The sequence below is a fragment of the Thermochromatium tepidum ATCC 43061 genome, assembly GCF_009664085.1.
Taxonomy (GTDB): Bacteria; Pseudomonadota; Gammaproteobacteria; order Chromatiales; family Chromatiaceae; genus Thermochromatium; species Thermochromatium tepidum.
On the sequence record NZ_CP039268.1, the window covers coordinates 174,938 to 290,280 of the forward strand.

The following is a 115,343-nucleotide window of genomic DNA, read 5'->3' on the forward strand; positions in this document are numbered from 1 at the left end:
CCGATGCCAGACGCCTCATCGCCCTGGGGGCACCGCGTCCCTGTGTTCAGGTCACGGGAAACCTCAAGTTCGATCCGGTTCAACCCGAGGATCTCGCGACGCGCGCTGGCGAGATACGCCATCTATGGGGGGCCGAACGTCCGGTCTGGGTCGCTGCCAGCACCCATGAGGGCGAGGAGATCCAGGTATTGCAGGCCCACCGGCGTCTGCTCGCCCAGCGCCCCGAGGCACTCTTGGTCCTCGTCCCGCGTCATCCCGAGCGGTTCGATGCCGTGGCCTCACTCATCGCCCGTCAGGGGTTGGCATTCGCGCGCCGGAGTCAGGGGCAAGAGGTCACGCCGGGCCAAAGCATCTATCTCGGCGACACCCTGGGCGAGCTGACGTACTTTCTGGCCGCCGCTGATCTGGCCTTTATCGGCGGCAGCCTGGTGCCGAGAGGCGGGCACAATCCGCTGGAGGCGGCGGTCTCAGGCATCCCGATCCTGCTCGGACCCCATACCTTCAACTTCGCGGCTATTGTGCGGATGCTCTATGAGGCGGGGGCCGCCGAACAGGTCGAGGATGTCGAGACCCTGAGTCGTTGTCTGATCGACCTGTTCGACGCGCCAGGGCGTCGCGTCCTCATGGGCGAGCGCGGACGCGAAGTCGTCGCGCGCCATCGCGGGGCGCTGGAACGGCTGTGGGTGGCGCTTGCACCCTGGCTCAGTTCTTGAAGAGCGACCAGACGTCGCGGAACTGTGCATCGGTCGAGTCCCCCAGCCACTCGAAACCGACCGACTCGGTGCAGACGACCTGGATGCCGCAATGACGCATGCGTTCGAGTACGTTTTCTTTATCCGCGGTCTTGCGCGAGATGATGGCATCGGCGGGCACAAAGACCTGATACCCCCAGCGTTGCAGACCGGAGACGGTTTGTACGATACAGATATGCGCCTCCATCCCGACGACGATCAGCTGACGTCGATCCGGATGCGAGGAGATATTGCGCTCGAATCCGGGCGCCGTGCAGCAGGAAAAGGCCGTCTTCTCGGTCGGCTCGTGCACCCTCGGCATATTGGCGCGAATCGACTCGATGATCGGGCCGAGTCCCTTGGAGTTGTGTTGGGTTGCGATCACCGGGATCCCCAGGATCTTGGCGGCCGTGATCAGACGGTTGATGTTGGCGACGACCCTGTCGAGTTCGTCCGGCGGCATCGCGGCGGCCAGCCGCTCCTGTGCGTCGATGATGAGCAGTTGTGAAAAGGCCCGCTGACACAACGGCATCTGGGCTTGGTGGGTACTCATGGTGCTGTCCTCCGAGGATCGTTTTGGGCCATCGGTATTCCCAGGCGCTGACCTGGGGATCAAAGGAGTTTGCATCATTGGCCTTGTCTGGAGCAAGGATTTGATCTGTCAATGAAGGTGGCGACCTTCAGCCTGTCCGGACCGGCTGAACCAGATGCCTCTGGCGAGGCAGGAGGCCGTCTGTTATATCCAGATCCTGGTCCAATCCTGGATACGGCTCTTGATCCAAAGGATCATCGAATCCGACCAAGGGCACGGATTCTCGGATGGGGTGAGTCCGCGCGGTCGCTGCTTGTAGATGGCCGGTCTTCCAGTGATCAGGTTTAAGAGGTTGGAATGAATACAGATGCGCTCCCGATGAAGGACGCCGCGCCCAATGGCTGGCGTGGTGCGATGCGACGGGTGATGACCTCGCCCGCGTTGCTGGTTTTAGCGGTGGCCCTGAGCTTCTTCTGGCAACTCGGTACACTGCCGCTCTACGATCTCGACGAGGGGGCCTTCAGCGAGGCCACGCGTGAGATGTTGGTGAGCGGTAACTACATCACGCCGCACCGCGACGGCGAGCCACGCTACGACAAGCCGGTGCTCATCTACTGGCTCCAGGCCGCCTCGACCCAGGTGGTCGGCTTCGATGAATTCGGGCTGCGGCTACCCTCGGCCCTGGCCGCGACTCTCTGGGTGCTGGCGCTGTGGCTGTTCGTGCGCGAACGCCTGGACACACCGACGGCGACCCTCGCTGGGTTGACGTTGGCGCTCAGTCTCCAGGTGTCCTTGATCGCCAAGGCGGCGGTGGCCGATGCACTGCTCAATCTCTTCATCGCGCTGACGTTCTTCGAGATCTATCGCTTCTGGGCGACAGCGGATTTCAAGGCTGGCCGACGCTTCGTGCTGCGCGCCTATCTGTGGATGGGACTTGGATTTCTCACCAAGGGGCCGGTTGCGGTCTTTTTCCCGGTGGTCGTCAGCCTGCTGTTCGTGCTGTCGAGCCTGCGCTGGTCGAAAGCCAGTGCGCTCGCGCTCTGGTACTGGCTGCGTGCGGCCTTGGATCCGCTCGGCTGGTTGATCTTTCTGCTGGTGGCCGGTCCCTGGTATCTAGCCATCTATCTCGACGATGGTGCAGGTTTCTTCAAGAGCTTCTTTTTACAGCACAACCTCGGGCGCTTCGCGGGGGCCATGCATGATCACGGCGGTTTTCCCGGCTATTACCTGGTCATGCTGCTCGTCATCCTGCTGCCGTTCACCGGCTGGATGCTGAGTCTATTCAAGTGCTACCGCTCGGCCTGGCTGGATCCGCTCGATCGCTTTCTCTGGATCTGGTTCTTGACTGTGCTGGTCTTTTTCTCGTTCTCTGGCACCCAGCTTCCACACTATCTACTCTATGGTGCCACACCGCTGTTTATCCTCATGGCGCGCCATCGTGAGGCCCTGACCCATCGCTGGCTGGCATTCGTGCCGCCGCTGCTCTTTTTCGGTCTGCTGTTGATCTTGCCGTTCATCCTGGATGTCGCCATGGTGGTGGCTCCTCGGCCCTATGAGGCCATCCTGTTTGAGGAGGCGCGATACGCAATCAAATTCGAATACGGTCTCGCCGCCCTGGGCGGACTGCTCCTGACGGTGCTGATGCTGCGCTGGTCGAGTCCGCCGCTGTGGCAGCGGTTGGTGCTGGTTGGGTTGGTACAGACGCTGGTGGTCTATGGCGAGGTGGCGCCGCTCCTGCTCAACACCCTCCAGGCCCCGGTGAAGGAGGCCGCGCTGATCGCCAAGCAGACCGAGTTGCCGACCGTGGTCTATCGCACCTCGATGCCGAGCTTCAGCGTCTATCGCGCGGCGATCACGCCTAATCGCGCGCCCCAACCGGGTGAACTGGTGTTCCTGCGCGTCGACAAGCTCGAACACCTGAGGCGCGAGAACCCCACTCTAAACCTGGGGCGGGTCTACCATCGCGGGCATGTGGCCCTGCTGTGGGCGCGTCCGGACGCTTGACGGCGGAGCAAGACGAGCGCAAAGACCATTCGCGCTATCTCGCCGTCCGCGGCAGCTTGAGTCCGACCTGGGTGACGCGGTCCTCGTCGACGGCGCACACCACCAGCTCCACGGCGCCGATCGGGAGCCGATCGCCGATCACCGGATGCGCATTGAGCTCGCGCCGGATGAGCGCGTCAAGCGTGAGCGACCCCTCTTCGCGCGCCACCTTCAGACCATAGAAGGCACAGAGATCGGACAGCCGGGCCGAGCCGTCGAGCACGAACTCGCCGAAGAAGGCGCGCTCCGACAGACGCTCGGTCTCGGGCACGGCGACGAAAAGCCGATCTAGCTCGGCCAGGTCACCCGGATCGGCCAGCAGATAGACATGATCACCCGCGCGTACCCTCACCGGGTCGCACGGATCGAGCAACTGCCCATCGCGCAACACAGCGACTAGACGCGCGCTGGAGGGCAGGCGTGTCTGGGCCGCCGGGGTCTCGACGACGATCGGGGCATTCGCCGCCACCCGGTAGCCGACCAGTTCCAGTTCCTGCTGACCCGGGATGTCGAGCTCCACCCGCTGCACCAGATGGGTCCTGGGTGGGACCTCCAGATCCAGGCGGCGTGCCAGTGCGATCACCGTCCACCCCTGGATCAACAGCGAGACCAACACCACGAAGAAGACGATGTTGAAGATCGTCTTGGCCTGTGGCAGTCCGGCCAGCAGCGGAAACAGTGCCAGGATGATGGGCACGGCCCCGCGCAGTCCGACCCAGCCGATGAAGACCTGCTCGCGCCAGGGAAAACGGAAGGGGAGCAGACACAGCCAGACCGCCAGCGGACGCGCGACCAGGATCAGCACGAGGGCAAACAGCAGGGCGGCAGGTGCCACAGGCAGTAGATCCGAGGGCACAACCAGCAGCCCCAGCATCAGGAACATGCCGATCTGGGCCAGCCGCGCTAGACCGTCGTGGAAGCGTTTGATCTCCAGCCGTGCCTCGAGCGGGCGGTTGCCGATCAGGATACCGGCCAGATAGATGGCCAGAAAGCCGCTGCCGCTCAGTGTGGCCGAGATACCAAACAGACAAAGCCCGCCGGACATGATCGCCAGCGGATAGAGTCCGGACGGCATCCGCAGCCGATTGACGATCCACACCAGGACAAGGCCGCCGGCCAGCCCGAACAGGGTACCGAGTCCCATCTGACGCCCAAACTCAGTCAGGAGCACCAGTCCAGGATTGGACTGATCGTTCAGCAGCAGATTGATCAGGGCAGTCGTCAGGAAGATCGCCATGGGATCATTGCTGCCCGACTCGATCTCCAGTGTGGCACCGACGCGTTGCTTGAGCTCGATGCCGTTGGAACGCAACAGCGAGAACACAGCCGCCGCGTCGGTCGAGCCGACGATGGCCCCCAGTAGCAGTCCCTCCAGCCAACCGAGCTTAAGCCACCAGACCGCAAACAGCCCGGTGATGGCCGTGGTGATGAGCACACCCAGGGTCGCCAGCCCGAGCGCCGGGCGCAGACCGACGCGAAAATCCTTGTAGCAGGTGGCCATGCCTCCGTCGAACAGGATGACGGCCAGCGCCAGGTTGCCGAGCAGATGCGCAAGCTGCACGTCGTCGAAGGCGATGCCGCCCGGACCCTCCTCGCCGAACAGCATCCCCATCACCAAAAACACCAGCAACAAGGGTGCACCGACGCGCGCCGTCACCACGCTTGCCAACACGCTGACGAAGACGACGGACGCGCCGAGCAAGATGATGTGGTTGGTCAGCTCCATTGAGTCGGGGCAGCGCGGTCCTCAGCAGGCGCGTCCATTCTCGACGCGCAGCGCGCATCCAGTCAGTCCACGTCCTTCGGGGCCGAGCAGCTGCACATAGGCGCCGGCCACGGTCTCCGGATCCGGATGGCGGTTGGGGTCCTCACCCGGATAGAGATGGGCACGCAGCGCCGTCCGCAGGACGCCTGGATCGAGACTGTTGACGCGGATATGGCTCGATGCGCGCGTCTCCTCGGCCAGCACCTGCATCAACCCCTCGATGCCGAACTTGGCGGCGGCATAGGCCCCCCAGTAGGCCAGCCCCCGCCGCCCGACCCGATCGGAGGTGAAGACGATGGAGGCATCCGCGGAGAGGCGCAGCAACGGCAGACAGGCCTGGGTCAGCATGAAGGGCGCATTGAGGTTGATACGGATCACCCGTTCCCATTCGGATGCGTCATAGTCATCGATCCGGCTCAGGAAGGGCGCGGAGGCGGCACAATGGGCCAGGCCGTCGAGCCGTCCGAAGGTGTCAAGGATGACATCGGCGGCCGCGAGGAAGTCGCGCTCGGTCGCCGTTTCCAGATTCAGCGGCAGGATGGCAGGTTCCGGATGACCGGCGTCGAGGATGCGGTCGTAGACCGGCTCCAGGTCGGCCTGTTCGAACGACGAGAGGATGACGGTCGCACCTGCAGCGGCACAGGCCAGGGCCACGGCGCGGCCCAGTCCTTCCAAGGCGCCAGTGACGAGGATGACGCGGTCCTGGAGTTGGCCGCCGTTTGAGTTCGAGGATGGATCTGTGGACATGCGTGATTTTTAGCGTTCAGTCATGGGTTCGGTGATCGATGATCAGTCGTTGCGATTGGCTTCGGAATCGAGCCAGTCGAGCAGCTGCAGCGGGTGCTCGATCATCCCGTGCGCACCCCAGGCGCGGGGATCATCGTCCGGTCCTAGATAGCCGAAGAGCGCGGCGAGCGTGCCCATGCCGGCGGCCAGCCCGGCCTGGATATCGCGCTCGGCATCCCCGACGTACCAGCCGCGTTCGGGGGCGATGCCCAGGAGATCGCAGGCATAGAGCAGCGGATCCGGATGCGGCTTGGGGCGCGGCGTGGTGTCGCCGCAGACCAGACAGGCGACGCGGTCCAGAAAACCGATCTGTTCCAGCAGGGGTTCGGCCAGCGCGGTCGACTTATTGGTGACGATGCCCCAGGGTAGGCCGCGTGAATCCAGTTCATTGACCAACTCGACCATGCCCGGAAAGGGTGCGGTCCGGTCGACCAGGGCGCTCTCGTAGATGCGCAGATACTCTAGGCGCAATGGCTCATACTCCGGATCTCCGGGTTTGAGCCCGAAGCCAACCCGGAGGATGCCGGGCGCGCCGTGCGAGGCATGAGGCCGCACCCGCGCGAAGGGCAGGGGCGCGCGCCCGTGACGGCGCAAGAGCCGGTCGAGCGCAGCGGCCATATCGGGCGCAGTATCGGCGAAGGTGCCGTCGAGATCGAAGAGCACGAGCCCGTCGCGCGGCGGACGCCGATCAGCCATGGGCGTCGCAGGCGCAGGTCACGAGATAGTTCACGTCCAGATCGTGCGGGTCGAGCCGGTAGGCCTGGGTGAGTGGGTTGTAGATCAGGCCGGTCATGTCGATGGTGCGAAGCCGGGTCGGGCGGATCCAGGCATCCAGCTCCGACGGGCGGATGAAACGCGAGTAATCATGGGTGCCGCGTGGCAGCATGCCCAGGATGTACTCGGCCCCAACCACGGCCAGCAGATAGGACTTGGGATTGCGGTTGAGCGTGGAAAAGAACACCCGTCCGCCTGGACGCACCAGGCACGCGCAGGACTCGACCACCGAGGCTGGATTGGGCACATGTTCGAGCATCTCCATGCAGGTGACGACATCGAATGACTCAGGCTGCTCCAGCGCCAGGGTCTCGACCGGCACGCGCCGATACTCGACCTCCACACCGCTCTCGAGCGTATGGAGCTCGGCTACGCGCAGGGGCATGTCGCCCATGTCGATGCCCATGACCTGGGCGCCGCGCAGGGCCATGCCTTCGGAGAGGAGCCCGCCACCGCAGCCGACGTCGAGCACGCGCTTGCCGGCTAGTCCTCCGGCCCCCCGTTCGACATAGTCCAGGCGCAAGGGGTTGATATCATGGAGGGTTTTGAATTCGCTTTGTGGATCCCACCAGCGCGAGGCCAAGGCCTCGAACTTGCGGATCTCGGCGTGATCGACGTTGTGGTGCTGTTCGGTCATGGTGTCTCAAGGGTCCGATGCTGTCCGAAGGAGGGCGGCATTTTAAACCGCCTGGGGGCCATTCTTGATGGTGATCCTGTTAGAATCCGCACTTGCGCAGGTCCGAACCTGCGTTGACAAAGAACTCAAGCCGCTCACACTGGAGGATCTATACCCATGCCTGCACTCTTTTCCGACGAATGGATGAAACAGCTCAAGGATGCCTGGAACAACGAACCTGAGGTTCGGGACAAGCTCGCCGAGATCGGCTTCAACTCGGTCATCACCTGTGGGTTTAAGGATGAGGAGAATCCGCGCGGCGTGTTCGTTGTTGAAAAGGGCGTCTGTGTGCGCGCCGGGAGCTGGTCCGAAAGCGACCCGGCCCCCAACTGGGACATGCGCGCTGACCTCAAGGATTGGCTCAAGTGGGTCGAGAATGGCATCGGCATGATGGGTATGGGCACGGCCTTCGCCACCGGCAAGCTCAAGTTCAAGGTGGGTGACTACAAGGCGATCCTCAAGGATCCGCGCATGGCCGGCCCCTTCGTCAAGAGCTTTGGTCTGATGCAGCAGCTCGACACCGACGAGGTCAAGCAATCCAGTACTTAGTACTTAGATAAGATTCGTTTTTAGAGCCCGCCGATCGGCGGGCTTTTTCATAGACCCTCCGCAAGGAAACCCGCGACTTGAGTCGCGGGAGGAATGGCGGGCGCACGAAGTGCGCCATGTGGTGTATAATGCACCGCAAGTGTGGTCTCCGGGCGCACGCCGACTGTAACGCCAGTCGAAACCTGGCCCGGATTGGCAGCGGCGCCCCGCTGCCAAGGGCGGCTGTAAACACGCCCAATGTTGGGGATGTGGTCAACCATGTTTGCTGCGTCTCACAATAAAGCCTTCGACTTCAGTCGAGGGTTGTTTACGTCTTGATCGCGAGGGTGTCGTTGGGCTTACCAAACAGATAGCCCTGATAGAGATCGACGCCGATCGCACGCAAGGCCTCGGCCTCGGCGACCGTCTCGACCCCCTCGGCCAGCGAGGCGATGCCCATGTCGTGCAGCAGGCCCTGAAACAGCTCAAGCATGCGTCGCTTGGCCTCGGGTGCGGTGTCGATGTCGCGCACCAGCGCCATGTCGAACTTGACATAGTCGGGAGGCACCTCGATCAGCTCGATCAGGCGCGCCTGACCTGCTCCAAAGTCGTCATAGGCCAGACCGATGTCCAGCGCCTTGAGATGATCGCGGATGCGGCGGATCACTGGGCCATCGGTGACGGCCCCCTCGTGGATCTCCAGCACCAGTCGGGGTTCAGGAAAGTTCGCGCGCATCTCACTCATGCGCGCAAGCAGCTGATCGGGATGTTCGATCTCGCGCGGATGGATGTTGAAGAAATAGCAGCCCCTTGGATCCAGACGCACGGCGTTCTCTACGGCGCGTCGGCGCATCAGATCGCTGAAGGGTACCTCCAGATCCAGGCTTTCGGCGATCTGGAACAGGGGGTAGGGCGCGACCGGAAGTCCGGGAAAGTCGCCGCGTCCGAGCAATTCATAGGCAAAGACCTGACCCTGGGCATCGACGATTGGCTGAAAGGCCGTTCCGATCGCGCCCGTAAGCAGCATCTGCTGGAACTCTCGTGCCCCTTGAGGCAGTTTCTCAGGCAGGGTGCCGATGCCGATCTGGGTCTGATCGAGATTGGCTCCAGGCTGGAGGTCGAGCGCGATCAGACGAAACTCCTGGTCGGCGAAGTGGATGATGTCGCCGTCACGGACCAGACACTCGCCCTCGATCCGCTGGCGATTCACATAGGTACCATTGGTCGAGCCCAGGTCGCGTAGGATCAGCCCCTCCGCGCCCCTCTCATCGAACTCGGCGTGATTGCGCGAGACGCCTGAGGTATCGAGTCTGAGCGGCAGGCCCTCCTGACGCCCGGTCCTGAACGGAAATGCACTCAGTCGAATACGACGTATGTGTTTGGAGTCGCCGATGTAACCTTCGAGAAACCAGGCTTTGGTGGTCACGCGCACCTCCAGTGCCGAACGTTGATTGATGAACGCCGAATATGTACCGCCGGGGCGAAAAATCCAATGTGGCGCGCACCGAGCCCCCAGCGGGCATGTCTGGGATCGCGCCTCCCGACCCACGGCCAGCGTTCCCAGACCCTGTGTCAACTCCAGGCGAATCATGGCATCATGCTCGCCGAATCTATCCCATGGCTTCAAGGCGCAATCGAGGTCGGTATTAGCCCCATGAGCGATCCAGAGATTCAGGATATCCAGGCGTACATGACCGACATCGGGCAGCGCGCGCGGGCGGCGGCGCGCGTGCTGGCGCGTGCGAGCACGGCAGCCAAGAACGCCGCACTGCTTGCGATCGCTGAGCGGCTCGATCGCGAGCGCGCCGTCATCGTCGAAGCCAACAGGCACGATCTGGAGTCCGGCGCGTCCAAGGGTTTAGATGCGGCCCTGCTCGATCGGCTCGAACTGACGCCGGGGCGCATCGACGCCATGATCGAAGGCGTGCGTCAAGTCGCTGCCCTCCCGGATCCGATCGGTGCCATCTTCGACCTCAACTATCGACCGAGCGGTATCCAGGTCGGGCGGATGCGGGTACCGCTCGGGGTGGTCGGCATCATCTATGAATCACGCCCCAATGTCACCGCCGATGCCGCCGCGCTCTGTCTCAAGTCGGGCAATGCTGCGGTGTTGCGCGGCGGTTCCGAGTCCTTCGCCTCCAATCAGGCGATCGCAGTCTGCATCCAATCCGCCCTGAACAGCACCGGACTGCCCGAGGACGCCGTCCAGGTCGTCGCCACCACGGATCGTGCGGCCGTAGGTGCCATGATCGCCATGCCCGAATCGATCGACGTCATCATCCCGCGCGGCGGCAAGGGGCTGATCGAACGCATCAGCCGCGAGGCGCGGGTGCCGGTCATCAAGCATCTCGATGGCATCTGTCACGTCTATATCGATCGGGACGCCGACCTCGACAAGGCATTCGCGATCGCGCTGAACGCCAAGACACAGCGTTATGGCACCTGCAACACCATGGAGACCCTGCTGGTCGATGCGCCCGTAGCCGCGGCCATCCTGCCTCGACTCGCGGCGGCCTATCGGGAGAAAGGGGTAGAACTGCGCGGTTGCCCACAGACCTGCGCCATCCTCTCCGAGGCGATCCCGGCGACCGAGGCCGATTGGGATACCGAGTATCTGGCACCTATCCTGTCGATCCGGGTGGTCGAGGGTCTGGATGAGGCCATGGATCACATCGCCCGTCACGGCTCGGCCCACACCGACGCCATCGTCACCGAGGACTATTCGCGCGCCCGACGCTTCCTGCGCGAGGTCGATTCGAGTTCGGTCATGGTCAATGCCTCGACCCGCTTCGCCGACGGTTTTGAATACGGTCTGGGCGCCGAGATCGGGATCAGCACCGACAAATTCCACGCCCGTGGTCCGGTCGGGCTCGAGGGATTGACCTCAGTAAAGTTCGTGGTATTGGGGGATGGCGAGATCCGGGTGTGACCCGGGCTCAGGCATTAATAGATTGACAATTGTCAGTTCGATGAACCGGCGCTAGCATCCGATCCCGGTCTGAGTCCAGACGCTGAAGCCGAGGTTTGCTTCGGTCATTGCGGTGACCAGATCGGAAGTTTTCAATCCATCAATTAGGATCGAGGAGTCTCTCCAATGGCGCGTATCGTGATTCTCGGTGCGGGCATCTCGGGTCATACGGCCGCCCGTTATCTGGGTAAATGGGTTGGCAAGCAGCACGAGGTGATCGTCGTCTCGCCTAAGCCCAAGTGGAACTGGATCCCTTCGAACATCTGGGTCGGGGTCGGCGAGATGACCGAACAACAGGTCACCTTCGAGCTGGCCCCGGTCTATAAGAAGGTCAATGTCGCCTTCCATCAGGCGCGCGCGCTCTCCATCCATCCCGAGGGCGGCTCCGGACACGACAAGCCATTCGTGACGGTCGAATACACCCTACCTGGACGCGAGGGCGACAAGGCCGAGATCGAGTATGACTATCTGATCAATGCCACCGGACCCAAGCTCAATTTCGGCGCCACACCGGGGCTCGGGCCGGAAGAGGGGTACACCATGTCGGTCTGTACCCCAGAGCATGCGCTCAAGGCCAATATGCTCTTGCAGGAGTGCATCTCGGCCATGAAGGCCGGCGCCACCCGGACCTTCGTCATCGGGACCGGGCATGGGATGTGCACCTGTCAGGGTGCGGCCTTCGAGTATATCTATAATGTCGATCACGCCTTGAGGAAGGCCGGCGTCCGCAACCAGGCCCGTCTGATCTGGATCAGCAACGAGTACGAGCTCGGCGATTTCGGCATGGGCGGCGTGCACACCATCCGGAACGGTTATATCATCAGCGGCAAGGTCTTTGCCGAGTCGCTGATGGTCGAACGCGGGGTCGAATGGATCACGCGCGCGGCCGTGACCAAGGTCGAGCCGGGCAAGCTTCATTACGAGCTACTCGACGGCAGTCAACACGAGCTGGAGTTCGATTTCTCCATGCTCATCCCGCCTTTCTCGGGTGTCGGACTCAAGGCCTATGACAAGTCCGGGACCGATATCACCGAAAAGCTCTTTGCACCCAACGGCTTCATGAAGGTCGACGCCGACTACACGCCCAAGCCGTTTGAGGACTGGAGCAAGGCCGATTGGCCGAAGACCTATCAGACCCCAAACTACGAGAATATCTTTGCCATCGGTATCGCCTTTGCCCCACCGCATCCGATCAGCAAGGTGATGAAGAGCCCGAGCGGTCTCCAGATCAGCCCGACCCCGCCGCGGACCGGCATGCCCTCGGCCGCGATCGGTAAGGCGGTGGCCGCCAACATCCGCGATCTGCTCCGGGGGGCGACCAGGTTCTCGCACACGGCCTCGATGGCTGAGATCGGCGCGGCCTGCGTGGCCTCGACCGGTATGGACCTCTTTAAGGGTTCAGCGGCGACCATGACCGTCTTCCCTGTGGTACCCGACTACGAGACTTACCCCGAGTACGGGCGGGACATGAGTCTCACCTTCGGTGAGATCGGACTGGCCGGACACTGGATGAAGTACATCCTGCATCACGTCTTTATCTATCAGGCCAAGCTGCGTCCGGGTTGGTCGGTGTTGCCCGACTGAGGTCGACGACGGCTCTATGCCGCCGATGCGTGGAAGGGGCAGAGCACCGAGATTTCCACTGAAGGCGATATCCCTGTACGAATTTGAGACCACGATATGCCGACCAAGAACAAAGAACCCTATCAGCAAGCCTATTACCCACCGGTCCCGACTGGTTTCACGCGCTATATGCGCCGTTCCATTCCGTGGCAATTCATTCGCTTCTGGATCATCAACTTCAAGATCTTCAAGCTGTTGATGAAGTCGCACAACTGATGGCCGATCGGTGGGGTGTCAGGCACCTCGGTTCGGGTCGGGCGACGCCGCTGCCGTCAAGGATCCGGGGGCGCGCGTGATCGGCGTCTTCGGCGGCACCTTCGATCCCATCCATTTCGGACATCTACGCGCGGCCCTGGACTGCCTCCAGGTGCTCGCGCTCGATCAGGTTCGCTTCATTCCACTGCGGATCGCGGTCCATCGGGCGCCGCCGTTGGCGAGCGTCGAGCAGCGGCTAGCGATGCTGGAGACCGCACTGGCCGATGTACCGGGCTTCGTGCTCGATCGCCGTGAGCTGCATCGCGACGCGCCATCCTATACACTGGACACCCTGCGCTCGCTGCGGGACGAGTTTGGCCCCGCGCGCCCACTGTGTCTACTGATCGGCGCCGATGCCTATGCTGGGTTCCTCGACTGGCATCGTCCGCTGGAGATCCTGGATCTGGCGCATCTGGTGGTCATGCGTCGGCCTGGATATGATCCAGTGGCCAGCCCCGTCCTGCGTCGGCTTTATTTGGAACGGGTCTGCAAAGAGCCGCGCTGTCTGGCGGCCCAGCCGAGCGGACGCATCCTGTTCCTGACCCTGACCCAGCTTGACATCTCATCGACACAGATCCGCGAACTCATCGCCCAGGGGCGCAGTGCGCGCTATCTACTCCCCGATGCCGTGCTCGACTACATTGAGCGTCAACGGCTCTATGCGCCATCCCAACCACGGCCTGCGAACGTTTAGGACACCGTAAGACTTCCCGTATTCCCGAATACAGAGGACTCCATGCAGATCGATCAACTCAAACAACTGATTCTCGACACACTCGACGACATGAAGGCCCGCGACATCCAGGTGCTAGACGTGCGTGGCAAGACTGTCGTGACCGATTTCATGATCATCGCCTCCGGTACTTCGGACCGCCATGTCAAGGCCATTGCCGAGACCGTCACCTTCCGCGCCAAGGACGCGGGTGAGATCCCGCTCGGCACCGAGGGCCTGGCCGAGGGTGAATGGGCGCTGGTCGATCTCAATGGGGTCGTGGTCCATGTCATGCTCCCCAAGGTACGCGACTTCTACAACCTCGAGCGTCTCTGGTCGGTCCCGCCGTCCGCCCCCAGGCTGCAGCTGACAGCCGCCTCGTTCTGAGTCCAGTCATCCATGCCGACTGCACCGCTCATCGCCCTGGTGGCGGCGATGGACCTGGAGTGCACCATCGGGCGCGACAATGCGCTGCCCTGGCACCTACCTGCGGATCTGGCACACTTCAAGGCGCTGACGTTGGATAAACCCATCCTGATGGGGCGCAAGACCTGGGAATCTCTGCCAGGTCGGCTGCCGCGTCGGCGGCATCTGATCCTCTCACGCGACCCAGGCTACAGCGCCCCGGGGTGCGAGGTCTTCGGCTCACTGGAGGCGGCCATCGCCGCGGTCGCCGAACCAGAGCTGATGATCATCGGGGGCGCCTCGATCTATGCGCAGTCGCTACCGCTGGCCGATCGACTTCATCTGACGATCGTGCAGACCCGGGTCGCGGGCGATGCCAGGTTCCCAGCCTGGGATCCGGGCGAGTGGCAGGAGGTCGCGCGCCTCCAGCGCCCAGCCGATGAATACAACCGCTTCGACATGACCTTCGTCGATCTGGTCCGCCGCTCGAGGGTCAATCCAGACCTGGCTTCAGATAGCCCGGGCAGGGGATCTGGATCGGTTCCAATGGCTCGGGATCGAGGCGGAGCGCCGTAAGCGCGCCGCCCCAGACGCACCCGCTATCGATCGCCCAGACGTTGTCATGGCTCCAGTAGCCGAGCGTCGACCAGTGGCCGAAGACGAGGCGGTCATGGCGGGTGCGCCGGCCCGGAACCTCAAACCAGGGCCAGAGTCCCGGTGACTGGCTGCCGATCTCGCCCTTTTCCTCGAGCGCCAGGGTGCCGTCGGCGGCGCAAAAACGGATCCGCGTCAGGGCATTGGTGATGAAGCGCAACCGTTCGATCCCAGTGAGATCAGGCGACCAGCGTGCCGGCTCATTGCCGTAGACGGCCTGCATGAACTCGGGATAGTCATCGGAACGCAAGGTGTCTTCGAGTTCGCGCGCCCGCTCCTGGGCTTCGGCCAGGTCCCATTGCGGCGGCACTCCAGCATGGACGAGCGTCAGGCGCAACCTCGGGTCGTGGTGCAGGAGCGGACGATGCCTCAGCCAGTCGAGCAGCTCGTCGCGATCCAGGGCACGCAGGATGGCGCCCAGGGTGCTTTTTTTGGAGTGTTTGGGGTTGCCGACGGCTAAGGCCAGCAGATGCAGGTCGTGATTGCCCAACACCACGATGGCCGAGTCGCCAAGCGCGCGCACCAGGCGCAGCACCGCCAGCGACTTGGGTCCGCGATTGACAAGGTCTCCGGCAAACCACAGCCGATCTTGGGCCGGATCGAAGGCGAGACGTTCGAGCAAGCGCTCCAACTCGGCATGGCATCCCTGGATGTCACCGATGGCATAGGTGGTCATGCCCACTCAGTGCAGCCGGGTCGAGATCAGTGAAAAGACCGGAATGCTTGCCTCGAAGCGCGTACCGTCGTCTCCGATCATTCCATAGTATCCCCGCATGCTGCCGAGCGGCGTGCTGAGCACAGCGCCGCTGGTATAGCGGAACGCCTCGCCCGGACGCAGATGGGGCTGTTCGCCGACCACACCCTGGCCACGCACCTCCTGCACCCGGCCATTGGCATCCGTAATCAACCAATACCGGTCGAGCAGTCGCGCCGATCGGGTGCCGCGGTTCTCGATCGTGATGGTGTAAGCAAAAACGTAACGCTGCTCTTCCGGTGAGGATTGATCGGGTTGATACTGACTCTGGGCCGAGATCGCAATGAGATAGTCGCTCAAGGTGGTCTCCTGGATGAGGGGCTGGATCGACGCATGATATACCGGTTCGGCGCATGCTGGAGTCCATCCGACCGGCAATCTTGTCGCATTTTGAGATGCTTGTAGAATATCGCCGAAAATTTAAACCTTGCGCTTCAGGGGCAGTTGGATGATCTACAGGAAGCGGCTTCATCGCCGGCCTGATCCGCTCATTGTGTTGATGTTCTTCGTCATCGTGGGTCTGTGCGCCACCATCAGCTATCAGCTGATCGTCTGTGTGCCGGACGATCGCGGTGAGGTCGCGGTTCAATCCTCAGAAACCCTCGCCATCGGCGGCTGATCGCCACGCGCGCGTCTGTTCCAGACGGAACGGCCAGGTCTTTTGGATCAGTTCAATGTCACGCGATCACCAGGGCGCTAAATTGAAGGTCGCCGTGATCGGCGTCGGCTATCTGGGCCGCTTCCACGCACTCATCTATTCGCGTCTGCCCGAGGTGGAGCTCGTCGGCGTCGTCGACAGCGACGCCGAGCGCGCGGTCTCGGTCGCCGCCGAGGTCGGTTGCGCGGCCCATGTGAACAGTGACGCACTGCTCGACCGAGTCGATGCCGTCAGTGTTGTGGTCCCCACAACCGCGCACCTGACCGCCGCCGCGCCCTTTCTCGAGCGTGGTATCCCTGTGCTGCTCGAAAAACCCATTGCCGCCACGCGCGCGGAGGGCGTTGAGATCGTGCGTCTGGCCCAGCGGCACGGTGCCATCCTCCAGATCGGCCATGTCGAACGCTTCAACGCTGGCGTCATGGCCCTGGCCAGTCGCATCCATGATCCGCGCTATATCGAGGCCCAACGCATGGGTGGCTTCGTCGAGCGTGCCACCGATGTGGACGTGGTCTCAGATCTGATGATCCACGATCTCGACATCATCTTGTCGCTGGTCGAGTCCGAGATCCGGCATATCTCGGCCGTCGGCGCCTCGATCCTCACCGAGCATGTCGACATCGCCAATGCTCGTCTAGAGTTCGACAATGGCGCGGTTGCCAATGTGGTCGCCAGCCGGGTTTCGGATCAGACGACGCGACGTATCCGGGTCTTCCAGTCTGGACGCTATCTTTCGCTGGATTTCGTCAAGCAGACCCTTGACCTGGCCGAGCCGCGTTCGGTCTCGGGGAGCACACGCCCCGAGATCGTGCGCGCGCGGCTTCAGATCGATCCCATCAAACCGCTGGATCTCGAACTGGCCGAGTTCGTGCGCGTGGTCCGCGAGGGTGGGCGGCCACTGGTCGATGGTCAGACGGGGCTTAGGGCGCTCGAGGTGGCCTTGGAGGTGCGCGATCGCATCGCCGTCTCCGGTCTGCGTGCCTTTTAGTCCTCAGAGACGGTCGGCCAGGATCTCGATCAGTCCGGGATGCTCGCCGACCAGTGGCGCAACCTGGATTTGCAGACGAGGAAAGCGCGCTTCGATGCCGGCCCGGATCCGGGCGATGTCGCCATCTGGTCCGGCGTGTCGGCCCGCGGAGAGGAAGAGCATCGAGAGCAGGATCGGTGTGGACTGATCCGTCTCGGCCAAATGGATCAGCACGTCCTCGAGCAATGGACCGTTGAAATCGTACTCAGACCCGGGACGGCGCTCCATCACCGCCTCCTCCAGCCGCACGTCCGGACCGAGTCGCTCAACGAGCTTGAGCGCCAGCCAGCGACGCACCGCCGTGACCTCGGGGATCGGCGAGCCATGATCCACCAGCACGACGCGCCTTGGTTCGATGGCGGCGCGCGTTGCGGCGATGCTGAGGTTGTCGGCCAGTATCTGGACCAGACGCGGTTCTCCCTCGGGTAGTGGACAGAGTCCGGGTGCAACCTCCAGCCGGAAAGGCCCGAGTTCGGCGGCGACCTCGGCGGCCAGTTCCGGAACGAACTGGGTCAGCGCCCGACTGGGGCCAAAAAAGAGCGGTACGAGACGCAGATTGCGCACGCCCGCGCCGACCAGACGTTTGAGTGTGGGCGCTAGGAGCTCGGCCGGGCGTCCATTGAGCCGTCCGGCTGGCACACGATCGGCATGCAGCAGCGAGACGGGTCGGATCGGCTCACCGACGCGCTCGGCGAGTCGCTCGGCGATCCGGCGCAGGTTCAGCGTCGAATCTGGGCGGCTCGAACCATTGTCAACCAGCAGGATCGTGCGCATGGTCCGACGGATTGGCGGGTGGCCTTGGATCTTGATTGCTGGTTGTCATGATGGTCCTTCGAGGCCTGAGGGCGCACTTCGAGCCCGTTTCGATTAGGCGTTAGCTCGGCAAGCCCTGTAGTGGGATTTGTCAGCGATGAATACCATGTTCGGCCAGCCATTTGACGTCGAGCTCCCAGTCGACGCCCTTTACGCCCGGTTGGGCGAGTATCAGACCCATGGCGCGCTTTTGATGATCGATGAGATCCTGTTGGGCCGCGATCATCTCCGGGTCGTCTTGTGCCTTGCCCGCCAGTTTGGGATGGATGACCTGGAGGAAGCTGTAGGCGGGGAAGTCGGGTGAACGCGGGGTCGAGATCACGGCCACGCCATTCCGGAAGTCACGCACGCGGAATTGATAAGGGTACTCGGCAAGCTTGGCGTCCGAGGTCAGAACCTCGTCGAGTTTCCAGACATCGGGCCTCCAGGTCGACTTGACCCAGAAGAAGAGGGCGGCGATTAGGACGGCACCGAGCAGCAGGCTGTAGTTACGTGTAAAACGGTCCATGGATGGGTATGCTCTTGGCAGAGTTGATCGGGAATCCATTTATCAGCATGGAACCAGCACACTGCAAAACCTATGAAAATCGTCAATTATGGATCTCGATATGCACAAATCCCATCCTGTCGTCGGCACCCAGGCCACCATCCTCATCGCCGATTTGCGCGGCTTCTCGACCCTGATGGATTCGGTTGCACCGATGGTCATGGTCGATCTGCTCAATCGATTCTTCGGGCTCATGGCCTCGATTGTGGATCGACATGGAGGTCTGATCGACAAGCTCATGGGCGACGCGATCATGGCGGTCTTCGGCGTACCGACACGCCGCCCAGACGATCTGATCCGGGCCCTGAACTGTGCCGTCGAGATGCAGCTGGGCATGATCGATCTCAACCGTCAAAACGAGGCCAACGGCGAACCGCGCCTCTATGCCGGCATTGCGTTGAGCACGGGCGATGTCATGGCCGGGTGTTTCGGATCGGATGTCCATAACGAGTATACGGTCATCGGCAACCCGGTGAATCTGGCCTCGCGCATCGAGGGCTATGCGCTGCGCGGCCAGATCCTGCTGAGTGAAGCGACCTTTCGTGCCGCCGCCCATGCCATCCAGGTCGGCAGCGTCAATGAGGTCCAGGTCAAGGGGCGCTCCACCCCTGTGATGCTCTACGAACTCAAGGCCGTGAGGGAGCCGCGCCTGCTGCGCGTTCCCACCATCGAGATCCGCAAGACGCCGCGCATCCTGGTCGATTTTCCGGCCGTCTTCCAGCGTGTCGATGACAAGCGGATCCTACCCGAGCGTTTCGTCGGTCAGATCAATGACATGGGGTATTTCGGGTTGTGCGTGGATCTGCCCATCGCCCTGCCGCCGTATTCGGAGGTCTTGATGTCGCTTGCGCCCGAATTTGGCCTGGAAGGTCCACTCGAGGTCTATGCCCGCGTGCTGCGTTCCTCGCCAAACAAGAATGGGTTTCGGACCAACCTCCAGTTCACGACCATCGATACGCCTGGACACCGCAAGATCAAGCAGTATGTCGACCATGTCTTGTGGGGAAGCTGAGCGAACCTTCAGCGGCCACGATCGGCTCAATTGAGACCAAGGCAGCTTGTCCCCTATACTGCCATCTTAAATCCCATCTTGCGGCCATCCGGCCCGTTCGCCAGGAAACCTAGCATGAGGAGAATTCTTCCGGCCTTGATCGCCTTGTCGTTGGGCGGATCACCGCTACCGTCATTAGCCGAGGATCTGCTCCAGATCTACGACAGGGCTGTGGTGAGCGACCCCAAGCTGCGTGAGGCCGAACAGACGCTGTTTGCCACGCGCGAGTTCAAGCCCCAGGCGCGCTCATTGCTCCTGCCGAGCCTCAGCCTCAAGGGCGAGGCCGATCTCTATGATCTTGATTCGCGTGGCGGATCGAGTATCGATCGCCGTGATCATTATGACACCCAGAAGATCCAGGCCGTCGTCAGCCAGAGCCTTTTTAACCGCGCCAACTGGATGACGCTCCAGAAGGCCGAAAGGGTCGTCGCCCAGGCCGAGGCCGAGTATCGCAGCGCCCAGATCGACCTCATGGTCAGGACCACCAAGGCCTATTTCGACGTGCTGCGCGCGTCTGATGCCGTGACCGTGCGCGAGGCCCTGGTACGCGCCGACGAACGTCAGCTTGAGCAAGCCAAGCAGCGTTTCGAGGTCGGTCTGGTCGCCATCACTGACGTCAACGAGAGTCAAGCCGCCTACGACAAGTCGCGCGCCGATCTCATCAGCGCCAAGAATCAGCTCGACAATGCCTGGGAGGCGTTGCGCACCATCGTGGGACCGATCAGCGTGCCCCTGGCGCGTCTCGGCGAGAAGCTGCCGCTGTCGCCGCCCGAGCCGAACGACCTCCAGGCCTGGGCCAGCACCGCCCTCAGCTCCAACTACAGCATCCTGGCGGCGATCGAGTCCGTCAACGCCGCCAGGGCCGCCATCGAGATCGAGCGCTCGGGCCATTTGCCCAAGCTCGAGTTGCAGGCGGGCTATGATATCTCGCGCTCGAATGCCCAATACTACGGAACCGACTCCGAGACCGGATTTGTCGGGCTGTCGCTGACCGTCCCGCTCTTCGAGGGTGGCAGCGTCACCTCCAAGACCCGCGAGGCCGGCTACAAGTACCGCGCCGCCCAGGACCGGCTCGACCAGGTGCGCCGTCAGGTCGACCAGCAGACCAAGGATGCCTTCCGCGGCATCCTCTCCAGCATCGAGGACGTCAGGGCACGTCAGGCGGCCATCGTCTCGGCGCGCTCGGCACTCGAATCGACCCAGGCCGGGCTCGAGGTCGGCACCCGCACCCAGGTCGATGTGCTCAACGCCCAGCGCAGCCTGTTCCAGGCCGAGTTTGACTATATGAGTGCACGCTATGATTACATCCTCAACGGCATCAAACTCCATCAGGCCACCAGTACCCTGACCCGTGAGGTGCTGGCCAAGGGCAATGCCTGGCTCAACCCCAACGACACAGTCCCACCGCCGGCTTACTAAATCATGTCCGGTAACAGCTTCGGTAAAAACTTCGTCGTCACGACCTTTGGCGAGAGTCATGGTCCGGCGCTCGGCGGCATCGTCGACGGTTGCCCGCCCGGTCTGGAGCTCTCGGTCGCCGACCTGCAGCACGATCTCGACCGGCGTAAGCCGGGGCAGTCACGTCACACCACCCAAAGACGCGAGTCCGATCGGGTGGAGATCCTCTCTGGCGTCTTCGAGGGCCGCACCACGGGCACGCCGATCGGGCTCCTGATCCACAACGAGGATCAGCGCTCGCACGACTATTCCGAGATTGCCGAACGCTATCGTCCGGGACATGCCGATTACAGCTACGAGCAGAAATATGGCGTGCGCGACTACCGCGGCGGCGGGCGCTCCTCGGCGCGCGAGACCGCGATCCGGGTCGCCGCCGGAGCCATCGCCAAGAAATATCTGGCCGAGCGCCTAGGCGTCCGGATTCGCGGTTATCTCTCGCAGCTCGGTCCGCTGCGTCCGCGTGGCTTCGACTGGGATCAGGTCGAGCAGAATCCCTTCTTCTGGCCCTGTGCCGAGACGGTGCCCGAGCTTGAGGCCTACATGGACGCGCTACGCAAATCGGGCGACTCGATCGGCGCGGCCGTGACCCTGGTCGCCTCAGGCGTACCGACCGGACTCGGCGAGCCGGTCTTCGACCGTCTGGATGCGGCGATCGCCCATGCGCTCATGGGCATCAACGCCGTCAAGGGCGTGGAGATCGGCGCCGGTTTTGCCTCTATCGAACAAAGGGGTACCGAACACCGCGATCTCATGACGCCCGAGGGCTTTCTCTCCAACAACGCCGGCGGCATCCTCGGCGGCATCTCCACGGGGCAAGACATCGTCGCCCGGATCGCACTCAAGCCGACTTCCAGTATCCGGCTGCCTGGGCAAAGCATCGACCGCCGTGGTGCCCCGGTCGAGGTCGTCACCAAGGGGCGGCATGATCCCTGTGTCGGCATCCGCGCCACGCCCATCGCCGAGGCCATGCTGGCGCTGGTGCTCATGGATCACTATCTGCGTCATCGCGGGCAAAACGCCGAGGTCGTACCTCCGCTGCCACCGATCCCGGCTGAACGGCGTCCTGGATCCTGATCCATTCTGACTCCGGGCGATCCCGCCCTGAGGGTGGGGCTGGGGTCTCAGCGCGAGCCGCCCATGCCGTACTGGCGCTTGTCGAGCTATTACCTGTTTTATTTCGCCTCGCTCGGGGCGCTCGTGCCCTATTGGGGACTCTATCTCCAGGACGCCGGGTTCGATCCACTCGCCATCGGGGGGCTGATGGCGATCCTCACCGGTACCAAGATCGTCGCCCCCTTCATCTGGGGCCATATCGTTGATCATAGAGGCCATCGCCTTCAGGTGGTCCGGCTTGGTTCGCTGCTGGCGGTGCTTGGCTTTGCAACCCTCTATGTTACGGATGGCTTCTGGGGCATGGCCCTGACCCTGTTGCTGTTCAGCTTCTTCTGGAACGCCTCGCTGCCGCAGATGGAGGCCCTGACCTTCAACCATCTGCGCGGGCGTTCGACCCAGTATGCCCGGGTGCGGATCTGGGGATCGGTGGGGTTCATTCTGGTGGTGGTGGCCCTGGGAGCGGCCCTGGAGCGGGGGACGCTCTCCCAAGTTCCGGTCTGGGTTCTGCTGTTGACGGTCGGGATCTGTGTGACGACCTTCCTGGTACCGGATAGCGCGCCCGAGCATGACGGGCTGTCCCCGGTATCCTTATGCGCGCGGCTGCGTCAGCCGAGCGTCCTGGCCTTTCTCGGTGCCTGTTTTCTGATGCAGGCGAGCCACGGTATCTACTATGCCTTCTATTCCATCCACCTGGAGTCAGCCGGTTATTTGAGTGTCGCCATCGGCCATCTGTGGGCGCTAGGCGTCATCGCCGAGGTGCTGATCTTTTTGGTCATGCATCGCCTACTGGAGCGCTTCGGCGCGCGGCGCGTCCTGCTCTGGAGTCTGGCGCTGGGCGGGGTACGCTGGATCCTGATCGGGTTCTGCGTTGATCGTCCGGCGGTGCTGTTTGCCGCGCAGTGGCTGCATGCGGCGACCTTCGGTACCTTTCATGTCTCAGCGATCCACCTGGTCCATCATGTCTTTCCTGGCCGTACCCAGGGGCGCGGCCAAGCACTCTACAACAGTGTCAGTTTCGGGGCCGGCGGGGCGGTCGGAAATCTGATCGGAGGGCTGCTGTGGACCGATGCAGGAGCGTCCTTCACCTTTGGAATGGCTGCCATCTTGGCGGTCTCGGGTTGGTTCGTTGCCTGGCGCTGGATGCGCGGTGAGCTGTATCGACATTGAGCCGTGGTCATCCGCTCCTCGGCAATGGCGGGCCGCATGTTATGATGAGGCGGATAGACATCCCTGCAAAGCGCCCGCCTCCATGCCAGCCTCAAACGCCCCCTATCCTGTCCTGCCGGGACGACGCTATCCGCCCGGCGCGACCGTCGAGGACGCGGGCGTCAACTTCTCCGTCTACAGCCGGCACGCCACCGGGGCCGAGCTGTTGCTCTATGAGTCGGCGACCAGTCCGGAGCCGTTTCAGATCATCCGGCTCGACCCGCGTACCAATCACACCTTTTTCTCTTGGCATGTACTGGTCCAGGGTCTACTGCCTGGCACCCATTACACCTGGCGCCTCGAGGGACCGAACGATCCGCACGGTCATGGTTGGCGCTTCGATCCGAACATCGAGCTGGTCGATCCCTGGGCGCGCGCCATCAATGTTGCCGGCTGGGACCGCTGGCGGCGCCAGCACCGAGGTGTCCAGCCGCATGACTCACCGCGCGCCATCGTACTCGCCGAGGAATACGACTGGGAGGGCGATACCCCCCTCCATCTGCCGAGCGAGCAGATGATCATCTATGAGCTCCATGTCGGTGGCTTTACCCGCCATCCCAGCTCGGGTGTCCGGCATCCGGGCACCTTTCTCGGTCTGATCGAGAAGATCCCCTATCTCAAGGAACTCGGCATCACCCATGTCGAGCTCATGCCGGTCATGGCCTTCGATGAGCAGGACGTCCCCGAGGAGGTCTGGAAGGCGGGTCTACGCAATTTCTGGGGCTATAGCACTCTCGGGTTCTTCTCGCCGCATCCGGGCTTTTGCGTCACACCCGAACGAGGCACGCACCGCCGTGAGTTCCGCGACATGGTCAAGGCGCTGCACCGTGCCGGGATCGGGGTCATCCTGGATGTGGTCTTCAACCACACCTGTGAGGGCGGGGCGGGCGGTCCCATACTCAATTTCAAGGGCTTCGGCAATGAGACCTTCTACTGTCTGGATACCATCGACAAGGGGATCTATCTCGATTTCACCGGCTGCGGCAATACGGTCAACGCCAATCATCCGCTGGTGACCCACTTCATCCTCGATGCGCTCGAATACTGGGTGCGCGAGATGCACGTCGATGGCTTCCGCTTCGACCTGGCCAGCGCCCTGGCGCGCGACTCCGACGGACGCCCCCTGGCCAACCCGCCGGTGCTTTGGGGGATCGAGCTCTCCGATACCCTAGCAGAGACCGAGATCATCGCCGAGGCCTGGGACGCCGCCGGGCTTTATCAGGTCGGCAGCTTTCCCGGCTATCGCTGGATGGAATGGAACGGGCGTTATCGCGACAGCATCCGACGCTTCGTGCGCGGCGATCTTGGTCTAATCCCCGAGATCGCCACCCGGATCTCAGGGAGCAGCGATCTGTACGAGGCCAATCTGCGCCAGCCGATCAACAGCATCAACTTCGTGACCTGTCACGACGGCTTCACGCTCTGGGATCTGGTCTCCTACAATCGCAAGCACAATCTGGCCAATCACGAGGGCAACCGCGACGGCAGCGACAACAATCTGAGCTGGAACTGCGGTATCGAGGGCGAGACCCAGAACCTCGAGGTGTTGAACCTGCGCCGCCGTCAGGCCAAAAACTTCCTGACATTGTTGTTCTTGAGCCAAGGTATCCCGATGCTGCTCGCTGGCGACGAGGTGCTGCGCTCCCAGCAGGGTAACAACAACGCCTGGTGTCAGGACAACGAGATCGGCTGGTTCGATTGGTCGCTACTGGATCGCAACGCGGACATGTTGCGCTTCACGCGCGGCCTGATCGCATTGCGCAAGCGTCACCCCAATCTGCGTCATCGTCACTTTCTTGTTGGCCAGCCGCTGCCGGGCGGCACCCTGCCAGACGTGGCCTGGCATGGTCTGGAGCTCAATGCCCCACGCTGGGATGACCCCGAGAGCCAGATCCTGGCCTTCACCCTCGCCCCGACCTGCGCCGAGGAGGCGCCATTGCACGTCATGATCAATATGAGCGATCGCGCCCTGCGTTTCGCCCTGCCCGAGATCGCCCCGGCGCGCTGGTATCTGGCCTTGGATACGGCGCGCCCCGCGCCAAACGATGTGATGTCGCCCGCCGATCAGTCTCCGGTCAGCGAGATACGCCCCCTCGTGCGTGCCCGGAGTATCCTGGTGCTCGAGGGCTGGTCTGGGCCCGGTCGTTTTGATACGAGGCCAAGCGAGTGAGATGGCCGCTTGGTCGCTGGGAGACCCTATGGCGCAGACACAGATCTTTCACGCACTCGGGCTACACATGCATCAGCCGCCGGGCAACCTGCGCCTGCTGTTTGAGGCCAATCCCCAGGAGGCCGAGCAGATCCTGCGCTGCTATGAGCGCGCTGTGCGCTACGCCGAACGGTACGCGGACGTCGCGCGCCTGCATGTGAGTTTTTCGGGCGTGCTGCTGGAGCAGTTGCTCGACCCGGCCATCGTCGATCTCTATCGTCCTGTCCTCGATATCCCCGAGATGCTCGAACGCTACCGTGCGGCCGACAACATCGAGCTGCTTGGACTGGGTTATTATCACCCGATCTTCCCGCTGATCCCATGTCTTGACTGGGACGAACAGATCGAACGCGGGCGCGCCATCATCGGCGAGGTCTTCGGGCGCGTCCCGCGCGGCTTCTGGCCGCCCGAGCTGGCCTTTTCGATGGAGATGATCCCGGCCCTGGTCCGGGCCGGCTATGAGTACGTCATCGTCGATGGGGTGCATGTGCGTCCCGCGGATGGTGTCAACGACACCTTTCGGCCCTATGTCGCCTGCCATAACGGGGTCTGTATCACCATCGTGCCCTGCGATCGCGACCTCTCCAATGCCCAGAGACAGGGTCTCAATCCAGACTGGCTGCGCGATGAGCTGTCTTGGCGCGCCAAGGTCTCACCACGTCCGGACGAGGCGCGACTCGTCACGACCTGGTCCGATGGAGAGAATGGCGGCTGGTTTAGACAGACACACGAAGCGTCCGGCTTCTTCGGTTATTTCTTTGCGCCCTACATGGAACGGTGTCGCGACGGTGACGATCCGATCACGCCCGTATTGCTTGGCGACTATCTCGCGCAACAGCGTCCGACCGCGCGTGCCCAGGTGCAAAGGGGTTCCTGGAACGTCGGCATGGCCTGTCAAGACGATTTCTCGCCCTGGATCGGATCCGAACGCCAGCGTCGGGCCATTGACGAGGTCCATCGCTTGAGCGAGCGCTACTGGTCGCTGTGCCGGTCGCACCCGGATGCCCATCAGGTGGCCTCCGAGGCCCTCGCGCACGCCCGTCGACAGATCCTCGAGGCCGAGACGAGCTGCTTTCTGTCCTGGGGTGATGCCTGGATTCCACATCTCCAGGCCCGCATTCGACCCGCTGCCGCCGCGCTCGACGCCGCCGAGGCCGCCCTGCGCGCCCATTCATCCCTGTCTGGGGCGTGAGCGACCGCGATCATCCGATGCCCAGTGTCACGCCCGATCTGGTGCCGCCTGCCGCGCCACTTGTCCCCATCTTTCCGCTCGCCGGCCCGATCAGACCACTGACACTCTATCCGGGCGCGGACGATGAGGTCCGGGTGCACTGGCGGTTGCGGGCCGACGAGATCGTTGGTCATGGCGCCTGCTTCCCCCGGTCCGACGGTGCCCCACAGGCCGTTCTAAGGCTTGGACGTGTGAACGCCGGCAGTGGCTCCGAGCAAGTCCGCACGCAGACGCTGCATCTGTCCGGCTTGAGCGGGAGCGGCGAGGTCGCCTTCCAGGTTGGCAAGGGTCCCGGCCTGTTCGAGGCCGAGCTGGGTCTGGTCAATCCCGAGGGCGGCTGGCTGTTGCTGGCGCGTTCCAATAGGCTCCAGCAGGTGCCTGGGCTGGGGTTGGAGTCACTGCGGCCACCACCGCCCGGACTGGACTGGGACTGTGTCGCCGGGCTGGGGCCCGAAGGGCAGGGCGAACCTGGGGAGCGAGCCGGCGAATGCCATCGTCCGCCGGACGACTCAGGCGTGACGAGTGGCGCATCCCAGGCCGACCCCGAGCGGGCCGCGCCGCCGGTCACCACCCTCATGCATCCCATCCCGAGTCTGAACTATGCCGATCCCACACCCGCCACGATTGGACTCGTCATCACGGCCGAACTGCACCTCCAGGGCTGGAGCACACCCAACACCGTGATCGACCTCTTCGGCCATCGCTATCGCGTGGGGGCGGGTGGACGCTTTCAGTTGAGTGTCAGGGTCGACGACCCCGAGCTCATCCGGCGCGCCCTGGCCCAGCATCCGCCGCTCGAGTCGGATGATCCTCGATAACCCTCGTCCCGATCTACACCTTCGAAACAATGCACATTGCCATGGTCAGCGCCGAGTGTGCGCCCATCGCCAAGGCCGGCGGTCTCGGTGACTTCGTTCAGGGGCTGGCGCGCGAGCTGACGCGAATCGGCGAGCGCGTCGAGGTCATATTGCCGGCCTACGACGTCCTGCGATTCGACGGCCTGGATCGACCGCGTCCACTCGGCATCGAGCTCCAGGTTCCCTTCGCGGGCGAGGTGATCCAGTGCCGGGTGTTGGGTCTGAGTCTGGATGGGTATGAATGCCGGTTGATCGCACCTCGCTCGGGGCATGGTTTCTTCGAGCGTGGACGGATCTATGGTGAACCGGACGATGCCGAGCGCTTTGTCTTCTTCTCACGCGCCCTGGTCGAGTATGTCTCGCGCCCCGAGTCGCGGCCGGATGTGCTGCATTGCAACGATTGGCAAACGGGGCTGGTGCCTGTGCTGCTTGCCGAGCGCCGCGCAACGCTTGGGCGGATCCCGGTCTGCTACAGCCTGCACAACGTCGGCTATCAGGGCTGGGTCGAGGCCGGGCTGCTGGCGGCCGTCGGGCTGGATCCGGCGCGTCTGCTGACCCCCGAGCGGCTGGCCGATCCCAGCGATCCGCGCCGTGCCAACCTCATGAAGGGCGGCATTGCGGCGGCGGATGCCGTCAACACCGTCTCGCCGCGCCATGCCTGGGAGCTGCGCCACACCGAGCAGGGGATGGGACTACAATCCTGGCTCCAACGCTATGACTACAAGTTCGGCGGGATCCTCAACGGCATCGATGACGCGGTCTGGAACCCGCTGACCGATCCGCTCATCCCGGCGCACTTCGGTCCCGAGACCCTGCCGCACAAGGCGATCGATCGTCACGCCTTGCGTGGGCACCTCGGGTTGGAGGACGCCGCCGACCGTCCGATCGTCGCCATCGTCAGCCGGCTGGATCGGCAGAAGGGTGTCGAACTCATCGCGCACGGTATCCACTCTGCACTGAGTGCCGGCGCCCAGGTCGTGCTCCTCGGCCATGCGATCGAGCCGGCCATCGCCGAGCGCTTTGAGCGCCTCAAGTCGGCACTAGACCCCAACCCGCATGCCCACCTCGAACTGGGCTATGACGAGTCGCTGAGTCATCTGATCTATGCCGGGGCCGATATGATCCTCATCCCCAGTCTCTATGAGCCCTGCGGCCTGACCCAGCTGATCGCCATGCGCTACGGCACGGTGCCGATCGCGCGCCGGGTCGGGGGGCTGGCCGACACCCTCCAGGACGCCAACTATTCGGCCGCGCCCTTTGAGCAACGCAATGGGTATCTCTTCGACGAGCCGACCGGTGAAGCGCTGAATTCAGCCCTGGATCGAGCCATCGCGCTCTGGCGCGATCATCCAAGCTATTTCAGTCAGCTGCGCCTCAACGGCATGCGGGGGGATTATTCTTGGCGCCGACCGGCGCGGGAGTATCTCGCGCTCTATGCCTACGCGCGGGAGGCCCGGGTCCGCCGCGACTAAACTCGGGTTCTGCGCTAGGCCCCCTGACCCGCCCCTGGACGTATACTCTTGACAGGTACGGTCCTAAGATCCAGTCGTCGCATCCCCAGGCACCATGTCCAAGCCGCTCGCCTCCAGCCCACCCCGTCTCATGGGCATCCTCAATGTCACGCCGGACAGCTTTTCCGACGGCGGGCGTCACCTGGACCCGGACGCCGCCGTTGCCCATGGGCTCAGGATGCTGGATGAGGGGGCCGATATCCTCGACATCGGCGGCGAATCGACCCGTCCGGGTTCGGACCCGGTCCCGCCCGAGGAGCAGCAGCGGCGGGTCCTGGATGTGATTCGCCGCCTGCGTGAGCGACTCCCAGCCAGCGTTCCGCTCAGCATCGATACCACCTGGGCAAGCGTGGCGCGTGCCGCTCTAGCGTCTGGTGCCGATTGGATCAACGACACCTCTGCCGGTCTCGATGACCCCGACATGCTACCCCTGGCCGCCGAGCTCCAGGTGCCGATCGTGCTCATGCACAGACGCGGGGTGCCGCGGACCATGCAGGATGCACCTCAGTATCGTGACGTGGTCGCGGAGGTCCGCGATCACTTGGCGGCACGGGCCGAGGCCGCCTTGGCGGCTGGGGTGCGTCCCGAGGCGATCCTGCTTGATCCAGGCATTGGCTTCGGCAAGACGCTTGAGCACAATCTGGCCCTGATGGCAAACCTGGGGTCTTTAGTCGAGTTGGGGTTTCCGATCGTGCTCGGGGCCAGCCGCAAGCGCTTCCTCGGTGCGCTCTGCAAGGATGTCCCGCCTGAACAACGGCTGGCGGCCACCTGTGCGACCACGGCGCTCGGTGTGATGCAGGGGGTCTCTATCTTTCGTGTGCACGACGTGGCCGCCAACCGTCAGGCCGCCGATGTCGCCTGGGCCGTTTTACGCTTTTCGACAGCGGGCTGAACCTTGATGAAGCGAACCCACGCCATTCCAGCCAAGACCGAAAGATCTGTTGTGGCCCGCACGAAACCCTGGCGCTGCACGGCCCCGAGGTCGCGTTCGGTGAGTCATTGGTTCTTTCAACTCGTCGGCTCTGGACTCGGGCTCCCCGTCCAGGTGCTGACCCTGGGGCTGGTGGGCGCGGGCGTCTTCGTCGGTGTGACCTTGCCTGAGCTGCCGGATGTCCAGACACTGCGCAACGTCCAGCTCCAGGAGCCGCTGCGCGTCTATAGCGCCGATGGACGCCTGATCGGTGAGTTCGGCATCGAGCGGCGTCGTCCGGTGTCGATCCGACAGATCCCGCCCCTGGTCATCCAGGCCTTCCTGGCCACCGAGGACAGCCGCTTTTTCGAGCATGATGGCATCGACACCCAGGGTCTCGGACGCGCGCTCCTGAGCTATCTGGCCACAGGCGAAAAGGCCCAGGGTGGCAGCACCATCAGCATGCAGCTGACGCGCAACTTTTTTCTCTCGCCCCAAAAGACCTTCCAGCGCAAGCTCGCCGAGGTGTTGCTGACCCTGCATGTCGAGCAGGCCCTGACCAAGGAGGAGATCCTAGAGCTCTATCTGAACCAGATCTTCTTCGGACATCGCGCCTACGGTATCTCGGCGGCGGCGGCCTTTTACTACGGCAAGCCGCTCGACCGGCTCACGATCGCCGAGGCGGCCATGCTGGCCGGTATCCCCAAGGCACCCTCGACCAACAACCCACTCACCAATCCTGAGCGCGCGCTGGAACGGCGTAACTACATCCTCGGGCGCATGCTCGAACTCGGCTATATCGACGCAGCCCAGTATGCCGCCGCCGTCGCCGCGCCCAACACCGCCCAGGCCCACCGCCGCGGCCCGGAGATCGAGGCCGACTATGTCGCCGAGATGGCGCGCGCCGAGATCCTGCGCTTCTATGGCGAGGACGCCATCCATCGCGGCTATCGGGTCACGACCACGATCGAGTCACGCTTGCAGCTGGCAGCGCAAGAGGCGGTGCGCACGGCGCTCCATCAGTACGACCGCCGTCACGGCTATAGGGGTCCGGAGGCAACCCTAGAGATCGCCGGGCTACCCGAGTCCGAGCTAGACGCCCGGCTGGAGGCGTTCACGCGCGTTCCGGGTCTGACGTCCGGACTCGTCACCCAGGTCTCATCGTCCGGGGCCCAGGTCTACATCGGGCGCGGCGAACGGGTCGAACTCACGCGTCAAGCCCTGAGCTGGTCGCGCACTCAGCGCAACCTGACGCGCTGGCAGGGCCCGCAGAGGCGCGGTCCGGACGCGGTCGCGGTCGGCGATCTGGTGCGACTCAGACGTTCCCCCAAGGGCGATTGGCAGTTGACGCCGATCCCGTCCGTCTCCGGCGCCCTGGTCAGTCTCGATCCGCGCGACGGTGCGGTCCGGGCCCTGGTCGGCGGCTATGCCTTCAGCGACTCCAAGTTCAACCGCGCCGTCGATATGCGACGCCAGCCAGGCTCTAGCTTTAAACCCTTCGTCTATGCCGCCGCGCTCGAGCGCGGCTGGACCCCAGCCAGTCTGCTGCGCGACGAGGCCGTCAAGCTCACGGGCCATCAGCACTGGAATCCCAAGAACGCCGACCACCGCGAACTCGGCCCGATCTCGATGCGTAGGGCGCTCGCGCTCTCGCGCAATCTGGCCAGCATCAATCTATTGCAGAGCATCGGCCTAAAACAGGCTCAGGACTATATCCGCCGCTTCGGCTTTGACACCCAGGCGCTGCCGCTTGGACTCTCCATGGTGCTCGGCACCGGTGAGCTCTCGCCGGTCAAGCTCGCCGAGGGCTATGCCGTCTTCGCCAACGGCGGCTATCACGTCACGCCCTATTTCATCCAGCGCATCGAAGACGGCGACGGTCAGGTCGTCTTCGAGGCACGTCCAGCATGCGCCTGCGCCGATTGCTGGTACAAGACCGGGGAGACATCGGCCACCACCCGCGGACTGACCACCCAGGGGCAGGGTCTGGCCGAACGCGTCATCGATCCGCGCACCGCCTATCAGATGACCTCGCTCCTGCGCGAGGTCATCGAGCGCGGCACCGGCACCCGCGCCAAGCGACTCGAGCGACCCGACATCGTCGGCAAGACCGGCACCACCAACGACATCCGCGACTCCTGGTTTGCCGGCTATCAGGCCGAGTTTGTGACCGTTACCTGGATGGGCTTCGACGACTTCGGCAAGCTCGGTCGAGGCGAGGAGGGCGGTCGCGCCGCGATCGAGATGTGGATCGATTTCATGGAACAGGCGCTCGCGGGACGACCCGTCGCCAGACTCGATCCACCGTCTGGGCTGATCGAGGTGCGGGTTGATCCGGCTCAGGGTGTAGAGACGAACGCCAAGGACGGTGTCGTGGAACTGGTGCAGGAAGAGTATCGCGACACCCTGCAGGGGCCCAAACCTGTTAGGGTCGTGCGTCCGAACGCCGACGATGTACGCCCTGACAGGGGCGTGCCTCAGGGATCGGCGCCGCGCGTCATGGACGATCTTTTCTAAGGATGATTTCTACCGATTGCGGCGTTAGACTTTGTCCCTTTCTCCGTCATCAGCCCATGAGGTTTCACCGTGGTCGCCCCCGAGTCAGATTTTCACCGCATCAAGCGGTTACCGCCCTATGTCTTCAATATCGTCAATGAGTTGAAGGCCGAGGCCCGCGCCCGGGGTGAGGACATCATCGACTTCGGCATGGGTAACCCAGATCAAGGCACGCCTCAGCATATCGTCGACAAGCTCATCGAGACCGCGCGGCGCCCGGATACCCACCGCTATTCGATGTCGCGCGGTATCCCGCGTCTGCGTCGCGCCGTCTGCAACTGGTATCGCGACCGCTTCGATGTCCATCTCGACCCAGAGACCGAGGCGATCCTGACCATCGGCTCCAAGGAGGGTCTGGCCCATCTGGCGCTGGCCACCATGAGTGCGGGCGATACCGCGCTGGTGCCCAACCCGGCCTATCCGATCCATCCCTATGGGTTCATCATCGCCGGGGCCGATGTGCGTCATGTACGTCTGACGCCAGATGTCGATTTCTTCGAGGAGCTCCAGAAGGCGATCCAGGAGTCCTGGCCCAAGCCCAAGATGCTGGTGCTCAACTTCCCCGGCAATCCGACCACCCAATGCGTCGAGCTGGATTTCTTCCAGAAGGTCATCGACATCGCGACCGAACATGGCATCTGGGTCGTGCACGACTTAGCCTATGTCGATATCGCCTTCGACGGCTACAAGCCGCCCTCGATCCTCCAGATCCCTGGCGCCAAGGACATCGCGGTCGAGTTCTTCACCCTGTCGAAGAGCTACAACATGCCCGGCTGGCGCGTGGGCTTCATGTGCGGCAACAAGACCCTGGTCGCAGCCCTGGCGCGAATCAAGTCCTATCTCGACTATGGCACCTTCACCCCGATCCAGGTCGCGGCCATCGCGGCGCTGGAGGGGCCGCAGGACTGCGTGCGCGAGATCAGCGCCATGTACCAGAGCCGGCGCGATGTGCTGTGCGCAGGTCTAAACGCCGCCGGCTGGTCGGTCGAGCCGCCGAAGGCGACCATGTTCGTCTGGGCGCCGATCCCCGAACCCTATCGGGCGATGGGGTCGCTGGAGTTCTCCAAAAAGCTCTTGCGCGATGCCAAGGTCGCCGTTGCACCCGGCATCGGTTTTGGCGAATACGGCGACACCCATGTGCGCTTCGGCCTGATCGAGAACGAGCACCGCACGCGCCAGGCGATTCGCGGCATCAAGGAGATGTTCCGGCGCGATGCGCGGGCTGGGGCCTAAGACGCCTCCTGGAATCGACACAGCTGTGAGGTAAACGCATGGAACCGGTGAAGATCGGTCTACTGGGCCTGGGGACCGTCGGCGGCGGCACGGTGACGGTGCTGACACGCAATGCGCGCGAGATCGCCCGCCGCGCCGGTCGCGGGATCGAGATTGCGCGCGCCGCGGCGCGCGAATACCGTCCGGAACGGATCCAGGGTCTCGATCAGATCGGTCAGATCGGCGATGACCCCTTCGCCGTGGTCGAGGATCCCAGCATCCAGATCATCGTCGAGCTGATCGGCGGCTACTCGCCGGCGCTCGAACTGGTGTTGCGGGCCATCGACACCGGCAAGCATGTCGTCACCGCCAACAAGGCCCTGATCGCCAAGCACGGCAACGAGATCTTTGCCGCTGCGCGCGACCGGGGGGTCATGGTCGGGTTCGAGGCGGCGGTCGCGGGCGGTATCCCCATCATCAAGGCCCTGCGCGAGGGCCTGGCCGCCAATCACATCGAATGGATCGCTGGAATCATCAACGGTACCGGCAACTTCATCCTCACCGAGATGCGGGACAAGGGGCGTGCCTTCGCCGACGCGCTCGCCGAGGCCCAGGCGCTCGGCTACGCCGAGGCCGATCCGACCTTCGACATCGAGGGCATCGATGCCGCCCACAAGCTCACCATCCTGGGTTCGCTCGCCTTCGGCATCCCGCTCCAGTTCGAGCGCTGCTTCACCGAGGGCATCTCGCGCATCGAGGCCCAGGATGTGGCCAATGCCGCCGAACTGGGGTATCGCATCAAACATCTGGGCATCGCGCGCCGCTCGCCCGGAGGGATCGAGCTGCGCGTCCATCCGACCCTGATCCCGGAGCGGCGGCTGCTGGCCAATGTCGATGGGGTGATGAACGCGGTGCTGATCAAGGGCGATGCGGTCGGGCCGACCCTCTACTATGGGGCCGGGGCCGGGGCGCTGCCGACGGCCTCGTCCGTGGTGGCGGACCTGGTCGATGTGACGCGCGCCCTGACCACCGACCCCACCAATCGGGTGCCACATCTGGCCTTCCAGCCCGATGAACTGGCCGATACCCCGGTGTTGACGATGGACGCGATCCAGACCTCCTACTATCTGCGCCTCACCGCGCTCGACCGGCCCGGGGTCATGGCGCGCATCGCCAGTATCCTGGGCGAGGAGGGCATCAGCATCGAGGCCATCAAGCAGAAGGCGCCCGCCGCGGGCGAGACCCAGGTGACCCTGGTCATGCTCACCCACCGTGTGATCGAGGGTCAGATGAACCGAGCCATTGCCCGGATCGAGGCCCTGGACTCGGTCCAGGGTGCCGTGGTGCGCATCCGCATGGAATCGCTATCCGGATGAGGTTCAGATAAAAAGTAGCGCCAGGATGACCCCGCCGAGCAGGAGGCGATAGAGCACGAAGGGCAACATGCTGACGCGCTCGATGAAGCTCAGGAAGAAGCGGATGGTGAGATAGGCGACCAGATAGGCCATCATGGCGCCAAGCACCAGTCCGCTCCAGTCGACCGGCTCGGCGGTCTGAACCAGCTCCAGCGTCTCCAGCCCGCCGGCCATGAGGATAGTCGGAATGGCCAGCAAAAACGAAAAGCGCGAGGCGGCCTGGCGCGTGAGTCCGAGCAGGAGCCCCGCCGTGATGGTGATCCCTGAGCGCGAGGTGCCGGGGATGATGGCGACGGTCTGCGCGAGACCGATGATGAGTGCGTCGCCCCAGTCAAGCCGGTATTCAGTGCGCTCACGCCGTCCGTGCCAGTCCGCCCACCATAGCAGCAGGCCGAAGCCGATGGTCGTGCCCGCGATCACCAGCGCGATGCGCTGATCGTCCTCACGCAGCCACTCCAGCACGGATTTGAGCGGCAGCCCCAGTACCACCACCGGAAGCGTGGCCAAGACGATCATCCAACCGAGTCGTGCGTCCCGATCGTCGAAGCGGCGCGTGCGCAGCGAGTCCAGCACTGCAACCAGCATTCGCGCGATCTCGCGCCTAAAATAGACGACCACGGCGGCGAGCGTGCCCAGATGCACGGCCACGTCGAAGGCCAAACTCTGAAGCTCATAGCCGAACAAGAGCGGTGTGAGCACCAGATGGCCCGAGCTAGAGATGGGTAGGAATTCGGTGAGTCCCTGGACAAAGGCAAGGACGAGGATCTGGATGGTTTCCACGTTGAGCGGCTCCTAGAGACGGGGCGCAGAGTATAGCCGCAAGCCTAGACCGACGCGATTCCTCACTGGACTCGAAAGGCTCGTCCGTCATGACCGGCTGTTATACTGTACAGACTGAACCATCCATCCTCGACCAGATTCGATGCCGAGCACAACGCCTGACTTGCCCGTGATCGACCTGGAGTCTGTCAGCTTCTCCTATGGCGACAACCTGGTGCTCGAACGAATCGATCTGCGCATCATCGCGGGCGAGTTCGTGGGACTGGTCGGCCCCAATGCCGGTGGCAAGAGCACACTGCTCAAGCTGATCCTGGGTCTGCTCGAACCTCAGTCCGGGCGTATCCGCGTGCTCGGTCGCCCACCGCGCGCGGCCGCGCGCGCCATCGGTTATGTGCCCCAGTTTCCGAGTTTTCCGCGCGACTTCCCGATCTGCGTCGAGGAGGTCGTGGCCATGGGGCGGATCGGACTCGGGTCGCGCTGGTCGCTCGGCTGGTCGAGCCGTGCCGACCGCGCGGCGGCTCGAAAGGCGCTCGCCGAGGTCGAGGCGGCAGACCTGGTGCGACGTCCGATCGGTCGGCTCTCGGGCGGGCAGTTGCAGCGGGTGCTGTTGGCGCGCGCCCTGGTCGGCGAACCCCGTATCCTCATCCTCGATGAGCCCACGGCCAACATCGATCAGCGCGCTGAGAGTGATATCTTCGATCTGCTCGCCGAGCTCAATCGGCGTCTGACCATCCTGCTGGTCTCGCACGACATCGCCTTTATCTCCGAGTACGTCAGCCGCGTGGCCTGTCTCAACCGGACACTGACCTGTCATGGCACCAGCGCGGTCAGCGCTGACACCATCCGGCATCTCTATGGCGACCATGTCCGCCGGGTCGAGCACCAGCATGGCTGAATTCCTCACGGCACTCGCAACCTATGGATTCCTGCAGAGCGCACTGATCGCGGGGCTTCTGGCTAGCGTCGGCTGTGGTGTGATAGGTCCATTCGTGGTCGTCAAGCGCATCGCCTTCATGGCTGGCGGCATCGCGCATTCAGTGCTCGGCGGTATGGGCGCGGCGCTCTATTTTGGGGTCGACCCCTTTCTCGGCGCGCTGATCGCGGCCATCTTCTCGGCGCTGCTGATCGGGGCGGTGCGTCTGAGCTGGAAGACCCAGGAAGATACGCTCATCAGCGCGCTCTGGGCCATCGGCATGGCGGTCGGCGTACTCTTCATCGCCAAGACACCCGGGTATTCCTCGGACCTGATGAGCTTTCTGTTCGGCAACATCCTACTGGTACCGACGCGCGAACTCTGGTGGATGGCGGGGTTGGATCTGGCGCTGGTGGTCACGGTCGTGCTCTTCTATCGTCAGTTCTTGGCCGTTACCTTCGACGAGGAATTCGCGCGTCTGCGCGGCGTGCCTGTGGCCTTGTTCTATCTGCTGCTGCTGTGTCTGGTGGCCGTGACCGTGGTGCTGCTGATCCAGGTGGTGGGATTGATCCTGGTCATCGCGCTGCTGACACTGCCAGCGGCCATCGCGGCGCATTATGTCCATTCGCTGGGGGCCATGGTGCTGATCGCCACTGCGCTTGGGGCATTCTTCACCACCCTGGGGCTGGCGCTGTCCTTTAGGCCAGACCTGCCGGCAGGGCCAACCATGGTCTTGCTTGCGGCAGGTGTCTATGTGCTGTCGGCGCTGCTCAGCCGTCAACTATCCATTCGACGTGCCCGGCGTCAGGCCGCGGCCAAAGCTTGATGCGCGTCATGCCGACGACGGGTAATGCCTTGGAACAGGTGCTAAAGCAGGCCGAGGCGCTCTGCCGGCAGCGCGGTGTCAGACTCACACCGCAACGACGGCGGGTGCTGGCGATCCTGTGCGCGGCCGAGCGTCCACTCGGCGCCTATGAGATCTTGGAATCCATGCGCGAGGGCGCGCGCGCCTTGGCCCCGCCGACCGTTTATCGGGCGCTGGATTTTCTGCTCGAACAGGGGCTGGCGCACAAGATCGAGAGTCTGCATGCCTTCGTCGGCTGCACCCATCCCGAGCATCCACATGCCAGCCAGTTCCTCATCTGCACCGAGTGCGGGCGGGTGACCGAGCTGGAAGATGCCACCATCGCTCAGAGCCTGATGCTGGCCGCCGGCGAGACCGGGTTTCGACCGAGCCGTCCGGTGGTCGAGTTGATCGGCACCTGTGCCGATTGTGTGCTCAAGCATCCCTGATCCTCGACTATGCCGGATTGGACCCTATCACTGGTCGTGCTGCTCCTGGGTCTGATCGGGCTCGTTCTGGTGAGTATCGGCGTGCATCGCACGATTGGGGCCATGGTGCATTGGCTCGATCCCGTGGATCCGAGCCGATTCGCACCCTGGCTGGCGCTGGTCACCCTACTTCCGGCGCTGGCGGTAACCTTGCAGGTGGTTGGGTCAGGCGCGGACGCTCTGGTGCTTGGTGCGATCATCGGCGTCCATGTTCTTGGTGTTTTGTTGGCGATCGGGTCTCGTTCGACGCCACATTTGCCATCTCGTCGGCCTTTCGCCCCCCCAGCCCTGCTCCCGCCACGGGGGCGGAGCTGGGCCGAGCCTGTTCATCATCCCTGGTCGCGGGCCTGGAGTCTGGTCGGGGCGGCGGGGCTCGTCTGGGGGCTGGTGCTCAATGGCGATCTCGGGCGAGGCGAGGGCGCCCTGCTGGTTCTGCTGTGTCTGCTCTATCTGACCTGGATGGGTTGGACAGCACGACCCTCAGCCTCGTCGGGGGACGACACTCAAACCCAGGCCCCACCTGCCGGTGCCGGACACCAGACACGACCGGCGCGCGGCTGGTGGCGGCTCTGGGGACTGAGTGCGCATCTCTGTGTAGGGCTGACGCTGCTGGCCATGGGTGCGCGGGTGCTGGCGATGGGGGCGCTCGATCTGGCGCTGGTGCTGGGCCTCGACCACTGGATGCTTGGACTGACGCTTTTGGCACCGGCGAGCGTCATCGCCTCCTGGCTGCCGATCCTGCTTACCAGGTGGTGGCCGAGTGACGGGGCATCGGGATGGACAGTGCCGAGCCTCGCGTTCGACTTTAACCTCGTCAATCTGCTCGGTCTCGTCGGACTGACGGCGCTGACGGCGCCAGACGGACTCCAGTTCAGGCGCGAGACCCTGTGGGCATCCTGGCCGCTGGTGATCCTGACATCGCTTTTGGCGGCCGTCGCGCTCATCCGTGCTGAATCGGCGAGATCCAATGCGATGGGCTCGACCACAGGGGCGTCGTGTAACGCCTCGGTTGACAGAGGCCAAATTGACGATTACGATGCCAGATCTTCGGCTCCGGTTGGTCTTGAGACACCCGGAGATGCATCCGAAGCCGGGGTATAGCGCAGTCTGGTAGCGCGCCTGCTTTGGGAGCAGGATGTCGGGGGTTCGAATCCCTCTACCCCGACCACATGCCTTCCAAGGCGACTAGATCGCCCAAAATGCGTGATCCGAGCTACGCCCAACAAGCGCTCGTAGCTCAGCTGGATAGAGCAACGGCCTTCTAAGCCGTGGGTCGCAGGTTCGAGTCCTGCCGGGCGCGCCACCACGCGAATTCAGGGATGCCAAAACGGCATCGAATGCGATATAATTCCGCTTGGATGCGCCAAGCTGTTTCAATGGTGGACGTAGCTCAGCTGGTAGAGCGCAGGATTGTGGATCCTGTGGTCGTGGGTTCGATCCCCATCGTCCACCCCAAACAAATATAGTTCAAAGGGCTGTTAGCTCAGCTGGTAGAGCAGTGGACTCTTAATCCATCGGTCCGGGGTTCGAATCCCTGACAGCCCACCAAATCTATGCCCCAATAAAAAAAGCGGTTACATGACTGTAACCGCTTTTTTTATTGGGGCGCCCGGTAGGCGCACCCACTTGCTGCCACAAGCGCCTGCGCGCTGGGGTCGATGTCGGGGGCGATAGCGATCCGCTCGGGCGCCTAGGCCGCCTGCCCCTTGGCGCAACGACCCGCGCCCCTCAGTCTTCACGCTTATAGGTGAGATGGGTGATCTGTTCCGAGATCAGCCCGAATCGTCATGGATTGTCGTTGTGGCGACTGGAGGTCTCGAACCCGGCCTGGTCCTTACGCACCTCGTCGGCGAGCTCGTCGAGGACCGCGTCTGTCATGATGCGATCGCGTTTGAGCGGGCGGCGGCGTTCGATGGCGGCCAAGGCGTCGGAGTAGCGATGCTCTTTGAGCAACAGATGGAGCTGCATCTGCAGGATGGGTAATGTCGTGGGCGAGAGTGACTCGGCCTTCGCCAGATGGGCATAGGCGGCCTCGAGATCGCCGATCTCCTTGGCGAAATAGGCCGCATGAAACAGGGTATGGACGTGATAGAGCCAGGTTGTATAGTGAGGATTGTCGAGCAACCTCAGGGTCAACCGATAGACATCCTCGGGCGTGATCGGGGGGCAGGCATTGACTGCGGCCAGCTTTTGGAGCGAATCCAGGTTATAAAACAACTGGAACAATGCCTGGGCGGTAGTGGCCGACTGCATGAGATCGTCCAGGCGTTGGCGGATGTCGTCCTCGCCGGTATGGCCACAGGCATAGAGCAGGATCTGCAGCTTGGCATCGGTACAGTCAGAGCAGGCGTGGGCCGCCCTGTCGATACGCGGTAACGCCGAGCTGATGTCGTCGCCGAAGCCGGCGTGATATATCTCGGCGAGATAGGCAACTGCGCGCTGCGAATTGGGATGTCGTTTTACCCAACTTTCGGCAGCGACCAGGGGCTGGCCCCAGATGGAGGTGGTTCCGTAGAGGATGAGGGCCATCAAGAGGGTATAAACACCAAAGAGCGCCGGCCCGAGACGGGCATAGCGTCCAGGGGCCTGCCAGGCCAGGGCCGACAGGGCCAGGCACAAGCCATAGACGGCCAGATAATTGCGATGCTCGAACATCAGTTCGAGCAGGATGACGGTCGATTCGAGCAGGTGGCCAGTGAAGAACCAGGTCAAGGCAAAGAGCGGCCAGGGGGTGCGCCGGCGGATCAGGACGGCGATCAGGGTCAGGGCCAAAAAGCCGAGAGCAGAGAGGGTCGGAGCCCACCAGCCCCGGATGACGGTCAGGTCGTCATAAAAGGGGCTGAAGGCGGTCGGCTGGGGGAAAAACGCCAGATACAGATACTGCCACAGCAGGACCACCTCGGTCTGCAAGCGCTCGAACACCGACCAACCGCGGAGTGGATCGACGCTGGACCAGTCCTGATTCAAGGTCAAGAGATAGACCAGCAACGCCGCCAGTCCGAGTGAGAGCGTGCCGCGTCTGAGGCGACGGAGGGGGCTGGGTGCGCTCAGGTTCGGCAGCAATACCGCATCGATCACCAGGGCATAGACCGGAAACAGGGCGCCGTTTTCCTTGGCGAGGATGGCAAGCAGGGTCCCGATCCCCAGTCCCAGACCCTGAATCAAGAGGGCCTGCTTCGGGCGTTGCGATTGAATGAAATAGCCATACACGAACACCGTCAAGCCGATCAATCCAAACAGGGTCGCAAGGCTGGTTTGGCGCTGGATGAGGATCAGCGTGGTGGAGGCAAGCAACGGCATGAACGACCACAACGCCGCGGCCCCGAGCGCGATCCAGTCGCTCCTCGCCTCATCCTGGCCGCGCAGCCGCAAGAGCATCGCGCCTAACACATAGAGCAGCACCCCGTTGGCCAGGTGAATGAGGATATTGACGAAACGGGCGTCAGAGGCCGCGTCCATGCGGGGCTGATTGGCATGGATCAGGAAGCTCAGTTGGGCAAGCGGACGCCCGAGCGGCCCCGCACCGCCCTCGGTCACGAAGCGCCAGGCCTCTTCCAGGGTATCGAGCGTCTCCAGGGCCGAGAGGTTAGGGAGATCGTCGTAAAAGACCCAGGCATTCAGACCCTGGAGATAGATGAAACAGGTGGCGCTAAGGAGCAGGATCAAGCCCAGACCGACCGAGACGCGATGTCGGGTGTCTTTGGCAAGGGGCAGGGATCTCATCATGGACTCAATCATGGCTGGAGCGCATTGGCGCCTGTCGATCAGACAATACCATAAAGCCTCCAAGTCAGTGCGCCCTGCCGGGCGCACGTAAAAAGCGCTTCCAGTCATGTAACCGCCCTCCTGCTGCCACAAGCGCCTGCGCGCTGGGGTCGATGTCGGGGGCGATAGCGATCCGCTCGGGCGCCTAGGTCGCCTGCCCCTGGGCGCAACGACCCGCGCCCCTCAGTCTTCGCGCTTATAGGTGAGATGGGTGATCTGTTCCGAGATCAGCCCGATCAGAAAGACGATGACTGAAGCCGACAACAGCAGGGCGCTCATGTTGGTAAAACGCCCTTCGATCGCGAAGGTGTAGCCGTACCAGCCCATGCCGAGCAAGAAAAAAGCGAATGCCACCGGCAGAAAGAGCTTCAAGGGCGAATAGAGGGTGGCGATCTTAAAGATGATCAACAAAAACCGCACGCCGTCGCGAAGCGGGCGGAGATGGCTTTTGCCAATGCGCGGGCGGGCGGTGATGGGTACATAGGCCACCGGATAGGCGCTGCGAAAGAAGGCCATGGTGATGGTGGTCGGATAGGAAAAACCGTTGGGGAGCAGATAGAGAAACTCGCGAAACTTGGCTGCCTGCACGGCACGAAACCCTGAGGTGAGGTCAGAGATCCGATGACCGGTCATGAGGCTGGCGATGCGGTTGTAAACCCCATTGGCGAGGCCGCGACCGAGGTTGGCTTGTGAGCCGCGACCGCGTGCACCGACCACCATGTCGTAGCCCTCGTCGAGCTTGGCCAGGAGCCGCGGGATATCCGCCGGATCGTGCTGACCGTCGGCGTCCATGAACACCAGGATGTCTCCTGTGGCCGCGCGTGCCCCGCTCTTGATCGCCGCGCCATTGCCCATGCCGTAGGGATGGCGGATGACGCGGGCGCCGGCCTCTTCGGCGACGGCGGCAGTGGCGTCGGTTGAGCCATCGTCGACCAGGATGAGCTCGGCCTCGGGTATGACCTCCCGGAGGCGTGGCAGCAGTTGCTGGAGCGAGCGGGCCTCATTCCGGGCAGGGAGGATGATGGAGAGCGTCATCGTCATGGATTGTCGTTGTGGCGACTGGAGGTCTCGAACCCGGCCTGGTCCTTACGCACCTCGTCGGCGAGCTCGTCGAGGACCGCGTCTGTCATGATGCGATCGCGTTTGAGCGGGCGGCGGCGTTCGATGGCGGCCAAGGCGTCGGAGTAGCGATGCTCTTTGAGCAACAGATGGAGCTGCATCTGCAGGATGGGTAATGTCGTGGGCGAGAGTGACTCGGCCTTCGCCAGATGGGCATAGGCGGCCTCGAGATCGCCGATCTCCTTGGCGAAATAGGCCGCATGAAACAGGGTATGGACGTGATAGAGCCAGGTTGTATAGTGAGGATTGTCGAGCAACCTCAGGGTCAACCGATAGACATCCTCGGGCGTGATCGGGGGGCAGGCATTGACTGCGGCCAGCTTTTGGAGCGAATCCAGGTTATAAAACAACTGGAACAATGCCTGGGCGGTAGTGGCCGACTGCATGAGATCGTCCAGGCGTTGGCGGATGTCGTCCTCGCCGGTATGGCCACAGGCATAGAGCAGGATCTGCAGCTTGGCATCGGTACAGTCAGAGCAGGCGTGGGCCGCCCTGTCGATACGCGGTAACGCCGAGCTGATGTCGTCGCCGAAGCCGGCGTGATATATCTCGGCGAGATAGGCAACTGCGCGCTGCGAATTGGGATGTCGTTTTACCCAACTTTCGGCAGCGACCAGGGGCTGGCCCCAGATGGAGGTGGTTCCGTAGAGGATGAGGGCCATCAAGAGGGTATAAACACCAAAGAGCGCCGGCCCGAGACGGGCATAGCGTCCAGGGGCCTGCCAGGCCAGGGCCGACAGGGCCAGGCACAAGCCATAGACGGCCAGATAATTGCGATGCTCGAACATCAGTTCGAGCAGGATGACGGTCGATTCGAGCAGGTGGCCAGTGAAGAACCAGGTCAAGGCAAAGAGCGGCCAGGGGGTGCGCCGGCGGATCAGGACGGCGATCAGGGTCAGGGCCAAAAAGCCGAGAGCAGAGAGGGTCGGAGCCCACCAGCCCCGGATGACGGTCAGGTCGTCATAAAAGGGGCTGAAGGCGGTCGGCTGGGGGAAAAACGCCAGATACAGATACTGCCACAGCAGGACCACCTCGGTCTGCAAGCGCTCGAACACCGACCAACCGCGGAGTGGATCGACGCTGGACCAGTCCTGATTCAAGGTCAAGAGATAGACCAGCAACGCCGCCAGTCCGAGTGAGAGCGTGCCGCGTCTGAGGCGACGGAGGGGGCTGGGTGCGCTCAGGTTCGGCAGCAATACCGCATCGATCACCAGGGCATAGACCGGAAACAGGGCGCCGTTTTCCTTGGCGAGGATGGCAAGCAGGGTCCCGATCCCCAGTCCCAGACCCTGAATCAAGAGGGCCTGCTTCGGGCGTTGCGATTGAATGAAATAGCCATACACGAACACCGTCAAGCCGATCAATCCAAACAGGGTCGCAAGGCTGGTTTGGCGCTGGATGAGGATCAGCGTGGTGGAGGCAAGCAACGGCATGAACGACCACAACGCCGCGGCCCCGAGCGCGATCCAGTCGCTCCTCGCCTCATCCTGGCCGCGCAGCCGCAAGAGCATCGCGCCTAACACATAGAGCAGCACCCCGTTGGCCAGGTGAATGAGGATATTGACGAAACGGGCGTCAGAGGCCGCGTCCATGCGGGGCTGATTGGCATGGATCAGGAAGCTCAGTTGGGCAAGCGGACGCCCGAGCGGCCCCGCACCGCCCTCGGTCACGAAGCGCCAGGCCTCTTCCAGGGTATCGAGCGTCTCCAGGGCCGAGAGGTTACGACGATCGTCGTAAAAGGTCGAGGCATTCAGACCCTGGAGATAGATGAAACAGGTGGCGCTAAGGAGCAGGATCAAGCCCAGACCGACCGAGACGCGATGTCGGGTGTCTTTGGCAAGGGGCAGAGATCTCATCATGACTGGAAGAGCGGCCAAAAAAAAGCCCCGGACACCCAGGGCTTTGTGAGACGGAAAATAAAACCATTCAACCGCAGCGCTTAAGGATCAGCTCTTGCACGAGCCCGGCATCAGACGGTTGGGGTTGCCAGTGCATCTCCAGGTCTTGATCGTACCCGAACCGACAGTCCCTCTCAGGGTGACACGAACGGCCTCGCCAATCTTTGTCCCGGTCGCAACGATCGTCACTGTAGTACCACTCCCACTGACAGTCAAACCTGAGACATACTGGGTCGGCACAAAGCCTGAGGCGCAGCTACTAACCTGGCTAACAGTGCCACCGCCGCCGATGATCTCGGTGGCGCAGGTCCGGGCCGAGCTTGCGGCGAGTACAACCTCAGAGACCTTCGCCTTCTTGGTGTAGTCCTGATAGGCGGGCAACGCGATCGCCGCCAGAACGCCGATGATCGCGACCACGATCATGAGCTCGATCAGGGTAAAGCCTTGCTGGTATCGTTTCATGACAGACTCCGCAATGGAAATGGAAGATATCCGGGCGAGGAACCGGTCAGACAGGCTCGCCTGACCCAGGCCCCTCACCCCAAGGCCAAAGCAAAAGGCGCGCCAACCCTGGCCAAGCCGTCAAACCCTTGGGGCTTCAAGTCATTGCGCGACCAGCCAGCTTGGCCCAGGACACCCGACCGGAATGACGCCGGTCTGTCTGTCGCATCCGACCGTGACAGGGGTCGCCCCTGTCACACCCCACTGTGACAGACGGAGGCTGCCACACCCGGCGCGCTGTAAAAACTCTATCCGCCCCAACCTCAGGGTCCAGATCGAGCATGTACTATATCAGCCTCAATACCGCTGCCGCCCTCACGGGTCTCACCAAACGCACCCTCTGGCGCTACATCGACAGCGGACGCCTCAGTGCCCTCAGCCCGAGCCAACCCGGCGCCAAGACCCAAATCCCCCTCCAGGACGTCCTCGATCTCTCCGGACTCGCCATCGCCCCCGAACACTACCCAACCCTCGTCGATGCCGACCGCGGTGACCCCATCGCCCAATGCGACCTCGGCATCCTGTTGCTCAGCGCCCAACGACCCACCGACGCCATCCCCTGGTTCCAGCGCTCCGCCAACGCCTTCTATCCCGACGCCATGTGCCGGCTCGGACGCGCCTACCTCGCCGGCGAGGGTGTCGAGTACAACCCGGAGCTCGGCCTGCGCTGGATCAAGGGCGCCGCCCGCAAGGGCCACCCGCTCGCCCAGTCCCTGTACGCCTTTCTGCGCGGCCCGACCGGCCAGGAGCTCCTGTGCGCCCAGGGTCCGAGCGCACTGACCGCACTGAATCAGGCGCTCGACGACATCGAGCGTCAAACCTTGCTGAATGCCTTGAACGCCTTCGAGTCGATGAAGGCGCCGCCGGGCGCCTAGGGTCACCATGCGTCGGCTTGCCAAGTTTTCGCTGGCCTTGGTCATCCTCATCGCTGTGGCCCTGGGGGCCAGGCTGTGGCTGGCCGCCTGGATCCAGGCCACGCCCCTGCCCGAGCTGGAGGTGGCAACCTCGCCCCAGATCCTCGACCGCGAGGGTCGACTGTTGCGCGCCTTCCCCGTGGCCGACGGGCGCTGGCGTCTGCCGGTTGCGCTCGACGCGGTCGATCCAGGCTATCTGGAGCGGCTCCTGGCCATCGAGGATCGGCGCTTTCGCGACCATGCCGGGGTTGACCCCTGGGCTCTAGCACGCGCCGCCTGGCAATGGCTCAGACACGGGCGCATCGTCTCCGGTGGCTCGACCATCAGCATGCAGTTGGCGCGTCTGCTCGACGGGCGCTCGACCCAGGATCTCGCCGGAAAGCTACATCAGATGCGTCTGGCCCTGGCCCTAGAACGACGGCTCGACAAGGAGGCCATCCTCACGGCCTATCTCAATCTGACGCCCCAGGGGGGCAACCTTGAGGGGGTACGCGCCGGGGCGCTGGCCTGGTTTGGGCATGAACCGCGCCGACTGACGGCAGCAGAATCGGCGTTCCTGATCGCGCTGCCCCAGGCGCCCGAGACGCGCCGTCCCGATCGCGATCCCCAGGCCCTGCAACGCGCACGCGATGCCATCCTGCGGCGTCTCCAGTCCGCCGGCTTGATCGATGCCGTTGAACTGGCCGGTGCGCTGCGCGAGCCGATACCAAGCACACGCCGCCCCTTGCCCATGCACGCCGCCCATCTGGCTTGGCGTATCCAGCGCGCCCATCCCGAACGCCATGTCCAGCGCCTGACCCTCGACGCCCGCTTGCAGGAACGCCTGGAAACCCTGGCTGCCGAGCGCGCCCGCGCCCTGGGGGATCGGGTCTCGCTCGCCATCCTGGTCGCCGAGCATACCACGGGCGAGGTCTGGGCCTCGGTCGGCTCACCCGATCCGCTCGACGAGACACGCCGGGGCCATATCGACATGACCCGCGCCATCCGCTCGCCTGGATCGACGCTCAAGCCATTGATCTATGGTCTGGCCTTTGAGGATGGCATCGCCCATCCCGAGAGCCTGATCGAGGATCGACCGACCGGCTTCGACGGCTATGTCCCGACCAACTTCGACCGCGCGTTCCAGGGCACGGTCTCGGTGCGCCAGGCCCTCCAGGCCTCACTGAACATCCCCGCCGTCCGGCTGCTGGAGGCCGTGGGGCCGGCCCGTCTGATGGCCCGTCTGCGCCGCGCTGGGATCGAGCCGGCCTTGCCCGAACTCTCGGCACCTGGTCTTGCGATTGGCCTGGGCGGGGTCGGGGTGACGCTCACCGATCTGGTCCGGCTCTATGCCGCGATCGCGCGTGGCGGCGCGCCGGTTGTGCTGCGCGAGTCGCTGGAGCATGACGCTGCGGGCGGCGCCTCGGTGTGGCGTCCGGTGCTGGACGAACGCGCTGCCTGGCTGGTCGGGTCCATCCTCGCCGGGGTGCCGGCGCCGGATCGCGCCACGTCCGACCGGATCGCCTTCAAGACCGGTACCTCCTACGGCTATCGCGACGCCTGGGCCATCGGCTTCGACGGACGCTGGGTGGTGGGCGTCTGGACCGGGCGGGCGGATGGTGCGCCCGTGCCGGGTCTGGCTGGGATCGAGGCCGCCGCGCCCGTGCTCATCGACGTCTTCGCCCAGCTCGGCCCGCGCACGCCGCTACCGCCACCGCCGCCTGGTGTGCGCCCCATGAACCACGCCCAACTGCCCGAGATCCTGCGGCACGTCCCGGCGGCCAGCCGCGCGAGCCCCTCGGCGGCGGCGCTGGAGATCGCCTATCCGCCGCCGGGGGCACGGATCGATCTGGGGTTTGGTGCCTCCTCGCTTGGGGCCCTGGTGCTCAGGGTCCGGGGTGGTACACCGCCCTTTACTTGGTTTGCCGACGGCGCACCCATTGCACGCGAACCCTTTTCTCGGGAAACGCGCTGGACGCCGCCGGGATCGGGCTATGTGACACTGGTCGTCGTCGATGGGCGCGGCGCGTCGGCGCGGGTCGCTGTATGGCTCGAATGAGCCGGTGGGCCTGACTTCAGCCCTTCATGGAGGCAAAGAACTCTTCGTTGGTCTTGGTCGCCTTGAGCTTGTCGTGCAGGAATTCCATCGCCGCCAGCTCGTCCATCGGGTGCAGGATCTTGCGCAGGATCCACATCTTTTGCAGCTCTGATGGACTCATCAGGAGCTCCTCACGCCGGGTGCCGGAGCGATTGATGTTGATCGCGGGGAAGATGCGCTTTTCGGCGATGCGCCGGTCGAGATGGAGCTCCATGTTACCCGTGCCCTTGAACTCTTCGTAGATCACATCGTCCATGCGTGAGCCGGTGTCGATCAGCGCCGTGGCGATGATGGTGAGTGAACCCCCTTCCTCGACGTTGCGCGCGGTACCGAAGAAGCGCTTGGGCCGTTGCAGTGCATTGGCATCGACCCCGCCGGTCAGGACCTTGCCAGAGGAGGGCACGACCGTGTTGTAGGCGCGGGCGAGGCGCGTGATGGAGTCGAGCAGGATGACTACGTCGCGCTTGTGTTCGACCAGGCGCTTGGCCTTTTCGATCACCATCTCGGCGACCTGGACGTGACGGGTGGCCGGCTCGTCGAAGGTCGAGGAGATGACCTCGCCGCGCACCGAGCGCGTCATCTCGGTGACTTCCTCGGGACGCTCGTCGATCAGGAGCACGATCAGATAGCAGTCGGGGTGATTGTGGCCGATCGACTGGGCGATGTTCTGCAACATCATGGTCTTGCCGGCCTTGGGCGGGGAGACGATGAGCCCGCGCTGCCCCTTGCCGATGGGCGCGACCAGATCGATAGTGCGGGCCGTGATGTCCTCGGTGCTGCCGTTGCCGATCTCCAGCGTCAGACGCTTCTGAGCGAACAGCGGCGTGAAGTTCTCGAACAGGATCTTGTTCTTGGCGTTCTCGGGACGGTCGTAGTTGATGTCGTTGACCTTGAGCAGCGCGAAATAGCGTTCGCCGTCTTTGGGCGGTCGAATCTTGCCCGAGATGGTATCGCCGGTGCGCAGCGCAAAGCGTCGGATCTGGCTTGGCGAGACATAGATATCGTCCGGCCCAGCCAGATAGGAGGCATCGGCCGAGCGCAGGAAACCGAACCCATCCGAGAGGATCTCGAGCACGCCGTCGCCATAGATGTCCTCGCCCTTCTTGGCCTGGGCCTTGAGGATGGCGAAGATCAGGTCCTGCTTGCGCGAGCGGGCGACACCTTCGATGTCCATGGATTGCGCCAGGGCCACCAGGTTGGGCACTGGCATCTTTTTGAGTTCAGTTAGGTTCATCACTGTTGTGTTCGTTAGGACGGAAATCGGGATCGGCGACCGCGTCTCGCCGTGGAGGCAATGTCGTCAGGACGTGCAGCGAGTGGCGGCTGGCCGGCTGGAGATGAGGGTGTTTCGATGAACGCCCCGCGTGGACTCGGTTAGGGGTAAGATCCTCGGGACGCGGGGCGCGTCAAGGGCTTTAGCGAGCGCTCAGCTCAGAGATTGCTATCGATGAAGGCCGTCAGCTGCGACTTGGAGACGGCGCCGACCTTGGTTGCCTCGACCTCGCCGCCGCGAAAGAGCATCAGGGTCGGGATACCGCGGATGCCGTAGCGGGGCGGTGTGTTGGGGTTCTCGTCGATGTTGAGCTTGGCGATCTTGACCCGCCCGGCGTATTCATCGGCGATCTCGTCGAGCACGGGAGCGATCATCTTGCAGGGTCCGCACCAGTCGGCCCAGTAGTCGACCAACACCGGATCGGGGGATTTCAGAACCTCTTCCTCGAAGGAATCATCGGTCACATGGACGATGCGATCGCTCACTGAAGTCGTCTCCCAAATAATGTTTGATGGCATGGGCGGGTGAAGGGCATGGCCGAAACGGCATCGCGTCGGTCGGAACGAGGAGTGGGCGGGCGAATTGGCGTTGTTCCGCACCCTTGAGTAAGATGCTATTTGATCCAAAGCGCAGGCAATTTGCAAGTCTTGCCGTCCGCGAGGCTTCGAAACCGCATCTGCAGGCCAACCCGGACGTTCACCGATAGATTCAATGACCAACACACATCTGACCTCGACCCGCTTCGATAGTCTGGCGCTCGATCCCCGGATCCTGGCCGGTCTTGCCGAGGCCGGCTTTGTTTATTGCACCCCAATCCAGGCCGAGACCCTGCCGCTCGCCCTTGAGGGCCAGGACATCGCCGGCCAGGCCCAGACTGGCACCGGCAAGACCGCGGCCTTTCTGGTGGCGCTCATGCAGCGTCTGTTGTGCCAGCCACACGAGACCGCGTCTGAGCCGGTGGAGATGCCTGAGACGCCCGTCTCGCCCTGGACTGAGTCGCCCGAATCGGCCGACGGATCCTCCGTGCCTGCACCGTGCGACCCCGCCAGCCGTCGCCGCGGTCCGCGGGCCTTGGTGCTGGCGCCGACACGTGAGCTGGCGGTTCAGATCCACAAGGATACCCTGCTCCTGTCCAAGCACACGGGGCTGCGCTCGACCGTGGTCTTCGGCGGCACCGGCTATCAACAGCAGCGCGAGGCCCTGATGCGCGGGGTCGACATCCTGATCGGCACACCAGGGCGCCTCATCGATTACTACCGGCAGCACGTCTTCGATCTGAAGGGCATCGAGGTCGTGGTGCTCGATGAGGCCGATCGCATGTTCGATCTCGGCTTCATCAAGGACATCCGCTATCTGTTCCGCCAGATGCCGCCGGTCGAGCGCCGGCAGGGGATGCTGTTCTCGGCCACACTGTCCTATCGGGTCACGGAACTGGCCTATGAGCACATGAACCATCCGCGTCTGGTCAAGATCGAGGCCGACCAGGTGACGGCCGACCGCGTGCGGCAGGTCTGTTACCTGACCGCCAACGACGAGAAGATCCCACTGCTGCTGGGACTGATCCGCGGCTGGACGGGCGGTCGCATCATGGTCTTCGTCAACACCAAGCGCGAGGCCGATCGTGTCTGGGGCTATCTCCAGGGCAATGGGATCGACAGCGCCGTGCTCTCGGGCGACGTGCCCCAGTCCAAGCGGTTGAAGCTCCTGCGCGACTTCACCAATGGCACCCTCTCGGTGCTGGTCGGTACCGACGTGGCCGCGCGCGGTCTGCATATCCCAAATGTGACCCATGTGGTCAACTACGACCTGCCCGAGGATCCCGAGGACTATGTGCATCGCATTGGACGCACGGCACGTGCTGGGGCGGCGGGCGATGCGGTCAGCTTTGTCTGCGAGACCTATGCCTTTTGTCTGCTCGACATCGAGCAGTACATCGGCGCCAAGATCCCGGTCGAACCGCTCGATCCGAGCCTGCTGGTCGAGGTCGATCCGCGCAGTCGCCTGCGTCCGGATCGCGCCGATCGCGAGGAACGCCGCGATGGACGCGGGTCCAATGAAGGGCGCGGTCTATCCGCGCGCCCATTGGCGCGCGATCGGCGTTCCGGATACGAGCGCTCGGCCCCTCGCCCCGAGCTTTCTAACCACGAGTCCGATGTGTCCGCGCTCGGCGCCGCCTCCAACCCTGGGGCACAGCCCAGCGTTTCGCCTGAGCCTGTCGCGCATCCGCCTCGGGACCGTTCGGACACCAAGCCGCCGGTCCGATTCAAGACGCTCGATGAGGGCTTTTTCGACCAGCTCGTCGACGAGTGGTCGGAGCGCACCGGGCCGGAGCTGGAGATCCCAGACATGCCGATCATCCGCCGCATCAGGCGTGTGCGCGGTCAGCTCGAACCTGCGGCCCTGACCAGCCCGCCGGCCAAGGCCCGGTCCACCGAGACGCCGCGTCCGGCAGGGGCGAGCCTGGGGCCGACCGGCGAGTCGCCTGCCCTCAAGACTGACTCGGAATCTGCCGCGCCCAGAATTGGCAAGCGGCGTCGGCGTCGGCGCAAACCGGCGGAGGATGCAGGGCGTTTGGTCCAGACTGATACCGAGACGCTTGCGGATCAAGCGCCTGAGCGCGTGGAATGAACCGAGGTCGCCAGTCCGGGCAGCAGCGCCGAGAAGTCTCTGATGGCTGGAAACTCATCGGTTTGGCGCGGCGGCTGTTTAGAGTCAGGGGCCAGCACGGCCAGCAGTTGATGGAAGCCATGCGCACGCGCCGCGCGTAGTACATCCAGGTTGTCGTCGATGAAGAGCGTGCGCTCGGGGTCGATCGGTTCAATCGCCTGGAACGCTGGCCAAAATGTAGGCGACTCCTTGGCGACCCCGAGATCATGTGCCGAGATCACGCGCTCCAGATGACCGGCGAGCGGCGTGCGTGCAAGCTTGAGCGCAAGCGTCTTCTGATGGGCGTTGGTGACGAGGACGCGCCGTTTGCCGAGCGCAGCCAGTCGCTCCAGGAACTCCATCACATGCGGGTGGACCGCGATCAGATGCTCGACCTCGCGCTTGAGCAGGGGGATGTCCAGCCCCAGCTCACGGCTCCAGTGGTCGACGCAATACCATTCGAGCGTCCCTGCGATGTCGCGATAGCGGGCCAGCAGTTCGGCGCGGGCCGTCTCGAACGGGAGGCCGCGCGCCTCGCCATAGCGACGCGGGACGTGTTCGAGCCAGAAGTGATTGTCGAAATGCAGATCGAGCAGGGTACCGTCCATGTCGAGGAGGACGGTGTCGATCCGGGTCCAGTCGATCGGATTATCGATGATGGTCGTGCGGTCTCGGGTTTGGAAGGGCGTCAAATGGCCGAAGATGAAGATTATATGAGGGGTGTGCCCTAGCCTCGGGCCTCACTCCGCGTTGTGATCGCGCGCACGTTTCCGATACTCGACCGAGTGTAAGATCGCGGCGTTTGCAGCGTTCTTGAATCTTTTTTGGCAACTTCATCTAGAGATTCACCATGTCAATCTCCCTACACCCATAGGCCCTGGCCACCGTGCTGCTGCTCTTCCCAATGATCGCCCCCCAGGCGACCGATTACTATGTTTCCACCACCGGGAACGACCGCACAGGCGACGGCTCCGCCCAGCGTCCCTGGCGTACCATCGGCAAGGCCGCGGCGCAGCCACTACTGCCGGGTGATCAGGTCTTGATCGCCCCGGGCGTCTATGCCGAGACCCTGGCCCTGACCCGCTCCGGCGCGGCCATCGTCCCTGTGACCACGGGGGTGTCGATCCAGGCCCCGGACAGACTGCACTTTCCCCCTGGTACCGATCTGAGTGGCATCGTGCTGCCCGACCAGGCCGGCCAGTACTGGCTCTATGTCTATCGCAGTTGGCAAGGCAACAGCGGCGTCTGGCCGATCGTCGCGACCGGAAGCGACGCCCATGGTCCCTGGGTGCAGGTCAGCGGCGCGCGCCTGGTCCCCGAGGTCGGCCAGAGCGGCGATCCGACCCGGCTCAGCGCCGCGGTCGGCCGCCCGATCCGTTTTCGCAATGCCGCCGCCGATCCAGCCAAGGAGCGGGTCGTGCTCGATGCCAGCACCCTGCCCAGGGAATACACCATGCTGTACATCGGCGAGTATCTCGATGAAGACGACGCCGAGCCGGTGGATTGGAACCTGGTCGATGGCCTGGATCTCACCGGCTCCCACCGAGGTGGTGGTGTCCACATCCAGGATTCGTCGTTCAATGTGATCATGAATAGTCGTATCTACGACCTGAACGGCGCTGGGGTCCTGATTGCGGGCCATCAGGACCAACCGGCGCGCTACAACATGGTCTGGAACAACGCCATCTGGAATACCCCGGATGAAGCTGTCTATGTCGGCGCCGGCGATCATGGCCCGTCCGCCAATCATGCCCTCTGGACCCATGTGCTGGGCAACGACATCACCACCCAGGGCAAGGCCGCGAATGCGCGCCTCGAGAACGCCATCGACCTCAAGGAGTACAACCGTGGCGACCTGGTCGCGGGTAACCGGCTCCATGACTTCGACCTGATCTCCCCCTACAACGGGGCCATCGATATCCGTGACAACAAGCGCGATGTTCTAATCTACAACAATGTTCTGCGTAACATCGGCAAGGTCACCAGCGACATCACCGGGCTGATCTACCTCTATGCTGACAGCGATGACGTTTGGATCTTCAATAACCTACTGATCGATACCCGCTCCAGTGGGGCGCCGGTCTATGCCTTCTTGCTCAATGGCAGTGGTAACGAGCGGGTAGTGGTGGCCCATAATAGCGTCTATGGACTCAAACGCGGGCTCCTGCTCGAACACGATGGCGGCAAGACCGATGTGAGGATCATGAACAACCTGTTCGATTTTCAGGGCGGCATCCTGGAGTGGGGCAACAGCGGTCGCTTTACTTTCAGCCACAACCTCTACACCCAAAATCCTGGTGCCTATGCCAGCGAACCTGGACGCCTGATCGCCGATCCGCTCTGGTCCGACCCTAAAGCCTTTGACCTGCGCGTGCGGGATGGCAGTCCGGCCATCGATAGCGCGGTCGCCCTTGCCGAGGTCGCCCGCGACATCACTGGGCAGCCGCGTCCGGTCGGTCGCGCACCCGACCGTGGCGCCTATGAATTCGGCGCCGCCGCGCCGTCCGACCGCAAGCAGATCTTCGGCGACGGCTTTGAACAAGGACTGCGTGCGTGGTCTCTCAGCGGCTCGGTCAAACTTTATTCCGGCAACCCCAAGCGCGGTAGATATGCCATGCAATCGACTGGCGGCAATGTCTGGGTCGAGCGCGACATCTCCACGGCGGGTTACGACCAGATCGAGCTCTCGCTCTGGGTGGCCGTCAAATCCTTCGAGGACTGGGAATCTCTGATCCTGTACTGGTTTGACGGCGAGACCTGGCACGAACCAGCCGAGATCACAAACACCCATCCGGCCGCCAAAAACAAACTGATGCCGATCAAGCTTGAGTTGCCCACCACTGCCGCCAACAATCCTGACTTCAAGCTCGCCTTTGGCATGTGGAATACGGATCGACAGGACTTCGGCTATATCGACGATGTGCAATTGACCGGACGTCCGATCGGCGGCGGGTCATAGGGTCTGCCCAGCCGGGGTGGCGCGTGAGAGCGGCGCCCCGGCTGCCTAGGATCGCCCCGAGGGTTCAGCGCCCGAAACAGGCCGAAGCCCCAAGATCCCGCTCGATCTCCAGCAACCGATTGTACTTGGCGATGCGCTCGGAGCGACAGGCCGAGCCGGTCTTGATCTGACCGCCGCCCATGGCCACGGCGAAGTCGGCCATGAAGCTGTCCTCGGTCTCGCCCGAGCGGTGTGAGATCACATAGCCCCAGCCGGCCTGGCGGCAGAGGTCGATGGCGGCGATGGTCTCGGTGACGGTGCCGATCTGGTTGAGCTTGATGAGGACGGCGTTGCAGGCGCGTTCTTCAATGGCGCGGGCGATGAAGCGGGTGTTGGTCACGAGCAGGTCGTCGCCGACGATCTGGATCCGGTCACCCAGTGCGGCGGTCAGGCCCTTGAAGCCGTCCCAGTCATCCTCGGCATGGCCGTCCTCGATCGAGACGATGGGATACTTGGCCACCCACTCCTGGAAGAGCGCGGTCATCTCCTCGGCGCTCTTGTCGCCCTGACCGCTGCGCGTCAGACGATATCTCCCGTCCTCGTAGAAGGAGCTGGCCGCTGGATCCAGGGCGATGGCGATGTCGCGACCCGGCTGATAGCCAGCGGCAGCGATCGCCTCGACGATCAGGTCACAGGCCTCGTCGTTGCTCTTGACCGCAGGTGCAAAACCGCCCTCGTCACCTACCCCCGTGGCATAGCCCTGCTTGGCGAGGATCGCCTTCAAGGCATGGAAGGTCTCGGCCCCGTAGCGCAAGGCCTCGGCGAAGCTCGGCGCCCCGACGGGGAAGATCATGAACTCCTGGAAGTCCAGGCCCGAGTCGGCGTGCTTGCCGCCGTTGAGCACGTTCATCATGGGGACCGGGAGCCGCGTGGCGCCGACCCCGCCGAGATAGGCATAGAGCGGCAGACCGCAGCTCTGGGCCGCTGCACGCGCCACCGCTTGCGAGACCCCGAGGATGGCGTTGGCGCCTAGGCGCGCCTTGTTCTCGGTGCCGTCGAGTTCGATCATGGCGCGGTCGATCTGCGCCTGTTCGCGGGCATCCATCCCGATCAGTACCGGGGCGATGATATCGGTCACATTGGCAATGGCCTTCAAGACGCCCTTGCCGCCATAACGCGACCTGTCGCCGTCGCGCAATTCGACCGCCTCGTTCTCACCGGTCGAAGCACCCGAGGGCACCGAGGCCGTGCCAGTGAGTCCGTTGTCGAGATGGACATTGACGCGCAGCGTGGGGTTGCCGCGCGAGTCGAGGATTTCCAGGGCGTCGATGGCATGGATGCGTGGTGTCATGGCTGTCGTCCAGTCGGTGGGTGTGGTTGGAATCGGAAGATGGTAACGCCGTTCGATGTCCGGTGCCTGAGGATACTGTGAGGATATTGGGTGCGTCGGTCACTCGACCCGGAACTTGACGTGGCACTCGATGCCCTGCTGCATCCGCTCGCCGGTGAGCGCGGTCAGATCCGTCATCTCGTCGGTGTCTACGCAGACGGCCGGTCCTTGAACAGGCTGTGGGTTGGGTGGCCGATATCTTGAAAGACTGGAGCAGTTTGGCGCGCACGCGGGCCGGGGCATTTGTCTCCTTAAGGAAACGCTGATTTATTCCATTCGTGGCAAAATCTTCTCACGTAACCAATTGATTTTGTAGGAGCGGCTTCAGCCGCGATTGAGAGACACGCAATTTATTCAGCGTTTCCTTAATGGATGTAAGGATCACCTCTCGCGCCGCCTGGACACCCGCCAGGTCGATCGGTGAATTATCGCTGGTCATCCTTTCATAGACCCTCCGCAAGGAAACCCGCGACTTGAGTCGCGGGAGGAATTGCGGGCGCGCGAAGTGCGCCATGTGGTGTATAATGCACCGCAAGTGTGGTCTCCGGGCGCACGCCGACTGCAACGCCAGTCGAAACCTGGCCCGGATTGGCAGTGGAGCCCCGCTGCCAAGGGCGGCTGTAAACACGCCCAATGTTGGGGATGCGGTCAACCATGTTTGCTGCGTCTCACAATAAAGCCTTCGACTTCAGTCGAGGGTTGTTTACTTGGAACGACTCCGATCCATCTCCGATGGGGGCGAGCGGGAGCTCAGGTTCAGAAGCCCCCCTCACCCCGGGGTAGGGCACGCACCACCCACGCGAGCAGCCCGACCGCGAGGAGCTGGACGGCGATCGAGAAGACGACCAGCCCCATCAGGGAGACGCCGTAGAGCCAGCCCATGAGCGCGCTACCGGAAAACCAGAACAGGCCAAAGCTGAGATTGAAGGTGCCGAAGGCAGTGGCGCGCCGCTCCACCGGGGACAGGGCGGCGACCGCCGCCTTCATGATCGATTCCTGCATCCCCATGCCGACACCCCAGAGTACCGCGGCGAGCAGCGCTGCCTCGAAATTGCCGAAGAAGACCAGCGGCGCCACGGGTATGGAGAGTAAGGCGCCGACGAGCAGGACACCCAGGCCGCGGCGGTCGTAAAGATGGCCGAAGAGGAGCGCCGCCAATGCGTCGGCGCCCATGGCGATGGCATAGAGGATCGGGATCCAGTCGGGTGTGACGCTACCTTCCTTCTGGAAATGGAAGGCGAGCAGCGGAAAATCGGCGAACCCGGCCGCCAGGCAGCCGGTCGCGGCCAGATAGAGCCAGAACGGTCGGGCGTAGCCCTGGGTCGCCACCACCGGCGTCTTCGACTCGAGCTGTCCGGGCTGGGGGAACTGCATCCATGCGACCGCCAGGACCAACAGGGACAGGAGCGCCGGGATCAGCAGCCAGGCGAAGGCGCTGCGGTAGTCATGGTTCAGGTAGAGCACGACCGCAATCAGCAGCGGCCCGAGGGTGGCGCCGATCTGGTCCATCGCCTCGTGCAGCGCAAAGCCCCAGCCGCGCCCCATCCGCCGGGCGGCGAAGGAGAGCAGGGCGTCCCGTGCCGGGGTGCGTAGCGCCTTGCCCATCCGTTCCAGAAACATCAGCCCCACCGCTACCACCCAATGGCCGGACAGTGCCAGCGCCGGCACCGCAAGCAGATTGACACAGTAGCCGAGGATGGTGATGGTCCAATAGCGTCCGGTGCGATCCGCGATCCGTCCGCTGACGAAGCGCAGCGCGTAACCGAGCAGCTCGCCCAAGCCGGCGACCACGCCCACCACCAGGGCGCTGGCGCCAAGGGTTTGCAGGAACGGGCCCGTGAGGCTGCGTGCCGATTCGTAGGTCATGTCGGCAAACAGGCTGACCAGGCCGAGCAACACCACGAAGCGGGTGGCGCGGCGGAGATCGATCGTTTCGCTGTGGGAGGCGGTGTTCAAAGTTTGATGGCGGTCATTTACTGCCGTTTCAGTCAGGTCCGTCTGGTCGCCACCAGACGTTGCGGGGCTTGCAAGAGTCCTAGGGCGGTCAGGATGTCCGGCACGACCACATCGGCCGCGAGCAGGGTCTGCACGTCCGCGCCCTCGCCCTGGACGACCACGATCCCGAGCGCCGCCGCTGCCAGCATGAGACGATCGTTGCGCCCGTTGCCGATGGCCACGCAGTGCTCGGCGTCCAGTGCGCGCAGATAGTCCTCCTTGGCCCGATCCTGGGCGCCCGGACCGAGGATCACCACCCGGCATGGCAGCCCGGCCAGCTCGGCGCGGGCCCGTCCGAAGGTATCGGCGGTCAGGACGTGGATCTCCAGGTCGGCAGCGAGCGTGCGCAGTGTCTCGGCGACATCGGGCAGAAGTGCGCCGTCCTGGGCCAGGGTACCGTTGTAGTCGGCGACCAGATAGGACAGGCGCAGGGGACCGGCGCCGGGAATGGCGATTTCAAGCATGAATAAGGCCCCGGTTGGCGATGATCGAGCAGGCGCGTGCGGCGGCCCGTCGCACCAGACGCGAGGGATGCGCGCTCAGCCGGATCAGGGCCGCGTCGCGCGCTTCGGTCTTGGGCCAGTCCCTAAGCCGCTCTACCACCTCCAGCCCCTCGACCACGTCGGTCGGATGGCTCAGGGCACACTGGGCCAGGGCATCCGCGGTCTCTGGCTCGGCGCGCAGCCCCAGGGCGATGACGGCGCGCATCCGCACCTCGGCCAGGGGGTGCATGAGCGCCCTGAGCAGCTTCTCGCGGTAGTCGCGCGCGCTCAGCTCGGCCATGAGGGCGCCGCAGCGGGGACAGCGTTTTGCCTCGGCCTCGAGTCGGGCAAAACAGGCTGGGCAGATCTCGGGGTGCCGGGCCATGCTCCACTCAGCGCACCACCATCACCGCGCAGGGGGCATAGGCGATCACCTGGCGTGCCGCTGAGCCGATCAGCCAGCGCGACAGCAGCCCGGTGCCGCGATGTCCCATCACGATCAGGTCTGCGCCCCACTCCTCGGCGCGCAGGATGATCTGCTCGGACGGATGTCCCACGGTCACCTCGAACTGGGCCGCGAGACCGGCGGCCTGGGTCTTCTCGCGCAGCGCGTCCAGCACCTTGCGACAGTGCTTGCGGCTGCTTTCGATCACCGCCTCGGTCTCCACATCGTCGCCGAACTCCGGCGGGCGCGCCACCATCAGGACCCGCAGCGTGGCGCCATACTTGGCAGCCAGGTCGGCCGCCCAGTCATAGGCCTTGATCGCGGGTTGTGAGCCGTCGTAGGCCAACAGGATCGTCTTCATGGTGTCGTCCTCGTCGTCACTGTGGATGGATCTGACTGGGTCGCCTGTTCCCCGTCACGCGGCAGCAGGTGGTGCGGCAAGAAGAAGGCGTTGGCGATCAGGGTCGGGACCACCGCCGAGCCGATGACGGCGGCCACCAGATAGGAGTATTGGGCCTGATCGATGACCTGATGGGAAAGACCGAACAGGGCCGAGATGGTGCCGAAGGTCAACCCGGTCGACATCAGGAGCGTGGTATAGGTCGCCTCCTGACGCGGGGCCTTGAAGGCGCGGGCCAGCGGATAGACACCGAGTACCTTGGTCAACATCTTGCCGCCCAGCAGGACGAAGAACGCCATGGGTGCCGCCACCAGGGCCGGGATCGAGACCAGGGAGCCGGCGCGGATGAAATAAAAGGGGGTGAGCAGCCCGAAGGTCAGGGTGCGCAGGCGCCGCACCAGGGCGTGATCCTTGCCGACCGTCCCCGCGAGCACCATGCCCATCAGATAGGCCGGAAGCACCGCCTCGGAGTCGGCCCAGGTCGCCAGGGCGCCGAGTGCAAACAGCCACAGCAGGATGAACTTGGCCTCCAGCTCGGAGGGGCGGTTGCCGAAGCGCCGGAACAAGGCCGGTGTCACCCGTGGCAGCAGCACGAAGGCCGTCAGCGCGACGCCGAAGAACACCAGGGTCTTCCAACCGAAGGGCGCAAACATAAAGCCGAGCGCCAGGACCGTCGCCAGATCCGTGATGAAACAGGCCGCCAGCACCGTCTTGCCGTAGTCGGTCTTGTTCAGTCCAAACTCCAGCATCACCGCATAGACCACGGCCACCGAGGTGGTCGAGAGCGCGATCCCTGCCAGCCAACTGGCGTCCGCCGACCAGCCCAACCCCCAGAAGGCGATGGCGGTACAGCCGAGGAAGGGCGCGGCGAAACTGACCAGACCCACGGCGCCGGCCTCGCGCCAACTCTTGCGCAACACCTGTGGATCCAGTTCCGCCCCGGCCAGAAAGGTCAGCAGGATGGCGCCGGTGCCGGCGAGGAACTTCACCCAACTCTGGTCGGCCCCGAGGACCGCCGCACCGATGAAGGCGCCGATGAAGAGCTGCGCGATGGCGCCGACCAGGATCTCGGAGAGTGCGGTGGCCACACGCAGCCAGATCGATAGCAGGCCGGCCAGTAGCGCTAGAGCTAGCCAGATGGATGCCTGAAGCCAGATTTCGGTCATGTGGCGTCTCCATTGGTAAAGCCTGACTCGACAGGTACCCGGATATAAAAGAGATTGAGCTTTTCCTTGGCGAGATGGGCCAGGAACCGATCGGCCTCGGACTCGGAGGTCACGAATCCGACCTCCACCGGCAGATCACCGGCCAGCTCGAAGAAATGCTCCTCGTGCAGCCGTCCATGTCGGCCAAAGCCGGCGATGGCGCGGAAGGCCGATCCGCCCTGGAGTCCGAATGTCTTGGCCTCTTCCAGCAGCCATTCATAGATCAGCTTGTGATGATGACGCCGGCTCTCGGCCACGTAGAACTTAAGGAAACAGCCGTGCATGATCCTGACCTCCGGTGTTGAATGAATGACAGGCGCTCATCCGGCGCGCGCGAACAACCTAAGGGCCCAGCCCGATCACCAGGGTCTTCATGACCGGCAGGCCGAGGCGAGGTAGCTTGTAGCTACCGCGCGCCGGGCACGCAGACGGATTCTAGGTCCGTTAATGAGCGGGCGTCCGGATGGATTGGCCGCGAGGGTCCGAGCGACAGGGTCGGAAAGATCGGATGGAGGGCGGTACCCATGGACCAGCGCAGCAGGGCGCCCAGTCCGGCCCCAAGAAAGACGGCTACGGCAAAAACAGGCGTCATACGCCTCCCGAGCGGCGATTCGATTCAAGTCTGGGAATGCGCAGGACGGAGAGACGGGGAGACACCCCTAACCGACCCGGACCCCGGTGGATCTCGGTAAGGTAGGCATCATCAGCCGATGAACGGCGGTCGGGGGAGGAATGCCATCTCCACTGGCCGCTAGTCTAGGAGACGATCCGGCGGTTTAGCAAGCCGCGAATCTGTACCTGCCACGCATTCGGGGTCGAGATCCTGCCAGTGCAATGGGTTAAACTGGACGCTCTCGAAATCGATTCGATCCAAAGGGCAGCGACTATGCAGAGCATCTATATCGCCGGTGCTGGCGCCGGCAGCGGCAAGTCGGTCGTCGTGCTGGGCTTCATGGAGATGTTATCGGCTGTCGGGCGCCGGGTCGGTTTCTTCCGACCCCTGGCCCCTCAGGACACCGAGTTTGACAATCTCACGGCCCTGATCTGCGCCCGCTATGATCTGACCTTTTCGCCCGAGATGCTCTACGGCTGCACGGTCGAGACGGCACGCCAGTTCATCGGCAGCGGGCGCTATGACGAGCTGCTCAAGCTCATCATGAACAAGTTCAAGCTCCTGGAAGAACAATGCGACCTGGTCGTCTGCGCCGGCACCGACTACAACGGGCTCATCCCATCGTTGGAGTTCGGCTTCAACGTCGATCTGGCCAACAACTTTGGCTGTAGCCTGGTCGCCGTGATCAAGGGCTTCGGGCGTACCCCGCAAGAGGCCGTGGATGCACTGCACATCGCCCATGAAATGATGCGCGAGCGCGGTGCCGATTTCCTGGCCAGTGTCATCAATGGGGTCGCGCCCGAGGACCTGGAGTCGATCCGCCGTCAGGTCCAGCCGCTGCTCACCGAGACCGAGACCGTCTATGTGCTCCCGGAACAGCCGGCGCTCGGCATGCCGACCGTGGGCGAGATCCGGCAGGCGCTCGCTGCCGAGTGTCTCTATGGGGGGGACGATGCGCTCAACCAGGTGGTCACCAATTACAAGATCGCGGCCATGGAGATCCCGGACTTTTTGCGCTATGTCGAGGACGGCTGTCTCATCATCACCCCAGGCGATCGCTCGGATATCATCCTCGCGAGTCTAGCCGCCGATGCCTCTAGCGCCTTCCCGCGTGTGGCTGGGCTGCTGCTCACCGGCGGTCTGCGACCGGCTGAGAAGGTCTGTGACCTGATCGAGGGTCTGCGGCGCACCAAGGTCGCCATCCTCCAAGTGCCGACCGATACCTTCACCACCGCCATGCATGTCAGCCGGATCGAGGCCAGTCTCCTGCCAAGCGATGAGCGCAAGATCGCTGCTGCGCTTGGCCTCTTCGAGACCAACGTCGATCTCGATCAACTCCGTGAACGGATTGCTGTGCATCATTCCGAGCGCGTCACGCCCCTGATGTTCGAGTACGAACTGATCCGTCGCGCCAAGTCCAAACGCCGGCACATCGTGCTCCCCGAGGGTGAGGACGAGCGCATCCTGCGCGCCGCCGAGATCCTCAGCCTGCGCAAGGTCGCAGACCTGACTCTGCTCGGTAATCCCGAACGCATCCGGCGCCGCGCTGCCGAACTCGGTCTGCATCTAGACTCCATCCAGATCATCGACCCGGTCACCTCGCCCAAGCGTGCGCTCTATGCCGAGACCTACTACAAGCTGCGCAGACACAAGGGGATCTCGGAACAGATGGCCTATGACGTGTTGGAGGACGTCAGCTATTTCGGGACCCTCATGGTCTATCATGGCGACGCCGACGGCATGGTCTCGGGCGCGACCCACACCACCCAGCACACCATCCGGCCCGCGTTCGAGACGATCAAGACCAAGCCCGGGGTCAAGCTCGTCTCCAGTGTGTTCTTCATGTGTCTGTCCGATCGGGTGTTGGTCTATGGCGACTGTGCCGTCAATCCCAATCCGAATTCAGATGAACTAGCCGACATTGCCATCAGCTCGGCCCAGACGGCGGCGGCCTTCGGCATCGAACCGCGCATCGCCATGCTGTCGTATTCGAGCGGCACTTCCGGCAAGGGTGAGGACGTCGATCGGGTCCGCGAGGCAGTGCGTCTGGTGCGTGAGCGCCGCCCCGACCTCAAGGTCGAGGGGCCGATCCAGTACGATGCGGCGGTCGACATCGAGGTCGGACGCTCCAAACTGCCAGACAGCGAGGTCGCGGGTCATGCCACGGTGCTGATCTTCCCCGACCTCAACACCGGCAACAATACCTATAAGGCCGTCCAGCGCAGTGCTGGTGCCGTGGCCATCGGACCTGTGCTCCAGGGCTTAAACAAGCCAGTCAACGACCTCAGTCGCGGCTGTACCCTGACCGACATCATCAACACCGTGGCCATCACCGCCATCCAGGCGCAGGATGAACCCAAGGCATCCATGGTCTGCAACGAGGAGATCGCTTGATGAAGGTTCTGGTCCTCAACTCGGGTAGCTCCTCGATCAAATATCGGCTGTTTCGGGTCGAGGATTGGCAGACATTGGCCTCGGGTCTGGTCGCGCGGATCGGTGAGCCGGAGGGCGAGGTCAAACTCGAGTGGCTGGATGAGGCTGGGGTCGCCCAGTCCAAGCAGGAAACGCTCCCGATCCCGAATCACGAACAGGGCATGGAGCGCCTCATCCGCGCGCTGCGCGACAGCGGGGTACTGAGCGACCTCAGCGAGCTCATGGCCATCGGTCATCGCGTCGTGCATGGCGGGGCGCGCTTCAATCAGCCGGCACTGATCGATGACAGGGTCATCGCGGCCATCCGCGACTTCATCCCGCTCGCTCCATTGCACAATCCTGGTCATCTGGCCGGTATCGAAGCGGCGCTTGGGTATTTCCCTGGAATCCCCGCCGTCGCTGTCTTCGATACCGCCTTCCACCAGACCATGCCGCCATCGGCCTATCGCTATGCCATCCCCGAGGCGCTTTATACCGAACACCGTATCCGTCGCTACGGCTTCCACGGGACCTCGCATCACTATGTCGCCAAGCGCGCGGCCGCATTGCTCGGGCGACCGCTCAAACAGTGCAACCTGATCACACTGCATCTGGGCAATGGCGCCAGTGCTACTGCGATCCGCGCCGGGCAGTGTATCGATACCTCTATGGGTTTGACCCCGCTCGAAGGGTTGGTCATGGGGACGCGCAGCGGCGACCTGGATCCCGGCATCCTGATCTATCTGGTCAAGCATCTGGGTCTGGACGCCGATGGTCTCGACCAGCTGCTCAATCGCCAGAGCGGACTGCTGGGTCTGTGTGGCGTCAACGACATGCGCGAGATCCATCGTCTCGCCGCCGCGGGCGACCCGCGTGCCGAGCTGGCCATCGCCGTCAGCAGCCATCGACTCAAACACTATATCGGTGCCTATTACGCCGAGCTGGGGCGGGTCGATGCCCTCGTGTTTACCGGTGGGATCGGCGAGAACGACGCCGAGATCCGGCAACGTGCCTGCGAGGGTCTGGAGCGGCTGGGTATCGTGCTCGACACCGCGCTCAACGAGTCGCGCGCCCTGCACGGCGAACGCTGCATCAGCGTGCCCGACGGCGAAGTCCGGGTCCTGGTCATCCCGACCAACGAAGAGTTGGAGATCGCCCAGCAGGCACTGCGGACGGTTGCGTTTGCTGGTAAGCGATGATCGCCGGATCAAACCATACCAGAGACGACGATGTCTGAACCCGCCCCTGCTCAGTCCGGTAGTCAGTCTTTCTGGAGGCTGATCGCCTTGGCCTTGATGTTCGCGCTGGTCGGCGTCTATATCCTCTACAGCTGGTACGACGAACGTCTCAAGGCCCAGATCGCCGAGAAGGATGCTCTGATCGTGCAATTGAGCGATCGGACGAAGGAGACCGAGGCGCGTCGCCTGGCCGCCGAGGAGGGTTGGAACGCCTGCCGCGCCGAGATCGATCGGCTCAAGGAGCATTTCCAGTCCGAAAAGCGCCATCTAAGCGACCAGATCCAGATGCTTGAGCAGATCAAGATCGGCCTGGGACAGGACATAGAGGGCATCAAGGCCGCGCACGCGGCGGTATTGGCCGACGAGCGGCGTAAGACCGCCGAGGTGATGGCCGAGAAGGAGCGTCTCATCCAGGCGCGCAACCAGATCCAGTCAGAACTGGAGGCCGAACGTGACAAGGTCAAGGCGCTTACGTCTGATCTGGCCCGGGTCAACGAGGCCATCGCTGCGGCCGCGACCAGTCATCAGCGGCGAATCGCCGAACTGGAGCGTCATCTCAACGAGCGGGTGTCGCTGGCACGGACCACGCCAGAGGATGCCGAGGTACTCAGGCTCATCCAGGGGCTTGGCCTGCTGGGCACGCCTGAGGGTCGCACCGCCGAGGCGCAGGCGCTGGCCGACGAGCTCGTTGCGGTCAAGGCCGAGCTCGAGACGCTCTCCAAAGCGCACGAAGCCGTGCGCGCGCAGCTGGCCGAGTCCCAGACCGAGCTGCAAAGGATGCGCATGGAGCTTGAGTTGAACCAGCGCCAGGTGGCGCAGTCAACGCAGGCACGCGAGTCACTGACCGGCAAGGTCGCGGCGCTTACGGCCGAACTCGAGGCCGAGCGCGCGGCGCGTGCAACCCTGCAACAGGAGCACGAACGGGCCGTCAACGCGCATGAGGCCAAGCTGGCCGAACGCGAGCAACAACTGGCCGAACTGCGGGCGGTGCTGGAGACGGCGCGCGCCGAGTCTGACGACAAGGTCCGGGAGGCCGAGAAGCTCGCCGCCGCCGAGACCCGCATCCAGGAGCTGGAGGCCGAACGGAGGGCGCTGCGCGCCGAGGCCAAGGATTTGCAAACGCGCCTGAACGAGGCGCTGGAGCAGGCGCGTGCCCGCTTGGCCGCGCCGCAGCAGGGCGCCGAGGCGGCGACTCAGGACGAGAGTCAGGCGCTGTCCGAGGCGCGGGAACGCATCGCGGTGCTCGAGTCCGAACTAGAGAGGGCTCGCCAATGGCCGAAGGCCGAGCGCCCCTCGGGCGATCAGTGCGCGGACGCCGCCGAGCTGGCCCGGTTGCGTGATCTCTACACCGAATTTGCCCAGCTCAGGGGAACCTTCACCGAGCGCGGTCTGCTCCTGAACCTCTCCGAGTCTGAATTGCGCTTCCCCCCGGGGCAGGCGACCCTGCCGGCGGGCGAGCTGGTGAGCCTGGATCGCATCGCCGCGCTCTTGAGGGCCCATCCCGAGCTGAGCGCGCGCATCGAGGGCCACACCGACAGTCTTGGCGGCACGGCGCTGAATCAGGCCCTATCGCTCAAGCGCGCCCAGGCCGTGCGCGAGGCGCTGATTGAGCGTGGTGTGGATGAGGGGCGTGTGAGCGCCGAGGGACTCGGGCCCGTGCGTCCGATCGCCGACAATGCGACCGCCGAGGGGCGCGGCAAGAACCGTCGTGTCGAGGCCTATATCCTTGAGCATGACTGATGCCAGCGGCACCAATTCAAGCTAAAATCCGCGCGCCTATGCCTCCCGCCCTTCCGTTACGGTGGCTCGTTGCCCAGGCGCGAGCCGCCGGTGCTTGCGCTCCTGAACCGAGTACGACGGATTCGCCGGCGTTATCAAGCACCTTTTGGCGTTCCACTCAACACCTCATCGAGAACATCATGACGCTCGCTCGACTGTTCGGAATCCTGGCCCTTGGATCGACATTGATTTCCGGCGCACCGCTGTGGGCGGACGACACCCCTGGTCTGGTCGAGCCCACGCCAAGCGAGGGCGCTCCGGGAGCCTTCACCTTTGCCGCCGTGGTCCGGCGCGCCCAGGAACTCGCCGCCAGCGACTATCAGCCCGACCGCCCGGCGCTCCCGGATTATCTCGCCGATCTGAACTATGACAAATATCGCGACATCCGTTTCGACCGCAACCAGAGCCTGTGGAAGGCTGAAGGGTTACCGTTCCAGATGCAGTTCTTTCCGCGGGGGTTTCTGTTCAAGGACCGGGTGACGGTCAATGTGGTCGAGGAGGGTGTCTCTCGGATAGTCCCATTCAAGCATGATCTCTTCGACTACGGAAAGAACCAGGTTCCCGAGGAGATGCCGGAGGATCTCGGCTTCGCCGGGTTGCGTTTGCATTACCCGATCAACAGGGACGATGTATTCGACGAGGTGATCGTGTTCCAGGGGGCAAGCTATTTCCGTGCCGTCGCCAAGGGGCTGCACTATGGGATCTCGGCTCGGGGGCTTGCGATCGACACCGGGCTGCCGACCAAAGAAGAGTTCCCGATCTTTCGCGAGTTTTGGGTCTTCAAGCCCGCGCGCGATGCGGTCGATATCACCCTGTTTGCCCTGCTCGACAGCGAGAGCGTCACAGGTGCCTACAGCTTCGTGATCCGTCCTGGGCTCGAGACGGTGGTCGACGTCAAAGCGCGGTTGTTCATGCGCCGCTCGGTCCAGAAACTCGGGATCGCGCCGCTCACCAGCATGTTCTTCCACGGCGAGAACACCGACCGCTTTATCGACGACTTCCGGCCCGAGGTCCATGACTCCGACGGTCTGCTGGTCGTCAACGGCACTGGCGAGCGCATCTGGCGTCCACTGGTCAACCCGATTGGGCTCAGGGTGAGCGATTTCATCGTTGAAAATCCGCGCTCATTCGGGCTGCTCCAGCGCGATCGCGCGTTTCACAGTTATGAAGACCTGGAGGCCAATTATCAGACCCGTCCGAGTGCACTCATCGAGCCGATCGGTGACTGGGGGCGGGGCATGGTCGAGCTGGTCGAGATCCCGAGCGACGCCGAGCGATACGACAACATCGTCGCCTACTGGATACCCGAGCAGAGGCCGGAGCCGGGCGAGGAGCTGAAGCTCGAATACCGTCTGCGTTTCACTCAGGATCCAGAGGCGGGCCTTTTGGGTGGACGTGCGATTTCGACCCGTGTCGGCGCGGCCGGGACCGACATCCTGGATTCGAGCCGACGCAAGTTCATAGTCGACTTCGCCGGGGCCTCGCTGGCCGAGCGCGCCCCCAAGGGCGGGCTGGAGGCCGAGACCGAGCCCGAGATCGAGGCCGTGGTCACCAGCACCTCGGGCGAGCTATCCAAATCGATCGTGCAGTGGAATCCGCATACTCAGGGCTGGCGGCTGTTCTTTGAGCTCAAGCCGGACGGACGCGGGCCGGCGGATCTGCGCGCCTTCCTGCGTCAGGGCAATGACGTACTCACCGAGACCTGGAGCTATCGATGGGTGCGGGAGTGATCGACCAGCTCGACATCCTCGAGACGCCCGTGCCATCCGCCTGGTCCAGCCCCGAGGACCACGCAACGGTCGAGCGGCGTGTGCGTCTCTATCTCAACGCCCTGGGCGTGCAAGATCCGCATGAGATCGAGGTGCTCTTGCGCCGCGTGATCGAGCGGGTTGAGTTCAGGGCCAGGCTCGGTCAACTGGGCGAACCCCTGGAGGTCTCTATCGAGGAGACCCTGCGGCTGCTCGATCGCTGGCTGGTCGATGAGCTGGGTCTGGACTCGGATCCTGATCAAATCTCGGCGGCACGCGCCGCCGTGCTCGGCGGACATGTGCCGGGCTGGACGGGGCACTGGTCCGGTCTGAACAAAGAGCCCCTCGCCGAATCCATCCGCGCAGTACGTTTTCGGGCCGTGCCAGAGCGCGCGCCCCTGACCATGGAGCCAAGCATCATTCGACTGTGCTGCCATCACATGCTGCGGCGTCTGCTGGCCAGGATCGGGCGTCTGTTGGGGCTTTGGGGACAGCGCCACTCCACCCTTGAGGTGCGGCCATGAGCACGAGCGGCTTCTTGACGCGCCATCTGGCGCGTCCGCTCTATTTCACCCTGGTTCTGCTCACCACCGTCTTCTGTCTATCGCTGCTGTCGGTGGCCATCCAGGACGGCGGACTCTCGGCGCTGGAACTGGTGCTGCTGATCCTCTACGCCATTCTGATGCTCTGGATCAGCGCCTCGTTCTGGACGGCGACCATCGGTTTTTTATTGCTGGCATTCCAGCGTCTGCCAGGCGAGCGCGTCGCGCCGACTGCCGAGCCAGTATCCGGCGACGATTTCAAGACCGCCTTGGTGATGCCGGTGTACAACGAAGACCCGGAGCGCGTCTTCGCCGGACTGCGGGCGATGTGCGACTCACTGGTCGCGACTGGAAAGGCGGACGGATTCGAGTTCTTCGTCTTGAGCGACACCCGCGAGCCGGACATCTGGCTCCAGGAAGAACAGCACTGGCGGCGCTGGTCCGAGGAACTCGGTGATCGGGTGCCGCTTTTTTACCGCAACCGGGTCGAGAACACGGCGCGCAAGAGCGGCAATCTGGCCGACTTCTGCCGTAATTGGGGTGGGCGCTACCGCTATATGATCGTGCTCGACGCCGACAGCATCATGAGCGGCGAGACCCTGGTCGAGATGGTGCGCCGCATGGAGGCCGATCAGCGGCTCGCGCTGCTCCAGGTGCCGCCCGTGCCGGTCAATCGCTCGTCCTTCTTTGCGCGCATGCTCCAGTTCGCCGGCAGTCTCTATGGACGCTTGTTCGTCGCAGGGCTTGCCTTCTGGCAGCAGGACACGGCCAACTTCTGGGGCCACAACGCCATCATCCGGGTGCGACCCTTCGCCGATCACTGTGGTCTGCCGAGGCTTCCGGGGCGCGAACCCTTCGGCGGCGACATCCTCAGCCATGACTTCGTCGAGGCGGCGCTCCTGGCGCGGGCGGGTTGGAAGGTGCAGCTGGCACCCGATCTCGGCGGCAGCTACGAGGAGATCCCACCGACCCTGATCGACTATGCCAAGCGCGACCGGCGCTGGTGTCAGGGCAACCTGCAACATGCGCGTCTGATCCTGGCGCACGGCTTCAAACTGCTCAGCCGACTGCACTTCGCCATGGGCGTCATGTCCTATGCCGCCTCGCCGCTGTGGCTGTTGTTTCTGATCGCCACCGGGGTCGAGGCCTATTTCAAGAGTCTGCAACAGCCGGTGTATTTCTTTGGTTATAACATCATGCCGATCTGGCCTGAGTCCTATGTGGTCGAGATGACCACGGTGCTGTGGGTGACGCTCGCGCTGCTATTTTTGCCCAAGCTCCTGGCGCTGGTTCTGCTGGCGCTCGATCGCACCGAGGCGGCGCGCTTCGGTGGTCTGCTCAAGGCCAGTCTCAGCGTGCTGCTCGAGAGCCTGATGTCGGTGTTGCTCGCGCCGGTGCTGATGCTGTTTCAGAGCAAGTTCGTGGCGGCGATCCTGTTGCGTACCAGCGTCGGCTGGCCCACCCAGCAGCGTAGCGATCATCAGACCGGGGTGCTGGAGGCGCTGGGTGCGCATGGCGTCCATACGCTGATCGCGCTCGCGGTCGGCTATGTCACCTATGTGAAGGTGCCGGACTTCTTTTGGTGGTTCACGCCTGTGCTCGCTGGATTGGTGCTCTCGGTTCCGGTCTCGATTCTCACCAGCCGTACCTCGCTGGGTTTGAGCCTGAAGCGGGCCGGACTCTTTCTGACCCCGGCCGAGACCGAGGAGCCGCAGGTGTTGCACCGATTGGAGGAACGGCTGGCCGAACCCTCGCCCGCGATCGCCGCACCCGTTGAAGCCAAGGCGTTCTGGATCCGGGCCATCATGAATCCCCGCGTCTATGCCCTGCATGACGTGCTGCTGCACGACGAGCCACAGACCCGTCGGCGGCGGCATATCCTCGAGGGGTTGGTGCTTCAGCTCCAGGACGAGGGCGAGGACTCACTTAGTCTGCGCGAGAAACGTGCGCTGTTGTCGCATCGCGAGGGACTGCATCTGCTGCACACCCGGCTGTGGGCGGCGCCGACGCTCGAAACACAATCGCACCACGCGAACGGATGACGTCGCGATAGAAGCCTGCGCTGGCCTTGGGCCAGCGTCTTAGGTCGGTACGATCAACCCGATAGAGACCAAACCGCTTGGAATAGCCCTCGGCCCATTCGAAGTTGTCGAGCAGCGACCAGACGCAATAGCCACGCAGGTCGACGCCCTGTTCCAGCGCGGTCGCGGCGGCCAGGATGTGCTCGCGCAGATAGGCGATGCGCCTGGGATCCTCGACCAGCCCGGCGCGCGGCGGCGGGTCGTCGTAGGCGGCGCCGTTCTCGGTGATGTAGAGCGGCGGATTGGCGTAGCGATCCTTGAGCCATACCAGGGTCTCGGTCAGCCCCTGAGGGTAGACCTCCCAGCCCATGGCCGTGAGTTCGGCGTCTGGCGGTGTGACGCGGATGGCGTTGAGCGGCGGCGAGCCGGGGGCTGCGCGCACCAGTCCGCGCGAATAGTAGTTGACCCCGATGAAATCGCCCGGACAGCGAATCCTTGCCAATGACTCGTCCGGGAACTCCGGCCAGGCCGGGCCAAAGATGTCGGCCAGTTCTTCGGGATAGCGCCCGAATAGGATGGCATCCAGGAACCAGCGGTTGACGAAGCTATCCCGGCGCCGTGCGGCCTCAAGGTCGCTCGGGGCGGATGAGGCCGGGTACTGGGGTTCGAGATTGACCGCTACCCCGATTTCATGATGCCCCAGGGCGCGATAGGCAGCGACGGCCTCGGCATGGGCCAACAGCAGATGGTGCGCCACGCGCGGCGGCTCGAAGAGGTCGCGATGTCCGGGTGCCAGCTGGCCGTCCAGATAGCCGGGTACCGCGATCACCCAGGGCTCGTTGAGCGTGATCCAAAAAGGCACGCGGTCGTCTAGCGCGCGAAACAGGGTCTCGGCATAGTCGGCAAACCAATGGGGGCTATCCGGATTGAGCCAGCCGCCACGCTCGTGCAAGGCCACCGGCAGATCCCAATGATAGAGCGTCGCCATCGGTCGGATGCCCTGCTCCAGCAGGGCGTCGACCAGGCGCGCGTAGAAGTCCAGCCCCAGACGATTGACCGCCCCCCATCCCTCGGGCAGCACCCGGCCCCAGGCCAGGCTGAAGCGATAGAGGTTCAGCCCCAGCTCAGCCATGAGCGCCACGTCTTCGCGATAGCGATGATAGTGATCACAGGCCAGGTCGCCGGTGTCGTTTCCGGCGACCCGTCCAGGTGTGTGCGCGAAACGATGCCAGATACTGGGCCCGGCCCCGTCGGCGAGCGGGAATCCCTCGATCTGATAGGCCGAGGTCGCCACACCCCAGAGGAAGTCGTCCGGGAAGCGGGCGATCATGCTCAGTCCTCCGATCGACCCGATGCCGTGTTCTGATCCCAATCGGTCTGTCGGCGAGCGGGATTGGGCAGAGGCGAGGCGCCGGCTTGATGGTCGTCGGAGGTCGGCGGACGCAGACACCAGCTGCCATCAGACGCAATTTCAAGCAGTCGGTCATAGAAATGCGGGTCGTCCTCCGCGTCGCCCAGGGTGAGATAGGTAATCCCTTGCCGACGCAACAGATTGAGCAGTTCGCCGATCGAGCATTCGCTCAGACTGCGGCTGGGATGATCGAGAAAGACGAAACGCGGCTCGGCCAGCAGCACCCGGGCAAAACTCAGCCGCTGCTGCTCACCGAGCGACAGCAGATCGCTCCAGTTGTGTTCGGTGTCCAGACCGCCGGCCCTGTGCAGGGTCGGGGTCAGATGCAGCGATTCCAGCGTGTCTTGGATCTTCCAGTCCGGCAACCAGGGTTCCTGACAGGGACGCAGCAAGACCTCGCGCAGTGTGCCGGGCGGCATATAGGGCCGCTCAGGCAGGAAGAAGATGGCATCATGCCCTGGATGCAGGATCCGCCCCTCGCCATGGGGCCAGAGGTCCGCCGTGGCGCGAAACAAGGCCTTCTCGGCCGCTTTGCTGGTCGAGCGCACCAGCAGATTCACGCCTACCGGAAGCGAAAGGCTCAGATCTCGGATCAATACCCGTCCGTCGCGCGGCGAGCGCAGGGTTAGATGCTCGAAGGCAATGCTCCCGCACGCCTCGCAGAACTCCACGTGCGGGGCCTGTTCTGGACGCGCTTGATTCATGGCTTCGCGCAGTGCGTTGAGTCGTGCGACCACGGCCGTGTAGTTCGAGATCGACTGGAATTGGGTGACAATCAGCGAGAAGGCGCCGAGCAGGTGCCCGAATGCGACCGCCGACTGGGCAATGACCCCGAACTGGGCCTCGCCCTGAATGAAGAGCGGCGCGACCAACAGCACCGGGATGATCTGAATCAAGTGATTGTAACCGGTAGTGAAGAAGCCGAGATTGCGGTTGACCTCGATGATGCGCTGAAAATTGGCCGTCAGTTGGTTCAAGCGATCGCGCAGCCGCGCCCTGAGCCGTTCCTCGCGTCGCAGCAGGGCCACCGACTCGGCATTCTCGCGTACATGGACCAGACGTGCGCGAAAGTTGGCCTCGCAGTCGAGCTGGTCGTAGTTGAGCTTGACCAGGGGTTTGCCGAGATAGATGGTCAAAAGCGAACCGAGAATGGAATAGGCGACCGCGACCGCGAACAGCATTGGGCTGATGGTCCAGAGCACGCCCGAGAAGGCGATCACGGTAAAACTGGCGTTGAGGAACATCAGGGTAAAGGACAGGGTGGTCGCGGTGAGGGCGCGGATATCCTCGGAGATGCGCTGATCTGGATTGAGCAGCTCGCCGTTGACATGCAGGCGAAAATAGGTCCGTTCGCTGAGATAGCGGTCGATGACGCGCTCGGTGAGCCATTTGCGCCACAGTAACCCCAGACGTTCCTCGGTATAGCGATAGATGACGGCGACCACCGTAGAGACGCCCATCACAAAGATAAAGAGCAGGGCATACAGGATGAATCCACCCATGTCCTGGTGCTCGATCGCGGTCATGAAGTCGCGGTTGACGTAGCTGTTAATGACGTTCAGTCCGTTGATCCCGAACAAAAGCAAGATGAGTAGCACAAAGCGCCACTTAACCTGGCCGCCGACCTCTGAGGCGCCAAGCTGTTTCAGCATGCTGACAAAGCAGCTCCAGATGGTCGGTGTGATCGGGACCTTGAGTGCGTTCAGTAGGGACCAGGGGAGGCGCATCTGGGCGTTCGGTCTTGACAGGGGTTTGAACAGTCTCGATCCAATTTGCTCTTTCATGCGCTTTAATGTAGATTTTTGACATGTCCCGCAAGATGGTCAGCCTTCAAGAGGCTGAAGGCTTCCTGGGTGTTTCGCCCCAGACACGGCGGCGCTGGGGGCGCGAGGGGCGGCTTTGACCGGACGAGCGCACACCTGGCGGTCGGCGGCGTTATGATCTCACCCGGCTGCGCCCTGAGCGGTTTGCTGAGGTCCCCCAGTCCGTGGGACAGGTGACGCAGGGTCTGCGCACCATTGCTGAGGCCGAGGCTCAGTACAAGGACGTGCTGTGTCAGGCGGCTGACCTGATTGAGCCCCTGTTCAGGCAACACCAGGACCAATGATCATCGCCCACAAGATGGCGCTCGATCCGAACAACGTACAGGCAACCTACTTCAAGAATGCTTGTAATGTGGCGCGCTTTGTCTCCAACTGGGCCTTGGCCGAATGGCAGCGCCAGTATCAGGCGTACAAGGCCGATCCATCCTTGCCCAAACCCTCGGAAGGCGCGCTGCGCCGCCCACTCAACGCCATCAAGCGCGAGCAATTCCCTTGGCTGGTGGAGGTGACCAAGTGTGCCACGCAACGGGCGATCCTCCAATTGGGTATTGCATTCGAGAACTTTTTTACCGGTCGCCCTAAGTACCCAAGGTTTCGCAGGAAGGGCGTGCACGACCGCTTCACGCTCACCAACGATCAGTTCAGCATCGACGGCTGCCGCATTCGCATCCCGAATCTTGGTTGGGTGCGCATGAGTGAGCCATTGCGCTTGTCTGGCAAGATCATCTCGGCCCCGATCTCTCGGGTGGCGGAGCCCTGGTTTGTCGGCCTCACCGAGCCACACACGGCGCTGCTTAAGCGCCTGCGTTGGAATACAAGGCGGAACGGCGTGGCGGTCTGGTGGTTGTGTCTGACCGGTCCTTTGCAAGCCACAAGACCTGCTCGGCCTGTGGCGCGGTGCAGGAGGGGCTACCGCTCTAGGTGCACGCCTGGGTCTGCCCGCTCTGCGGTACAAGCCAAGATCGGGATCTGAAATGCAGCCAGAAACCATCCTGGCGGATGGTCTGGCCGTCCCGACGGCGCCTACGGCGCGTCTCGCCGGACGTCACGCCCCTGGAAGAGGAAGGCGCTGGCGGTAGCCTCACGGTTGCGGTGAGGCCGGACTTGTTGAAGCAGGACCTCAGCTTCGTTTATGCCTGAGCAGAAATGAGTCAGTCTGATGGGACGGTGTGTTCGCAAGAGGTGAATCATCATGCCACGGCTTCTAGTTGTGATCCTGCTGCTGATGGCGGCGCTGTGGCTGCTCCACCGGCTGAGCACAATGCCGCGCGCGCGCTTGGTGCGCCGACTGCGTCAGGCGGCGATCTGGGGACTGATCGGTGTGCTGGTGTTCGCCGTGCTCACCGGCCGGCTCAGCCCGCTGTTCGCGCTCATCGGCGCGGCCATTCCCGTGCTGTTGCGATTGCTCGCGCTGCTGCGTCTGGTGCCCGAGCTGCACCAGATCCTGCGTTCGCTCGGACTCGGCGCTGGTGCTGGGGCGGCCAATGGCGAGACGGGGCCGGGCCTGCCGCCCGACTCGGGTCCGATGAGCGAGGCCGAGGCGCGCGCCATCCTCGGCGTCGATGCCAAGGCCGATGCCGAGGCCATTCGGGCCGCGCATCGGCGGCTGATGCAGCGTCTGCACCCAGATCGCGGTGGCTCGGACTATCTGGCCGCGCGCATCAACGCGGCCAAGCGGCGTCTGTTGGGGGAGTGACGACACATGGCCACGGCTCCCAAGCCCAAGAGCGTCTATGTCTGCAACGACTGCGGGGCACGCTATCCGAAATGGACCGGTCAATGCCAAGAGTGCGGCGCCTGGAACAGCCTCTTGGAGGTCGCCGAACCGCTGCGTCGTCCAGCCGAGCGCGGCATCGGCTATGCCGGGGTCGTCGCTTCCAACAAGATCGAAACCCTGTCCGAGGTCAATCCGGAAGAGCGCCGGCGCGTCGAGAGCGGCATCGGCGAGCTGGACCGGGTGCTCGGTGGCGGTCTGGTCGCCGGATCCGTCGTCCTGATTGGCGGTGATCCGGGCATCGGCAAGTCGACCCTGTTGCTTCAGGCCTGTGCCGCGCTGGCTGCCGATCAGCCGGTGCTCTATGTCAGCGGCGAGGAGTCGCCCCAGCAGATCGGCCTGCGTGCGCGCCGGCTGGGGTTGTCTGGCGGCGGCATCCGTCTCCTGGCCGAGACCTGTGTCGAGCAGATCCTGGCCCAGGCCGAGCTAGAGCGCCCGCGGGTGATGGTGGTCGACTCGATCCAGACCCTCTATACCGAGACGCTGCAATCGGCACCCGGGTCGGTGTCGCAGGTGCGCGAGTCGGCGGCACACCTGGTACGCTTCGCCAAGCAGCGTGACACCGTGGTGTTCCTGGTCGGGCATGTGACCAAGGACGGCGCACTCGCCGGGCCGCGCGTGCTCGAACACATGGTCGACACCGTGCTCTATTTCGAGGGCGAGCACGGTGGACCCTTCCGCATCCTGCGCTCGATCAAGAACCGCTTCGGCGCCGTCAACGAGCTGGGCGTGTTCGCCATGGGCGATCAGGGACTGCGCGAGGTCAAGAATCCCTCGGCCATCTTTCTCTCGCGTCACGAACAACCGGTCGCGGGCAGTCTGGTGATGGTCACGCGCGAGGGGACACGCCCGCTCTTGGTCGAGGTCCAGGCGCTGGTCGATGAGAGTCCGCTGGCCAATCCGCGCCGGGTGGCGCTCGGGCTGGATCAGAACCGGCTGTCGATGCTGCTGGCGGTCTTGCACCGCCATGGCGGTATCGGTCTGTTCCATCAGGACGTCTTCGTCAATGTCGTCGGCGGGGTGCGCATCACCGAGACCGCCGCCGATCTGCCGGTGCTCTTGGCGGTGCTCTCGAGCGATCGCGACCGCCCGCTGCCACTGGATCTGGCGGCCTTTGGCGAGGTCGGACTCTCGGGCGAGGTGCGGCCCGTCCCCAATGGCCCGGACCGGCTGCGCGAGGCGGTCAAGCACGGCATCCGGCGCGCTATCGTGCCCAAGGGCAACGCGCCCAAGGAGGGCGTCCAGGGCCTGGAGATCACGGTGGTCAGGACCCTGGGCGAGGCCTTGGGGGCGGCGTTCTGAGCCACCGTCCCAATAGGATTCACCCGTGCGTCCAGGTGGTTCAATCGAGCTGCATCGGTCGTGATCGTTCGAGCGATCTGACGAGCAGTGTCATCCCGAGCAGCACACCGACCAGCATTGGTCCGAACGGCTGATCGAGTTCGAGCGCGGCGACGAATGCCAGCAAATAGCCGGCTACGCCGGTCAGGCTGGCGCCGATCAGCGTCCAGCGCCAGCTCGGCGCCAGTCGAAAGGTGATCCAGGCCGGGATCAGCACCAGGGCGAAGGCACCCATCAAACCCAGCGTCAGGGTACCGATGGCCAGTCCGCCTGCCGTCAATAGATCCAGACCCAGATGCCAGCGCCAGGCGGGGAGCTGATTGGCCGTCTCATAGCGCGGAAAGAAGCGCGCACGCAGCACGGGTTGCATGAGTCGCGGCAGGGTGCGGATGCAGAGTGCCAGGAGCAGCAGGCCGGCAATCAGCTCGGTGAGCCCCGCGAAATAGATCTGACCCTCGACCAGTGCTTGGGCCAATTGCTCGCCAAGCGCGGTATTGGCGCCGATCAGGAGTGTGGCCGACCAGCCGGCCAGGATCATGAAGCCATAGGCGATGTTGCCGCGCGCGGAGAGGAATGTCTTGATCGCCCCACCGCCGAGCGCCCCCAGGGTCGCCCCGACCACTGCCGGCACCCCAAGCGCCTGACCGAGCAGCGCGCTGGCCGAGGCCAGATGCGCCAGTCCCAAGGCCGCTAGCCATTCCTCGCGTAGCATCGCCAGTGCGCCCAGCATGGGCAGCAGTCCGGCGAGCAGCAGCCCGGTCAGCAGCGGCAGGCGAAACAACGGATCAAATAGGGTCTCTGTCATCGCTCCTATCCCCGAGTCGTCGGCGCCTCGATGAGACCCCTATCACGCACTTCGAGCAGACGCGAACAGACGCGCGAAAGAAGGTCGTGATCATGGCTGACGATCAGCATCCCGCGCCCGTTGCGTTCCAGCGCCAGGATCTCGATCAAGGCGGCGCGATTGGCCGGATCGAGATGGTTGGTCGGCTCGTCGAGCAAGACCAGATCGGCGTCGGTCGCGAGCGCCGACCAGATCCAGAGCAGTTGGTATTGACCCCCGCTCAGCCGGTCGATGCGCCTGTTGAGCAGGGGCGCAAGCCCATCCGGCAGAACCTCCGGACGCGCGGCCTGCACCCCCGCCGCCCACAACAGCTCGCGCCCGGTCAGTGGCATGACCGAACGCCGCAGTGGTTGCTGATCCAGATACGCCAGCTTCAAGCCGGGTTGGAGTTCGATATGCCCCGAGAAGATCCGCGTCGAACGGACGATGGCCTTTAGCAGCGTCGATTTGCCGGTGCCGTTGGGTCCCCAGAGTCCGAGCACCTCACCCCGCTCGAGTTGTAGCGAGACCGGTCCGATCACAGGTCGCGTATCGCCCGCGACCAGGGCATCGAGCCGCAATAGGGGGTGGGGATCTGAGGCGCGCACCGGATTTTAGGGACGTGCCGCCGCGATGGCCTCGACCCAGTGCTCGATATGATCCAGATAGCCCGTGCCATCGGCCTCAAGCGGCGGGGCCAGCGGCAGGCGTTTCACGGGCCAGCCGAGATCACGCGCCAATTTCGTGGGTACCTGGGGCGACTGATAGGGCGCATAGATCACCACGCCGGCGCGTCCCTTGAGCTTGGTTGTCAGTTCGAGCAGATCCTGTCCGGTCGGTGGCACACCCGGAGTCGACTCGATGGTGCCGAGCAGCGGCACCCCGAAGCGATCGAGCAGATAGACGGCGTCACGATGATAGAGCAGCACACCAGGCGCCCCCGCCAACCGTGCACGCCAGTCGGCGACACGCTGCTCGACCGCCTGGGCGAAGACCGCGGCGCCCTGGCGATAGATCGCCGCACCGTCCGGATCGAGCCGCGCCAGACGCTCGGCCAAGGCAGCGGCGATCTGGACCATACGCACCGGGTCCAGATCGACATGCGGATTACCGAGTGGATGCACGTCGCCGAGTGCGCGGTCGGCCGCTTTGCCGACGTCGAGTAGCTCGACCTGGGCGGCGGCCTCGAAATAGCCGTCCCGGCCCGGCTGGATGGCCGGATTGGCCGCGCCGGCGATCGCCGCCGGCAGCCAGCCGACCTCTAGCTCGGCGCCGATGGCCACCACCAGATTGGCGTCTCGCAACGCGCGCATCATGCTTGGCTTGGCCTGGATCTGGTGCAGATCGTGTTCGGGACCGACTAAGACGGTCGGTTCCAGACGCTCGCCGGCCAAGGCACGCACCAGGGCGCCCAGGCTCGAATTGGTCGCAACGACATTGAGCGGCGCGGCCAGTGCGTTTCCCATCAGGATCAGAGCCAGGAGGGAGATCAGGATTCTGAATGGCATGATGAATTCTCTCCAATACTCAAGACCGCGCCTGAGCGCCGCTAGAATGCATGAGCGCCGTGGCTGCCCAGGCTCATCAGGAACTGCAGATAGAAGGCGTCGAAGCGCTCGCGCTCGTTCGCGGCCACCAGGATGTCGTTGCGCGCATACTGGGCGCGCAGTTGCGAGAATTCTGATAGCTTCCAGGTCAGGTTCAGACTCCAACGATCCGAGGAACCATAGTCGGCATGCTCGCCGCCGCCAACCTCGTTGGTCAGGCCCAGCATGTCATAGCGCACGCCGGCCGTCCAGCGCGGCGCGATGCCATAGAGCGCTTGGGCATAGAAGCCGTCGGTGGTGAAGGTGCGCCGCGAGCCGATGATCTCGGGATGCGGGCTGGAGACGATGTCGAGATCCTTGACCGAACGCAGATACTCGGTCTGGAATTTGAAATCGCCCTGACCGTGCGGGCCTGAGCCGTCGTACTTGTAGACCAGATCCAAGCCCCAGAGATCGGCCTCGCCCGCCAGCGCGTTCTCGTGGATCTCGTCCTCGTCGGCATGGGTGTGCGTTTGGACCTCCTGATGCTGGGTGTTGTGCGCATAGGAGACACCGACTTGCAGCGCCTGGTCCTGCCCCAGATCCGGTGCGACCTTGGCGAAGAGGGTCCAGAGTCGCGGGCCATTCTTGGTCGCATCCAGTCCCAGTCGCTCCTGATCCTCATTACTGAGTGTGGCACCGAAGCGTTCTTGATCGCCCTGGAGCGCCTCGACCCCGAGCAGGGTATAGACCGGCAGCCTCGGCAGCCAGGTAAGCTGTACGCCCGTGTCCTGGAGACCATGATCGCCGAGCAGGTTCAGATAGGGCAGATTCTGGTCGACGAAGTCCCAGGCGTGCGGATGCTGCTTGTTGGCATACCCGAAGTCGCTCAGGAACTTGCCCGCCTTGACGCGCAGTCCGTGGGGCAGGGCGCGCGTCTGCAACCAGGCCTCCTCCAGATGGACATCGCCCTCGTCCATGACGGCGAGATAGGCGGCGGCGTCGAAATAGGGATCGACCGTGGCACTGAAGGACAGCTCGGCCTCGCTGAAGTTGAAGCCATTGTTCAGCCCGCCGTGGCTGTGGCCATGATCCGCCTCATGGACATGATCCTGGTCATGGGCCAGACCGCCCGAGGGTTGCAGCGCCTGCCCGACCAATGCGGCCCCCGAGCCACGGCGTCCATCGTTGTAATAGTTGCCGTTGAGGATCACCGAGATCTGTGGGTTGAAGGCCGTGCCCGAGCTGAGTGCGCCTCGGAAATCGGGGGGGTGCGAGGTGGTGGAGGCTGGTATAGAGGAGGTCGACACGGATGGAGCCCGCATCGGCTGGGAGATCGCCGGATCGGTCGCGGCTGAGGCGGCGGATGCCGAGGGAGGTCTTGACTGACGCTCGGCCCGCGCGAGCCGATCCTCCAGGTCCTGGATGCGGCGCTCGTACTGGCTGCGCATCTGTTCGAGCATGGATCTGAGTTGGGCGATTTCGGCCTCACTAGAGGCCTGAACGGCAGCGGCCGGTGCGATCAGGGCCGTCGCCAGACCGGCGGTTAGGATCGATGGACGCATGAGTGGAACTCCTGCCGGGATGCGTGTCGATGAATGGGCGGGCACGAATGTTATGAAATAACATTTTTAGGAACAATCCCATTCAAGGCCGCCCAGCCGGTCAGGTTGCCAGTGACCTCGACCATGCGTAGCATCTGCGCCTGCAAAGGCCGTTTTTACAACCAGAGGTTTCCAGTGGCCAGTCAGGCAGTCCGCGAGTCCATCCAGGGCCAACCCTTCAACGACGTTCTCAACGAATTACACGCCCATACCTTCTCAGGCGCACCTGGAGAATCCGACCCCTTCATCCTCAGCGAACTCGACCGCGAGTTCATCGCCTATGCGCTGGCGCTCTACTATCAGTGCGATCACTGCCAGCAGTACCACGGGCGGGCGATCGAGCGCCTGCGCAAGGAGAGCAACGCCAAGCCTTGGGCCTGGCAGGCTGAGTTCGTCAAGATCGTGCTCTTTCTGCGCATCAGCCGTCCGAATGTCTCGGAGGTCGAGTGGCAGGGTTGGGTCGAGTCTTGGCGTCGCTTTGCCACCCGTCTGCACTATCGGTATCCAAACTTCGCCTGCCACATCGCCTACGCCGTCGGGATCGCGCGCGCTGACGAGACACTCATGGACCTGGCCTTCGAGTCGCTGACCCGGCACTATCCGGACGGTGACACCCTACTGGGCGTCATCCGCGACATCGACCGCGTGGTGGTATTCATGAAGGCCGCGACCTCGAAGAATCGCACCGACCCAATCGTGCGCCGTCAACTCAAAGCGCGCGGCATTCACATCTGACAAAATCAAGGGGTTGTCGGGAAGGGGGGTGCGGCGGGTGCCGCGAGGGTTCGCCCTCGCGGCCTTTGTCGCGGGATGGATCCTCAGACCTTGCGCGCGTCCATCATGCGCTCGATGATCGGCTGGAGGATGATCTCCATCGCGAAGCCCATCTTGCCACCGGGCACCACCATGGTGTTGCGGCGCGACATGAAGGAGTTGGGGATCATGGCGAGCAGATAGGGGAAGTCGATCTGGAGCTTATTTGGATCCTTGAAGCGGATGATGACGAAGCTCTCGTCCGGTGTCGGGATGTCGCGGGCGATGAAGGGGTTGGAGGTATCGACCGTGGGCACGCGCTGGAAGTTGATGTCGGTCAGCGAGAACTGCGGCGTGATGTAGCGGATGTAGTCCGGCATCCGGCGCATGATGGTGTCGACGATGGCCTCGGCCGAATAGCCACGTTCGAGATTGTCGCGGTGGATCTTCTGGATCCATTCCAGGTTGATGATCGGCACCACGCCGACGCCCAGGTCGACATGCTGGGCGACATTGTTGTCCTCGGTGACGACCAGGCCGTGCAGACCCTCATAGAACAGCAGATCGGTCCCGGTTGGTAGATCCTCCCAGGGCGTAAACTCGCCGGGATTGAGCGAGGTGCCGAGCCGGGCATTGAGCTGACGCGCCTCCTCGTCGCTGTGGATGTAATACCGCTTCTTGCCGGTGCCGCTCTCACCGTATTCGCGGAAGAGCTCTTCGAGCAGGTCGAAGCGATTGGCCGCCGGTCCGAAATGACTGAGACTCTCGCCACGCTGGGCGGCGGCGGCCATCTCGATCTTCATCGCGGCACGGTCGTAGCGGTGGAAGCTGTCGCCCTCGATCACCGCCGCGCGGATGTTGTCGCGATGGAAGATGTGTTCGAAGGCGCGCTTGACGGTCGTGGTGCCGGCGCCGGAAGAACCTGTAACGGCGATGATCGGATGCTTCTTGGACATGAGGTTCTCTCCCCGTTCTTTATCGTTGTCTGGATACCCGGACACTGGTGTCGTCGCGGGTCTCAGCCGTCGAGACGTTTGACATGATTCTCTAATATATCACGACCCTCGGTGCTCGATCCTCGGATACGAGGGCCGGTACGTTCTCGGTTCAGGTGGCCGTAACTGTTGTGGGCGCCGCCACGACGACCTGTGCCGCCGCCCGGCGCTTGGCGCGTTGGTCGAAGAGGTTTTTGAGCGCAATCATCAGGCCAAGGCCGATGAAGGCCCCAGGCGGCAGGATGGCGATCAGTGCGCCCTGGAAATCCTTGCCCAGGCTCAGCGAGAGCACCTTGGCCCAGTCGCCGAGCAGCAGATCGGCCTGATGGAACAGCGTGCCCTGACCGACAAGCTCACGCAGCCCACCGAGCGTGGTCAGCACCAGGGTCGCGCCCAGTCCCACCGCAAAACCATCGAGCAGCGCACGGTCGAGGCGATTCTTGGATGCAAATGCCTCGGCGCGACCGATGATGATGCAGTTGACTACGATCAGCGCGATGAACAGCCCCAGTACTTGATACAGGTCATAGAAAAACGCCTGCATGATCAGCTCGACCAGGGTGACGAAGGAGGCGATGACCAGGACGAACACCGGGATGCGGATCTCGGGCCGCACCAGATGACGTACCAGGGAAACCGTGCCGTTGGAACAGGTGATGACTGCCGTGGTCGCCAGGCCCATCCCAAGCCCATTGGTCGCCGAGGTCGTGGTCGCCAACAGCGGACAGAGCCCGAGCAGCGCCACCAGTGACTGGTTGTTGCTCCAGAGGCCGGCGCTGAGGATACGTCGATAGGATTGGGGTGCCGACATCAGCCCTGACCTCCGCTCGTTGGCCCGCCGGCCTGGTCCTCGCGGGGCGCGTAGAGCGCCTCGCCCTGTTGTTGGACATAGAGCAGGGTGTCACGCACCGCCTTGACGACCGAGCGCGGTGTGATGGTCGCCCCCGTGAACTGATCGAACTCACCGCCGTCGCGCCTCACCGCCCACTTCTCGAGCGGGGGGTTGGTCAGCGACTTACCGGTAAAGCCCAGCACCCAGTCCGACTTAGACTCCTCGATCTTGTCGCCGAGCCCAGGGGTTTCGTGATGCGAGACCACGCGCACCCCGCCCAGGGTGCCGTCGCGCAGCACCGACACCAAGAGCTTGATCGGACCGGCATAGCCGTCCGGGACCACGGGTTCGAGCACCACAGCGACCGGGGAGCCGTCGTGACGCGCGCGATAGACCTGGGTGAAATCGGCGCCGAGTAGCTGGCGCGCACTGACCTGGAGGCGGTCTTGGAGCGGATCATTGTTGACCTGCTCAGTGGGTAGGATGGTATCGAGCTTGCGCTTCATCGCCAGGTACTGGTTGTCGGCGATGCGTGCCTCGACCGAGTCATGCGTGATCGCGACCAAGGACACGCTGATGACGGCAAAGGCGCCGAGCAACCCGCCGGATAGCAGGAGAGAGACGAGCTTGGTCCTCATGTACGTGCGCTCCCATGTCCAAAGACACGCGGTTGGGTGTAGTAATCGATGGTCGGGGCGGCAATATTCATCAACAAGACCGCGAAGGCCACCGCGTCCGGATAGCCGCCCCAGGAGCGGATCACATAGACGATAAGACCGATACTGGCACCGAAGACGAGCTGGCCCTTCTTGGTAGTACAGGCCGTCACCGGATCGGTGGCGATGAAAAAGGCCCCGAGCATGGTGGCACCGCTGAACAGATGGAACAGGGGTGTCGGGTGCGTCTGCGGGGCGATGACCCAAAATAAGGCGGAGGCGGCCGTCAGGCCAAGTAGCATGGACACAGGGATGTGCCAGGTAATGATCCGTCGTACCAGGAGATAGGCCCCACCGAGCAGGAAGGCCACCCCGACCCATTCCCAGCCGCGTCCGCCGAGCAGGCCCCAGGTCCGGCTCTGGACGATCTGGTCGAGGGTTTGCCCCAGCTTGAGTTTGCCGCGCATCTCGTCGAGCGGGGTGGCCGAGGAGACGGCGTCCCATTCGAGCCCAGTCGGCAGCGCACCGCCCAGGATCAGACGCAACGACTCCATGAAGCTCAGCGGATGCTCGGCTAGCCCGGCGGGCGCCAGCCAGGTGGTCATGGCCACCGGATAGGAGACGAGCAAGAAGACATAGGCGGCCATCGCTGGGTTGAATGGGTTGTAGCCTAGGCCACCATAGAGCTGTTTGACCAGCACGATGGCAAAGAACATCCCGAGCAGGGTCAACCACCAAGGCAGCGTCGGCGAGACCGAGAGCGCAAACAGCACCGCCGTCACCACGGCGCTTAGATCACGCAGTGCGATCAGCGGCGGGCGTCCGCGCAGGAGCATCACGACGGTTTCGAACATCACCGCGAAGGTCACGGCGAGCACGATGTTGATCAGCAGACCCCAGCCGAAGAACCAGGTCATGACCAGGATGCCGGGGATGAGTGCCAGTAGCACTTCGAACATGATGCGATCGACCCGGTTCACTCGGGGCACATGGGGGGAGGAGATGATGGCGTTTTGCATGAAACAGGATCCGAAGGGTTGCTCCAGTGCACGGCTGGGCAACCTCGTTGAGGCGAAAAATAAGGTTGTAGATCGATCAGGGCCGTCAGCCGGCTTACCGGAACTCAACTAAACGCGTCCGTCTGGTCGAGTCGCGGACTGACAGGGGCGCAATCGCATCCGCCGTCCCATCCAACCAGGACTCTATCCCATCGCTTCCCAGATAGGCTCGGGGACGCGGGTTGGGATCGCCTCGGCGACCGACCTGGATCAAGGATCGACACCAACGTCATGGCCGGACCCAGCAGGGCAACGAGGATCAGACGGTTATAACGGAGTAATGCCGTCATCTTCAAGGTAACTGACCTCGCAGGGTCAGGGTATCGCCGCGCTGGATCAGTTCGAGCGGCTTGAGGAAGCTCATGCCCAGCAACACCTCGTCGTCCGGCATGTTCGGCAGCACGCTCGCGCGTACCCCATGCGCAACCAGGTCGCCGAGTTCGACCCGCGCCAGCCGCGTGGGCCAGGCGCGGGTGATCCCATTGGCGGTGTGGCTGGTCCCCTCCGGACCGAGCCTCAGATCCAGCCGCTGCGCCAGGTCCAACGACAGTGCCACCTCGGTTGCGCCCGTGTCGATCAGAAAGCGCACCGGCTCGCCGTTGATCTTGCCGCTTGCGACATAGTGCCCGGCCCGATTGCGTCGGAGCGTCACCTCGACCACGCCATCGGCCCCCTGGAGACTGAGCGGATGCGGATTGGGGTTGTGGTCCCGCTCCAGCCATTGATGGAAGAACAGCCCAAGCGACGCCAGCCCCGAGACCCAGGCCCCAAACAGCATGGCCCGACCCAGTCGGGCCGGCCAGTCGTCGCGGATAGGCCCCTCGTCAGACACGCAACAGCAACCGCACCGGGTCTTCCACCAGCTCCTTGATCGCGACCAGGAACTGCACCGCCTCGCGCCCATCGATGAGCCTGTGGTCATAGGTGAGTGCCAGATACATCATGGGCGCGACCAGGATCTGACCGTCCTTGACGATCGGACGCTCCTGGATCCGGTGCAGACCCAGGATGGCGCTCTGCGGCGGGTTGAGGATCGGGGTCGAGAGCAGCGAGCCGAACACCCCGCCGTTGGTGATCGAGAAGGTGCCCCCTGTGAGCTCTTCATAGCTGAGGCTGCCGTCCTTGGCCTTGCGGGCGAACTCGGCGATGCCCTGCTCGATCTCGGCCATGCCGAGCCGGTCGGCGTTGCGCAGGATCGGCACCACCAGACCGCGCGGCGAGCTCACGGCGATGCCGATGTCGTAATAGCCGTGATAGAGGATGTCCTCGCCGTCGATCGCGGCATTGAGCACCGGAAAGCGTTGCAGCGCCTCGACCACGGCCTTGACGAAGAACGCCATCAGCCCCAGCCGCACGCCGTGGCGCTGCTCGAAGGTCTCTTTGTAGCGCGCACGCAGGGCGTTGACCGCACTCAGATCGACCTCGTTGAAGGTGGTCAGCAGTGCGGCGTTCTGCTGGGCCTGAAGCAACCGCTCGGCGATGCGCGCACGCAGCCGGGTCATGGGTACGCGCCGTTCGGGGCGAGGGCCTGTTGCGGTCTCGCCCGTGGATTCCGGTGGCTGGGGGTCAGCGCCGGGGGCGCTGCGAGTAGCGGCGAGATCCGGATGACGCTCCGGCACCTGACCTTCGCGCGCGTCCAGATAGGCCAGGACATCGGCCTTCTGGATGCGCCCGTCGCGGCTGGGGATCTGGCTCGGATCCAGGTGGAGCTCCCTGACCAGCTGGCGCGCCGAGGGGGTAAGATGGGGGGAGGCGCCTGTCTGAGGCCCCCCTTCACCCAATCCCTCTTCTGCGAGTGGAGTGGGACTTTTCGTCGGCTGGGAGGCGGCAGGGGGTGTGGGCGTTGCGCCGGGCAGGGCGCTCACCGCCCCCTCGTCGATCAGCGCCAGCACTTCATCGGCCTGTACCCGCGCGCCTTCCTCAGCCAGGATCTCCCTGAGTACGCCGGCACGCGGAGACGGCACCTCTAGGATCACCTTGTCGGTCTCCAGCTCGACCAGAGGCTCGCCCTCCCTGACCACCTCGCCCGGCCCCTTGCTCCAGGTCAGCACCCGTGCATCGGTGACGGATTCGGGCAGGGCAGGCACGCGGACTTCGAGACTCATTGGGGTGAGATCCTTTGATTCATGGCCGGATTGTAATGGCCGCTCAGGGCCTCGCCGATCAGACGCTCCTGCTGCTCGACATGGGCGACGCGATGACCGACGGCCGGCGCGGCGGAGGGCGGTCGTCCGACATAATACAGCCGCTGGCCGTCCTGGATGAGCGGAGAGAGCCGGTGCTTGATCTGGTCCCAAGCGCCCTGGTTCTGGGGCTCCTCCTGACACCAGACGATCTCCTCGACCCTCGAATAGGGGGCGAGTGCGCGCGCCAGCGCCTGCTTGGGGAAGGGATAGAGCTGCTCGATGCGCAGCAGCACGACATTGGTCTGACCACGGGCGCGCCGGGCCTCCAGCAGCTCGTAATAGACCTTGCCGCTACAGAGGATGACGCGCTCGACCCCCGCGGGATCGATGGGGTCGATCTCGTGGATCAGTACCTGATACTGCCCGCAGGTCAGCTCCTCGAGCGCGGACACGGAGAGCCGATGGCGCAGCAGACTCTTGGGCGTCATCACGATCAAAGGTGTGCGATAGGGACGCACTATCTGACGTCGCAGCAGGTGGAACATCTGCGCCGGTGTGGTCGGTACGCAGACCTGGATATTGTGCCCGGCGCAGAGCTGCAAGAAGCGCTCGGGACGCGCCGAGGAGTGCTCGGCGCCCTGGCCCTCTAGCCCGTGCGGCAGCAACAGCACCAGACCGCAGTACAGCCCCCACTTGACCCCAGCCGAGGTGATGAACTGGTCGATGACCACCTGCGCCCCATTGGCGAAGTCGCCGAACTGGGCCTCCCAGAGCGTGAGTGCATGCGGCTCGGCGGTGGCAAAGCCGTATTCATAGCCGAGTACGGCCTCTTCTGACAGGATGGAATCGATGGCGATGAAGGCGCCCTGATGCGGACCGAGATGCTGGAGCGGGGTGTAGGACTCGCCGGTCTTTTGATCATGGACCTTGGCATGGCGGTGGAAGAAGGTGCCGCGTCCAACGTCCTGACCCGAGAGCCGCACCGGGACCCCGGCATCGAGCAGGGTGGCATAGGCCAGGGTCTCGGCATAGCCCCAATCGAGGGGCTGATCGCCCTGGGCCATCTTGTGCCGTTCTTCCCAGACCTTCTCCACCCGTGGATGGAGGCTGAAGCCCTCGGGTAGGCGCAGCATGGACGCCGTGAGCGCGCGCAGCCTCTCCAGGGGTACACCGGTGTCGAGGTCTTGATCCCAGTGCGTCCCACGGCAGAAGCTCCAATCGACCCGCATGCGCCGATCCAGATCGCAGAGCACCGGGCGTGCGGTCACCACCCCCTGTTCGATCGACTCGCGATAGCACGCAACCATCGCCTGCTCTTCCGCCCGGGTGAGCACACCCTGGGCAATCAAGCGCTCGGCATAGATCGCGCGCGGTGTTGGGTGGCTACGGATCTTCTGATACATCATCGGCTGGGTAACCGCCGGTTCATCGGCCTCGTTGTGTCCGAGTCGGCGATAGCAGATCAGATCGATGATGACGTCCTTGTGGAACCTGTTGCGGAAGTCGAGCGCGAGCCGGGTGACGAAGATCACGGCCTCGGGGTCGTCGCCGTTTACATGGAACACCGGGGCCTCGACCATCTTGGCGACATCGGTGCAATAGGGCGTGGAACGCGCATCGAGCGGGTGGCTGGTGGTAAAACCGATCCGATTATTGACGACGATGTGCACTGTGCCGCCGGTGCCATAGCTGCGCGTCTGCGACAGTTGCAGGGTCTCCATCACCACGCCCTGACCGGCGAAGGCTGCGTCCCCATGGATGAGCACTGGCAGCACCTGATCGCCGGTGCGATCGCCGCGGCGGCGCTGACGCGCGCGCACCGAGCCCTGGATCACCGGGTCGATGATCTCCAGGTGCGAGGGATTGAACCCGAGCACCAGATGGACGATCCCGCCGGGGGTCTCGACATCCGTGGCAAAGCCCAGGTGATACTTGACGTCGCCAACCATCTGACGCCAGTCCATCTGGATCCTGTCTTCGAACTCGTTGAAGATCGCAGCCGGCGGCTTGCCGAAGATATTGATGAGCACATTGAGCCGTCCGCGGTGGGCCATGCCGATCACGATCTCCTGCATCCCCTGGCGTCCGGCGCGCTGGATCAGCTCGTCGAGCAGCGGAATGAGTGCCTCGCCCCCTTCCAGCGAAAAACGCTTCTGACCCACATAGCGCTGGTGGAGATACCGCTCGATCCCCTCGGCGGCGGTCAGGAGTCTGAGCAGCCAGCGCCGGCCCTCGCTATCCAGCTCGGGTCGGGCGCGATAGCCTTCCAGTCGCTTCTGGATCCAGCGCTTCTCCTGGGTGCTGGTGATGTGCATGTATTCGGAGCCGACCGTGCCGCAATAGGTCTCCCGAACGATGGCGAGGATCTCGCGCAGCGACAGGCGATCTGGCGCATAGAGCGAGCCGGTGTTGAAGACCTGGTCCAGGTCTTCCGGACTCAGATTGTGATATTCGAGGTCGAGGTCGACGACGTGCGGCGTCTCGCGCAACCGAATCGGATCGATGTCGGCGACCTGATGGCCGCGATAGCGGTAGGCATTGATGAGACTGAGCACGGCCGCCTGTCTCTCGGCGGCAGCCGGGTCGAGACAGGCGTTCGAGCGCGTGGTGGCACCTGCACACGGCTCCTGGGCCAAACGCCGGAAGTTGTCACGGATCGGGCCATGCGGCGTCTCGGCGACGAGCGAGGCATTGGCCGTCTCGCGGCGCAGTCTGTCGAAGCGTGTGCGCCAGGCGGCATCGATGCACTCTGGGTCGACGAGATAACGCTCGTAGAGATCCTCGATGAAGGCGGCGTTGCCGCCGTAGAGCGCGCTTGAGCCCCGGAACGAATCTAAACGTTTGCCCATGCGGAATTTCGATTGTATTTGTTGGTCTGCCATTCTTAGTCAAAAGATCCAGCACGACGCCGGTGGACGCGGGCCCAGGGCGCAGGTTTTATAGCATACTCGACAGGGCGCCCGACACGCCGGTCGCCGACGGCGCAGGCTGCACGAAGCCAATTGAAATGATCGCGTTATTCAATGCTTGAGACCTTAGACCAAGACGACAGGGCGATAGGCGTGCCGCCGAAGACGAGAGTACTCATGCCAAAAGATCCGGATCCCGCTGAACGTCTTTTGACACCTGATTTCGCGCTCGATCACCAACGGCGTCTGCGCGAGGTGCGTATCCATCTGGCCAAGCTCGAGGCCGACATCGCCTATTTTGAGGCGCGTCTCGAACTGATCGGTGAGCCCAGCAGCAGCAACAGTGTCGCGCAACGCAAGCTGTTTACGCTGCTGCAAAAGGCCACGGCCAAGCAGATCCTCGACACCCGAAGCCACCATTCCGAACTGCGCTGAAGTGGTCTCAATGCAGCGATCCGAGACCTGCCGCGCCATCCTGTGACACAATCGCGCTTCAGGCCGCATCCCTGCGGTCGATCAATCTTGTTTTCAATCTTGAACCCTGTCGTCACGACGTCCGCGCCCGTTGCGGTCGAACGCGGTTCGATTCCAGGATCCACTATGTCCAATAGCATTCGCATCGCCACCCGCAAGTCTCCTTTGGCCCTGTGGCAGGCCGAGCATGTCGCCGCCCGCCTCAAGGCGCTCCATCCCGATCTCAGGGTCGAGATCATCGGCATGACCACCAAGGGTGACCAGCTGCTCGACTCGCCCCTGTCCAAGGTCGGCGGCAAGGGTCTGTTCGTCAAGGAGTTGGAACAGGGGATGCTGGCCGGTGAGGCGGATATCGCCGTGCACTCGATGAAAGACGTGCCGGTCGAGTTGCCCGAGGGTCTACATCTGGCGGTGATCATGGAGCGTGAGAATCCCCATGACGCCTTCGTCTCCAATACCTATACGCGCCTCGCTGAGCTGCCGGCGGGGGCCTGTGTCGGGACCTCCAGTCTGCGCCGTCAGTGTCAGCTCGCCGATCGGCGTCCCGACCTGCGCATCGAGCCGCTGCGCGGCAACGTCAACACCCGTCTGGCCAAGCTCGATGCCGGTGAGTTCGATGCCATCATCCTGGCCGCCGCCGGACTGATCCGGCTCGGTTTCGCGTCGCGCATCCGGGACACCCTTGATCCAGACGACTCGCTGCCGGCCATCGGCCAGGGCGCCATCGGCATCGAGTGTCGGATCGAGGACGCGCGCGTGCATCAGCTCATCGCTCCGCTGGCCGACCGTGACACCAGCGACCGCGTGCGCGCCGAGCGCGCCCTGAACGCCCGGCTCAATGGCGGCTGCCAGGTGCCGATCGGCGGCCATGCGGTGCTCGAGGGCGATCGGCTCATCCTCAAGGGGCTCGTCGGCACCACCGATGGCACGCGCATCCTGCGCGCCACGGCATCTGGTCCGCGCAGCGAGCCCGAGGCGATCGGGGTGCGGGTGGCCGAGGATCTGCTCGCTCAGGGCGCTGATGCCATCCTAAACGCACTCCTGGGGCACTGAGCCATGATCAGGGCCGTCGATCTCGCCGGTCGTGGCGTGCTGGTGACCCGCCCTGCCGGTCAGGCTGAACCGCTGTGCCGCCTGATCGAGGCGGCGGGCGGGCGCGCCATCCGTTTTCCGACCATCGCCATCGCGCCGACCCACGACCCGAGGGCCAAGGCGCTCCTGGGTGAGCCCTGGGATCTGATGTATTTCGTCAGTCCCAATGCGGTCGAGCAGGCACTGGCCCTGGTCGGCACTGGCACCTGGCCAGGGGTGAAATGGGTCGCAGCGGTCGGGCGCGGCACGGCACGCGCGCTCGCCGCGGCTGGACGGGCGCCCGATCTGGTCCCGAATGGGCGTTACGAGAGCGAGGCGCTGCTTGAGATGCCGGAACTCTCTGACATGCGTGGTCGCAGGGTCTTGATCGTGCGCGGTGTTGGCGGGCGCGAGCTCTTCGCCCGGACCCTGAGCGAGCGCGGGGCCGAGGTGTACTACGCCGAGGTCTATCGGCGCGTGCGACCCGAGGTCGACCCGACCCAGGTGTTGGCCCGCTGGAGGCATGAGGTCCATCTGGTGACGGTGACCAGCGATGAGATCTTGCTCAATCTGGTTGCGCTCTTGGGCGAAGCGGGACGAGCGCCACTCCTGGAGACGCCCCTGGTCGTGATCGCCGAACGCACCGCTCAGACCGCGCGTGATCTGGGCTTCCAGACCATCCGGGTGGCCGAGCGTGCCGACGACGAGTCCATCCTACAGGCATTGATCGCGCTATTCGGAGGTTCGTTGCTCTAGCGGACGGTTCGGCAAAAGGCCGTCCCGTTGCATCTGAGCGATCACCTCGTCGATCACCTGGCTGAGTGTGGTGTGCTCCGAGTTGGGGTCGAGCGGCTGGGAACGACCCGACCACACCAGCCGTTCTTGCTTGGCGTCATAGAGGTTGGTCTCGAGCCGCAACGCCTTGGGATCGCTGTAATATCCAGGGGTGGAGACCTCGTCATAGACCCGGCTGAAATAGCCGATCAGGTGATGATCGTGATCCGGCACCGAGCCAATCCGCGCCGCCGGCTGGGTGCTGGCTGACTCGTCGGTCACCAGATGGGTGATGAGGACACCATCGGCCTTGACCTTCGCATAGCCTTCGGTCATCCGTGCCAAGCGACCCAGCTGGCGATCCGACACCAGCTCGTGTGAAGCCCAGGTGGTGATACCGAGCGTCTGGAGCCGCTTGACGAAATTGTCTTCGTAGGCGCGCCTGACCTTCGGGTTGTTGGTCACGCCGAAGACCACCAGGCGCTCATACTGTCTGGGTGTCTGACCCGGCTGGATCCAGACCGAGGAGACCGGACCTGTGGCAGCACAGGCCCCCAGGAGGAATGCCAGCGAACCAGCGATCAAGAGGCGTACTCTGGGATACATCGATCGGCTCCAGTACCGACACCGCCTCAAGAGGACAAGCTGAGGCGGCGCCCTTTGGACGAGTTCGGTTGGGGACAAGCGGTTATAGGTCTTTGGACCACCCGGTCTGCTGTGACGCGAAGGCGCAGAATCAGTATGCCCAAGCCGAACCCTCCTGCCCAGCGCGTTCAGAATCTGAGCGCAGACGGCGGCGTAAGTTCGATGATCAAGTTGGACCGCGCCACGGCCTGACAGGTCAAGCAGGTACCAGCCGGTCGGCCGTGGAGTGCCTCGATCTCTCCACTGGGAGAGTCGATGACGCCACTCTTGAGCGTGATCGCACAGGCGCCACAATAGCCGCTGCGACAACCGTTGGGTAGGTCGATCCCCTGGCGCAGCGCGGCCTTAAGCAGGGTCTCGCCTGGATCGGACTCGAAGCTTGGGCCAGCAGGTAGGATCTGGATGTTGAAATTCATAGACCCTCCGCAAGGAAACCCGCGACTTGAGTCGCGGGAGGAATGGCGGGTGCGCGAAGCGCACCATGTGGTGTATAATACAGTGTGGTCTCCGGGCGCACGCCGACTGCAACGCCAGTCGAAACCTGGCCCGGATTGGCAGCGGAGCCCCGCTGCCAAGGGCGGCTGTAAACACGCCCAATGTTGGGGATGCGGTCAACCATGTTTGCTGTGTCTCACAATAAAGCCTTCGACTTCAATCGAGGGTTGTTTACGCGGAAGCAAACTCATGTCAGACATTGTGATTGTAGGCTGTGGCTATGTGGGCGAGCGTTTGGCACGCCAATACCTCGACGCGGGTGAATCCGTCATTGGTTTGGTTCGGAGTCGGGACGGGCTGGAGCGTTTGGCCGCCGCCGGCATCCCTGCCATGCGCCTCGATCTGTCCGGAGACGATCCCATCCCCTGCGCGCTCGCCGGCGCACGTCTGTTCCATCTGGCGCCACCGCCCTCTCAAGGACGCGAGGATCTCTATACGCGCCGTTTGATCCAGTCCTTCGACCAGGCCGGTCATCCACGCCGCCTCGTCTATATCAGCACCACAGGCGTCTATGGCGACTGCGCCGGTGCCTGGATCGATGAGGACTGGCCGACGCGTCCAACCCTGGAACGTTCGCTCAGACGTCTGGATGCCGAAGACGCGCTGCGCGGCTGGAGCCGCGACCAGGGCGGTGAGCTGATCGTGCTGCGAGTGGCCGGTATCTATGGCCCTGGGCGCCTGCCGCTGGAGCGCCTGAGGCATGGTCTGCCCCTGGTGCGTCCCGAAGAGGCGCCCTACAGCAACCGGATCCATGTCGATGATCTAGTCGCAGTCTGTGTCGCGGCCATGGAACGCGGGCGCCCCGGCGCCATCTTCAACGTCAGCGATGGCCATCCGACCACCATGACCGATTATTTTATCCAGGTCGCCAAGGCCGCCGGCCTGCCTCAGCCGCCGCTGATCAGTCTGGCCGAGGCCACCACCCATCTATCCGAGGGCATGCTGGGCTATATGAGCGAATCGCGCCGGCTGTCCAATCGCCGTCTGCGCGAGGAACTGGGTATCGAGTTGCGGTATCCGACCCTAGCCGAGGGTTTGGCACAGGCGCTTCGATAAGGGTTCGACCTGCCAGCAGGGCTTGAGCCTCGGCACGAACCAAAGTTGACGCAAGGGCGCACATCTACTAGTTTTTATCCAAACTGCAATCGGCGGCCGAGGCCAGGATCCCAATCAGCCACGCGAGCATTCAAGCATTCTTCCGGGAATCGGGGTTTGCACTGGCCAGGCGTCGCCTCGTATCCAGCCTATCCGATCGGCGGTTCGACTGCCCCACTCCTAAAATCGGCCTATTGTCCACCCCGGGGTGCTCATCCGGTTGATCACCCGCTCTGTCTCCGATACACACATTTACAGCTTCTTTGTCTCATCCGAAGGGGCTGGATCTCTTCAACGACTGTCGCGGCAACCTGTGTGTCGGCCGTGACGGTATCGATTGATCGACACACACCTCCATGATGAGCGCGAGAGACAGCAGCGATGAGGATCTACGTAGGCAACCTGCCCTATAGCGTAAACGACGACGAGCTAAGGAGCGTCTTTAGCCAGTTCGGCGAGCTGGTCGCCGCCGAGGTGATCAGGGACAAGTTCTCGGGTCAGTCGAAGGGATTCGGTTTCGTCGACATGCCCAACAAGGCCGAGGCCGATGCGGCCATCAAGGCCCTGAACGAAACCGAGATGAAGGGGCGCAAACTGACCGTCAACGAGGCCAGACCGCGCGCCGAGCGCCCCCGCGGAGGGAGTGGCCGTTATTGATCGATCTTGAACCGCGTCAGTCCGGGCGCGGTTCGAGCCTGATTCCTAATGCCCCCCAGATCCGGTCAACCCGTTCGCGCACGCCCTCGTCCATGCGGATCGGGCGGCCCCATTCGCGTGTCGTCTCGCCCGGCCACTTGTTGGTGGCGTCGAGGCCGATCTTCGACCCTAGACCTGAAACGGGCGAGGCGAAATCCAGATAGTCGATCGGCGTGTTCTCGATCAGCAGGGTGTCGCGTGCCGGGTCCATGCGCGTGGTCAGGGCCCAGATGACATCGCTCCAGTTACGGGTATTGACGTCCTCATCGACCACGATCACGAACTTGGTGTACATGAACTGACGCAGAAACGACCACACACCCAGCATCACCCGTTTGGCGTGTCCCGGATATTGCTTGCGGATGCTGACCACGGCGAGCCGGTAGGAACAGCCCTCAGGCGGCAGATAGAAGTCCTGGATCTCGGGGAACTGCTTGCGCAGGAGGGGTATGAACACCTCATTCAGGGCCACGCCTAACACGGCCGGCTCATCGGGCGGGCGCCCGGTGTAGGTGCTGTGATAGATGGGATCGCGTCGATGGGTCATGCGCTCGATGGTGAACACCGGGAAGGTCTCGACCTCGTTGTAATAGCCCGTGTGGTCACCGAAGGGCCCCTCAGGGGCCGTGTCGTCCGGGTAGATATGGCCTTCGAGCACGATCTCGGCGTTGGCCGGAACCTGGAGGTCGGATTCCAGACAGGCTGCAAGCTCAGTGCGACTGCCGCGCAGCAGACCGGCGAAGGCATATTCAGACAGGGTATCGGGCACTGGCGTCACCGCGGCCAGCAGGGTCGCCGGGTCGGCACCTAGCGCCACCGCGACCGGAAAGGGTTTACCCGGATTGGCACGTTTCCAGTCGCGATAGTCGAGCGCCCCGCCGCGATGCGACAGCCAGCGCATGATGACCCGGTTGGGTCCAAGTACCTGCATCCGATAGATGCCGAGGTTGTGGCGCGGCTTCTCCGGACCGCGCGTGATCACCAGTCCCCAGGTGATGAGCCGGGCGACATCGCCCGGCCAGCAGCGTTGGATCGGCAGCCGACCCAGATCGACCTCCAGACCGCTCAGTGAGACCTCCTGACAGGCCGGATTGCGCCGTACCCTGGGCGCCATATCGAGCACCTTCTTAAAGATCGGCAGCGTCTCCCAGGTCTGCTTCAGTCCCCTGGGCGGATCGGGTTCCTTGAGGAACGCAAGGAGTTGCCCGACCTCGCGCAAGGCTTCGACCGACTCCTCGCCCATGCCGAGCGCGACCCGCTTGGGTGTTCCGAACAGGTTGGCGAGCAATGGGATGTTCGAGCCCCTGGGTCGCTCGAACAACAGCGCCGGACCGCCCGCACGGAGGGTGCGGTCACAGATCTCAGTGATCTCCAGATCGGGATCGACCTCGAGCGTGACGCGGTGCAGCTCGTCGCGCTGTTCGAGCTGATCGATGAAGTCGCGCAGATCGCGGTATTGCATCCTGGTTCGAGACCCCTCATTAAGCCGCTTCGGTAACGATGCCCGAATGGCGCAACAGCGCATCGATCTGCGGCTCGCGTCCGCGAAACCTCACGAACAGCGTCATCGCATCCTCCGCGCCGCCTTGCTCTAGGATGTTCTCCAGGAAGGAACGCCCGGTCGCGGCATCGAAGACGCCGCGTTCTTCAAACAGCGAGAAGGCATCCGCCGCGAGCACCTCGGCCCATTTGTAGCTGTAGTACCCCGCCGCATAACCGCCGGCGAAGATGTGCGAAAAGCTGTGCGCGAAGCGGTGGAAGGCGGGTGGGCGGACCACGGCGACCTGATCGCGAACCGACTCCAGGATCTCATAGATGCGCCCGCCGCGTCCTGGGTCATATTCGTAGTGCAGCCTAAAGTCGAACAGCGCAAACTCGAGCTGCCGCACCATCTGCATCGCCGACTGAAAGTTCTTGGCCGCGATCATGCGGCTGTAGAGCGCTTCGGGCAGCGGGGCGCCGGTCTCCCAGTGCGCGGCGAACAGATCCAGCGACGCGCGCTCCCAACACCAATTCTCCAAGAACTGGCTCGGAAGTTCGACCGCATCCCAGGGTACGCCGTTGATCCCGGCCACACCCGGATAGTCGATGCGCGTGAGCATGTGATGCAGTCCGTGCCCGAACTCGTGAAACAGCGTCAATACCTCGTCATGGGTCAGGAGCGAGGGTCTGTCCCCGACCGGCGGGCTAAAGTTGCAGACCAGATAGGCGACCGGGATCTGATCACAGCGGCTGGTGTGCATCCGATTGGTGCAGACATCCATCCAGGCCCCGCCGCGCTTGTTCGGGCGCGCGAAGGGATCGAGATAGAACTGGGCGCGCAGCGCGCCGCTGGGATCTCGGATCTCGAAGAAACGCACGTCCGGGTGATAGGTGTCGAACTCGGGCACCTCCTGGATCCGGATGCTAAACAGCCGTTCGGCCACGCCGAACAGCCCGAACAGGACGCGCGTGATCGGGAAGTAGGGACGCAGCTCCTCCTGGCTGATCTGGTAATGATGGATGCGTAGCTTTTCGGAGTAATAGGGGATATCCCAGGGTTCCAGCGACTCGACGCCATGCTGCTCATGCGCGAATGCCTCCAGTTCGGCCAGCTCGCGCCGTGCCTGTCCGACCGAGCGCGCGGCCAGGTCGTTGAGAAACCCAAAGACCTCCTCGGGTGAACGGGCCATCTTGGTCGCGAGCGAGCGCTCGGCATAGTTGGCGAAGCCAAGCAATTGGGCCAGCTCGTGACGCAGGGCGAGGATGCGCTCCATGATCTCGGTATTGTCCCAGCGCCCGGCGTGGGGCCCCTGATCCGAGGCGCGTGTGCCGAAGGCCTGGTAGAACTCGAAGCGCAGCGCGCGGTCGTCGGCATAGGTCATGACCGGCAGGTAATAGGGCATGTCGAGCGTGAACATCCAGCCATCCAGTCCCTGACCTTCGGCGTTCTGACGCGCCAGCGCCAGCAACGACTCGGGCAGACCGGCGAGTCGTGCTGGGTCTTCGATATGCTTGCTCCAGGCATTGGTCGCATCCAGCACGTTTTCGGAATAGGTGCTGGTCAGCTGGGCGAGCTCCTGGCTAATCGCCTTGTAACGGGTCTTCTGCTCAGGCGGCAGGTCCACGCCCGAGAGATGGAAGTCACGCAGCGCGTTCTCCAGTAGCTTGCGCTGCGCCCTGTCCAGATGCTCCTGGGCCGCGACCGCGCGATAGGCCCGAAACAACGCCTCGTTCTGACCGACCTCGGTACCGTACTCGCTGAGTTTGGGCAGACAGGCGTTATAGGCCGCGCGCAGCGCCTCGCTGTTGAGCACGGCATTGAGGTGTCCGACCGGTGACCAGGCGCGGTTTAAGCGATCATCGACCTCGTCGAGTGGCTCGATAAAGTTCTCCCAGGTCGGCACCTCGATCTCGCGCGTCAGGCGTTCGATGGTGGCGCGACACTCGGCCAGCCGGGCATCGATGGCCGGCTCGACGTGCTCGGGGCGGATCAGATGGAAGGCGGGCAGACCAGTGTGATCGAGGAGCGGATTGGACATGGGGCGTGATCCGTGGTCGGTTGACGGTGTTCGGTGGGGGCGTGATCAGCGGCTGGTCATGATAAAGCCTTGCGCGTCAGACCAACAAAAGATTCGCATCTACAGACCGTCGTCATTCAAGCGCCTGCGCGGCGGTTCAGTCTGGCAGAAAGCCGCTGTTCTGGTGTGGGGCGATGTGGCCCTGGAGCGAGCGTTTGATGTCATTGAGCGGACGCGGCTTGAAGGCGCGCGGGATGCAGAAATGTTGGCTCCAAAGCTCGACTCGATAGCGCTCGGCCCCCGGACCGAGCGCTTGCCAGTCTTGGTTCACGGGCATCCATCCGCTGTCGGTGCCATAGGCAAAGACCCGATACCGACCCCGGGGTGTACAGCGGATGCCCTCGAATGAGAGATTGTCGGTGCCCCTGCCAGGGCGGGCGATCAGGGTATAGCGCACCACCTCGTCGGGGCCGATGCTCAGATTCCGTCCGTCGATGAAATAGCGAAAGGGGGTTGGTGGGCCATCGAGTCTGAATTCGATCAGATCCGCCTCATCCGGCGGTGGTGGCAGGCGGGTCAGCGCCTCGGTCCAGGGTGTTGCCGGCTTGACGCTCGATGGCGTGAAGGGTTCAGGCCCATGGATGAAGGGGCTCTCTTCGGCCAGGAGCGAGCTGGACCACAGGAGCGGGGGCACAAGGAGCTGTGTGAATCGAATCTGTCTCATGCGTGTGAGGGCCATCCAGCGAGCAAGGCGATCCTGATGCGATGGGATCCGGCGTGGGGCGAGTGGATCGCGTGATCCGTCCGGTCCGGCTTGCAACTCAATAGTACCATTCGACAGTCTTTCCGTTCGCTGGGCAATGGGGCCGCCGGAATAGATTGCGATCGGTGCGCTGCACCCTGTTTATCTGATTTGGGATTCGGTGAGTTTTTAGATGCAAACCTCAGACACCCTCATGCCCTATGAGGCGATCGACGCCGCGGCCCTGCTGAACTCACTCCACGCTGGCGTGGTGGTGCATGGTCCGGGGACCGAGATCCTCTATGCCAATCCGCGCGCCCTGGAGCTGCTACGCCTGACCGCTGACCAGGCCTCGGGCAGGGTGGCAATGGATCCGGAGTGGCGTTTCCTCGATGAAGAAAAGCATCTGCTGCCAGTGGAGGAGTATCCGGTCAATCGGGTCCTGGCGAGCGGTGAGGCGGTGACCAATCAGGTCGTTGGGATCGTCGATAGCCGCTCCGAGGCCATCACCTGGGTTCTGGTCAATGCCTATCCCGAACGCGACCCAGACGGGCAGATCACCAAGGTCGTGGTGACCTTTATCGACATCACCCGCGAGAAGCAGGACATCCCCTTCGAGCAGATCGTCGCCTATGCCAGTGATCCGGTGGTGGTGACCGAGGCTAACCCCGTGGTCGGACAGGGACCGCGCATCCTCTATGTCAATGATGCCTTCACCGACCTCACCGGCTATACCCCCGAGGAGGTGATCGGCCAGTCGCCGCGGATTCTCCAGGGACCAGATACGGATCCTGCGACTCGCAGCCGTATCCGCCAGGCGCTCATCGACCGCGTCCCGATCCAGGAGCAGATCCTCAACTACACCAAGGGTGGGGAGAAATATTGGGTCGAACTCAAGATCGTACCCCTGCGCAATACGCGGGGCGAGGTGACCCATTTCGCCGCCATCGAGCGCGACATCACCAGCCAAAAGGCCAAGGAGTCGTCCCTGCGCGAGCTGGCAATCACCGACCCCCTGACCAACCTGCTCAACCGTCGCGGTTTTTCAGAGCAGGCCCAGGGGCGTCTGGCCAGTGCGCTACGCGATGGTCAGGGAATCGCGCTGGCCATGATTGACATCGATTTCTTCAAGCGCATCAACGACAGCTATGGCCATGAGGTCGGCGATCAGGCGCTGATCCATCTGGCGAGTCTGTTGCGCAGTTCCTTTCGCGAGAGCGACGTCATCGGACGGCTCGGTGGCGAGGAGTTTGCCGTTTTGCTGGCAGGGGCGACCCTGGATCGGGCGGGCGCGCTCATGGACAGACTCCGCACCCGACTCGCGACCACGCCGTTCAGTCTTTTTGATGGGCGAAAGCTGGGATTTACGGTCAGTATCGGGGTCGCCACCCTGGATCCAGAGAAGGCCACCCTCCAGGCGCTCATCAAGGCGGCAGACGCCGCGCTCTATACCGCCAAGCGCGGTGGACGCAATCGAGTCGCAGTGACAGCCTAACACCGTCCCTTAGGGCAGATCGCCGTCGATGCCGACACAGTGAATGCCAAGTAAACAACCCTCGACTGAAGTCGAAGGCTTTATTGTGAGACGCAGCAAACATGGTTGACCGCATCCCCAACATTGGGCGTGTTTACAGCCGCCCTTGGCAGCGGGGCTCCGCTGCCAATCCGGGCCAGGTTTCGACTGGCGTTGCAGTCGGCGTGCGCCCGGAGACCACACTGTATTATACACCACATGGCGCACTTCGCGCGCCCGCCATTCCTCCCGCGACTCAAGTCGCGGGTTTCCTTGCGGAGGGTCTATGAATAGGGCGCCCGCAGGCGCCCAGTTCACGAGCCTGTTGGAGAGGCTCAGTTGACCTTGGGATCGAGCTCACCCGAGGCATAGCGCTTGGTCATGGCCTCGAGCGAGAGCACCTTGATCTTGCTCGCATGACCGGCGGTGCCGAAGGCCTCGTAGCGTGCCTTGCAGATCTCTTTCATCGCCTGGGTGGCGGCAGCGAGATATTTGCGTGGGTCAAAGTTCTTGCGGTCCTCGGCCAGATTCTTGCGGATGGCGCCGGTCGAGGCCATGCGGAGATCGGTGTCGATATTGACCTTGCGCACGCCGTGTTTGATGCCCTCGACGATCTCCTCGACCGGCACGCCATAGGTCTCGCCCATGTCGCCGCCGTAGTCGTTGATGATCTTGAGCCATTCCTGGGGCACCGAGGAGGAACCGTGCATGACCAGATGTACGGTCGGGATGCGGGCGTGGATCTCCTTGATGCGCTCGATGGCGAGGATGTCACCAGTCGGGGGCCGGGTGAACTTGTAGGCGCCGTGCGAGGTGCCGATGGCGATGGCCAGGGCGTCTACGCCCGTCTTCTTGACGAAGTCGGCGGCCTCGTTTGGGTCGGTCAGGAGCTGGCTGTGGTCGAGATGACCCTCGGCGCCGACGCCATCCTCCTCGCCGGCCTGTCCGGTTTCGAGCGAACCCAGACAGCCCAGCTCACCCTCAACCGAGACACCACAGGCGTGTGCCATCTCGACTACACGACGAGTCACCTCGACGTTGTAGTCATAGCTGGCTGGGGTCTTGCCATCCTCCTTGAGCGAACCGTCCATCATCACCGAGCTGAAGCCGAGCTGGATCGAGCGCTGGCAGACTGCCGGCGAGGTGCCATGGTCTTGGTGCATGCACACCGGGATGTGCGGCCACTCCTCGATGGCGGCCAGGATCAGATGGCGCAGGAAGGGCGCCCCAGCATATTTGCGCGCACCGGCCGAGGCCTGGACGATGACCGGTGAGTCGGTCTCATCGGCGGCCTCCATGATGGCGCGCATCTGCTCCAGGTTATTGACGTTGAAGGCCGGAACGCCATAGCCGTGTTCGGCGGCGTGGTCGAGTAGCTGTCGCAGTGAGATCAGGGCCATGAGTTGTCCTCGTGGGTCGTGGTTGGAAGGGACATTGTTGGCGCAAATACGGTCGCGCCGTCGGATCCTCAATCGTCGGTTGAGAGCCGATGCTCGCCGACGCGCATGATCTTCATGATGTTGGTCTGGCCCTCGACACCCGAGCGGTCGCCCTTGGTGATGATGACCAGATCGCCGTCCTGGACCGTTCCCTGGCGTAGCATCTCTTCGATCACCTCGCGGTTGACCTCGTGCATGTCGGTACTGGCGACATCGAAGCTGATCGGATAGACGCCCCGGAACAGACACAGCTTGCGCCGGGTCGGCACCGAGCGCGTCAGGCCGTAGATGGGGATGCCGGAGCTGATACGCGACATCCACTTGACCGTCGAGCCGGTTTCGGTAAGCGCTGCGATCGCCTTCACGCCCAGATGATTGGCGGTGTACATGGCCGCCATGGCGATGGCCTCATCGACGCGCCCAAATACCGAGTTGAGCCGATGGCCGGAACGGGTGACGCTTTTTTCCGCTTCCAGACAGATGCGGTGCAGTGCACTGACCACCTTGGCCGGATTCTTGCCGATCGAGCTTTCCGCCGAGAGCATCACGGCGTCGGTGCCGTCGAGCACCGCATTGGCTACGTCGAAGACCTCGGCGCGGGTCGGGATCGGGTTCTCGATCATCGACTGCATCATCTGGGTGGCGGTGATGACCACGCAGTTGAGCTCGCGCGCACGGCTGATGAGGCGTTTCTGTACGGCGGGCAGTTCGGCATCGCCGATCTCCACCCCGAGATCGCCGCGCGCGATCATGATGGCATCGGAGGCATGGATGATGTCATCGATGCCCTTGAGCGACTCGGCGCGCTCGATCTTGGCGATGATCCCGCCGCGTCCGCCGGCCTCTTGGAACAGCTCGCGCGCCAGACGCACGTCATCGCCGTTGCGCACGAAGGAGACGGCCAGATAGTCGGCGTCGATCGCGGCGGCGAAGCGGATATCGTCCTTGTCCTTGTCGGTCAGGGCCGGTGCCGAGAGCCCGCCGCCCTTTTTGTTGATGCCCTTGTTGTTGGACAGGATACCGCCAGTGATGACCTGGCACTCGATACGCCCGTCGACGACCGCATCGACCCAGAGCTCGATCGCGCCATCGTCGAGCAACAGGATGTCGCCATGGCGGACGTCGTCGGCCAGGGCGGCATAGGTGGTGCCGACACGCCCTTGATTGCCCGCGTCGATCGGGCAGGTGGTGTCGATGACGAAGCGGTCGCCCTTGGTCAGCTCGATCCGACCCTCGGTGAACTTGCCGATGCGGATCTTGGGGCCTTGCAGATCCACCAGGACGGCGATTTCACGCCCAGCGGCCAGGGCGCGTTCGCGGATGCGCTGGGCGCGCTCGCGGTGACGGTCATGCGAATCATGCGAAAGATTGAGACGGACGACGTCCACTCCGGCGGCGAGGATCTCGTCCATGACCGAGACCGGATCGGTCGCCGGTCCCAGGGTTGCAACGATCTTGGTGCGTCTTGGCATTGTTTTTGAGCCTCCAGCGTTCAGCCCCCGGCCTTCAGCGTTCAGCCTCTGCGCGTTTCTATGCTGGAGAGGCCGGCGGCTGAAGGCTGGCAGCCTTCCGCTGAATCAGTCCTTTGCCCGGGCTTCGAGCATGGCGACGGCGGGGAGGGTCTTGCCTTCGAGATATTCGAGGAAGGCGCCGCCGGCGGTCGAGATGTAGGAGACCTGGTCGTAGATGTCGTATTTCTGGATGGCAGCGATGGTGTCGCCACCACCGGCCAGACTGAAGGCCGATGAGTTGGCAATGGCCCGGGCCAGGGTCTTGGTGCCCTCGCCGAACTGGTCGAACTCGAACACGCCTACGGGGCCATTCCAGACGATGGTGCCAGCACGCGCGATGATGTCGGCCAGTGCCTGGGCCGACTCGGGTCCGATGTCGAAGATCATGTCGTCGTCTTCGACCGCGGCGACAGCCTTGACGACGGCCGGCTCGTTTTCGTCGAACTTCTTGCCGCAGACCACGTCTGTGGCGATCGGGATGGAGGCGCCACGCGCGGCCATCTTCTCCATCAGCGCCTTGGCCGTGGGGATCAGGTCCTCCTCGCACAGCGACTTGCCGATCGGCAGGCCGGCCGCAGCCAGGAAGGTATTGGCGATGCCACCGCCGACCACGAGCTGATCGACCTTCTCGGACAGCGACTCAAGCACTGTGAGCTTGGTCGAGACCTTGGAGCCGCCGACGATGGCGACCAGGGGGCGGGCCGGGTTGGCCAGCGCCTTCTGCAGCGCATCCAGTTCCTCGGCCAGCAACAAACCGGCGCAGGCGATCGGGGCGAACTTGCCCACGCCATGGGTCGAGGCCTGGGCGCGGTGCGCCGTGCCAAAGGCGTCCATCACGAAGACATCGCAGAGTGCGGCGTACTGCTTGGATAGGTCTTCATCGTCCTTGCCCTCGCCCTTGTTGAAACGCACGTTCTCGAGCAGCACGAGCTCGCCCTCGGCGAGGGTCGGCGGGCTATCCAGATAGTCGCGGATCAACCGGACCTCGCGACCGAGCTTGGCGGCAAGCACCTCGGCGACGGGTTGGAGCGAATCGGCCTCGGAGAACACCCCCTCCTCGGGACGCCCTAGATGCGACATCACCATGACCCTGGCCCCGGCCTTGAGGCAATGCTCAAAGGTCGGCAGCGAGGCGATGATGCGGGCATCGGACGTGACCTGGCCGTTCTTGACCGGGACATTCAGGTCCGAGCGAATCAGCACCCGCTTACCAGCCAGATCCAGGTCGGTGAGCTTGATGAAAGACATAGGTCCTGTCTCCTCGTCTGGAATTGAGATGTAAAGCGATCCGCTAAGCCCCAAGGGGCTTGGCGCATCACTCTCTGGAACATGGGCTGGAACATGGGGCATGAAATCGGGAGACCTGCGGGGATGGATCCATACCCGGGCAGGCCCCCGCTCGTCCCCGCTCATCAGCGAGACACCGCGCCCCGACAGGGCCCGGTGGGGGCACCCGTCGGGAGGCTGGGATGGAGCAGGTTCGCCTCGACTGGATCGATGGCATTCAGTGTCCAGTCGAGTGCGGGCACTGGGTAGCATCGAGGAAGATCGCGTCGTACCAAGGGATGTCTAGATTACAGTTGTAGTGGAAAGTGACGCTATGTGCATGCCCTTGATAGAAGGCATAGCCCAGTCCAGCGACGATCGCGATCAAGATCAGCATGATGAGTTCTTTCATGGGCGCTCCCGGATCAGAACCAAGGGCCCCACCACCGGTATGGATGGCCTGGTCCAGGTGGGGCCAATAGCCTCAGGTTAGGCAGCGATATGCTCGACCAGGCGCAGCATATTGCAAGTATAACCGTACTCGTTGTCGTACCAGGCCACGACCTTGACGAAGGTCGGGTCGAGCGCGATGCCGGCTTCGGCGTCGAAGACCGAGGGGTAGGGACAGCCCCGGAAATCGGTCGAGACCACCTTGTCGTCAGTATAAGCCAGCACGCCGACCAGGTCGCCCGACTCGGTAGCGGCCCGCATCGCAGCGCAGATCTCGTCGTATTTGGCCGCTTGCGCCAGCTCGACGGTTAGATCGACGACCGAGACGTCGGAGGTCGGTACCCGGAAGGCCATGCCGGTGAGCTTGCCGTTGAGGTCGGGGAGCACCTTGCCGACCGCCTTGGCCGCACCTGTGGAGGAGGGGATGATGTTCTCCAGGATCCCGCGACCGCCGCGCCAGTCTTTCATGGAGGGGCCATCGACCGTCTTCTGGGTGGCGGTGGCGGCGTGCACCGTGGTCATCAAACCGCGCTTGATACCCCAGTGATCGTGCAGCACCTTGGCGACCGGCGCCAGGCAATTGGTGGTGCAGGAGGCCGCCGAGACGATGGCCTGACCGGTATAGGTCTTGTGGTTGACGCCATAGACGAACATCGGGGTGGCGTCCTTGGAGGGTGCGCTCTGCACCACCTTCTTGGCACCGGCTTGGAGATGTTTTTGGCACGAGGCCTCATCGAGAAAGAGGCCGGTCGATTCGATGATCAGTTCGGCGCCGACCTCGTCCCATCTGAGATTGGCTGGGTCCTTTTCGGCCGTCAGGCGGATGCGTTGGCCGTTGACGATCAGGGTGTGGCCATCGACCGCCAGGTCGCCCTTGAAATTGCCGTGGACCGAGTCGTATTTGAGCATGTAGGCCAGATAGTCAGGGTCGAGCAGGTCGTTGATGGCCACGACCTCGATGCCCGGGAAGTCCTTCACGATGGCGCGGAGGGCCATGCGACCGATACGGCCAAACCCATTGATGCCAACCTTGAGTGTCATGCGTTCAGGCTCCGTTGAGTGCTGGTATTGAAAATATCGTTATGGAGGGAGGTTATTGTTTTTGGCAGCCAAGGGCAAAGGACACCACGAACAGTCTGATTGCTCTCGCCTGAGCCAGGCATCAAAAACCTTGTGTGCTCTGTGTCCTTTGCGGTTCGATCAAAATTAGAGCACGCCGCGCACGGTGGCGACCAGGTTCTCGACCGTGAAGCCGAATTCCTTGAACAAGGCGCCGGCTGGGGCGGATTCGCCGAAGCGGTCGACGCCGAGCACCGCGCCCGAGCTTCCGACATATTTCCACCAGCCGTCGGTCGCAGCCGCTTCGACCGCCACGCGCGCGGTGACGGCCTTGGGCAGTACAGATTCCTTATAGGCCGCGTCCTGCTTGTCGAAGGTGTCGGTCGAGGGCATGGAGACCACGCGGATCGCCTTGTCGCTCATGGCCTCGGCGGCCTTCATGGCCAGCTCGACCTCCGAGCCGGTGGCGATGATGATGGCATCTGGGGTACCGGCGCAATCACGCAGGATGTAACCACCGCGCGCGATGTCGGCGATCTGCTGCTCGGTGCGCGGCATATGGGCCAGATTCTGACGCGAGAAGATCAGGCAGGTCGGGGTCCCCTTGCGTTCGATCGCCAGCTTCCAGGCCACGGCAGACTCGACCGCATCACAGGGACGCCAGACGCTCATGTTGGGGATCATCCGCAGGGTCGGGAGCTGCTCGATCGGCTGATGGGTGGGGCCATCCTCGCCCAGACCGATGGAGTCATGGGTGTAGACGAAGATCGAGGGCACCTTCATCAGCGCCGCCATGCGCAAGGCATTGCGTGCATAATCAGAGAACATGAGGAAGGTCCCGCCATAGGGGATGAAACCGCCGTGCAGCGCGATGCCGTTCATGATCGCCGACATGCCGAACTCGCGCACGCCGTAATAGATGTAATTGCCGCCGCCGGTCTTGCTGACGCCCTTGCATCCCTTCCACAGCGTCAGGTTGGAGCCGGCCAGGTCTGCCGAACCGCCGATGAGTTCGGGCAACAGGGGACCGAAGCCGTTGAGTGCGTTTTGTGAGGCCTTGCGCGAGGCGATGCTCTCGCCCTTCTCGGCCACGGACTTGATGAAGGCATCGGCCTTCTCTGACCAGTCGGCGGGCAGCGCGCCGGCCATGCGGCGCCTGAACTCGGCGGCCTCGGCGGGATAGTCCTTGGCATAGGCCTCAAAGCGGGCGTTCCAGTCGGCCTCGGCCGCCGCACCGCGTTCCCTAGCGTCCCAGCCTTGATAGATGCCCTCCGGGATGACAAAGGGGGCATGGGGCCAGCCCAGGTTCTCGCGGGTCAGTGCGACCTCGTCCTCGCCCAGTGCCGCACCATGACACTCTTCCTTGCCCTGCTTGTTCGGCGCACCATAGCCGATGATGGTCTGGCAGCAGATCAGGCTCGGCTTGTCGGTGACGGCGCGCGCCTCCGCGATGGCGGACTTGATCGCCTCTGGGTTATGACCGTCGACCTTGGGGATCACGTGCCAGCCATAGGCCTCGAAGCGCTTGGGCGTATCGTCGAGGAACCAGCCGGGCGTATCGCCGTGACCGCGCACCTCGCCGTCGATCGAGATGTTGTTGTCGTCATAGATCGCGATCAGCTTGCCCAGCCCCAGGGCCCCGGCCAGCGAGCAGGCCTCGTGCGAGAGGCCTTCCATCAGGCAGCCGTCGCCGAGGAAGACATAGGTGTAGTGGTCGACGATGGTGTGACCTGGTCTGTTGAACTGGGCCGCGAGGACCTTTTCGGCGATCGCCATACCGACGGCATTGGTGATGCCCTGTCCGAGCGGACCTGTGGTGGTCTCGACGCCGGGCGTATAGCCGTACTCAGGATGGCCGGGGGTCTTGGAATGGAGCTGGCGGAACTGTTTGAGATCCTCGAGGCTCAGGTCATAGCCGGTCAGGTGGAGCAGGGCGTAGATCAGCATCGAGCCATGTCCGTTGGACAACACGAAGCGGTCGCGGTCGACCCACTTCGGGTTGTTCGGGTTGTGACGCATGAAGTCGTTCCACAACACCTCGGCGATGTCGGCCATACCCATGGGCGCGCCCGGATGACCCGAGTTGGCCTTTTGGACCGCGTCCATGGCGAGCGCGCGGATGGCATTGGCGAGTTCTCTGCGTGAGGACATGAAGCCCCTCCTGAAAATTGAGTTAGCGATGGTCGAAAAGGGTGCGCCTATGCCCCACCGACGGCTCGGTATCGGCGATGGGTTCGTGGACAGGCGGCCACGAGGAACCAGGGGACTTTATGGCGATTTTTAATTTTCTAATATTAAAAATTGGCGACTGAAATGACCAGCCTTTTTACCAGGTCTGTGCCAAGGTCCTCCGAATCAGGTTCGATCGGTTTCGATCGGACAAGGGCGTCGTTCAGTCCTTCTTCCACTTGATCGAACAGCCGATGCTTGGAATCTGCTCGGTCGGGCCCCGTCCGGTCTCGGCGACCTGTTTCATGGCCTCGAACAGATCGCGGCGCACATCCGGGGGCGCGGTCTCCTTGCGGCTGGCGTCGAACCGTCCGCGATACTGGAGTCCCAGTTCGGCGTTATAGCCGAAGAAGTCCGGGGTACAGACGGCACCATAGGCGCGCGCGACCGCCTGGCTTTCGTCGTAGAGATAGGGGAAGGGGAAGGCGAACTCCTCGGCCACACGTTTCATGTTGTCGAAGGAGTCCTCGGGATAGTCGTTGGCGTCGTTGGAGCTGATGGCCACGCAGCCGATGCCGAGGTCGATCAGCTCGCGTGCGTCGCGCACCAAGCGCTCGCGGATCGCCTGCACATAGGGACAGTGGTTGCAGATGAACATCACCAGCAGACCGCGCGCGCCCTTGCACTGGTCGCGGGTCCAGATCCGTCCGTCGACCCCGGGCAAGGCGAAGTCCGGGGCCGGGGCGCCAAAATCGCAGAGTGGGGTTTCGGTCGACACCATGATTAAAATCCTCCACGCCGGTTGGTTCGATGCCGTAATGATTGGGCGATGGTACCGGAACTTGGCCGAATTCAAAATCTTGCACCGCACAATGGGGCGACGGACGCTGGCATCCAGGCCATGCCTCCGGTTTCAAGCGCCAGATCGACGCGCTATCATGGTTTGCTTCATCAACGCGCCATCCGGCGCCCCGAACCTCAGGTCTCGTGATCGATATGAGCAAGGACTACATCTTTACCTCCGAATCCGTTTCCGAAGGCCATCCGGACAAGATGGCCGATCAGATTTCCGACGCCGTCCTCGACGAGATCTACCGCCGCGACCCCAATCACCCCAAGGCGCGCGTGGCCTGCGAGACCCTCGTCAAGACCGGTTTCGTCATGCTGGCCGGCGAGATCACGGTCACGGACCCGGATCTCAAGATCGACTATGAGCGTGTGGTGCGCCGGGTGGTCTGTGGGATCGGGTACGACAATTCGGAGGTCGGATTCGACGGCCACACCTGTGGCGTGCTGATCGCACTCGGCGAGCAGTCCAAGGACATCCATCAGGGCGTCGATCGCGAAACCGAGGAGGCCCAGGGCGCCGGTGACCAGGGATTGATGTTTGGCTATGCCACCAATGAGACCGAAAGCCTGATGCCGGCGCCGATCGATTATGCCCATCGGCTGGTCAAGCGTCAGGCCGAGGTGCGCAAGAACGGCACATTGCCCTGGCTGCGTCCGGACGCCAAGTCGCAGATCACCGTGCGTTACAGCGACGGCAAGCCGGTCGGGGTCGAGGCCGTGGTGCTCTCGACCCAACACAGCCCGGATGTCAGGGACTCAGACCTGCACGAGGGGGTGATGGAAGAGATCATCAAGCCGGTATTGGCCCCGACCGGTTGGCTCCATGCCGGGACGCGTTACCACATCAACCCCACCGGCAAGTTCGTCATCGGCGGGCCGGTCGGCGACTGCGGTCTGACCGGGCGCAAGATCATCGTCGATACCTATGGTGGTATGGCGCGTCATGGCGGCGGTGCCTTCTCGGGCAAGGATCCATCCAAGGTCGATCGCTCGGCGGCCTATGCCGGGCGTTACGTGGCCAAGAACATCGTCGCGGCCGGTCTGGCCGACAAGTGCGAGATCCAGATCTCCTATGCCATCGGTGTCGCCGAGCCGACCTCGGTCTCGATCGAGACCTTCGGCACCAACAAGATCGACGAGGATCGCATCATCGAGCTGATCCGGGCGCAGTTCGATCTGCGTCCCTACGGACTCATCCGGATGCTCGAGCTGACCAACCGCGAACTGATCAGGTATCAGGACACGGCGGCTTATGGACATTTCGGACGCACTGAGCCGGGCTTTACCTGGGAGCGTACCGACAAGGCCGAGGCGCTGCGCGAAGCGGCTGGGATTTGACCCGGTGCGCGGCAAACCCCACCGTTTAGGGCAGGATCGGGGCGCGCAGCCGTTTTATAATGCCTCTGTCGCCGAGAACCAAGGCGGCTTATGTACGGCGTGGCCGGGATCTCCGGCCTTCAGGCCGGGGGGATGACAGCTACCCTGCCCGCCTTGCCCCGCTCACCGAGGAGCGCTGCAACCCGGATCCAGGGATTCGGGCCAGGCTCGATGAGCGGGTCTACACTGTTCAAACGGCGCTCACTCAGGTTCTATCGAGGGCTGATTCACATGAGTGAGTTCACCGATTACAGGGTCGCTGACATTGCATTGGCCGATTTCGGCCGCCGTGAGATCGCCATCGCCGAGACCGAGATGCCCGGTCTGATGGCCATCCGTCGCAAGTACGCCGACGCCAAGCCGCTTACCGGCGCCCGCATCAGTGGCAGTCTGCATATGACCATCCAGACCGCGGTGCTGATCGAGACCCTGGTCGAACTGGGCGCCCAGGTGCGTTGGTGCTCGTGCAACATCTTTTCGACCCAGGACCATGCCGCCGCCGCGCTCGCCGCGCGCGGGATCCCCATCTATGCCTGGAAGGGCGAGACCCTGGAGGAGTATTGGTGGTGTACCGAGCAGGTCCTCAATTGGCCAGACGGTCAGGGCCCAAACATGATCCTCGACGACGGGGGTGATGCGACCCTCGTGATCCACAAGGGGGTCGAATTCGAGAAGGCCGGCGCCGTGCCCCAGCCCCAGCCGGGTGACAGCGAGGAGTGGCGGGCGTTGTTGGGGATGTTCAGTCGGATCTTTAAGTGCGATCGCGAACATTGGCATCGGATTGCTGCCACCATCAAGGGCGTGACCGAGGAGACCACCACCGGCGTGCACCGGCTCTATGAGATGGCCAAGCAGGGCACCCTGTTGTTCCCTGCGATCAACGTCAACGACTCGGTCACCAAATCCAAGTTCGACAATCTCTATGGTTGCCGCGAGTCACTGGTCGATGGCATCAAGCGTGCCACCGATGTCATGATCGCCGGCAAGATCGCCATGGTCTGTGGCTATGGCGACGTCGGCAAGGGCTGCTGTCAGTCGCTGCGTGGCCTGGGCGCCACCGTATGGGTGTCCGAGATCGATCCCATCTGCGCCCTCCAGGCATCCATGGAAGGCTATCGGGTGGTCACCATGGAGGACGCCGCCCCGGTCGCCGACATCTTTGTCACCGCCACCGGCAATCTCAATGTCATCACCCACGACCACATGGCGGCGATGAAGGATCAGGCCATCGTCTGCAACATCGGTCACTTCGACAACGAGATCGATGTCGCAAGCCTCACCCAATATCGCTGGGAGGAGATCAAGCCGCAGGTCGATCACGTCATCTTCCCTGATGGCAAGCGTCTCATCCTGTTGGCCAAGGGGAGGCTGGTGAACCTGGGCTGCGCCACTGGTCATCCGAGCTTCGTGATGTCCAACAGCTTTACCAATCAGGTGCTGGCTCAGATCGAGCTCTTCACCAAGACCAACCAGTATCCGATCGGGGTCTATGTGTTGCCCAAGCATCTGGACGAGTTGGTCGCGCGGCTGCATCTGGACAAGATCGGCGCCAAGCTGACCCGGCTCACCCAGGCCCAGGCCGACTATATCGGTGTGCCAGTCGAAGGACCGTACAAGCCAGATCATTATCGCTACTGATGGCTGAGGGCCTGTCGTCCTGAAGATCGCCGGTCGTGTGCCGCGGTGCGCAGACCGGCATCATCGTTTTGGAGTCTTCCGTATGACGACCTCCGCGACCTCAAAGCGGGTCTATAGTGTCGAGCTCTTTCCCCCCAAGACCGTCGAGGGGATGGACCGACTCAAGCAAGAGGTTCCCAAGCTCAATGCCCTGGGTCCGGCCTATTTCTCCGTGACCTATGGGGCCGGCGGTTCAACCCGTGAAGGTACCTTCGAGACCGTCGCCTGGCTGCGCACCCAGGGGATCGATACCGCACCTCATCTGGCCTGTATCGGTTCGACGCGTGCTCAGATCCGCGAGATCCTGGACCATTACCACGGACAGGGGATCCGGCGCCTGGTGGCCTTGCGCGGCGATCTGCCCTCGGGCATGGGGATCGGCAACAGCGGTGAGTTTCGCTATGCCAACGAGTTGGTGGGCTTTGTGCGCGCCGAGTTTGGTGACGCCTTCTGGATCGAGGTTGCGGCCTATCCCGAATACCATCCCCAGTCAGGCACCCCGGTGCGCGACCTGGAAAACTTCAAACGCAAGGTGGAAGCCGGCGCCGATGGGGCCATCACCCAATATTTCTACAACGCCGATGCCTATTTTGCCTTTGTAGAGAGCTGTGAGCGGGCCGGGATTACCATCCCGATCGTCCCCGGCATCATGCCGATCACCAACTATGCGCAGCTCGCGCGCTTCTCAGATGCCTGCGGGGCCGAGATCCCACGCTGGATCCGGCGGCGGCTCGAGAGCTTCGGCGATGACATCGAGAGTCTCCGCGCCTTTGGGCACGAGGTGGTGCTGAGGCTGTGCCAACGCTTGCTCGAAGGCGGCGCACCCGGTCTGCATTTCTATACCATGAACCAATCCGGGTCTGTGACACGCCTCTGGCATGACCTAGGCTTGTCGGATTGAGGATTGTCAAATCATTCGCGCGGTTAGATCGTTAGCCTTTGGTTCGACAATCCTTCAACTCCTCCTTGTGTTGAACCGCCCAACGAGGGCGGTTTTTTTATGGTGCGCCCGGCCTCGGTTCGGCCTGTATCATTCCACCGTAAGCCGCGCCATTGGGCGGTTTGAACAAGGCGACAGACGTTCATGCAAGACCTGACCCCAGTCACACTGATGAGTGAACGACGCCCAAGACTGCTCCTCATCACCCGCAACTTCCCGCCGCTGTGGGGCGGGATGGAGCGGCTCAACTGGCATCTCGCGGATGAGCTCGCCAAGACCCACGCGGTGCGCGTCATCGGCCCCGCTGGAGCGGCCCAGCACGCCCCGGCTCAAGTTCCGGTGTGCGAAGCGCCCTTGACGCCGTTGTACCGGTTTTTGCTGCACACGACCATCTTGGCCCAGCGTGAAGCGCGCCGTTGGCGGCCGGATTGGGTGCTGGCGGGCAGTGGGCTGACCGCCCCGATGGCGCTCATCGCCGCCCGCGCCTGTGACGCTCGCAGTGCCGCCTATGTGCACGGCCTGGATCTCATCGTGCCGCATCCGGTGTACCGGGCGCTGTGGCTGCCG

General features: G+C 63.5%; 103 protein-coding genes, 4 tRNA genes and 2 riboswitches (2 of these 109 running past the window's edge). Of the genes, 55 read left to right on the top strand and 52 right to left on the bottom strand.

Features of this window, described 5'->3' with window-relative positions; translation table 11 throughout:
• Positions 1–713, top strand: partial view of a lipid IV(A) 3-deoxy-D-manno-octulosonic acid transferase gene (gene waaA, locus E6P07_RS00815; RefSeq protein WP_246172878.1) — the 3' portion only. The gene continues 568 nt to the left of window position 1, outside the view; only the last 713 of its 1,281 coding nucleotides appear in the window; its start codon lies beyond the left edge, outside the window; it ends in the stop codon at positions 711–713.
• Here waaA and E6P07_RS00820 read toward each other — a convergent pair.
• Positions 703–1,284, bottom strand: coding sequence for an isochorismatase family protein (locus E6P07_RS00820; RefSeq protein WP_153973862.1), 582 nt, complete (start codon positions 1,282–1,284; stop codon positions 703–705). The genes waaA and E6P07_RS00820 overlap by 11 nt on opposite strands.
• A gap of 336 nt (positions 1,285–1,620) precedes the next feature.
• Here E6P07_RS00820 and E6P07_RS00825 point away from each other — a divergent pair, with 336 nt between their 5' ends.
• A complete protein-coding gene (locus tag E6P07_RS00825; protein WP_246172879.1) occupies positions 1,621–3,267 on the top strand; it encodes an ArnT family glycosyltransferase in 1,647 nt (548 codons plus the stop codon).
• A 34-nt stretch (positions 3,268–3,301) separates the two neighbouring features.
• Here E6P07_RS00825 and E6P07_RS00830 read toward each other — a convergent pair whose 3' ends face one another.
• The 4 genes from E6P07_RS00830 to ubiG are packed head-to-tail and all read right to left on the bottom strand — an operon-like array spanning position 3,302 to position 7,268.
• The gene (locus E6P07_RS00830) at positions 3,302–5,032 is read right to left on the bottom strand and encodes a potassium/proton antiporter (RefSeq protein WP_153973863.1); all 1,731 of its coding nucleotides are present in this window, start codon (positions 5,030–5,032) and stop codon (positions 3,302–3,304) included.
• A gap of 21 nt (positions 5,033–5,053) precedes the next feature.
• Positions 5,054–5,818, bottom strand: coding sequence for an SDR family NAD(P)-dependent oxidoreductase (locus E6P07_RS00835; protein ID WP_153973864.1), 765 nt, complete (start codon positions 5,816–5,818; stop codon positions 5,054–5,056).
• A 42-nt stretch (positions 5,819–5,860) separates the two neighbouring features.
• The gene (locus E6P07_RS00840) at positions 5,861–6,553 is read right to left on the bottom strand and encodes an HAD family hydrolase (protein WP_153973865.1); all 693 of its coding nucleotides are present in this window, start codon (positions 6,551–6,553) and stop codon (positions 5,861–5,863) included.
• Positions 6,546–7,268, bottom strand: coding sequence for a bifunctional 2-polyprenyl-6-hydroxyphenol methylase/3-demethylubiquinol 3-O-methyltransferase UbiG (ubiG, locus tag E6P07_RS00845; RefSeq protein WP_153973866.1), 723 nt, complete (start codon positions 7,266–7,268; stop codon positions 6,546–6,548). The genes E6P07_RS00840 and ubiG overlap by 8 nt, the downstream gene beginning before the upstream one ends.
• A gap of 156 nt (positions 7,269–7,424) precedes the next feature.
• On the opposite strand from ubiG, the gene E6P07_RS00850 reads away from it, so the two are divergent.
• Positions 7,425–7,856, top strand: a complete 432-nt coding sequence (locus E6P07_RS00850; protein ID WP_153973867.1) for an SCP2 sterol-binding domain-containing protein — start codon at positions 7,425–7,427, stop codon at positions 7,854–7,856.
• Positions 7,857–8,163: 307 nt separating this feature from the next.
• Here the strand turns inward: E6P07_RS00850 and E6P07_RS00855 are convergent, their stop codons facing one another.
• Positions 8,164–9,261: an EAL domain-containing protein gene (locus E6P07_RS00855; RefSeq protein ID WP_162008584.1), complete on the bottom strand. Its 1,098-nt coding sequence runs from the start codon at positions 9,259–9,261 to the stop codon at positions 8,164–8,166.
• A 228-nt stretch (positions 9,262–9,489) separates the two neighbouring features.
• On the opposite strand from E6P07_RS00855, the gene E6P07_RS00860 reads away from it, so the two are divergent.
• From E6P07_RS00860 to E6P07_RS00880, 6 genes are all read left to right on the top strand, one after another.
• Complete coding sequence (locus tag E6P07_RS00860) at positions 9,490–10,764, top strand: glutamate-5-semialdehyde dehydrogenase (RefSeq protein WP_153976107.1); 1,275 nt, start codon at positions 9,490–9,492, stop codon at positions 10,762–10,764.
• A gap of 165 nt (positions 10,765–10,929) precedes the next feature.
• Positions 10,930–12,387, top strand: a complete 1,458-nt coding sequence (locus E6P07_RS00865) for an NAD(P)/FAD-dependent oxidoreductase (protein ID WP_153973869.1) — start codon at positions 10,930–10,932, stop codon at positions 12,385–12,387.
• A 96-nt stretch (positions 12,388–12,483) separates the two neighbouring features.
• Positions 12,484–12,642, top strand: a complete 159-nt coding sequence (locus E6P07_RS13600; protein WP_170286775.1) for a hypothetical protein — start codon at positions 12,484–12,486, stop codon at positions 12,640–12,642.
• A 76-nt stretch (positions 12,643–12,718) separates the two neighbouring features.
• Positions 12,719–13,375, top strand: coding sequence for a nicotinate-nucleotide adenylyltransferase (nadD, locus tag E6P07_RS00870; protein WP_153973870.1), 657 nt, complete (start codon positions 12,719–12,721; stop codon positions 13,373–13,375).
• A 42-nt stretch (positions 13,376–13,417) separates the two neighbouring features.
• Positions 13,418–13,780 (top strand): ribosome silencing factor, encoded by a 363-nt coding sequence (gene rsfS / locus E6P07_RS00875; protein ID WP_153973871.1) that lies wholly within the window; start codon positions 13,418–13,420, stop codon positions 13,778–13,780.
• A gap of 12 nt (positions 13,781–13,792) precedes the next feature.
• Positions 13,793–14,374, top strand: coding sequence for a dihydrofolate reductase (locus E6P07_RS00880; protein WP_153973872.1), 582 nt, complete (start codon positions 13,793–13,795; stop codon positions 14,372–14,374).
• Here the strand turns inward: E6P07_RS00880 and E6P07_RS00885 are convergent.
• A complete protein-coding gene (locus tag E6P07_RS00885; RefSeq protein WP_153973873.1) occupies positions 14,292–15,128 on the bottom strand; it encodes a symmetrical bis(5'-nucleosyl)-tetraphosphatase in 837 nt (278 codons plus the stop codon). The two genes, E6P07_RS00880 and E6P07_RS00885, sit on opposite strands and share 83 nt — an antisense overlap.
• A 6-nt stretch (positions 15,129–15,134) precedes the next feature.
• Complete coding sequence (apaG, locus tag E6P07_RS00890; RefSeq protein ID WP_153973874.1) at positions 15,135–15,506, bottom strand: Co2+/Mg2+ efflux protein ApaG; 372 nt, start codon at positions 15,504–15,506, stop codon at positions 15,135–15,137.
• 148 nt (positions 15,507–15,654) lie between these two features.
• Between apaG and E6P07_RS00895 the strand changes: the two genes are divergently transcribed.
• Together E6P07_RS00895 and E6P07_RS00900 are read left to right on the top strand one after the other, a co-directional pair.
• A complete protein-coding gene (locus E6P07_RS00895; protein WP_153973875.1) occupies positions 15,655–15,825 on the top strand; it encodes a hypothetical protein in 171 nt (56 codons plus the stop codon).
• 55 nt (positions 15,826–15,880) lie between these two features.
• On the top strand, positions 15,881–16,849 hold the full coding sequence (locus E6P07_RS00900) for a Gfo/Idh/MocA family protein (RefSeq protein ID WP_153973876.1): 969 nt from the start codon (positions 15,881–15,883) through the stop codon (positions 16,847–16,849).
• 3 nt (positions 16,850–16,852) lie between these two features.
• Here E6P07_RS00900 and E6P07_RS00905 read toward each other — a convergent pair whose 3' ends face one another.
• Positions 16,853–17,662 (bottom strand): sirohydrochlorin chelatase, encoded by an 810-nt coding sequence (locus tag E6P07_RS00905; protein WP_153973877.1) that lies wholly within the window; start codon positions 17,660–17,662, stop codon positions 16,853–16,855.
• Positions 17,663–17,792: 130 nt separating this feature from the next.
• A complete protein-coding gene (locus E6P07_RS00910) occupies positions 17,793–18,209 on the bottom strand; it encodes a hypothetical protein (protein ID WP_153973878.1) in 417 nt (138 codons plus the stop codon).
• Positions 18,210–18,309: 100 nt separating this feature from the next.
• On the opposite strand from E6P07_RS00910, the gene E6P07_RS00915 reads away from it, so the two are divergent.
• From E6P07_RS00915 to E6P07_RS00970, 12 genes are all read left to right on the top strand, one after another.
• Positions 18,310–19,260 (top strand): adenylate/guanylate cyclase domain-containing protein, encoded by a 951-nt coding sequence (locus E6P07_RS00915; protein ID WP_153973879.1) that lies wholly within the window; start codon positions 18,310–18,312, stop codon positions 19,258–19,260.
• Between the two features lie 114 nt (positions 19,261–19,374).
• A complete protein-coding gene (locus tag E6P07_RS00920; RefSeq protein ID WP_153973880.1) occupies positions 19,375–20,718 on the top strand; it encodes a TolC family outer membrane protein in 1,344 nt (447 codons plus the stop codon).
• Between the two features lie 3 nt (positions 20,719–20,721).
• The gene (gene aroC, locus E6P07_RS00925; RefSeq protein WP_153973881.1) at positions 20,722–21,831 is read left to right on the top strand and encodes a chorismate synthase; all 1,110 of its coding nucleotides are present in this window, start codon (positions 20,722–20,724) and stop codon (positions 21,829–21,831) included.
• 63 nt (positions 21,832–21,894) lie between these two features.
• Positions 21,895–23,037 (top strand): MFS transporter, encoded by a 1,143-nt coding sequence (locus tag E6P07_RS00930; RefSeq protein ID WP_153973882.1) that lies wholly within the window; start codon positions 21,895–21,897, stop codon positions 23,035–23,037.
• A gap of 82 nt (positions 23,038–23,119) precedes the next feature.
• Positions 23,120–25,246: a glycogen debranching protein GlgX gene (gene glgX, locus E6P07_RS00935; protein ID WP_153973883.1), complete on the top strand. Its 2,127-nt coding sequence runs from the start codon at positions 23,120–23,122 to the stop codon at positions 25,244–25,246.
• 28 nt (positions 25,247–25,274) lie between these two features.
• On the top strand, positions 25,275–26,477 hold the full coding sequence (locus E6P07_RS00940) for a polysaccharide deacetylase family protein (RefSeq protein ID WP_153973884.1): 1,203 nt from the start codon (positions 25,275–25,277) through the stop codon (positions 26,475–26,477).
• Positions 26,478–26,494: 17 nt separating this feature from the next.
• Complete coding sequence (locus tag E6P07_RS00945; protein ID WP_153973885.1) at positions 26,495–27,334, top strand: hypothetical protein; 840 nt, start codon at positions 26,495–26,497, stop codon at positions 27,332–27,334.
• A gap of 29 nt (positions 27,335–27,363) precedes the next feature.
• Complete coding sequence (locus E6P07_RS00950; RefSeq protein ID WP_153973886.1) at positions 27,364–28,845, top strand: glycogen synthase; 1,482 nt, start codon at positions 27,364–27,366, stop codon at positions 28,843–28,845.
• 94 nt (positions 28,846–28,939) lie between these two features.
• Positions 28,940–29,776 (top strand): dihydropteroate synthase, encoded by an 837-nt coding sequence (gene folP, locus E6P07_RS00955; RefSeq protein ID WP_153973887.1) that lies wholly within the window; start codon positions 28,940–28,942, stop codon positions 29,774–29,776.
• Positions 29,777–29,875: 99 nt separating this feature from the next.
• A complete protein-coding gene (locus E6P07_RS00960; protein WP_246172880.1) occupies positions 29,876–32,311 on the top strand; it encodes a penicillin-binding protein 1A in 2,436 nt (811 codons plus the stop codon).
• A 69-nt stretch (positions 32,312–32,380) separates the two neighbouring features.
• Positions 32,381–33,583, top strand: a complete 1,203-nt coding sequence (gene alaC / locus E6P07_RS00965; RefSeq protein ID WP_153973889.1) for an alanine transaminase — start codon at positions 32,381–32,383, stop codon at positions 33,581–33,583.
• Between the two features lie 38 nt (positions 33,584–33,621).
• Positions 33,622–34,938, top strand: coding sequence for a homoserine dehydrogenase (locus E6P07_RS00970; protein ID WP_153973890.1), 1,317 nt, complete (start codon positions 33,622–33,624; stop codon positions 34,936–34,938).
• 3 nt (positions 34,939–34,941) lie between these two features.
• On the opposite strand, the gene E6P07_RS00975 is transcribed toward E6P07_RS00970, so the two are convergent.
• On the bottom strand, positions 34,942–35,757 hold the full coding sequence (locus E6P07_RS00975; protein WP_153973891.1) for an undecaprenyl-diphosphate phosphatase: 816 nt from the start codon (positions 35,755–35,757) through the stop codon (positions 34,942–34,944).
• 142 nt (positions 35,758–35,899) lie between these two features.
• Here E6P07_RS00975 and E6P07_RS00980 point away from each other — a divergent pair, with 142 nt between their 5' ends.
• The 8 genes from E6P07_RS00980 (at position 35,900) to E6P07_RS01015 (ending at position 39,550) form a co-directional block, all read left to right on the top strand.
• Positions 35,900–36,652: a metal ABC transporter ATP-binding protein gene (locus E6P07_RS00980; protein ID WP_153973892.1), complete on the top strand. Its 753-nt coding sequence runs from the start codon at positions 35,900–35,902 to the stop codon at positions 36,650–36,652.
• A complete protein-coding gene (locus E6P07_RS00985; protein ID WP_153973893.1) occupies positions 36,645–37,496 on the top strand; it encodes a metal ABC transporter permease in 852 nt (283 codons plus the stop codon). The genes E6P07_RS00980 and E6P07_RS00985 overlap by 8 nt, the downstream gene beginning before the upstream one ends.
• Positions 37,497–37,504: 8 nt before the next feature.
• Positions 37,505–37,963 (top strand): Fur family transcriptional regulator, encoded by a 459-nt coding sequence (locus E6P07_RS00990; RefSeq protein WP_153973894.1) that lies wholly within the window; start codon positions 37,505–37,507, stop codon positions 37,961–37,963.
• 9 nt (positions 37,964–37,972) lie between these two features.
• Entirely contained in the window at positions 37,973–39,103 is a 1,131-nt protein-coding gene (locus E6P07_RS00995; RefSeq protein ID WP_153973895.1) for a hypothetical protein, read from the top strand.
• A tRNA-Pro gene (locus E6P07_RS01000) sits at positions 39,094–39,170 on the top strand. The genes E6P07_RS00995 and E6P07_RS01000 overlap by 10 nt, the downstream gene beginning before the upstream one ends.
• Before the next feature lie 58 nt (positions 39,171–39,228).
• Positions 39,229–39,305, top strand: a tRNA-Arg gene (locus E6P07_RS01005).
• A gap of 76 nt (positions 39,306–39,381) precedes the next feature.
• Positions 39,382–39,457 (top strand) — tRNA-His (locus E6P07_RS01010).
• Between the two features lie 17 nt (positions 39,458–39,474).
• Positions 39,475–39,550, top strand: a tRNA-Lys gene (locus E6P07_RS01015).
• A 237-nt stretch (positions 39,551–39,787) separates the two neighbouring features.
• Here E6P07_RS01015 and E6P07_RS01020 read toward each other — a convergent pair.
• The 4 genes from E6P07_RS01020 to E6P07_RS13980 all read right to left on the bottom strand — a co-directional run bounded on the left by E6P07_RS01020 (position 39,788) and on the right by E6P07_RS13980 (position 45,246).
• Positions 39,788–41,725 (bottom strand): tetratricopeptide repeat protein, encoded by a 1,938-nt coding sequence (locus tag E6P07_RS01020; protein ID WP_211363140.1) that lies wholly within the window; start codon positions 41,723–41,725, stop codon positions 39,788–39,790.
• 225 nt (positions 41,726–41,950) lie between these two features.
• A complete protein-coding gene (locus E6P07_RS01025; RefSeq protein ID WP_211363142.1) occupies positions 41,951–42,808 on the bottom strand; it encodes a glycosyltransferase family 2 protein in 858 nt (285 codons plus the stop codon).
• Positions 42,805–44,742 carry a tetratricopeptide repeat protein gene (locus tag E6P07_RS01030; RefSeq protein ID WP_153973898.1) on the bottom strand — a complete coding sequence of 646 codons (1,938 nt, stop codon included), beginning with the start codon at positions 44,740–44,742 and terminating at the stop codon, positions 42,805–42,807. Before E6P07_RS01030 ends, E6P07_RS01025 begins: the two co-directional genes overlap by 4 nt.
• Positions 44,743–44,832: 90 nt before the next feature.
• On the bottom strand, positions 44,833–45,246 hold the full coding sequence (locus tag E6P07_RS13980; RefSeq protein WP_153973899.1) for a pilin: 414 nt from the start codon (positions 45,244–45,246) through the stop codon (positions 44,833–44,835).
• A 320-nt stretch (positions 45,247–45,566) separates the two neighbouring features.
• Between E6P07_RS13980 and E6P07_RS01040 the strand changes: the two genes are divergently transcribed.
• Positions 45,567–46,160, top strand: coding sequence for an SEL1-like repeat protein (locus E6P07_RS01040; RefSeq protein WP_153973900.1), 594 nt, complete (start codon positions 45,567–45,569; stop codon positions 46,158–46,160).
• A 7-nt stretch (positions 46,161–46,167) separates the two neighbouring features.
• Complete coding sequence (pbpC, locus tag E6P07_RS01045) at positions 46,168–48,237, top strand: penicillin-binding protein 1C (protein ID WP_153973901.1); 2,070 nt, start codon at positions 46,168–46,170, stop codon at positions 48,235–48,237.
• Between the two features lie 16 nt (positions 48,238–48,253).
• Here the strand turns inward: pbpC and rho are convergent, their stop codons facing one another.
• Positions 48,254–49,510, bottom strand: a complete 1,257-nt coding sequence (rho, locus tag E6P07_RS01050) for a transcription termination factor Rho (protein WP_153973902.1) — start codon at positions 49,508–49,510, stop codon at positions 48,254–48,256.
• A gap of 197 nt (positions 49,511–49,707) precedes the next feature.
• On the bottom strand, positions 49,708–50,034 hold the full coding sequence (gene trxA / locus E6P07_RS01055; RefSeq protein ID WP_153973903.1) for a thioredoxin TrxA: 327 nt from the start codon (positions 50,032–50,034) through the stop codon (positions 49,708–49,710).
• A gap of 226 nt (positions 50,035–50,260) precedes the next feature.
• Between trxA and E6P07_RS01060 the strand changes: the two genes are divergently transcribed.
• On the top strand, positions 50,261–52,177 hold the full coding sequence (locus E6P07_RS01060; RefSeq protein ID WP_153973904.1) for a DEAD/DEAH box helicase: 1,917 nt from the start codon (positions 50,261–50,263) through the stop codon (positions 52,175–52,177).
• Here the strand turns inward: E6P07_RS01060 and yrfG are convergent.
• Positions 52,153–52,887, bottom strand: coding sequence for a GMP/IMP nucleotidase (gene yrfG, locus E6P07_RS01065; RefSeq protein WP_281346822.1), 735 nt, complete (start codon positions 52,885–52,887; stop codon positions 52,153–52,155). The genes E6P07_RS01060 and yrfG overlap by 25 nt on opposite strands.
• Before the next feature lie 194 nt (positions 52,888–53,081).
• On the opposite strand from yrfG, the gene E6P07_RS01070 reads away from it, so the two are divergent.
• Positions 53,082–55,154 carry a right-handed parallel beta-helix repeat-containing protein gene (locus tag E6P07_RS01070; protein ID WP_153973905.1) on the top strand — a complete coding sequence of 691 codons (2,073 nt, stop codon included), beginning with the start codon at positions 53,082–53,084 and terminating at the stop codon, positions 55,152–55,154.
• A gap of 64 nt (positions 55,155–55,218) precedes the next feature.
• Here E6P07_RS01070 and eno read toward each other — a convergent pair whose 3' ends face one another.
• From eno to E6P07_RS01115, 9 genes are all read right to left on the bottom strand, one after another.
• The gene (gene eno, locus E6P07_RS01075; protein WP_153973906.1) at positions 55,219–56,484 is read right to left on the bottom strand and encodes a phosphopyruvate hydratase; all 1,266 of its coding nucleotides are present in this window, start codon (positions 56,482–56,484) and stop codon (positions 55,219–55,221) included.
• A 99-nt stretch (positions 56,485–56,583) separates the two neighbouring features.
• Positions 56,584–56,766 (bottom strand): hypothetical protein, encoded by a 183-nt coding sequence (locus tag E6P07_RS01080; protein ID WP_153973907.1) that lies wholly within the window; start codon positions 56,764–56,766, stop codon positions 56,584–56,586.
• Between the two features lie 513 nt (positions 56,767–57,279).
• Positions 57,280–58,479 (bottom strand): MFS transporter, encoded by a 1,200-nt coding sequence (locus E6P07_RS01085; protein WP_211363144.1) that lies wholly within the window; start codon positions 58,477–58,479, stop codon positions 57,280–57,282.
• A 32-nt stretch (positions 58,480–58,511) separates the two neighbouring features.
• A complete protein-coding gene (locus tag E6P07_RS01090; protein WP_153973908.1) occupies positions 58,512–58,982 on the bottom strand; it encodes an HAD family hydrolase in 471 nt (156 codons plus the stop codon).
• Entirely contained in the window at positions 58,975–59,385 is a 411-nt protein-coding gene (locus E6P07_RS01095; protein ID WP_153973909.1) for a HEAT repeat domain-containing protein, read from the bottom strand. The genes E6P07_RS01090 and E6P07_RS01095 overlap by 8 nt, the downstream gene beginning before the upstream one ends.
• Before the next feature lie 7 nt (positions 59,386–59,392).
• Entirely contained in the window at positions 59,393–59,806 is a 414-nt protein-coding gene (locus E6P07_RS01100) for a universal stress protein (protein ID WP_153973910.1), read from the bottom strand.
• Complete coding sequence (locus E6P07_RS01105; protein ID WP_153973911.1) at positions 59,803–61,011, bottom strand: cation:proton antiporter; 1,209 nt, start codon at positions 61,009–61,011, stop codon at positions 59,803–59,805. The genes E6P07_RS01100 and E6P07_RS01105 overlap by 4 nt, the downstream gene beginning before the upstream one ends.
• A complete protein-coding gene (locus E6P07_RS01110) occupies positions 61,008–61,334 on the bottom strand; it encodes a DUF190 domain-containing protein (RefSeq protein WP_153973912.1) in 327 nt (108 codons plus the stop codon). Before E6P07_RS01110 ends, E6P07_RS01105 begins: the two co-directional genes overlap by 4 nt.
• Positions 61,335–61,456: 122 nt before the next feature.
• On the bottom strand, positions 61,457–61,642 hold the full coding sequence (locus E6P07_RS01115) for a CrcB family protein (RefSeq protein WP_153973913.1): 186 nt from the start codon (positions 61,640–61,642) through the stop codon (positions 61,457–61,459).
• Between the two features lie 95 nt (positions 61,643–61,737).
• Positions 61,738–61,802, bottom strand: a riboswitch (Fluoride riboswitch).
• A 134-nt stretch (positions 61,803–61,936) separates the two neighbouring features.
• Between E6P07_RS01115 and pta the strand changes: the two genes are divergently transcribed.
• From pta to mdoH, 6 genes are all read left to right on the top strand, one after another.
• The gene (gene pta / locus E6P07_RS01120) at positions 61,937–64,057 is read left to right on the top strand and encodes a phosphate acetyltransferase (protein ID WP_153973914.1); all 2,121 of its coding nucleotides are present in this window, start codon (positions 61,937–61,939) and stop codon (positions 64,055–64,057) included.
• Positions 64,057–65,274 carry an acetate/propionate family kinase gene (locus E6P07_RS01125; protein ID WP_153973915.1) on the top strand — a complete coding sequence of 406 codons (1,218 nt, stop codon included), beginning with the start codon at positions 64,057–64,059 and terminating at the stop codon, positions 65,272–65,274. Before pta ends, E6P07_RS01125 begins: the two co-directional genes overlap by 1 nt.
• 30 nt (positions 65,275–65,304) lie before the next feature.
• On the top strand, positions 65,305–67,053 hold the full coding sequence (locus E6P07_RS01130; protein ID WP_153973916.1) for an OmpA family protein: 1,749 nt from the start codon (positions 65,305–65,307) through the stop codon (positions 67,051–67,053).
• 179 nt (positions 67,054–67,232) lie between these two features.
• On the top strand, positions 67,233–68,822 hold the full coding sequence (locus E6P07_RS01135) for an OpgD/OpgG family glucan biosynthesis protein (RefSeq protein ID WP_153973917.1): 1,590 nt from the start codon (positions 67,233–67,235) through the stop codon (positions 68,820–68,822).
• Entirely contained in the window at positions 68,807–69,364 is a 558-nt protein-coding gene (locus E6P07_RS01140; RefSeq protein ID WP_153973918.1) for a hypothetical protein, read from the top strand. The genes E6P07_RS01135 and E6P07_RS01140 overlap by 16 nt, the downstream gene beginning before the upstream one ends.
• On the top strand, positions 69,361–71,424 hold the full coding sequence (gene mdoH, locus E6P07_RS01145) for a glucans biosynthesis glucosyltransferase MdoH (protein WP_153973919.1): 2,064 nt from the start codon (positions 69,361–69,363) through the stop codon (positions 71,422–71,424). Before E6P07_RS01140 ends, mdoH begins: the two co-directional genes overlap by 4 nt.
• Here the strand turns inward: mdoH and E6P07_RS01150 are convergent.
• Both E6P07_RS01150 and E6P07_RS01155 read right to left on the bottom strand, forming a co-directional pair.
• Positions 71,309–72,733: a GH1 family beta-glucosidase gene (locus tag E6P07_RS01150; protein WP_153973920.1), complete on the bottom strand. Its 1,425-nt coding sequence runs from the start codon at positions 72,731–72,733 to the stop codon at positions 71,309–71,311. The two genes, mdoH and E6P07_RS01150, sit on opposite strands and share 116 nt — an antisense overlap.
• A 2-nt stretch (positions 72,734–72,735) precedes the next feature.
• Entirely contained in the window at positions 72,736–74,541 is a 1,806-nt protein-coding gene (locus E6P07_RS01155) for an ABC transporter ATP-binding protein/permease (protein ID WP_153973921.1), read from the bottom strand.
• A gap of 376 nt (positions 74,542–74,917) precedes the next feature.
• Here E6P07_RS01155 and E6P07_RS01165 point away from each other — a divergent pair, with 376 nt between their 5' ends.
• From E6P07_RS01165 to radA, 3 genes are all read left to right on the top strand, one after another.
• Positions 74,918–75,610: an RNA-guided endonuclease InsQ/TnpB family protein gene (locus tag E6P07_RS01165; RefSeq protein ID WP_211363146.1), complete on the top strand. Its 693-nt coding sequence runs from the start codon at positions 74,918–74,920 to the stop codon at positions 75,608–75,610.
• A gap of 219 nt (positions 75,611–75,829) precedes the next feature.
• The gene (locus tag E6P07_RS01170; RefSeq protein ID WP_170286776.1) at positions 75,830–76,333 is read left to right on the top strand and encodes a J domain-containing protein; all 504 of its coding nucleotides are present in this window, start codon (positions 75,830–75,832) and stop codon (positions 76,331–76,333) included.
• A 6-nt stretch (positions 76,334–76,339) separates the two neighbouring features.
• Positions 76,340–77,713 carry a DNA repair protein RadA gene (radA, locus tag E6P07_RS01175; RefSeq protein ID WP_153973923.1) on the top strand — a complete coding sequence of 458 codons (1,374 nt, stop codon included), beginning with the start codon at positions 76,340–76,342 and terminating at the stop codon, positions 77,711–77,713.
• 40 nt (positions 77,714–77,753) lie between these two features.
• Here radA and E6P07_RS01180 read toward each other — a convergent pair whose 3' ends face one another.
• From E6P07_RS01180 to E6P07_RS01195, 4 genes are read right to left on the bottom strand one after another with little or no spacing between them, the layout of a single operon-like run.
• On the bottom strand, positions 77,754–78,557 hold the full coding sequence (locus E6P07_RS01180; protein ID WP_153973924.1) for a metal ABC transporter permease: 804 nt from the start codon (positions 78,555–78,557) through the stop codon (positions 77,754–77,756).
• Between the two features lie 5 nt (positions 78,558–78,562).
• A complete protein-coding gene (locus E6P07_RS01185) occupies positions 78,563–79,183 on the bottom strand; it encodes an ATP-binding cassette domain-containing protein (RefSeq protein ID WP_153973925.1) in 621 nt (206 codons plus the stop codon).
• A 6-nt stretch (positions 79,184–79,189) separates the two neighbouring features.
• The gene (locus E6P07_RS01190) at positions 79,190–80,083 is read right to left on the bottom strand and encodes a metal ABC transporter substrate-binding protein (protein ID WP_153973926.1); all 894 of its coding nucleotides are present in this window, start codon (positions 80,081–80,083) and stop codon (positions 79,190–79,192) included.
• Positions 80,084–80,124: 41 nt separating this feature from the next.
• Positions 80,125–81,666 (bottom strand): TonB-dependent receptor, encoded by a 1,542-nt coding sequence (locus E6P07_RS01195; RefSeq protein ID WP_153973927.1) that lies wholly within the window; start codon positions 81,664–81,666, stop codon positions 80,125–80,127.
• A 123-nt stretch (positions 81,667–81,789) separates the two neighbouring features.
• On the opposite strand from E6P07_RS01195, the gene E6P07_RS01200 reads away from it, so the two are divergent.
• Positions 81,790–82,440, top strand: a complete 651-nt coding sequence (locus E6P07_RS01200) for a hypothetical protein (RefSeq protein WP_246172881.1) — start codon at positions 81,790–81,792, stop codon at positions 82,438–82,440.
• 83 nt (positions 82,441–82,523) lie between these two features.
• Here the strand turns inward: E6P07_RS01200 and E6P07_RS01205 are convergent, their stop codons facing one another.
• The 7 genes from E6P07_RS01205 to E6P07_RS01235 form a co-directional block, all read right to left on the bottom strand.
• Complete coding sequence (locus E6P07_RS01205) at positions 82,524–83,414, bottom strand: phosphoribulokinase (protein WP_153973928.1); 891 nt, start codon at positions 83,412–83,414, stop codon at positions 82,524–82,526.
• Between the two features lie 151 nt (positions 83,415–83,565).
• Entirely contained in the window at positions 83,566–84,264 is a 699-nt protein-coding gene (locus tag E6P07_RS01210; protein ID WP_153973929.1) for an electron transport complex subunit E, read from the bottom strand.
• On the bottom strand, positions 84,264–84,923 hold the full coding sequence (rsxG, locus tag E6P07_RS01215; protein WP_153973930.1) for an electron transport complex subunit RsxG: 660 nt from the start codon (positions 84,921–84,923) through the stop codon (positions 84,264–84,266). The genes E6P07_RS01210 and rsxG overlap by 1 nt, the downstream gene beginning before the upstream one ends.
• Complete coding sequence (gene rsxD / locus E6P07_RS01220; protein WP_153973931.1) at positions 84,920–85,960, bottom strand: electron transport complex subunit RsxD; 1,041 nt, start codon at positions 85,958–85,960, stop codon at positions 84,920–84,922. The genes rsxG and rsxD overlap by 4 nt, the downstream gene beginning before the upstream one ends.
• A 331-nt stretch (positions 85,961–86,291) precedes the next feature.
• The gene (locus E6P07_RS01225) at positions 86,292–86,831 is read right to left on the bottom strand and encodes a retropepsin-like aspartic protease family protein (RefSeq protein WP_153973932.1); all 540 of its coding nucleotides are present in this window, start codon (positions 86,829–86,831) and stop codon (positions 86,292–86,294) included.
• Positions 86,824–88,104 (bottom strand): 2-oxoglutarate dehydrogenase complex dihydrolipoyllysine-residue succinyltransferase, encoded by a 1,281-nt coding sequence (gene odhB / locus E6P07_RS01230; RefSeq protein ID WP_153973933.1) that lies wholly within the window; start codon positions 88,102–88,104, stop codon positions 86,824–86,826. Before odhB ends, E6P07_RS01225 begins: the two co-directional genes overlap by 8 nt.
• Positions 88,101–90,974: a 2-oxoglutarate dehydrogenase E1 component gene (locus E6P07_RS01235; protein WP_153973934.1), complete on the bottom strand. Its 2,874-nt coding sequence runs from the start codon at positions 90,972–90,974 to the stop codon at positions 88,101–88,103. Before E6P07_RS01235 ends, odhB begins: the two co-directional genes overlap by 4 nt.
• A gap of 237 nt (positions 90,975–91,211) precedes the next feature.
• Between E6P07_RS01235 and E6P07_RS01240 the strand changes: the two genes are divergently transcribed.
• The 3 genes from E6P07_RS01240 to E6P07_RS01250 all read left to right on the top strand — a co-directional run bounded on the left by E6P07_RS01240 (position 91,212) and on the right by E6P07_RS01250 (position 93,335).
• Positions 91,212–91,469, top strand: a complete 258-nt coding sequence (locus tag E6P07_RS01240) for a hypothetical protein (RefSeq protein ID WP_153973935.1) — start codon at positions 91,212–91,214, stop codon at positions 91,467–91,469.
• Positions 91,470–91,634: 165 nt separating this feature from the next.
• Positions 91,635–92,561 carry a hydroxymethylbilane synthase gene (gene hemC / locus E6P07_RS01245; protein WP_153973936.1) on the top strand — a complete coding sequence of 309 codons (927 nt, stop codon included), beginning with the start codon at positions 91,635–91,637 and terminating at the stop codon, positions 92,559–92,561.
• A gap of 3 nt (positions 92,562–92,564) precedes the next feature.
• Positions 92,565–93,335: a uroporphyrinogen-III synthase gene (locus E6P07_RS01250; RefSeq protein WP_153973937.1), complete on the top strand. Its 771-nt coding sequence runs from the start codon at positions 92,565–92,567 to the stop codon at positions 93,333–93,335.
• Here E6P07_RS01250 and E6P07_RS01255 read toward each other — a convergent pair.
• Together E6P07_RS01255 and E6P07_RS01260 are read right to left on the bottom strand one after the other, a co-directional pair.
• Positions 93,312–93,959: a hypothetical protein gene (locus tag E6P07_RS01255; protein WP_153973938.1), complete on the bottom strand. Its 648-nt coding sequence runs from the start codon at positions 93,957–93,959 to the stop codon at positions 93,312–93,314. The two genes, E6P07_RS01250 and E6P07_RS01255, sit on opposite strands and share 24 nt — an antisense overlap.
• Before the next feature lie 167 nt (positions 93,960–94,126).
• The gene (locus tag E6P07_RS01260; RefSeq protein WP_153973939.1) at positions 94,127–94,414 is read right to left on the bottom strand and encodes a 2Fe-2S iron-sulfur cluster-binding protein; all 288 of its coding nucleotides are present in this window, start codon (positions 94,412–94,414) and stop codon (positions 94,127–94,129) included.
• Positions 94,415–94,682: 268 nt separating this feature from the next.
• On the opposite strand from E6P07_RS01260, the gene E6P07_RS01265 reads away from it, so the two are divergent.
• Together E6P07_RS01265 and E6P07_RS01270 are read left to right on the top strand one after the other, a co-directional pair.
• Positions 94,683–95,549 (top strand): SDR family oxidoreductase, encoded by an 867-nt coding sequence (locus E6P07_RS01265; protein WP_153973940.1) that lies wholly within the window; start codon positions 94,683–94,685, stop codon positions 95,547–95,549.
• Between the two features lie 420 nt (positions 95,550–95,969).
• Positions 95,970–96,245, top strand: coding sequence for an RNA recognition motif domain-containing protein (locus tag E6P07_RS01270; RefSeq protein ID WP_153973941.1), 276 nt, complete (start codon positions 95,970–95,972; stop codon positions 96,243–96,245).
• Between the two features lie 16 nt (positions 96,246–96,261).
• On the opposite strand, the gene ubiD is transcribed toward E6P07_RS01270, so the two are convergent.
• The 3 genes from ubiD to E6P07_RS01285 all read right to left on the bottom strand — a co-directional run bounded on the left by ubiD (position 96,262) and on the right by E6P07_RS01285 (position 100,508).
• Complete coding sequence (ubiD, locus tag E6P07_RS01275; RefSeq protein ID WP_153973942.1) at positions 96,262–97,746, bottom strand: 4-hydroxy-3-polyprenylbenzoate decarboxylase; 1,485 nt, start codon at positions 97,744–97,746, stop codon at positions 96,262–96,264.
• Positions 97,747–97,765: 19 nt separating this feature from the next.
• On the bottom strand, positions 97,766–99,805 hold the full coding sequence (gene prlC / locus E6P07_RS01280; protein ID WP_153973943.1) for an oligopeptidase A: 2,040 nt from the start codon (positions 99,803–99,805) through the stop codon (positions 97,766–97,768).
• 136 nt (positions 99,806–99,941) lie between these two features.
• A complete protein-coding gene (locus tag E6P07_RS01285) occupies positions 99,942–100,508 on the bottom strand; it encodes a CNP1-like family protein (RefSeq protein ID WP_170286777.1) in 567 nt (188 codons plus the stop codon).
• Positions 100,509–100,719: 211 nt separating this feature from the next.
• Here E6P07_RS01285 and E6P07_RS01290 point away from each other — a divergent pair, with 211 nt between their 5' ends.
• Positions 100,720–102,021 carry a sensor domain-containing diguanylate cyclase gene (locus tag E6P07_RS01290; RefSeq protein WP_153973945.1) on the top strand — a complete coding sequence of 434 codons (1,302 nt, stop codon included), beginning with the start codon at positions 100,720–100,722 and terminating at the stop codon, positions 102,019–102,021.
• Positions 102,022–102,374: 353 nt separating this feature from the next.
• On the opposite strand, the gene fba is transcribed toward E6P07_RS01290, so the two are convergent.
• From fba to E6P07_RS01325, 7 genes are all read right to left on the bottom strand, one after another.
• The gene (gene fba / locus E6P07_RS01295; RefSeq protein WP_153973946.1) at positions 102,375–103,439 is read right to left on the bottom strand and encodes a class II fructose-bisphosphate aldolase; all 1,065 of its coding nucleotides are present in this window, start codon (positions 103,437–103,439) and stop codon (positions 102,375–102,377) included.
• A 68-nt stretch (positions 103,440–103,507) separates the two neighbouring features.
• Positions 103,508–104,950 (bottom strand): pyruvate kinase, encoded by a 1,443-nt coding sequence (gene pyk / locus E6P07_RS01300; RefSeq protein ID WP_153973947.1) that lies wholly within the window; start codon positions 104,948–104,950, stop codon positions 103,508–103,510.
• Between the two features lie 105 nt (positions 104,951–105,055).
• A complete protein-coding gene (locus E6P07_RS01305; RefSeq protein WP_153973948.1) occupies positions 105,056–106,237 on the bottom strand; it encodes a phosphoglycerate kinase in 1,182 nt (393 codons plus the stop codon).
• Between the two features lie 256 nt (positions 106,238–106,493).
• Positions 106,494–106,667, bottom strand: a complete 174-nt coding sequence (locus E6P07_RS01310) for a hypothetical protein (protein WP_153973949.1) — start codon at positions 106,665–106,667, stop codon at positions 106,494–106,496.
• Between the two features lie 77 nt (positions 106,668–106,744).
• The gene (gap, locus tag E6P07_RS01315; RefSeq protein ID WP_153973950.1) at positions 106,745–107,746 is read right to left on the bottom strand and encodes a type I glyceraldehyde-3-phosphate dehydrogenase; all 1,002 of its coding nucleotides are present in this window, start codon (positions 107,744–107,746) and stop codon (positions 106,745–106,747) included.
• A gap of 165 nt (positions 107,747–107,911) precedes the next feature.
• A complete protein-coding gene (tkt, locus tag E6P07_RS01320; protein WP_153973951.1) occupies positions 107,912–109,915 on the bottom strand; it encodes a transketolase in 2,004 nt (667 codons plus the stop codon).
• Between the two features lie 241 nt (positions 109,916–110,156).
• Entirely contained in the window at positions 110,157–110,714 is a 558-nt protein-coding gene (locus E6P07_RS01325) for a thioredoxin family protein (RefSeq protein WP_153973952.1), read from the bottom strand.
• A 215-nt stretch (positions 110,715–110,929) separates the two neighbouring features.
• Here E6P07_RS01325 and metK point away from each other — a divergent pair, with 215 nt between their 5' ends.
• From metK to E6P07_RS01345, 4 genes are all read left to right on the top strand, one after another.
• On the top strand, positions 110,930–112,120 hold the full coding sequence (metK, locus tag E6P07_RS01330) for a methionine adenosyltransferase (RefSeq protein WP_153973953.1): 1,191 nt from the start codon (positions 110,930–110,932) through the stop codon (positions 112,118–112,120).
• Positions 112,121–112,281: 161 nt separating this feature from the next.
• Positions 112,282–112,369: riboswitch (S-adenosyl-L-homocysteine riboswitch) on the top strand.
• A 21-nt stretch (positions 112,370–112,390) separates the two neighbouring features.
• Positions 112,391–113,797 carry an adenosylhomocysteinase gene (gene ahcY / locus E6P07_RS01335; protein ID WP_153973954.1) on the top strand — a complete coding sequence of 469 codons (1,407 nt, stop codon included), beginning with the start codon at positions 112,391–112,393 and terminating at the stop codon, positions 113,795–113,797.
• 82 nt (positions 113,798–113,879) lie between these two features.
• Positions 113,880–114,737: a methylenetetrahydrofolate reductase [NAD(P)H] gene (metF, locus tag E6P07_RS01340; protein WP_153973955.1), complete on the top strand. Its 858-nt coding sequence runs from the start codon at positions 113,880–113,882 to the stop codon at positions 114,735–114,737.
• Positions 114,738–114,920: 183 nt separating this feature from the next.
• Positions 114,921–115,343 carry the 5' end (the start) of a glycosyltransferase family 4 protein gene (locus E6P07_RS01345; RefSeq protein ID WP_246172882.1) on the top strand. 831 nt of this gene lie beyond the right edge of the window, so 423 of the gene's 1,254 nt are visible here — the first part of the coding sequence; it begins with the start codon at positions 114,921–114,923; its stop codon lies beyond the right edge, outside the window.

Coding starts and splice junctions, on each gene's coding strand:
- E6P07_RS01310 (WP_153973949.1), bottom strand. CDS start 106,667: ATGAAAGAACTCATCATGCTGATCTTGATCGCGATCGTCGCTGGACTG.
- pbpC (WP_153973901.1), top strand. CDS start 46,168: ATGCGTCGGCTTGCCAAGTTTTCGCTGGCCTTGGTCATCCTCATCGCT.
- fba (WP_153973946.1), bottom strand. CDS start 103,439: ATGGCCCTGATCTCACTGCGACAGCTACTCGACCACGCCGCCGAACAC.
- E6P07_RS01095 (WP_153973909.1), bottom strand. CDS start 59,385: ATGGCCCGGCACCCCGAGATCTGCCCAGCCTGTTTTGCCCGACTCGAG.
- E6P07_RS01105 (WP_153973911.1), bottom strand. CDS start 61,011: ATGACCGAAATCTGGCTTCAGGCATCCATCTGGCTAGCTCTAGCGCTA.
- E6P07_RS00950 (WP_153973886.1), top strand. CDS start 27,364: ATGCACATTGCCATGGTCAGCGCCGAGTGTGCGCCCATCGCCAAGGCC.
- rsfS (WP_153973871.1), top strand. CDS start 13,418: ATGCAGATCGATCAACTCAAACAACTGATTCTCGACACACTCGACGAC.
- mdoH (WP_153973919.1), top strand. CDS start 69,361: ATGAGCACGAGCGGCTTCTTGACGCGCCATCTGGCGCGTCCGCTCTAT.
- glgX (WP_153973883.1), top strand. CDS start 23,120: ATGCCAGCCTCAAACGCCCCCTATCCTGTCCTGCCGGGACGACGCTAT.
- E6P07_RS00900 (WP_153973876.1), top strand. CDS start 15,881: ATGTCACGCGATCACCAGGGCGCTAAATTGAAGGTCGCCGTGATCGGC.
- E6P07_RS00865 (WP_153973869.1), top strand. CDS start 10,930: ATGGCGCGTATCGTGATTCTCGGTGCGGGCATCTCGGGTCATACGGCC.
- folP (WP_153973887.1), top strand. CDS start 28,940: ATGTCCAAGCCGCTCGCCTCCAGCCCACCCCGTCTCATGGGCATCCTC.
- E6P07_RS01090 (WP_153973908.1), bottom strand. CDS start 58,982: ATGCTTGAAATCGCCATTCCCGGCGCCGGTCCCCTGCGCCTGTCCTAT.
- ubiD (WP_153973942.1), bottom strand. CDS start 97,746: ATGCAATACCGCGATCTGCGCGACTTCATCGATCAGCTCGAACAGCGC.
- E6P07_RS00830 (WP_153973863.1), bottom strand. CDS start 5,032: ATGGAGCTGACCAACCACATCATCTTGCTCGGCGCGTCCGTCGTCTTC.
- E6P07_RS01125 (WP_153973915.1), top strand. CDS start 64,057: ATGAAGGTTCTGGTCCTCAACTCGGGTAGCTCCTCGATCAAATATCGG.
- pyk (WP_153973947.1), bottom strand. CDS start 104,950: ATGCCAAGACGCACCAAGATCGTTGCAACCCTGGGACCGGCGACCGAT.
- prlC (WP_153973943.1), bottom strand. CDS start 99,805: ATGTCCAATCCGCTCCTCGATCACACTGGTCTGCCCGCCTTCCATCTG.
- hemC (WP_153973936.1), top strand. CDS start 91,635: ATGTCCAATAGCATTCGCATCGCCACCCGCAAGTCTCCTTTGGCCCTG.
- E6P07_RS00995 (WP_153973895.1), top strand. CDS start 37,973: ATGCCGGATTGGACCCTATCACTGGTCGTGCTGCTCCTGGGTCTGATC.
- E6P07_RS00820 (WP_153973862.1), bottom strand. CDS start 1,284: ATGAGTACCCACCAAGCCCAGATGCCGTTGTGTCAGCGGGCCTTTTCA.
- E6P07_RS01140 (WP_153973918.1), top strand. CDS start 68,807: ATGGGTGCGGGAGTGATCGACCAGCTCGACATCCTCGAGACGCCCGTG.
- E6P07_RS01040 (WP_153973900.1), top strand. CDS start 45,567: ATGTACTATATCAGCCTCAATACCGCTGCCGCCCTCACGGGTCTCACC.
- E6P07_RS00825 (WP_246172879.1), top strand. CDS start 1,621: ATGAATACAGATGCGCTCCCGATGAAGGACGCCGCGCCCAATGGCTGG.
- E6P07_RS01200 (WP_246172881.1), top strand. CDS start 81,790: ATGCGTAGCATCTGCGCCTGCAAAGGCCGTTTTTACAACCAGAGGTTT.
- E6P07_RS00885 (WP_153973873.1), bottom strand. CDS start 15,128: ATGACCACCTATGCCATCGGTGACATCCAGGGATGCCATGCCGAGTTG.
- E6P07_RS01080 (WP_153973907.1), bottom strand. CDS start 56,766: ATGCCCCGGCCCGCGTGCGCGCCAAACTGCTCCAGTCTTTCAAGATAT.
- E6P07_RS00990 (WP_153973894.1), top strand. CDS start 37,505: ATGCCGACGACGGGTAATGCCTTGGAACAGGTGCTAAAGCAGGCCGAG.
- E6P07_RS01130 (WP_153973916.1), top strand. CDS start 65,305: ATGTCTGAACCCGCCCCTGCTCAGTCCGGTAGTCAGTCTTTCTGGAGG.
- rsxG (WP_153973930.1), bottom strand. CDS start 84,923: ATGAGGACCAAGCTCGTCTCTCTCCTGCTATCCGGCGGGTTGCTCGGC.
- E6P07_RS01135 (WP_153973917.1), top strand. CDS start 67,233: ATGACGCTCGCTCGACTGTTCGGAATCCTGGCCCTTGGATCGACATTG.
- metF (WP_153973955.1), top strand. CDS start 113,880: ATGACGACCTCCGCGACCTCAAAGCGGGTCTATAGTGTCGAGCTCTTT.
- E6P07_RS01115 (WP_153973913.1), bottom strand. CDS start 61,642: ATGACGCCTGTTTTTGCCGTAGCCGTCTTTCTTGGGGCCGGACTGGGC.
- tkt (WP_153973951.1), bottom strand. CDS start 109,915: ATGTCCTCACGCAGAGAACTCGCCAATGCCATCCGCGCGCTCGCCATG.
- E6P07_RS00860 (WP_153976107.1), top strand. CDS start 9,490: ATGAGCGATCCAGAGATTCAGGATATCCAGGCGTACATGACCGACATC.
- E6P07_RS01100 (WP_153973910.1), bottom strand. CDS start 59,806: ATGAAGACGATCCTGTTGGCCTACGACGGCTCACAACCCGCGATCAAG.
- pta (WP_153973914.1), top strand. CDS start 61,937: ATGCAGAGCATCTATATCGCCGGTGCTGGCGCCGGCAGCGGCAAGTCG.
- E6P07_RS00905 (WP_153973877.1), bottom strand. CDS start 17,662: ATGCGCACGATCCTGCTGGTTGACAATGGTTCGAGCCGCCCAGATTCG.
- E6P07_RS01205 (WP_153973928.1), bottom strand. CDS start 83,414: ATGTCCAAGAAGCATCCGATCATCGCCGTTACAGGTTCTTCCGGCGCC.
- E6P07_RS01265 (WP_153973940.1), top strand. CDS start 94,683: ATGTCAGACATTGTGATTGTAGGCTGTGGCTATGTGGGCGAGCGTTTG.
- ubiG (WP_153973866.1), bottom strand. CDS start 7,268: ATGACCGAACAGCACCACAACGTCGATCACGCCGAGATCCGCAAGTTC.
- E6P07_RS01030 (WP_153973898.1), bottom strand. CDS start 44,742: ATGAGATCTCTGCCCCTTGCCAAAGACACCCGACATCGCGTCTCGGTC.
- E6P07_RS00930 (WP_153973882.1), top strand. CDS start 21,895: ATGCCGTACTGGCGCTTGTCGAGCTATTACCTGTTTTATTTCGCCTCG.
- E6P07_RS01060 (WP_153973904.1), top strand. CDS start 50,261: ATGACCAACACACATCTGACCTCGACCCGCTTCGATAGTCTGGCGCTC.
- ahcY (WP_153973954.1), top strand. CDS start 112,391: ATGAGTGAGTTCACCGATTACAGGGTCGCTGACATTGCATTGGCCGAT.
- E6P07_RS00895 (WP_153973875.1), top strand. CDS start 15,655: ATGATCTACAGGAAGCGGCTTCATCGCCGGCCTGATCCGCTCATTGTG.
- E6P07_RS01305 (WP_153973948.1), bottom strand. CDS start 106,237: ATGTCTTTCATCAAGCTCACCGACCTGGATCTGGCTGGTAAGCGGGTG.
- E6P07_RS01180 (WP_153973924.1), bottom strand. CDS start 78,557: ATGACAGAGACCCTATTTGATCCGTTGTTTCGCCTGCCGCTGCTGACC.
- E6P07_RS01165 (WP_211363146.1), top strand. CDS start 74,918: ATGATCATCGCCCACAAGATGGCGCTCGATCCGAACAACGTACAGGCA.
- E6P07_RS01250 (WP_153973937.1), top strand. CDS start 92,565: ATGATCAGGGCCGTCGATCTCGCCGGTCGTGGCGTGCTGGTGACCCGC.
- E6P07_RS13600 (WP_170286775.1), top strand. CDS start 12,484: ATGCCGACCAAGAACAAAGAACCCTATCAGCAAGCCTATTACCCACCG.
- E6P07_RS01020 (WP_211363140.1), bottom strand. CDS start 41,725: ATGAGATCCCTGCCCCTTGCCAAAGACACCCGACATCGCGTCTCGGTC.
- E6P07_RS01270 (WP_153973941.1), top strand. CDS start 95,970: ATGAGGATCTACGTAGGCAACCTGCCCTATAGCGTAAACGACGACGAG.
- E6P07_RS01260 (WP_153973939.1), bottom strand. CDS start 94,414: ATGAATTTCAACATCCAGATCCTACCTGCTGGCCCAAGCTTCGAGTCC.
- E6P07_RS01285 (WP_170286777.1), bottom strand. CDS start 100,508: ATGAGACAGATTCGATTCACACAGCTCCTTGTGCCCCCGCTCCTGTGG.
- E6P07_RS00850 (WP_153973867.1), top strand. CDS start 7,425: ATGCCTGCACTCTTTTCCGACGAATGGATGAAACAGCTCAAGGATGCC.
- E6P07_RS00915 (WP_153973879.1), top strand. CDS start 18,310: ATGCACAAATCCCATCCTGTCGTCGGCACCCAGGCCACCATCCTCATC.
- E6P07_RS00840 (WP_153973865.1), bottom strand. CDS start 6,553: ATGGCTGATCGGCGTCCGCCGCGCGACGGGCTCGTGCTCTTCGATCTC.
- rsxD (WP_153973931.1), bottom strand. CDS start 85,960: ATGCAAAACGCCATCATCTCCTCCCCCCATGTGCCCCGAGTGAACCGG.
- radA (WP_153973923.1), top strand. CDS start 76,340: ATGGCCACGGCTCCCAAGCCCAAGAGCGTCTATGTCTGCAACGACTGC.
- E6P07_RS01235 (WP_153973934.1), bottom strand. CDS start 90,974: ATGGGCAAACGTTTAGATTCGTTCCGGGGCTCAAGCGCGCTCTACGGC.
- E6P07_RS00985 (WP_153973893.1), top strand. CDS start 36,645: ATGGCTGAATTCCTCACGGCACTCGCAACCTATGGATTCCTGCAGAGC.
- aroC (WP_153973881.1), top strand. CDS start 20,722: ATGTCCGGTAACAGCTTCGGTAAAAACTTCGTCGTCACGACCTTTGGC.
- E6P07_RS00940 (WP_153973884.1), top strand. CDS start 25,275: ATGGCGCAGACACAGATCTTTCACGCACTCGGGCTACACATGCATCAG.
- E6P07_RS01150 (WP_153973920.1), bottom strand. CDS start 72,733: ATGATCGCCCGCTTCCCGGACGACTTCCTCTGGGGTGTGGCGACCTCG.
- E6P07_RS00970 (WP_153973890.1), top strand. CDS start 33,622: ATGGAACCGGTGAAGATCGGTCTACTGGGCCTGGGGACCGTCGGCGGC.
- rho (WP_153973902.1), bottom strand. CDS start 49,510: ATGAACCTAACTGAACTCAAAAAGATGCCAGTGCCCAACCTGGTGGCC.
- metK (WP_153973953.1), top strand. CDS start 110,930: ATGAGCAAGGACTACATCTTTACCTCCGAATCCGTTTCCGAAGGCCAT.
- E6P07_RS01325 (WP_153973952.1), bottom strand. CDS start 110,714: ATGGTGTCGACCGAAACCCCACTCTGCGATTTTGGCGCCCCGGCCCCG.
- E6P07_RS01195 (WP_153973927.1), bottom strand. CDS start 81,666: ATGCGTCCATCGATCCTAACCGCCGGTCTGGCGACGGCCCTGATCGCA.
- E6P07_RS01190 (WP_153973926.1), bottom strand. CDS start 80,083: ATGCCATTCAGAATCCTGATCTCCCTCCTGGCTCTGATCCTGATGGGA.
- E6P07_RS01170 (WP_170286776.1), top strand. CDS start 75,830: ATGCCACGGCTTCTAGTTGTGATCCTGCTGCTGATGGCGGCGCTGTGG.
- odhB (WP_153973933.1), bottom strand. CDS start 88,104: ATGAGTCTCGAAGTCCGCGTGCCTGCCCTGCCCGAATCCGTCACCGAT.
- E6P07_RS01240 (WP_153973935.1), top strand. CDS start 91,212: ATGCCAAAAGATCCGGATCCCGCTGAACGTCTTTTGACACCTGATTTC.
- E6P07_RS01290 (WP_153973945.1), top strand. CDS start 100,720: ATGCAAACCTCAGACACCCTCATGCCCTATGAGGCGATCGACGCCGCG.
- E6P07_RS00880 (WP_153973872.1), top strand. CDS start 13,793: ATGCCGACTGCACCGCTCATCGCCCTGGTGGCGGCGATGGACCTGGAG.
- gap (WP_153973950.1), bottom strand. CDS start 107,746: ATGACACTCAAGGTTGGCATCAATGGGTTTGGCCGTATCGGTCGCATG.
- E6P07_RS01255 (WP_153973938.1), bottom strand. CDS start 93,959: ATGTATCCCAGAGTACGCCTCTTGATCGCTGGTTCGCTGGCATTCCTC.
- E6P07_RS00945 (WP_153973885.1), top strand. CDS start 26,495: ATGCCCAGTGTCACGCCCGATCTGGTGCCGCCTGCCGCGCCACTTGTC.
- E6P07_RS01025 (WP_211363142.1), bottom strand. CDS start 42,808: ATGACGATGACGCTCTCCATCATCCTCCCTGCCCGGAATGAGGCCCGC.
- E6P07_RS00910 (WP_153973878.1), bottom strand. CDS start 18,209: ATGGACCGTTTTACACGTAACTACAGCCTGCTGCTCGGTGCCGTCCTA.
- E6P07_RS00835 (WP_153973864.1), bottom strand. CDS start 5,818: ATGTCCACAGATCCATCCTCGAACTCAAACGGCGGCCAACTCCAGGAC.
- E6P07_RS13980 (WP_153973899.1), bottom strand. CDS start 45,246: ATGAAACGATACCAGCAAGGCTTTACCCTGATCGAGCTCATGATCGTG.
- E6P07_RS01110 (WP_153973912.1), bottom strand. CDS start 61,334: ATGCACGGCTGTTTCCTTAAGTTCTACGTGGCCGAGAGCCGGCGTCAT.
- eno (WP_153973906.1), bottom strand. CDS start 56,484: ATGACACCACGCATCCATGCCATCGACGCCCTGGAAATCCTCGACTCG.
- E6P07_RS00980 (WP_153973892.1), top strand. CDS start 35,900: ATGCCGAGCACAACGCCTGACTTGCCCGTGATCGACCTGGAGTCTGTC.
- E6P07_RS01155 (WP_153973921.1), bottom strand. CDS start 74,541: ATGCGCCTCCCCTGGTCCCTACTGAACGCACTCAAGGTCCCGATCACA.
- E6P07_RS01210 (WP_153973929.1), bottom strand. CDS start 84,264: ATGTCGGCACCCCAATCCTATCGACGTATCCTCAGCGCCGGCCTCTGG.
- E6P07_RS00920 (WP_153973880.1), top strand. CDS start 19,375: ATGAGGAGAATTCTTCCGGCCTTGATCGCCTTGTCGTTGGGCGGATCA.